The sequence below is a fragment of the Butyricicoccus sp. OF10-2 genome (genome assembly GCF_003481925.1).
GTDB lineage: Bacteria > Bacillota > Clostridia > Oscillospirales > Butyricicoccaceae > Agathobaculum > Agathobaculum butyriciproducens.
Window position 1 is genome coordinate 1 of sequence record NZ_QUMC01000010.1, and the last position, 92,426, is coordinate 92,426.

Annotated in this window: 79 protein-coding genes, 3 tRNA genes, 1 rRNA gene and 4 pseudogenes; 54 read left to right on the forward strand and 33 right to left on the reverse strand. The window is 55.5% G+C overall.

The genetic code is table 11. From position 1 onward, the window contains the following. Nucleotides 1-149 precede the first annotated feature (149 nt). From rrf to prfA, 5 genes are all read left to right on the forward strand, one after another. Nucleotides 150-266 (forward strand): 5S ribosomal RNA (rrf, locus tag DXB00_RS06895). 56 nt (nucleotides 267-322) lie between these two features. Beyond that, entirely contained in the window at nucleotides 323-967 is a 645-nt protein-coding gene (locus tag DXB00_RS06900; protein WP_118729993.1) for an HAD family hydrolase, read from the forward strand. A gap of 159 nt (nucleotides 968-1,126) precedes the next feature. Next, nucleotides 1,127-3,055, forward strand: coding sequence for an ABC-F family ATP-binding cassette domain-containing protein (locus tag DXB00_RS06905; RefSeq protein ID WP_118729992.1), 1,929 nt, complete (start codon nucleotides 1,127-1,129; stop codon nucleotides 3,053-3,055). Further along, complete coding sequence (locus DXB00_RS06910) at nucleotides 3,052-3,807, forward strand: YdcF family protein (RefSeq protein ID WP_158578356.1); 756 nt, start codon at nucleotides 3,052-3,054, stop codon at nucleotides 3,805-3,807. Before DXB00_RS06905 ends, DXB00_RS06910 begins: the two co-directional genes overlap by 4 nt. A 49-nt stretch (nucleotides 3,808-3,856) precedes the next feature. Continuing rightward, complete coding sequence (gene prfA, locus DXB00_RS06915) at nucleotides 3,857-4,921, forward strand: peptide chain release factor 1 (RefSeq protein ID WP_118729990.1); 1,065 nt, start codon at nucleotides 3,857-3,859, stop codon at nucleotides 4,919-4,921. A 2-nt stretch (nucleotides 4,922-4,923) separates the two neighbouring features. On the opposite strand, the gene DXB00_RS06920 is transcribed toward prfA, so the two are convergent. Beyond that, on the reverse strand, nucleotides 4,924-5,316 hold the full coding sequence (locus tag DXB00_RS06920; RefSeq protein ID WP_188886712.1) for an HIRAN domain-containing protein: 393 nt from the start codon (nucleotides 5,314-5,316) through the stop codon (nucleotides 4,924-4,926). Between the two features lie 111 nt (nucleotides 5,317-5,427). Between DXB00_RS06920 and DXB00_RS06925 the strand changes: the two genes are divergently transcribed. From DXB00_RS06925 to DXB00_RS06980, 13 genes and pseudogenes are all read left to right on the forward strand, one after another. Further along, nucleotides 5,428-5,865, forward strand: coding sequence for a hypothetical protein (locus DXB00_RS06925; RefSeq protein ID WP_117492616.1), 438 nt, complete (start codon nucleotides 5,428-5,430; stop codon nucleotides 5,863-5,865). A gap of 24 nt (nucleotides 5,866-5,889) precedes the next feature. Continuing rightward, entirely contained in the window at nucleotides 5,890-6,018 is a 129-nt protein-coding gene (locus DXB00_RS17930) for a hypothetical protein (protein ID WP_330427920.1), read from the forward strand. 20 nt (nucleotides 6,019-6,038) lie between these two features. Then, a pseudogene (locus DXB00_RS06930) lies at nucleotides 6,039-6,913 on the forward strand (L-threonylcarbamoyladenylate synthase). 1 nt (nucleotide 6,914) lies between these two features. Then, the gene (locus DXB00_RS06935; RefSeq protein ID WP_158581269.1) at nucleotides 6,915-7,250 is read left to right on the forward strand and encodes a winged helix-turn-helix domain-containing protein; all 336 of its coding nucleotides are present in this window, start codon (nucleotides 6,915-6,917) and stop codon (nucleotides 7,248-7,250) included. Between the two features lie 68 nt (nucleotides 7,251-7,318). Then, the gene (locus tag DXB00_RS06940) at nucleotides 7,319-7,498 is read left to right on the forward strand and encodes a hypothetical protein (protein ID WP_119214689.1); all 180 of its coding nucleotides are present in this window, start codon (nucleotides 7,319-7,321) and stop codon (nucleotides 7,496-7,498) included. Continuing rightward, nucleotides 7,495-7,845: a restriction endonuclease gene (locus DXB00_RS06945; protein ID WP_305143091.1), complete on the forward strand. Its 351-nt coding sequence runs from the start codon at nucleotides 7,495-7,497 to the stop codon at nucleotides 7,843-7,845. Before DXB00_RS06940 ends, DXB00_RS06945 begins: the two co-directional genes overlap by 4 nt. A 16-nt stretch (nucleotides 7,846-7,861) precedes the next feature. After that, the gene (gene coaE, locus DXB00_RS06950) at nucleotides 7,862-8,446 is read left to right on the forward strand and encodes a dephospho-CoA kinase (protein ID WP_118729987.1); all 585 of its coding nucleotides are present in this window, start codon (nucleotides 7,862-7,864) and stop codon (nucleotides 8,444-8,446) included. 26 nt (nucleotides 8,447-8,472) lie between these two features. Further along, nucleotides 8,473-9,867, forward strand: a complete 1,395-nt coding sequence (locus DXB00_RS06955; protein ID WP_118729986.1) for an aminopeptidase — start codon at nucleotides 8,473-8,475, stop codon at nucleotides 9,865-9,867. Nucleotides 9,868-9,891: 24 nt separating this feature from the next. Further along, the gene (locus tag DXB00_RS06960; protein ID WP_118729985.1) at nucleotides 9,892-11,157 is read left to right on the forward strand and encodes a dihydroorotase; all 1,266 of its coding nucleotides are present in this window, start codon (nucleotides 9,892-9,894) and stop codon (nucleotides 11,155-11,157) included. A gap of 412 nt (nucleotides 11,158-11,569) precedes the next feature. Continuing rightward, nucleotides 11,570-11,645 (forward strand) — tRNA-Asn (locus DXB00_RS06965). Between the two features lie 6 nt (nucleotides 11,646-11,651). Further along, nucleotides 11,652-11,727 (forward strand) — tRNA-Trp (locus DXB00_RS06970). Between the two features lie 2 nt (nucleotides 11,728-11,729). Continuing rightward, a tRNA-Thr gene (locus tag DXB00_RS06975) sits at nucleotides 11,730-11,805 on the forward strand. Between the two features lie 66 nt (nucleotides 11,806-11,871). After that, a complete protein-coding gene (locus DXB00_RS06980) occupies nucleotides 11,872-12,774 on the forward strand; it encodes a DMT family transporter (protein ID WP_119214691.1) in 903 nt (300 codons plus the stop codon). A 24-nt stretch (nucleotides 12,775-12,798) separates the two neighbouring features. On the opposite strand, the gene DXB00_RS06985 is transcribed toward DXB00_RS06980, so the two are convergent. Further along, nucleotides 12,799-13,497 carry a ClpP family protease gene (locus DXB00_RS06985; RefSeq protein ID WP_119214692.1) on the reverse strand — a complete coding sequence of 233 codons (699 nt, stop codon included), beginning with the start codon at nucleotides 13,495-13,497 and terminating at the stop codon, nucleotides 12,799-12,801. 650 nt (nucleotides 13,498-14,147) lie between these two features. On the opposite strand from DXB00_RS06985, the gene DXB00_RS06990 reads away from it, so the two are divergent. From DXB00_RS06990 to prmC, 8 genes and pseudogenes are all read left to right on the forward strand, one after another. Continuing rightward, entirely contained in the window at nucleotides 14,148-14,666 is a 519-nt protein-coding gene (locus tag DXB00_RS06990; protein ID WP_110435791.1) for a peptidylprolyl isomerase, read from the forward strand. A 19-nt stretch (nucleotides 14,667-14,685) separates the two neighbouring features. Continuing rightward, on the forward strand, nucleotides 14,686-15,420 hold the full coding sequence (locus tag DXB00_RS06995; RefSeq protein ID WP_119214693.1) for a hypothetical protein: 735 nt from the start codon (nucleotides 14,686-14,688) through the stop codon (nucleotides 15,418-15,420). A gap of 441 nt (nucleotides 15,421-15,861) precedes the next feature. Continuing rightward, nucleotides 15,862-17,196 carry a hypothetical protein gene (locus DXB00_RS07000; RefSeq protein ID WP_117491546.1) on the forward strand — a complete coding sequence of 445 codons (1,335 nt, stop codon included), beginning with the start codon at nucleotides 15,862-15,864 and terminating at the stop codon, nucleotides 17,194-17,196. A gap of 67 nt (nucleotides 17,197-17,263) precedes the next feature. Beyond that, nucleotides 17,264-17,944 (forward strand): annotated as a pseudogene (locus DXB00_RS07005) (response regulator transcription factor); the annotation flags it as partial. 522 nt (nucleotides 17,945-18,466) lie between these two features. Then, nucleotides 18,467-20,017 carry an ATP-binding protein gene (locus tag DXB00_RS07010; protein ID WP_118729981.1) on the forward strand — a complete coding sequence of 517 codons (1,551 nt, stop codon included), beginning with the start codon at nucleotides 18,467-18,469 and terminating at the stop codon, nucleotides 20,015-20,017. Beyond that, nucleotides 20,014-20,949, forward strand: a complete 936-nt coding sequence (locus tag DXB00_RS07015; protein WP_118729980.1) for a DUF1385 domain-containing protein — start codon at nucleotides 20,014-20,016, stop codon at nucleotides 20,947-20,949. Before DXB00_RS07010 ends, DXB00_RS07015 begins: the two co-directional genes overlap by 4 nt. Nucleotides 20,950-20,954: 5 nt before the next feature. Further along, on the forward strand, nucleotides 20,955-21,944 hold the full coding sequence (locus DXB00_RS07020) for a tRNA dihydrouridine synthase (RefSeq protein ID WP_118729979.1): 990 nt from the start codon (nucleotides 20,955-20,957) through the stop codon (nucleotides 21,942-21,944). After that, nucleotides 21,941-22,828: a peptide chain release factor N(5)-glutamine methyltransferase gene (prmC, locus tag DXB00_RS07025; RefSeq protein WP_118729978.1), complete on the forward strand. Its 888-nt coding sequence runs from the start codon at nucleotides 21,941-21,943 to the stop codon at nucleotides 22,826-22,828. Before DXB00_RS07020 ends, prmC begins: the two co-directional genes overlap by 4 nt. A 281-nt stretch (nucleotides 22,829-23,109) precedes the next feature. On the opposite strand, the gene DXB00_RS07030 is transcribed toward prmC, so the two are convergent. The 10 genes from DXB00_RS07030 to DXB00_RS07080 form a co-directional block, all read right to left on the reverse strand. Continuing rightward, on the reverse strand, nucleotides 23,110-24,879 hold the full coding sequence (locus DXB00_RS07030; protein ID WP_118729977.1) for an alpha/beta hydrolase-fold protein: 1,770 nt from the start codon (nucleotides 24,877-24,879) through the stop codon (nucleotides 23,110-23,112). 17 nt (nucleotides 24,880-24,896) lie between these two features. Beyond that, nucleotides 24,897-26,267, reverse strand: a complete 1,371-nt coding sequence (locus tag DXB00_RS07035; protein ID WP_118729976.1) for an MFS transporter — start codon at nucleotides 26,265-26,267, stop codon at nucleotides 24,897-24,899. A gap of 215 nt (nucleotides 26,268-26,482) precedes the next feature. After that, complete coding sequence (locus tag DXB00_RS07040) at nucleotides 26,483-28,318, reverse strand: GH39 family glycosyl hydrolase (protein WP_119214695.1); 1,836 nt, start codon at nucleotides 28,316-28,318, stop codon at nucleotides 26,483-26,485. Next, nucleotides 28,315-28,929: a hypothetical protein gene (locus tag DXB00_RS07045; RefSeq protein WP_119214696.1), complete on the reverse strand. Its 615-nt coding sequence runs from the start codon at nucleotides 28,927-28,929 to the stop codon at nucleotides 28,315-28,317. The genes DXB00_RS07040 and DXB00_RS07045 overlap by 4 nt, the downstream gene beginning before the upstream one ends. Nucleotides 28,930-29,527: 598 nt before the next feature. Then, nucleotides 29,528-33,070, reverse strand: coding sequence for an InlB B-repeat-containing protein (locus tag DXB00_RS07055; RefSeq protein WP_119214698.1), 3,543 nt, complete (start codon nucleotides 33,068-33,070; stop codon nucleotides 29,528-29,530). A 1-nt stretch (nucleotide 33,071) separates the two neighbouring features. Beyond that, the gene (locus DXB00_RS07060; protein WP_119214699.1) at nucleotides 33,072-33,374 is read right to left on the reverse strand and encodes a hypothetical protein; all 303 of its coding nucleotides are present in this window, start codon (nucleotides 33,372-33,374) and stop codon (nucleotides 33,072-33,074) included. Next, nucleotides 33,371-35,560 (reverse strand): Ig-like domain repeat protein, encoded by a 2,190-nt coding sequence (locus tag DXB00_RS07065; protein WP_119214700.1) that lies wholly within the window; start codon nucleotides 35,558-35,560, stop codon nucleotides 33,371-33,373. Before DXB00_RS07065 ends, DXB00_RS07060 begins: the two co-directional genes overlap by 4 nt. After that, nucleotides 35,557-38,868: a fibronectin type III domain-containing protein gene (locus tag DXB00_RS07070; protein WP_119214701.1), complete on the reverse strand. Its 3,312-nt coding sequence runs from the start codon at nucleotides 38,866-38,868 to the stop codon at nucleotides 35,557-35,559. The genes DXB00_RS07065 and DXB00_RS07070 overlap by 4 nt, the downstream gene beginning before the upstream one ends. Next, nucleotides 38,865-39,263, reverse strand: coding sequence for a hypothetical protein (locus DXB00_RS07075; RefSeq protein WP_118729972.1), 399 nt, complete (start codon nucleotides 39,261-39,263; stop codon nucleotides 38,865-38,867). Before DXB00_RS07075 ends, DXB00_RS07070 begins: the two co-directional genes overlap by 4 nt. Continuing rightward, nucleotides 39,260-39,613 (reverse strand): response regulator transcription factor, encoded by a 354-nt coding sequence (locus DXB00_RS07080; protein WP_118729971.1) that lies wholly within the window; start codon nucleotides 39,611-39,613, stop codon nucleotides 39,260-39,262. Before DXB00_RS07080 ends, DXB00_RS07075 begins: the two co-directional genes overlap by 4 nt. A gap of 237 nt (nucleotides 39,614-39,850) precedes the next feature. Between DXB00_RS07080 and DXB00_RS07085 the strand changes: the two genes are divergently transcribed. The 3 genes from DXB00_RS07085 to DXB00_RS07095 are packed head-to-tail and all read left to right on the forward strand — an operon-like array spanning nucleotide 39,851 to nucleotide 43,970. After that, nucleotides 39,851-40,573, forward strand: a complete 723-nt coding sequence (locus DXB00_RS07085) for a LytR/AlgR family response regulator transcription factor (RefSeq protein WP_118729970.1) — start codon at nucleotides 39,851-39,853, stop codon at nucleotides 40,571-40,573. Beyond that, nucleotides 40,570-42,057, forward strand: coding sequence for a hypothetical protein (locus DXB00_RS07090; RefSeq protein ID WP_118729969.1), 1,488 nt, complete (start codon nucleotides 40,570-40,572; stop codon nucleotides 42,055-42,057). Before DXB00_RS07085 ends, DXB00_RS07090 begins: the two co-directional genes overlap by 4 nt. Further along, entirely contained in the window at nucleotides 42,054-43,970 is a 1,917-nt protein-coding gene (locus tag DXB00_RS07095) for a sensor histidine kinase (RefSeq protein ID WP_119214702.1), read from the forward strand. The genes DXB00_RS07090 and DXB00_RS07095 overlap by 4 nt, the downstream gene beginning before the upstream one ends. A gap of 187 nt (nucleotides 43,971-44,157) precedes the next feature. Here the strand turns inward: DXB00_RS07095 and DXB00_RS07100 are convergent, their stop codons facing one another. Beyond that, nucleotides 44,158-44,823, reverse strand: a complete 666-nt coding sequence (locus DXB00_RS07100) for a tetratricopeptide repeat protein (RefSeq protein ID WP_118729967.1) — start codon at nucleotides 44,821-44,823, stop codon at nucleotides 44,158-44,160. A gap of 433 nt (nucleotides 44,824-45,256) precedes the next feature. Between DXB00_RS07100 and DXB00_RS07105 the strand changes: the two are divergent. From DXB00_RS07105 to DXB00_RS07130, 6 genes and pseudogenes are all read left to right on the forward strand, one after another. Further along, nucleotides 45,257-46,749: pseudogene (locus DXB00_RS07105) on the forward strand (sugar ABC transporter ATP-binding protein). A 15-nt stretch (nucleotides 46,750-46,764) separates the two neighbouring features. Next, complete coding sequence (locus DXB00_RS07110; RefSeq protein ID WP_118729965.1) at nucleotides 46,765-47,709, forward strand: ABC transporter permease; 945 nt, start codon at nucleotides 46,765-46,767, stop codon at nucleotides 47,707-47,709. A 92-nt stretch (nucleotides 47,710-47,801) separates the two neighbouring features. Then, nucleotides 47,802-48,767: a sugar ABC transporter substrate-binding protein gene (locus tag DXB00_RS07115; RefSeq protein ID WP_118729964.1), complete on the forward strand. Its 966-nt coding sequence runs from the start codon at nucleotides 47,802-47,804 to the stop codon at nucleotides 48,765-48,767. A 137-nt stretch (nucleotides 48,768-48,904) separates the two neighbouring features. Then, complete coding sequence (locus DXB00_RS07120; RefSeq protein WP_119214703.1) at nucleotides 48,905-50,488, forward strand: response regulator transcription factor; 1,584 nt, start codon at nucleotides 48,905-48,907, stop codon at nucleotides 50,486-50,488. Nucleotides 50,489-50,497: 9 nt separating this feature from the next. Continuing rightward, entirely contained in the window at nucleotides 50,498-51,316 is an 819-nt protein-coding gene (locus DXB00_RS07125; protein ID WP_118360885.1) for a sensor histidine kinase, read from the forward strand. A 1-nt stretch (nucleotide 51,317) separates the two neighbouring features. Next, nucleotides 51,318-52,751: a hypothetical protein gene (locus DXB00_RS07130; protein ID WP_118729962.1), complete on the forward strand. Its 1,434-nt coding sequence runs from the start codon at nucleotides 51,318-51,320 to the stop codon at nucleotides 52,749-52,751. Nucleotides 52,752-52,769: 18 nt separating this feature from the next. On the opposite strand, the gene DXB00_RS16325 is transcribed toward DXB00_RS07130, so the two are convergent. From DXB00_RS16325 to DXB00_RS07145, 4 genes are all read right to left on the reverse strand, one after another. Further along, the gene (locus DXB00_RS16325; protein ID WP_158578355.1) at nucleotides 52,770-52,907 is read right to left on the reverse strand and encodes a hypothetical protein; all 138 of its coding nucleotides are present in this window, start codon (nucleotides 52,905-52,907) and stop codon (nucleotides 52,770-52,772) included. Nucleotides 52,908-53,018: 111 nt separating this feature from the next. After that, nucleotides 53,019-54,512 carry an AAA family ATPase gene (locus DXB00_RS07135; RefSeq protein ID WP_118729961.1) on the reverse strand — a complete coding sequence of 498 codons (1,494 nt, stop codon included), beginning with the start codon at nucleotides 54,510-54,512 and terminating at the stop codon, nucleotides 53,019-53,021. Nucleotides 54,513-54,524: 12 nt separating this feature from the next. Continuing rightward, nucleotides 54,525-55,325, reverse strand: coding sequence for a tRNA lysidine(34) synthetase (locus DXB00_RS07140; RefSeq protein ID WP_118729960.1), 801 nt, complete (start codon nucleotides 55,323-55,325; stop codon nucleotides 54,525-54,527). Then, nucleotides 55,322-56,077 (reverse strand): SDR family NAD(P)-dependent oxidoreductase, encoded by a 756-nt coding sequence (locus DXB00_RS07145; RefSeq protein ID WP_117751914.1) that lies wholly within the window; start codon nucleotides 56,075-56,077, stop codon nucleotides 55,322-55,324. The genes DXB00_RS07140 and DXB00_RS07145 overlap by 4 nt, the downstream gene beginning before the upstream one ends. A gap of 213 nt (nucleotides 56,078-56,290) precedes the next feature. Here DXB00_RS07145 and rnr point away from each other — a divergent pair, with 213 nt between their 5' ends. Beyond that, nucleotides 56,291-58,561 carry a ribonuclease R gene (rnr, locus tag DXB00_RS07150; RefSeq protein WP_118729959.1) on the forward strand — a complete coding sequence of 757 codons (2,271 nt, stop codon included), beginning with the start codon at nucleotides 56,291-56,293 and terminating at the stop codon, nucleotides 58,559-58,561. Nucleotides 58,562-58,744: 183 nt separating this feature from the next. Continuing rightward, the gene (gene aguB, locus DXB00_RS07155; protein WP_118729958.1) at nucleotides 58,745-59,614 is read left to right on the forward strand and encodes an N-carbamoylputrescine amidase; all 870 of its coding nucleotides are present in this window, start codon (nucleotides 58,745-58,747) and stop codon (nucleotides 59,612-59,614) included. A 153-nt stretch (nucleotides 59,615-59,767) separates the two neighbouring features. Here the strand turns inward: aguB and DXB00_RS07160 are convergent, their stop codons facing one another. From DXB00_RS07160 to yedF, 9 genes are all read right to left on the reverse strand, one after another. Then, a complete protein-coding gene (locus tag DXB00_RS07160; protein ID WP_118729957.1) occupies nucleotides 59,768-61,621 on the reverse strand; it encodes a polysaccharide deacetylase family protein in 1,854 nt (617 codons plus the stop codon). 11 nt (nucleotides 61,622-61,632) lie between these two features. Continuing rightward, the gene (locus DXB00_RS07165; RefSeq protein WP_119214704.1) at nucleotides 61,633-63,174 is read right to left on the reverse strand and encodes an MBOAT family O-acyltransferase; all 1,542 of its coding nucleotides are present in this window, start codon (nucleotides 63,172-63,174) and stop codon (nucleotides 61,633-61,635) included. Beyond that, nucleotides 63,174-63,365 carry an acyl carrier protein gene (locus tag DXB00_RS18155; RefSeq protein ID WP_442861363.1) on the reverse strand — a complete coding sequence of 64 codons (192 nt, stop codon included), beginning with the start codon at nucleotides 63,363-63,365 and terminating at the stop codon, nucleotides 63,174-63,176. Before DXB00_RS18155 ends, DXB00_RS07165 begins: the two co-directional genes overlap by 1 nt. A 49-nt stretch (nucleotides 63,366-63,414) precedes the next feature. Beyond that, nucleotides 63,415-64,191 (reverse strand): GNAT family N-acetyltransferase, encoded by a 777-nt coding sequence (locus DXB00_RS07175; protein ID WP_119214705.1) that lies wholly within the window; start codon nucleotides 64,189-64,191, stop codon nucleotides 63,415-63,417. Between the two features lie 48 nt (nucleotides 64,192-64,239). Further along, nucleotides 64,240-65,697 (reverse strand): amino acid adenylation domain-containing protein, encoded by a 1,458-nt coding sequence (locus tag DXB00_RS07180; RefSeq protein ID WP_158581272.1) that lies wholly within the window; start codon nucleotides 65,695-65,697, stop codon nucleotides 64,240-64,242. Nucleotides 65,698-65,766: 69 nt separating this feature from the next. Next, entirely contained in the window at nucleotides 65,767-66,327 is a 561-nt protein-coding gene (locus DXB00_RS07185; RefSeq protein WP_118729953.1) for an alpha/beta hydrolase, read from the reverse strand. 30 nt (nucleotides 66,328-66,357) lie between these two features. Further along, nucleotides 66,358-67,491 (reverse strand): aminotransferase class V-fold PLP-dependent enzyme, encoded by a 1,134-nt coding sequence (locus tag DXB00_RS07190; RefSeq protein ID WP_118729952.1) that lies wholly within the window; start codon nucleotides 67,489-67,491, stop codon nucleotides 66,358-66,360. Nucleotides 67,492-67,502: 11 nt separating this feature from the next. Then, nucleotides 67,503-67,745: a DUF3343 domain-containing protein gene (locus DXB00_RS07195; RefSeq protein ID WP_118729951.1), complete on the reverse strand. Its 243-nt coding sequence runs from the start codon at nucleotides 67,743-67,745 to the stop codon at nucleotides 67,503-67,505. After that, complete coding sequence (gene yedF / locus DXB00_RS07200) at nucleotides 67,745-68,356, reverse strand: sulfurtransferase-like selenium metabolism protein YedF (protein ID WP_118729950.1); 612 nt, start codon at nucleotides 68,354-68,356, stop codon at nucleotides 67,745-67,747. Before yedF ends, DXB00_RS07195 begins: the two co-directional genes overlap by 1 nt. Before the next feature lie 379 nt (nucleotides 68,357-68,735). Here yedF and DXB00_RS07205 point away from each other — a divergent pair, with 379 nt between their 5' ends. The 3 genes from DXB00_RS07205 to DXB00_RS07215 all read left to right on the forward strand — a co-directional run bounded on the left by DXB00_RS07205 (nucleotide 68,736) and on the right by DXB00_RS07215 (nucleotide 71,979). Beyond that, nucleotides 68,736-70,241 (forward strand): Y-family DNA polymerase, encoded by a 1,506-nt coding sequence (locus DXB00_RS07205; RefSeq protein WP_118729949.1) that lies wholly within the window; start codon nucleotides 68,736-68,738, stop codon nucleotides 70,239-70,241. Between the two features lie 203 nt (nucleotides 70,242-70,444). Then, nucleotides 70,445-71,527, forward strand: a complete 1,083-nt coding sequence (locus tag DXB00_RS07210) for a GGDEF domain-containing protein (protein ID WP_118729948.1) — start codon at nucleotides 70,445-70,447, stop codon at nucleotides 71,525-71,527. A gap of 17 nt (nucleotides 71,528-71,544) precedes the next feature. Continuing rightward, complete coding sequence (locus DXB00_RS07215) at nucleotides 71,545-71,979, forward strand: hypothetical protein (protein ID WP_118729947.1); 435 nt, start codon at nucleotides 71,545-71,547, stop codon at nucleotides 71,977-71,979. Nucleotides 71,980-72,024: 45 nt separating this feature from the next. Here the strand turns inward: DXB00_RS07215 and DXB00_RS07220 are convergent, their stop codons facing one another. Together DXB00_RS07220 and DXB00_RS07225 are read right to left on the reverse strand one after the other, a co-directional pair. Then, nucleotides 72,025-72,669 (reverse strand): CatA-like O-acetyltransferase, encoded by a 645-nt coding sequence (locus tag DXB00_RS07220; protein WP_118729946.1) that lies wholly within the window; start codon nucleotides 72,667-72,669, stop codon nucleotides 72,025-72,027. 137 nt (nucleotides 72,670-72,806) lie between these two features. Next, on the reverse strand, nucleotides 72,807-74,105 hold the full coding sequence (locus DXB00_RS07225) for a sedoheptulokinase (protein ID WP_118729945.1): 1,299 nt from the start codon (nucleotides 74,103-74,105) through the stop codon (nucleotides 72,807-72,809). 175 nt (nucleotides 74,106-74,280) lie between these two features. Between DXB00_RS07225 and DXB00_RS07230 the strand changes: the two genes are divergently transcribed. Continuing rightward, a complete protein-coding gene (locus DXB00_RS07230) occupies nucleotides 74,281-74,649 on the forward strand; it encodes a hypothetical protein (protein ID WP_118729944.1) in 369 nt (122 codons plus the stop codon). A gap of 419 nt (nucleotides 74,650-75,068) precedes the next feature. Here DXB00_RS07230 and DXB00_RS07235 read toward each other — a convergent pair whose 3' ends face one another. Together DXB00_RS07235 and ruvX are read right to left on the reverse strand one after the other, a co-directional pair. Next, a complete protein-coding gene (locus DXB00_RS07235) occupies nucleotides 75,069-76,409 on the reverse strand; it encodes a Na+/H+ antiporter family protein (RefSeq protein WP_118481006.1) in 1,341 nt (446 codons plus the stop codon). Between the two features lie 199 nt (nucleotides 76,410-76,608). Beyond that, nucleotides 76,609-77,025, reverse strand: a complete 417-nt coding sequence (ruvX, locus tag DXB00_RS07240; protein ID WP_117491465.1) for a Holliday junction resolvase RuvX — start codon at nucleotides 77,023-77,025, stop codon at nucleotides 76,609-76,611. Between the two features lie 294 nt (nucleotides 77,026-77,319). Between ruvX and rpmG the strand changes: the two genes are divergently transcribed. From rpmG to uraA, 7 genes and pseudogenes are all read left to right on the forward strand, one after another. Further along, entirely contained in the window at nucleotides 77,320-77,469 is a 150-nt protein-coding gene (gene rpmG, locus DXB00_RS07245) for a 50S ribosomal protein L33 (RefSeq protein WP_110435831.1), read from the forward strand. An 18-nt stretch (nucleotides 77,470-77,487) separates the two neighbouring features. Continuing rightward, nucleotides 77,488-77,718 carry a preprotein translocase subunit SecE gene (gene secE, locus DXB00_RS07250; protein ID WP_110435832.1) on the forward strand — a complete coding sequence of 77 codons (231 nt, stop codon included), beginning with the start codon at nucleotides 77,488-77,490 and terminating at the stop codon, nucleotides 77,716-77,718. A gap of 17 nt (nucleotides 77,719-77,735) precedes the next feature. Beyond that, the gene (nusG, locus tag DXB00_RS07255) at nucleotides 77,736-78,272 is read left to right on the forward strand and encodes a transcription termination/antitermination protein NusG (RefSeq protein WP_110435833.1); all 537 of its coding nucleotides are present in this window, start codon (nucleotides 77,736-77,738) and stop codon (nucleotides 78,270-78,272) included. A gap of 104 nt (nucleotides 78,273-78,376) precedes the next feature. Further along, the gene (gene rplK / locus DXB00_RS07260) at nucleotides 78,377-78,802 is read left to right on the forward strand and encodes a 50S ribosomal protein L11 (protein WP_118481005.1); all 426 of its coding nucleotides are present in this window, start codon (nucleotides 78,377-78,379) and stop codon (nucleotides 78,800-78,802) included. 98 nt (nucleotides 78,803-78,900) lie between these two features. Beyond that, nucleotides 78,901-79,595, forward strand: a pseudogene (gene rplA, locus DXB00_RS07265) (50S ribosomal protein L1). A gap of 179 nt (nucleotides 79,596-79,774) precedes the next feature. Next, nucleotides 79,775-80,617, forward strand: coding sequence for a patatin-like phospholipase family protein (locus DXB00_RS07270; RefSeq protein WP_118729943.1), 843 nt, complete (start codon nucleotides 79,775-79,777; stop codon nucleotides 80,615-80,617). Nucleotides 80,618-80,662: 45 nt separating this feature from the next. Continuing rightward, complete coding sequence (uraA, locus tag DXB00_RS07275; protein ID WP_118729942.1) at nucleotides 80,663-81,925, forward strand: uracil permease; 1,263 nt, start codon at nucleotides 80,663-80,665, stop codon at nucleotides 81,923-81,925. 51 nt (nucleotides 81,926-81,976) lie between these two features. Here the strand turns inward: uraA and DXB00_RS07280 are convergent, their stop codons facing one another. Further along, complete coding sequence (locus DXB00_RS07280; protein WP_118729941.1) at nucleotides 81,977-82,843, reverse strand: hypothetical protein; 867 nt, start codon at nucleotides 82,841-82,843, stop codon at nucleotides 81,977-81,979. A 119-nt stretch (nucleotides 82,844-82,962) separates the two neighbouring features. On the opposite strand from DXB00_RS07280, the gene DXB00_RS07285 reads away from it, so the two are divergent. Further along, a complete protein-coding gene (locus DXB00_RS07285; protein ID WP_330423312.1) occupies nucleotides 82,963-83,265 on the forward strand; it encodes a helix-turn-helix domain-containing protein in 303 nt (100 codons plus the stop codon). Between the two features lie 114 nt (nucleotides 83,266-83,379). After that, the gene (locus DXB00_RS07290; RefSeq protein WP_158578353.1) at nucleotides 83,380-84,357 is read left to right on the forward strand and encodes a D-2-hydroxyacid dehydrogenase; all 978 of its coding nucleotides are present in this window, start codon (nucleotides 83,380-83,382) and stop codon (nucleotides 84,355-84,357) included. A gap of 74 nt (nucleotides 84,358-84,431) precedes the next feature. On the opposite strand, the gene DXB00_RS07295 is transcribed toward DXB00_RS07290, so the two are convergent. Then, the gene (locus DXB00_RS07295; protein WP_116705449.1) at nucleotides 84,432-84,809 is read right to left on the reverse strand and encodes a hypothetical protein; all 378 of its coding nucleotides are present in this window, start codon (nucleotides 84,807-84,809) and stop codon (nucleotides 84,432-84,434) included. Between the two features lie 415 nt (nucleotides 84,810-85,224). Here DXB00_RS07295 and DXB00_RS17155 point away from each other — a divergent pair, with 415 nt between their 5' ends. From DXB00_RS17155 to DXB00_RS07315, 4 genes are all read left to right on the forward strand, one after another. Next, entirely contained in the window at nucleotides 85,225-88,971 is a 3,747-nt protein-coding gene (locus DXB00_RS17155) for an S-layer homology domain-containing protein (protein WP_243022719.1), read from the forward strand. 119 nt (nucleotides 88,972-89,090) lie between these two features. Further along, on the forward strand, nucleotides 89,091-89,786 hold the full coding sequence (locus DXB00_RS07305) for a DUF554 domain-containing protein (RefSeq protein WP_118729939.1): 696 nt from the start codon (nucleotides 89,091-89,093) through the stop codon (nucleotides 89,784-89,786). 102 nt (nucleotides 89,787-89,888) lie between these two features. Beyond that, a complete protein-coding gene (locus tag DXB00_RS07310) occupies nucleotides 89,889-90,326 on the forward strand; it encodes a MarR family transcriptional regulator (protein ID WP_118761798.1) in 438 nt (145 codons plus the stop codon). Then, a complete protein-coding gene (locus tag DXB00_RS07315) occupies nucleotides 90,313-91,647 on the forward strand; it encodes an MATE family efflux transporter (protein WP_118729937.1) in 1,335 nt (444 codons plus the stop codon). The genes DXB00_RS07310 and DXB00_RS07315 overlap by 14 nt, the downstream gene beginning before the upstream one ends. Before the next feature lie 282 nt (nucleotides 91,648-91,929). Here the strand turns inward: DXB00_RS07315 and DXB00_RS07320 are convergent. Continuing rightward, nucleotides 91,930-92,426, reverse strand: a 497-nt coding sequence (locus DXB00_RS07320) for a Gfo/Idh/MocA family protein (protein ID WP_243107179.1), incomplete at its 5' end; no start/stop codon positions are given.

Here is a 92,426-nt window from a genome sequence, read left to right on the forward strand (position 1 = left end):
ACAAGGTTGATAGGTCAGGAGTGGAAGTGCAGTAATGTATGGAGCGGACTGATACTAATAGGCCGAGGGCTTGACCTTAAATGTTAGGTAACCTCGAAAGATAGCTTGCAAGTAGGATTGTTCAGTTTTGAGGGTGTAAATCTTCAAAAGTAGGTGTTAATGGTGACGAGGGTACACCTGTTCCCATTCCGAACACAGTAGTTAAGCTCGTTTACGGTGACAATACTTGGCTGGCGACGGCCTGGGAAGATAACTCAACGCCTACATCTAAGCAGCAACGAAAGTTGCTGCTTTTTCTATACTACTGAGAGGAAAAGCGCCGATGTATCAGTATATTTTATTTGATTTGGATGGCACACTTACCGATTCACGCGAGGGCATTACTAAATCGGTGCAGTATGCGCTGGATAAAATGGGCATCCACGAGCCGGAGCTCAAGCCTCTGGAGCGCTTTATCGGTCCGCCACTGTACGACGAATTCCGCCGCAGCTACGGCTTCGATGACGCCGAGGCAAAGCAGGCAATTGAGTTCTACCGTGAGCGATTCGGCGTGATCGGTTGGAAGGAGAACATGCTCTACAACGGGATTCCGGAGCTGCTGAAGGCATTGACGGACGCCGGAAAGACCCTGTCTACTGCATCGTCCAAACCGGCGTTTTTCATTGATAAAATCGTCAAATACTTTGATATTGCGCAGTATTTCACCGTGGTTTCCGGTGCAACGCTGGATGGCACAATCGGCACAAAGGCACAGGTCACACAGCAGGCGCTCGACCGTTTGCAGGTGCAGGATCTGTCACAGGCTGTACTGGTCGGTGACCGCCTGCACGATGTGGAAGGTGCAAAGCAATGCGGTATTGACTGCATCGGCGTGACGTTCGGCTTTGGCGGCCGAGAGGAGCTGGAGGACGCAGGCGCGAAGCATGTAGTCGACCGCGCGGAGGAACTGCTGCCGCTGCTGCTCTGAATTTCCATAAAAAGCTGTCTTTCGAGACAGCTTTTTTGCGTTTTCGAGCAGAGAAAACCGCGCAAAAATCTGCAAATTATGCAGGTTTTCTCTCCTATTATGGGGCACATTGTGCTATAATATAAACTGAATAAAAGTACATTGAAAGGAGTTCTCTCCGTGGCAGATATTACCGTACAAAACCTGACCAAATATTATGGTGACCGCCTGATCCTGAAGGACATTTCCTTCGACATTCAGCCGGGCGAAAAGGTTGCTATTTTAGGCGCAAACGGCGCCGGAAAGACCACTTTACTCAATATTTTGACCGGCAGACTGTCGTATGACGGCGGACACGTTGCGTTCGGACAGGGACGAACCGCAGGTGTCATTGATCAGATGCCGGATTTTCCGCCGGAATCGACCGTGGAGGATATTCTCCGTCTGGCGTTCAAGGAGTCCGACGAAGTTGCGGCAGCAATGGACGCGCTGACCGATGAAATGACGCGCAAGCCGGATGACGCATCGCTGCTCAAGCGTTACGCGCAGCTGGAAACGCGGCTGGAAATCCTCGGCGGCTACAACCGAGATTACGAGATCAATCGTGTGTGCAACGGTCTTGAAATCGCGCAGGAAATGCGCTCGCAGAAGTTTGACTTGCTCTCCGGCGGCGAAAAAACGCGCATCAACCTCGCCCGCATCATTCTCGAACAGACCGACGTGCTGCTGCTCGATGAGCCGACCAACCACCTCGACATGGACGCTGTGGACTGGCTGGGCAATTATTTGGAGAATTACCGCGGCACCGTGCTCATTATCTCGCATGACCGCTGGTTTATCGACCAGTGCTGCGACCGCGTGATTGAAATCCACGATTGCACCTGCGATTTCTACAACGGCAATTACTCGTACTATGCGGTCGAGCGTGAGCGTCGCCGTGAGGAGCAGCTCAAGCACCACGAGCACGAGCTGGCGGAGAAAAAGCGTCTGGAGGCGACTGCGCGTTCCATGCACGAGCACGGCACCGAGCATCTGGCAAAGCGTGCCGCGTCCATCGAGAAGCGCATTGCGCGTATGAAGGTCACTGACCGGCCCAAGACCGACAAAAAGATGACCGTCACGTTTGGTGACCCGAACTACGAGACTGAGGAAGTGCTCAAGGTTCGTGATATTACAAAGAGTTATGACGGACGAGAAATATTACACAATGTATCGTTCAACATCCGCAACCGCGAGCGTGTCGCGCTGCTTGGCGCAAACGGCGCCGGAAAGACCACCATGCTGAAAATCCTGCTCGGCGAGGAAGTGCCGGATGGCGGCGTCATCCGCAAGGGCGTTGGACTCAAGCCGGCGTACCTGCCGCAGCAGGTGTATTTTGCCAATCCGCACCGCAACCTCATCGACACGCTCATCTACGACAAGAACGTATCCATGCAGGTGGCGCGAAACCGGCTCGGTTCGTTCCAGTTTACCGGTGAAACCCAGCTGAAAACCGTGGATATGCTGTCCGGCGGTGAGAAAAGCCGTTTGCGCCTGTGTGAACTGATGTACGATCCGCTCAATCTGCTCATCCTCGACGAGCCGACCAACCACCTTGACCTTGCATCTCGCGAGTGGATTGAGGAGGCGGTTGAGGCATTCGACGGCACGCTGCTGTTTGTTTCGCATGACCGCTACTTCGTCGAGCGCTTTGCAACCCGCGTGCTCTACCTCGAAAACGGTTACCTGACCGACTTTATCGGCTCGTACAGTGTGTTCCTCGACTGGCGCGCCAAGGGCGGCGGCGCACTGCCGGAAGCGGCGCCCGCACCGGCGCCCAAAAAGAAAAAGGCCGCCGTCCCGACACTGGACGACGGACCCAAGCCGCCCGAAAAACCTAAGCGCACCGGCGGCACAAAGAATCTGCAAAAGCTGCTGAACACGCTTGAGCGCGAGATTTCACAGCTGGAAACGCAGTCGTCCGACCTCGAACAGCAGATGGTGGACGCGGCATCGGATTCCGGCAAGCTGCTCGAGCTGATGACCGAAAAAGAAGCCTGTGACGAAAAACTCGCCGCAAAAATGGACGAATGGGAAGCCGTTGCGGCCGAGCTGGAGGAACTGCAATGAAAGAAAAAAGGGTATGGATAGGGCTTGCGGTGCTGTTCGCTGTCATTGGCGTGCCGCAGCTGTTCTGGAAGCCGTCGCGGTTCGGCGGTATTTTCCTGCTGGCGCTTGCCATCGGCTGTACGGGGGAATGGCTGATGCTTTGCGGACGCGAAAAGCATAAGGCGTGTCGCCTTTTGTCGCGCGTGGGACGCGTACTGTTTGCATTGTTTGTGCTGTCGTTTGCGGCGGTGCAGATGTTTGTGATCGGCATAGCATTCGACGAGGATGACCCGTCAGCTGCGCCGCAGGCGGATTACTATCTGGTACTGGGTGCGCTCGTCAATCCGAACGGACAGCCGTCGGCGGCTCTGGCGGCACGATGCGATACGGCGATCGCGGTGCTGAACGTCAATCCGGGCAGTCAGGCCATCCTGTGCGGCGGTCAGGGCGGCGATGAGCCGTGCACCGAAGCTGCCGCCATGCAGGATTACATGGTCGCGCACGGCGCAGACGCAGAACGGCTGATCCTGGAGGACAAGTCGAGCACGACCATCCAGAATATCGCCAACGCAAAAAAGCTGTTGCCCGAGGGCGCAGCGGTTGCCGTAATTACAAATGATTATCATCTTGCCCGTGCACGCCGCCTGCTGGCGCATGCCGGTCTGGGCGACGCAGGCGTTCCCGCGAAAACGCCGTATCCGGGGCAGTGGATGGCGGTAAGGTGCCGCGAATACTGCTCCATCATGGGCTTGATATTCACCGGACGCTGGTAAACGCAATTTTGATGAATTTTCCGTGCTTCACACGATTTGGAGATAGAATATGTTTGAAAAACTGAAAGTCTTAGCGGCGCGGCTGGACGAGCTGGAAATGCGGCTTTCCGCGCCGGATTTATACGACGACCCCGACCGGGCGGCCAAGCTGCTGCGCGAGCGCAACGAACTCGAGCCGATCGTCACGGCGTTCCGCGAATACGAGCAGGCACAGCGCACGCTTGCGGACGCGACCGAAATGCTGTCCGACCCGGACATGAAGGAGCTGGCGCAGGAGGAGCTGCAGCAGGCGAAAAGCGACATTGCCCGTATGGAGGACGAACTGAAAATCCTGCTGCTGCCCAAGGACCCGAACGACGAGAAGAATATCTACGTTGAGATTCGCGGCGGTGCAGGCGGCGAGGAAAGCGCGCTGTTTGCCGCTGACCTCTACCGCATGTATACGATGTACGCCGACAAGCGCGGCTGGCAGACCGAGGTCATGAACAAATCCGAGACCGAACTCGGCGGCTATAAGGAAATCGTGTTCCGCGTGGCAGGCGACAAGGTGTACTCGCGGCTCAAGTTCGAGAGCGGCGTACACCGCGTGCAGCGTGTGCCCGAGACCGAAAGTCAGGGCCGCGTTCACACCTCGACAACCACCGTGGCTGTCCTTCCCGAAGCGGAAGAACTCGACTTCTACATCGACCCGAAGGATTTACGCATCGACACGTTCCGCGCATCCGGTGCGGGCGGTCAGCACATCAATAAGACCTCATCGGCTATCCGTGTCACCCATATTCCGACAAATACGGTCGTAGAGTGCCAGGATGAGCGCAGCCAGCACAAAAACAAGGACAAGGCGCTGTCCGTTCTGCGTTCGCGGCTGTACGAGGCCGAGGTGGAAAAGCAGCGTGCGGCCATCGCCGCCGACCGAAAAAGCCAGGTCGGCACCGGCGACCGTTCGGAGCGCATCCGCACCTACAATTTCCCGGAGAATCGCGTGTCCGATCACCGCATCAAGCTGACCATCTACAAGCTGGATCAGTTCCTGAACGGCGATATGGACGAGATTTTAGACGCACTCATCGCGGCTGACACAGCGGAAAAGCTGAAAGAGCAGAGCGAAATGTAGCCTTAGAACTGGATTTCGTCATCCTCATTGTCCCAATCGTCCCACTTGTCCTCGGTCTGGCTCTCCAACTCAGCATTCAGATCGGACATATCGCCGAACTCTACGCGGCATATAATTTTCGTGCAGGTGGTGAACAGCACGCGGACGTAAAACCGCTTGGGCACGCGCTCGTAAATGCGCGATGCGCTTTCCGTGCCGCCGGCCTTGGTCTGCGGGCTGTTGGCAATGTAGCCGACCTTGCCGATGTACGGCAGAAACGCGCGGATGGCATCACTGTCATACGGGTTGCTCGGCTCCTTGATGCATCGGATAAGATTGCCGATCTTGAACGGTTCGAGGCCGTAATAGTGATTAAAGCCTGTTATCGTGACGAAAATGTTCTTGTTCTTTGCCATGCGAAGCACTCCTTTCTTTTATAATTGGAGTATAGCATGGTGAATGTACGATAAACCTCTCTTTGGTGGGAAACAAGGGTCACAGACCCTTATAATAAAAGGAGGATTTTCATGTTAAGAAGTGGTGTAATTTTACTTGTTCTGGGCATCGCCGTATTTCTTGCGGCGAGTGTGCAGCTGTTTCGCGGCGGGACGAAGAAAGTCCACTGGTGTATTTCGTGCGTGCTGGCAATCCTGCTCGTGGGGAGCGGGATTTGGAACGCAAACCGTTATTTTGACCTCGGTATCGGCGTGCCAAAGACGTTTTCTGCGGAAAACTGGGCGAAAACCGCACCGAGCCAGCGGCATTTCATGGTCAGCGACCTGCAGGACAGCATCGAACTTGTCGGCATGAGCGCAGACGAGGTGCGTGAGCTGCTCGGCACGCCGGACTATACAGACACCGATACCTGCCTTTCGTACCTCATTGCACAGCCGTTTGATGAGGTAACGCTCGACCTGACGCTGGAAAACGGCATCGTCACCAAAGTGGAAGAAAAAGACCATTGATATCATAAATGGAAGTGTAAACTGATGAAAACAACTCTTTTGACACCGGAAACCGACGAAAACGCGGTAAAAACCGCCGCAGAACTGATTCGAGCGGGCGAGGTCGTCGGCATGCGACCGAAACCGTATACGGCCTTGCGGCGAATGCGCTGAACGGCGAGGCGGTAAAGAAAATTTTCCTTGCGAAAGGCCGTCCGCAGGATAACCCGCTGATCGTCCACATCGCGGATTTCGAGCAGATTTACGACCTGTGTCCGGCGGTTCCGCCGCAGGCAAAGCAGCTTGCCGAGGCGTTCTGGCCGGGTCCGCTGACCATGATCGTGCCCAAGGGCGACTGCATTCCGGACGAGGTTTCGTGCGGACTGGACACCGTGGGCATCCGCCTGCCGTCGCACCCGATGGCGCGTGCGCTGATTCGGGAGAGCGGCGTACCGCTGGCGGCTCCGTCCGCGAATACGTCCGGCAGACCGTCCACGACCACGGCGGCGCACGTCATGCATGATATGGACGGCAAGATTGCGGCTGTATTGGACGGCGGCGCGTGCGGCGTCGGCGTGGAGAGCACGGTAATCACACTCGCGCTCGAGCGTCCGCGTCTGCTGCGTCCGGGCGGCATCACGCTCGAACAGCTGCGCTCGGTGCTCGGCGAGGTGGATGTTGACCGCGCGCTGTACGAGAAGATCGGGGATGACGTGAAGGTGTCGGCGCCCGGCATGAAATACCGGCATTATGCGCCGAAAGCGCCCGTAACGGTCGTGCGCGGCGATCCGCAGGACACGGCAAAGTACATTGCAGCGCATATCGGGGACTCCACCGGCGTACTGTGCTTTGATGAGTACAAGAATATGTTCCCGAACTGCATCGTGGAGTGCTTCGGCTCGAGGGACGATCTCGGTGCACAGGCGCGCGAGGTATTCGACCGCCTGCGGGCGTCGATGATACCAGCGTAACGCAGATTTGGGCGCAGTGCCCCTCAGATGAAGGTCTCGGTCTTGCAGTGGCGAACCGTATCAAGAAAGCGGCGGGGTTTTCGGTGGTGGAGGTTTAACATGGCTATTCCGAAATATGATGAAATGTATGCGGATTTTTTGCGTGTATTAGCAGATAATCGAATACATAGCCTATCTGATATACAGGATGCGATTGCTAAAAAACGTCATCTGACAGAGGATGAATTGGCGGAGAGGGCACCTAACAAACCGGGAACTGTGTTCAGCAATAGAGTAGCTTGGACAAAGGCATATCTGATGAAAGCAGAGTTGATTTGTTCTGCGAAGCGTGGTTATTGCCGAATCACAACAGATGGGCAAAAACTCCTTTCCAAACGCTTGAAAAAGATAGATAATACGGTTTTAGCCGCTATAAAGGATTTACAGAATATCTGAATTCTGAAAAAGTTCAAGATGAAAATGTTGAATTACGTTGTGAAAGTCCCCAAAGCGACGTACAACCTTTGATAGATGAAGCACCGGATGAACTGATTACAAAAGCAGTTGATACACTAAACAAATCGCTGGCTGATGAATTGCTTCAAGAGATTATGGAACAAACGCCGGCATTTTTTGAATGGTTGGTGCCATACTTGTTGGGTAAAATGGGATATGCGTTTCAGAACGAGATCTCAGCAAAATAAGCCATCAATCGCGTGATGGTGGCATAGATGGCGTGATTCGGCAAGATAAATTGGGCTTTAGTAAAATCTATATTCAAGCGAAAAGATGGGACCCGCAAGTGGTAGTAGGCCGCCCGGAACTGCAAAAATTTTATGGTGCCTTACCGAGCGGGACTGCACACGGATTGTTTATCACAACAGCACGGTTTTCGGATGATGCGAAAAAATATGCTGAAAATAGAGGAAACATTGTTTTGGTGGATGGGATACGCTTGGTCAATCTGATGATTGAACATAATGTTGGCGTTTCGGTTGAGACACAATATGTGATAAAAAAGATAGATTCGGACTTCTTTAAGGGAGAATAATCAGGAAGTGAAACTAATGAAAATCATCGGCTTGACCGGCGGCAGCGGCACCGGCAAAGGCACGGTTGCCGCGCGTATGCGCGCTCTCGGGGCAGGCTGGGTGGACGCGGATGCCGTCTACCGCACGCTCTGCGCGGAGAACCGCGAAATGCTGTCCGCGCTCGATACCGCCTTCGGCGGCGTAACCGACGCGAACGGCGTACTTGACCGTCCGAAACTCGCGAAAATCGTGTTTTCCGACCTTGCAAAGCTGCAGCAGCTCAACGAAATCACCACACCGTATATTCGCACGGCTTCGCTCGAGGCCATCCGCGCGCAGAGCGCGTGTCCAATCGTGCTGTACGATGCGCCGACCCTGTTTGAAGCCGGTGCGGATGACTTCTGCGACAAAATCATCGCTGTGCTCGCGCCGCACGACACGCGCGTTGCCCGTATCATCGAGCGGGACGGTCTGTCCGATGAAGCCGCACGCGCCCGCATCGATGCGCAGCCGAACGACGCGTTTTACCGCGAAAAATGCGATTTTATCATCGAAAACAACGGCGATCTCGATGCACTCTATCGGGACACCGATGCTTTATACAGTCAACTCATTAAGTGATTCGGATTAAAAAAGGAGAATGCAACATGACTTCCGAACAGCTTTTTTACGACAAAAAGACCGGCTTTGACCGTCTGACCGACGAGGACAAGCAGGGCATTCAGACCTACGCCGAGGGTTACAAAAAATTCCTCGACGAGAGCAAAACCGAGCGTGACGCTGTGCTGGAAATCGCCCGCATGGCTGAGAGCAAGGGCTTCCGTGCCTGGACGCGTGACGACACGCTTCGTCCGGGCGACAAGATCTACCGCATCAACCGCCACAAGGGCATCATGCTGGCTGTTATTGGTGAAAAGAGCCTCGCCGAGGGTGTGCGCCTGACCGCCGCGCACCTCGATGCACCGCGCGTTGACATCCGCACCGTGCCGCTGTACGAGGACAACGGCATGGCGTTCTTCAAGACCCACTACTACGGCGGCATCAAGAAGTACCAGTGGACGGCCATTCCGCTCGAGCTGCGCGGCGTTGTCTGCGTGTGCGAGAACGGCGAGGTCAAGCGCGTGCAGGTGCGCGTAGGCGACAAGCCGACCGACCCGAAGTTCGTTATCACCGACCTGCTCCCGCACCTTGCAACCGAGCAGATGACCCGCAAGGCGACTGAGGTCATCAAGGGCGAGGGTCTGAACATCCTCATCGGCTCGGTTCCGAGCGAAACCGTGGACGAAAAGTGCAGCGAGAAGATCAAACTCGCCATCATGGAGCACCTCAACCGCGAGTACGGCATGACCGAAGCGGATTTCCTGTCTGCAGAGCTGTGCTGCGTTCCGGCGTTTGACGCCTGCGACATCGGCTTTGACCGCTCGTTTGTCGGCGCGTACGGCCACGACGACCGCGTTTGCTCCTACCCGGCGGCAACCTCTCTGTTCGACCTGACCGAGACTCCGGCACATACCGGCGTCTGCCTGCTGGTGGACAAGGAGGAGATCGGCTCGGACGGCGTAACCGGCATGCAGTCCCGCGCGTTCGACACCTTTATGGCCGACCTCTGCCGCGCCCAGGACGTGCTGCTCGACGAGTGCTTTGAGAACTCGGTCTGCCTGTCTGCCGACGTTTGCAACGCCTTTGACCCCAACTATCCGGAGGTCTCCGAGAAGCGCAACGATGCGCGCGCAAACTGCGGCTTCGCGCTCGTCAAGTACACGGGCGCACGCGGCAAGTCCGGCACCTCGGATGCAACCGCTGAGCTGATGGCGCGCATCCGCTGCATCTTTGACAAGGCGGGCGTTATCTGGCAGACCGGTCAGCTTGGCAAGGTTGATCAGGGCGGCGGCGGCACGGTTGCCATGTACCTCGCAAACCGCAACATTGACACCGTAGACGCAGGCGTTCCGGTGCTCTCCATGCACGCACCGTTCGAGTGCATTGCCAAGCTGGATCTGTATATGGCATACAAGGGCTTTGGTGCGTTCTACCGCGATTAAACGAGATAAAACGGAGGTTTTACCATGCTGTTGATTCAAAACGGACGGGTTCTCGACCCGTATACGCAGATGGATGCGCTGTGTGATGTGCTGATCGGTGACGACGGCGTTATCGCGCAGGTGGCAGAGCACATCGACGCGCCCGCGGGCTGCACGGTGTATGACGCGAGCGGGCTGACGGTATCTCCCGGCTTTGTGGACGGCCATGTGCACTTCCGCGATCCGGGTCAGACCCAGAAAGAGGACGTGCTGACCGGTGCAGCGGCGGCAGCCGCGGGCGGCTATGCCACGGTAATCTGCATGGCGAACACCGTGCCGACCTGTGACACACCCGAGATCATCCGCTACGTTACCGACAAGGCGAAGGACTGTCCGGTGCAGGTTTTGCAGGCAGGCTCGGTCACCAAGGGCCTGAAAGGGCAGGAGCTGACCGACTTTGACGCACTGCTCGAAGCGGGCGCGCCGTGCCTGACCGATGACGGCATCAATCTGACGAGTGCGGCGCTGTGCCGCACCGCCATGGCGGAAGCCGCCAAGCGCGGCACGCTGCTCTCCTTCCACGAGGAGGAGCCGTCGCTCGTGCCGTCCCCGGGTGTGAACTACGGCTCGGCGGCCGCCAAGCATTTCGGCGTACCGGGCGCAATGGCGAGCGCGGAATCTGCAATGATCGGCCGTGACATTGCGCTGGCGCTCGATACCGGCGCACGGGTGCTGTTCCAGCACGTTTCGTCCGCGCAGTCTGTCGCGCTCATTCGGGCGGGCAAGGCGATGGGCGCGAAGATTTACGCCGAGGTCACGCCGCATCATCTGTCGCTGACCGAGGATGATGTGCCGGCACACGGCACTTATGCGCGCATGAATCCGCCGCTCCGCAAGGAGGCTGACCGTCAGGCGCTGATTGCGGCTCTGGCGGACGGCACCATCGACATGGTGGCAACCGACCATGCGCCGCACACCGCGGAGGAGAAGGCCCGCGAGTTCGCAAAGGCGCCGTCCGGCATCACCGGCCTGGAAACCGCATTCTCGGTGTGCAATACTTACCTCGTTCAGACCGGCAAGCTCACGCCGATGCAGCTTGTTGACCGCATGAGCAAGGCTCCTGCCGAGATTTACGGTCTGACCGACCGTGCTGTGCAGGCAGGCAATTTCGCCCGTCTGGTGCTGCTGGACTGGGATACCGAGAAGGTATACGAAACGTATAAATCCAAGGGAATCAACACGCCGTATACCGGTAAAAAACTCACCGGTTCGCCGAAGGCGATCGTTACCGGCACGAAAGTTACCGAATAAAGCCTGAAAAGGGACCCGAGAGGGTCCCTCGAGGCTGTCAAAAAACTATCGTTTTTCGAACAGCCTTTCGCTCGAAACCACGCTTTCGAGCGAATACTGAAGAAAAACCGCGCCCTGCGGGCACATTTTTTCTTCCCTTGTATAAATTCCGAGATACATGCTCCCGGAATTTATGAATTTGCTTCGCAAATTCTATTTTATGCGTGCTACCGCACGAAACGTAAAAATTAAAATAATACTTTTTTGACAGACTGAAGGGACCCGAGAGGGTCCCTCTTTGACATTCTGCGCGGAAGCAAAAAACTTGCGAAAAAATTTTGCAAAACCTATTGACAAATAAGCTGTATCCGCGCTATAATATACAAGCTGATTGCGATAAACCATCCAAACAGCGTGTGCCAGCATTTTATATTCCTCAATAGCTCAGTTGGTAGAGCATGCGGCTGTTAACCGCAGGGTCGTTGGTTCGAGTCCAACTTGAGGAGCCACTTTATAGGGGTATAGCTCAGCTGGTAGAGCATCGGTCTCCAAAACCGAGTGCCGTGGGTTCGATCCCTACTGCCCCTGCCAATGCTGCTATAGCTCAGTCGGTAGAGTGCATCCTTGGTAAGGATGAGGTCACCAGTTCAAATCTGGTTAGCAGCTCCATGAAGAACCGCTTATAAGCGGTTCTTTTTTTATGAAAAAATCCGCAAATGAGGGAGAAAAACAGATATGAAGCTGCGAAACTCTTTGTTTCTGCTGCTGACGGCCACGATTTGGGGTGTGGCGTTCGTGGCGCAGAGCGTCGGCATGCAGTATGTCGGACCGTTCACCTTTGTGTTCGCGCGCAACGTCATCGGCGGACTGGTCCTGCTGCCGGTCATCGCGGTGTTGGGCAAAAGCGGCGGCCCGCATCCGAAGCAAGCGCCCGAGGAGCACCGCAAAGCCCGCAAAACGCTCGTTATCGGCGGTATGTGCTGCGGCACGGCGCTGTGCGCGGGCAGCATCACCCAGCAGTTCGCGCTGCTGTATACGCCAGTCGGCAAGGCCGGATTCCTCACCGCGTGCTACATCCTGATCGTGCCGCTGCTCGGCCTGCTGTTCGGCCGCAGATGCGGTGTGAAGCATTGGTGCGGCGTTGCGCTGGCAATGGCCGGGCTGTACTTCCTGTGCATGACGGGCGGCAGCTTCGGCTTCGCGATGGGCGACCTCATCGGTCTGTCGTGTGCGCTGCTGTTCTCCATCCATATCACAGTCATCGACCATTTTTCGCCGCTGGTGGACGGCGTGAAGATGGCGTGCATCCAGTTCTGGGTCTGCGCATTCGTTGCGGGTGTCGGCATGCTGATTTTCGAGCATCCCACCTGGGCGAACATCCTCGCGGCATGGAAGCCCATCCTGTATGCCGGTGCGATGTCGTCCGGCGTGGGCTATACCCTGCAGATTGTCGGTCAGAAGGGCATGAACCCGGCGGTAGCATCGCTTATCATGAGTCTGGAGTCGGTTATCTCGGTTATCGCAGGCTGGCTTATTCTCGGTCAGGCGCTGTCCGGTCGAGAAATTTTCGGCTGTGTGCTGATGTTTGGCGCTATCGTGCTGGCACAGCTGCCGGAACGGAAAAAACAGAGCGTATAATGCAAAAGACAGACGGAGAGACGGTTATTTACCGTCTCTTTTTTGCGTTTTGTGCTCGCCAATCATCGTATAGAGCGCTTCTAGCGCATCCGAAAGCGTGCCGACCTCATCAATCAATCCGAGTGCGGCGGCCTGATTGCCGGAGATCACAGTACCGACATCGGCGGTCAGCTGACCGGTTTCGCGCATAAGCTGCTGCAGACGCTCGGCGGTGATATGTGAGTGCGAGGTGATGAAATCCACGATGCGCTCCTGAATTTTCGCCAGATACTCGAACGCCTGTGGCACAGCAATGATCGTGCCGTTCATCCGCACCGGATGAATGGTCATGGCGGCGGAAACGGCAATAAAGCTCTTTTTGGCGGCAACGGCCAGCGGTACGCCGATCGAATGCCCGCCGCCGAGCACGAGCGACACGGTCGGCTTTTTCATGCCCGCAATCAGCTCAGCGATGGCAAGTCCGGCTTCTACATCGCCGCCTACCGTGTTGAGCAGCATGAGCAGACCGTCGATCTCTTCCGCCTGTTCCACTGCCGCAATCTGCGGGATGAGGTGCTCGTACTTGGTGGTTTTGTTCTGTGCGGGCAGTTCCATGTGGCCCTCGATCTGGCCGACAATGGTGATGCAGTGTATTGTTCCGCGCGATGTTTTTGCCGTAATCGAGCCGGTTTCCGCGATGGCATTCTGCTCCGGCGCGGCAATGGACGGGGTTTCTTCGGACATAGATGATCCCTCCTGAAGTGGTGAATTTGCCCTAATCACAAGTTTTCCACAAGGTGCGGTGGATTATGCAGCGGTGGTTTTTCCACAGCCGATATTACAATGCGTAGTCGAAAAACCGAGATATACGGCGGCTTGCGAGGGTGTATACAAAAAGTTATCCACTTTATGCACAAGGTTATCCCCAGATACCCTGTGGAAAGTCCTGTGGATAAAGTGGATTACCAGTTTTTGTGACAGGTTTTTACAGCGGTATCCTGCGGAGCGGTCGCCGCTCTCTGATTTGCGCCAGACTATCTAACAAGGAAAAGGTAGGCGTTCAAAAAGGAAGGGCACTTATTTAATCCGCGCACGGCGCGGAAACAAGGTTTAGCAGCCTACGGGCAAACTGCAGGTGTCCCTTCCTTTTTGTCCCCGCCGCGGACATGGCAATTCCCTGCTGAATTTCAGCGAAAAACACCATGCCTGGACAGGGTGAACCGCCTGCACGGTTCAAGTGCCCCGGTTGCTCAGCGTAAAATAATGGACAGCTGCCGCTGTTCGACAAACACCACTTGCCGTTCCACTCCAAATTTGCTACAATAGAAATACATATATGTACAGCTCGGCTGTGCATATGCTGCAAAATGACAAAAATTATGGAGTTGATATCAATGAGCAATCCTATCGTTACAATTGAAATGGAAAATGGCGGCGTAATCCGCGCAGAGCTGTACCCGGAAGTTGCACCGAACACGGTTCGCAACTTTGTTTCTCTGGTGCAGAAGGGCTTTTATGACGGCACGATCTTCCATCGTGTTATCCCGGGCTTTATGATCCAGGGCGGCGACCCGGAAGGCACCGGCATGGGCGGCCCGGGTTATGAGATCCGCGGCGAGTTTACCGCAAACGGCTTCCAGAACGACCTGAACCACACCCGCGGTGTTCTGTCTATGGCGCGTACCGCTGCACCGGACTCCGCAGGCAGCCAGTTCTTCATCATGACCGAGGACGCACCGCATCTGGACGGTCAGTACGCTTCCTTCGGCATGGTTATCGACGGCATGGACATTGTTGACGCCATCGTCAACACCAAGCGCGACTGGCACGACCGTCCGCGCGAGGAGCAGAAGATGAAGTCCGTTACCGTGGATACGCAGGGCGTAGAGTACGAGGCTCCGGAGACCCTGTAACAGAGGGAGAGGATCGGTATTGTACTATACCAATAAGGAGACTTTTGTCCTGTCTGCGGACGGCTGCATGGATACCGAACGCGGCGGACTGGAATCCATTCTGGCCGGCAACGACGAGGGCGCAAAAGGCTGCTGTTTTTCGGTTGCCATGTCATCGGACGGTATTGCTGTGCTTTCGTCGGACGGCTGTGCTGCCGCGCCCGACGGCACGAGGCTGCCCGTCCGCGATTACAGCTACGCGGAGCTGCATCAGGCGGCGCCGCAGCTGACGCCGGTTAGTCAGGCGATCGAGCTGGCACGCACCTGTCAGGGCAAGATTGCCATCACCGTGCACGATCAGACCATGCTGCGGCAGCTGCGTATGACGCTGCGGTATGCGGATTGTCTGGATGACACGATCATCATCGGTCTGGGGCTGGTGGAAGCGGCTCGTGTTGCGTCTGCCAATCCGGATTTACATATCATGGGTGAGCTGCCCAATCTGCCGAGCGAGGTTGACGCGCTGGTCAATGCCGCGCAGACAACCGGCCTGTTCGGTCTGCGGGCCGAGCCGAAGGATTTGTCCGAGCGGCTGGTTTCGGCGTGCCGACAGGCGGGGCTGTTCACCATGAGCCGGTGCACGGACGATCCCAATACGCTTGCGGAACTCATCCGCAAAGGCGTAAACTTTATCGAAACACGCCGGCCGGACATCACGGCGGCGCTGCTGCCTGCCGGCGAGGCTGAACCGCACGGTATTCCGCTGAGATACTGATGAAATCCCGTAAAAGGACGCACATAGTGCGTCCTTTTCAGCTTGTCGAAAAAGTCAGATTTCTATTTTGTGCTTCGTGCGACAGCGCACATCAAATAGAATTTGCTGTGCAAATTCTAAAAATCCGGGGACATGTGCCACGCAGCGCGACCGAGAAGCCGCGCAAGGATAGCGTTCGGATTTTTGACTTATAGAGCGAGAAAATTTCGGCCGACAAGAGGAACGGTCTACGGTCCGTTCCTCTTGTCGGCAAAGCTGTAGTTTCGCGACAGCCTGAGGGCGGACCTTTGGTCCGTCCTTTTTCTATCCCTTTCCGCTTGAAATCCTGCAAAATTTGCGTAAATTTCAGTACCACACACTGTCAGAATGTGCTATACTTAATATGTATAGGTGCCTGCACCTGTCAACCAATATTTGCATCATTTTAGGTAGGAGAGCTCCATGAGATCACTGCGAATTTTACCGGCGCTGCTGTTCCTTTTGCTGCTGGGCGGCTGTGTGTTTCCTTCGGGCGATGAGCTGCTGGCTGCGCCCAAACCATCCAGTAATTACCAAAGTCTGCAGACTGAGCTGGAAAAGCAGCTTGCACAGGGCGTATCTTACGCCTCGCCGAGCGAGGGCGAAAACCGTTCGTCTATTCAGCTTGCCGATCTGGACAACGACGGCGTAGAGGAGGCCATCACGTTTTTCCGCGGCGCCACCTCGGCGACGAGCAACAAATTTACGGTAGCTGTTTACCGCAAGCAGGATGACAGCTACGTCTGCACCGGCACGATCGACGGCCGCGGAACGGCATTGCGTTCGGTCGAATTTCCGGTACTTGAGCCGAGCGGCAAGCGCGGCATGGTCCTCACCTGGCGCCTGCCGGGAGACGGAACAGGTGCGCTTACCATGTGCGATTTTGACGAAAACTGCACGCCGGATATCATTCTTGAAACCGAATATACCGCTATGGAGCTGACCGATCTGACCGGCAATGGCGCAAAGGATCTGCTGCTGATTACGAGCGACACCTCCGGCAAGCGCGTGGCACGCCTGTATCAGTATGACAACGGCTCCATGCTGCCGGCCGGTGAGACGGCGACCAGTCAGGGGACAGCTGCGGTTGAGCGCATGCAGTCCGGCCGTGTGCAGGACAGCAAGACCGCCGTGTTCGCTGAGGAAAAGGTGGCGAATGGCGCCGGTCTGACGACGGATATTTTCGTCTACTCGAACGACACGCTGCGCAATCTGGCACTGGACGGCGAGGATACCGCCAGCCACAGCACCTACCGTCCGGTGGCGGTCTACGCGAGCGACGTCAACGGCGACGGCATCACCGAGCTGCCGCGTGCAGTGCTGATGGCGGGCTATAAGGACACATCCTCGTCCGATGCGGTGTATATGCTCGACTGGTATGCCTACGGCATCGGCAAGGTTCCGGCCAAGGTTGCAACCACTTATCAGAACATTTCGGATGCGTGGAGCCTGCTGATCGACCAGAAATGGCATGACCGCATCACCGCAATCAAGGCAAACGACGGCGGACTCAGCTATGTGGAATTTTTTGAGTACCGCAAGAACAAAATGTCCATCCCGCTGTTTAACATTTACTGCGCGACCGGCTCCAACCGTGAATACTACGCCGAGCGCACCGATTTGATCCAGCTGGGACAGACCACGCAGGCCATCTACTTCGCCAAGCTGACAAATGAAGGCGAGCAGAGCGAGCTGGCGCTGACCGGAGACGAGATCAAAGCCCGATTCTCGCTGGTCAACCAGGCGTGGAACAATTAAGAATCATCAAACGCCGCAGAAACGCGGCAGTTACCAATAAGCGCTAAAAGTACAGGAGGATATTACAATGAAGCGCAAAATTCTGGTTCTGGAAGATGAAGAAAATATCCGCTCCTTTCTGGTTCTCAACCTGAAACGCAGCGGTTACGAGGTAATAGAGGCCGAAACCGGCGAAATAGCACTGGAAAAGTACCATGAAAATCAGGATATCGCGGTTGCGGTGCTGGATGTTATGCTGCCCGGCATCGACGGCTACGAGGTCTGCCGTGCCATGCGCGGCGCGGGCTATCAGGCGGGCGTTATCATGCTGACCGCCCGCACGCAGGAAGCGGATAAGGTAACCGGTCTGATGAACGGTGCGGACGATTATGTCACCAAGCCGTTTTCGGTTATTGAACTGGCGGCTCGTGTGGATGCGCTGTACCGCCGCGTATCCGGTTCGCCGTTCTCCGAGGATGACGTGATCAAGTCCGGTCCGTTCAAGCTCAATCTGCGTGCCCGCGAGGTGCTCAAGAACGGTGTGAAGATCGAGCTGACGCAGATCGAATACGGTCTGCTCAAGGCGTTCATGCAGAACATCGGCAAGGCGCTTTCGCGCGATGAGCTGCTCGAAATGGTCTGGGGACACCACTATGTGGGCGAGCTGAAGATTGTGGATGTGAATATCCGCCGTCTGCGGATTAAAATTGAGGATTCGCCGGCGGACCCGACCCATATTGTAACGGTCCGCGGCTACGGTTATATGTGGGAGGCTGATATAGCCAATCGCCGCACCCGCGGCGGGGGGAACGGCGGCGGTTTCGCCGCGGAAACCAAAAGGGTAGACACCTGCGGTTTCTACCCTCTTGGAACTCCCGTTTCCCTTTGTTTCCTAATCTGGTGCAGACCAGAGACCGGCGACCGCTCCGAAATAGGGGAACGGCAGTCGGGTTACCGTTGCGTGTCTTTCGCAACCTTTTCGCAATTCACCTTGTGCCGCTCTCTGCGTGGAGTAAACCGCATGTGTAGCAGTCAGAAAACAGCTTGAGCGGCTGAGGTTGCGTAATGGGCGGCCAACGGCCGCACCTACGGAAGATGAATAGTACGCCCGTTCCCCTATAGTCTCAGTTATGAATTATCGCCGTGCCCTCTAAGGGAAAGAGGAAGATTCACAAGAAGGAGGAAACCGCAGGTTGCTTCCTTCTTGTGCCCCCGCCGGGTAGGCGAATTCCCGCGCGGCGTCAGCGCACATTCCGCCGCTTGGTAAGCGGCATTAGAAAGGTCATTTTCTATGACAAATCGCAAGCAAAAACGCAAACCGGAACCGTCTCCGAAGCCGGAGGCACCGAAGGTGCAGCACTCGCCAGGCGGCATCAAGGGCCGCTGGCTGGTGAACTCTTTGTCCTTCGTGCTCGTCATTCTGGCTGTTGTGGTCATTTTGATCTCTGTCGGTGTTTCGGGATATTACTATGCCACCGTGCGCGACAACCTCGCGTCACGCGCGGCCACAACGTCGGACACGTTCCGCAAATACTTCACCGACACCTACGATCAGTTTTACACGCAGGCGGAGGCAACCGTCACCACATTTCAGGATCAGGACAAGTTTGAACAGCAGTTTCTGGACGCAAACGGCCGCATTCTGCTGTCCACCTCCGGATTATCCGGTGGCGGCGTTGCTTCGACCGAGGATGCGTCGCAGGCGCTTTCCGGCCAGAAAACCGCGGTTTTCACTGGCAGAGACCCGCTTTCTGGCGAGCGCGTGATGAGCGTCACAGCGCCGCTGCTGAGTGCGCGCGGCGATCTGGTCGGCGGCGTGAGGTATATCACCTCGCTGCGTATCGTCGAACGGCAGATCTGGATGATCGTCGGCTTCTCTCTGCTGGCGTGCCTGCTGTTCCTCATGCTGGTTGTGGCGTCGAACAGCTATTTTATCCGGTCGATCGTCGATCCGGTGCTCAAGATCAACACCATCGCCAAGGAGATCGCGGCCGGACGTTACGGCGTGCGGCTGCAGAAGACCTATGATGACGAGATTGGTGAGCTGTGCGATACCATCAATTATATGTCGGACGAGATCAGCCGCGCCGAACGCATGAAAAACGATTTCATTTCTTCGGTTTCACACGAACTGCGTACACCGCTGACCGCCATCGGCGGCTGGAGTGAGACACTGCTGGCCGGCGGCGGCGAGGACCCGGAGGAGGTCATGCAGGGCCTGACGATCATCCAGAAGGAGGCGGGCCGTCTGACCCGCATGGTCGAGGAGCTGCTGGACTTTGCGCGCATCGAATCCGGCCGCATGAAGCTGGAGATCGAGACGTTTGATATGTCCATCGAGCTGTATGAAGCGGTCTATATGTATGAAAATCTGCTCAAAAAGAGCGGAATCCGCCTGCTGTACGACGAAGATGTGGATGCAAACTATTACATCAACGGCGATCGCCACCGCATGAAGCAGGTGTTTCTGAATATTCTGGACAACGCCGCGAAATACGGCGGCGACGGCAAGCAGATTGATATTGACCTTAAACGTGATGGCGGCAACATCGTTGCGTCTGTGCGCGACTACGGTCAGGGTATTCCCGAAGCGGAGCTGCCGTTCGTCAAGGAGAAATTCTACAAGGGGTCATCCAAGCAGCGCGGCAGCGGCATCGGCCTTGCCGTGACGGAGGAAATCGTTTCCATGCACGGCGGTACGCTGGATATCGCGTCCGAGGTCGGCAAGGGAACGACGGTTACCGTCACCATGCCGTCCGCCAAGTCCGAGGAGGCGCTTGGCATTACCGGTGCCATTTCGAAGGCATCTGAAACCCCGTTTACCGAAGGAGAGCATTCATGACAACGCAAAAGAAAACCACCATCGGTGGTCAGGCAATCATCGAGGGTATTGTAATGAAGGGACCTAAGAAGTCCTGCACGGTTGTGCGTAAGGCGAACGGCGAGCTTGTCAGCAAGACCGAACCGACGCCGAGCCGTGCCCCGATTTGGGAAAAGCCGATCTTCCGCGGCGCGTATACGCTGTTCACTGCTATGAAGGAGGGCATGCAGGCCATCAACTACTCCGCGTCCTTCTTTGAGGACGAGGAAGCCGATGTGCCGCCGTCCAAGTTTGAACTCTGGCTGGAAAAGAAATTCGGCTCGGAGGGTCTGAACAAGATCATCCTGAGCATTTCAACTGTCATCGGCATTGCCCTGCCGATTGGCCTGTTCATCCTGCTGCCGAGCTTTCTCGGCGGTTTTGTGCCGAAAACCTGGGGTGTGCTCGCGCGCAATGTGCTCGAGGGCTGCGTGCGCGTCATTCTGTTCCTGCTGTTCATGTGGTCAGTGTCGCATATGAAGGACATCCGCCGCACGTTCGAGTACCACGGCGCAGAGCACAAGACCATTTTCTGCTACGAAGCAGGCGAAGAACTGACCGTTGAAAATGTCCGAAAACAGGGAAAATATCACCCGAGATGCGGCACCAGCTTCATGTTTGTGCTGATTATCATTGCGACCATCGTTTCATCGATCGTCTTTTCCATCATCGACATTACCAATCCGTTCGTGCGTATGCTCGCGCATTTGATCCTGCTGCCGCTTGTTGTCGGCATAAGCTACGAGTTTAACCGCTACGCCGGCCGCTCGGAGAGCCTGCTCTCGCGTGCGCTGCGCTGGCCGGGACTGATGGTGCAGCACCTGACTGTATTCGAGCCGGACGATTCCATGATCGAGGTTGCGATCACCGCGATGAAGGCGGTCATTCCGGATGACGGCTCGGACGAGTGGTAAGCGCCATGCACTATTATTTTGCGCCGATGGAAGGCGTGACCGGTGCGGTCTATCGCCGGACGCACCACGAATTTTTCTCAGGTGTGGACAAGTATTTCATGCCGTTTATCACACCGACCACGAATGAAAAGCTGACGCCGCGGCAAAAGCGCGATGTCCTGCCGGAGTACAACGAGGGCGTGCCTGCGGTTCCGCAGCTGCTCACCAAGTCTGCCGCGGACTGCATCTGGGCGGTGAATGCACTGCATGACCTCGGGTATCCCGAGGTCAATCTCAACCTTGGCTGTCCGTCCGGCACGGTGACGGCCAAGGGAAAGGGAGCCGGATTTCTCGCACATCCGGACGAGCTGGACCGGTTTTTTGACGAAGTCTTCGCAAAATGCGAGGGGATTTCGGTAAAAACCCGTCTCGGCGTGCATGAGGCAAGCGAGTTTGACAAGCTGCTCGAGATTTACAACCGCTATCCCATCACCGAGCTGACCATCCATCCGCGTGTGCGGCAGGATTTCTACAAGGGCAAGGTGCGCGAGAGCGATTTCGCGGCGGCGCTTTCGCGCTGCAGCATGCCCGTGTGCTACAACGGCGATCTCATCACCGAGCGGGACGTAAGCGCCGTCAGCGAACGCTATCCCGATTTGCCGGCGGTGATGATCGGTCGTGCGCTGATCGCCGATCCGTCTCTCGTGGCGCGCATGACCGGCGGCAAGGCCGCGGACGCAAAAACGCTCGAGACCTTCCACGATACATTGTTCATGCGATACTGCGAAGCCTTCGGCGACAGCCGGATTGCCATGCTGCGCATGAAAGAAATCTGGTTTTACCATCTGAATCTGTTTGAAAACAGCGAAAAACCGGGAAAATCGATTAAAAAAGCCAAAAATGCCGCAGAATTTCAGTCGGCGGCCGCAGCCGTGTTCCGTAATTGCAGGGTGCGGGCGAACGCCGTGCCGCTGTGGTTCAAACCCGCGCAAATTTTAGGAGTTGACCCTGTGTGACCAAGACTATCAACGATGTTTACATGCAGCTTTTCCGCCGTTTGAAAGAGGGCGGCGACCCGATGCCGCAGCTGACCGCGCGGGAGATTACCGCCTACGCCTGCAAAGCGGACAAAAAGCAGACGGCCGGCTGGTCCCATTTCTACGTTGAGGATACGACCGTGGATTACGCCGGTTTGCTGTGCGACCGCTGTCTGGACGGCGAACCGCTGGCGTACATTATCGGCGAATGGGATTTTTACGGCCTGACCTTCAAGGTGGATCGTTCGGTGCTCATTCCGCGCTCGGATACCGAGCGCCTGTGCGAGCTGGTCATTGAGCAGGCCAAAGAGCGGGTTTCACCGCGTATTCTCGATTTGTGCTGCGGCTCGGGCTGCATCGGCATTGCGGCGGCGCACACGGTCGAGGATGCCCGTGTGACCGCGATCGACCTATCGGACGGTGCGCTGCACATTACCCGCGAGAACGCCCGTGATCTGGGCGTGAGCAGCCGTTTGCTGACCATGAAGGCCGATGTCATGCACGCACCTCCGCGCGGACTTGGGCAGTTTGATATCATCGTTTCCAATCCGCCGTACGTCACCGAGGACGAAATGCAGATGCTCGACCGCAGCGTAGCCGATTTTGAGCCGCATGAGGCGCTTTACGGCGGCGAGGACGGTCTGGATTTCTATCATGCCATCTGCGACAGCTGGGGTGAACTGCTGGTGCCGAACGGCAGGCTGCTGTTCGAGTGCGGCTGGCAGCAGGCCGATGACGTGGCCGGCATCATGCAGCGGCACGGCTACAAGGATGTCACTATCACCGAGGATTACAGCGGCGTGCCTCGCATTGTGTACGGCACGAATAACCGTCCGGATGTGGATTTGACGAGGGATGCGTAAATCGGGATTTGCGGGAGTGTCGCCGTTATGGTTAGAGAATTGCGGAAAGAAGATATAAATAAGGTTGCAGATATATGGTTGGACACCAATATAAAGGCACATTCCTTCATCCCTGCGCAATATTGGAAAAGTAATTTTGAATCGCGCGTTGTAAAATGAAGTTGCGCATTTAGTCAAATAAAAGGTCCACAGCGAGGGCCTCTGTGTTAGAATCAAATTCAACACAGAGCCTCGCTATGGACTATCCCAATCATATGTAAAGGAAAGTAGTAGATTAGCTATCAGCTGCGGGAGAACTTACGGAAGAATTCTTCCCAAATGCGGAACGACATTTCCGGCATAGTAGCATGCGGCATGTAGTCCACCTGCGTGAACTGCACGGGAGCCGTGCCCTCACGGTCGAAGTAATGATCTTTGAAGCGACCATTGACCGTGTTGGCGCACTGTGCCCAATCAGCAGGGATCATATCTGCCTTACCATTGCGTTTCAGCCACAGCTCGACGGTCAGACCGGTTTCGTTCTCGTGGGCGGGTTCACTCGGAATGAGCCATTCCTCATTCATGCCCCAGAACATCCAGATTGGAAGCTGTACGCCGTTTTCGGCGGCATACGGCAGGGAAGTCATTTTCTCATACGCACCGCCGAAGAATGCACCCGAGCAGGGGGCGACAGCGGCAAAGCGCTCGGTCAGTCCCAACGCCAGCATTTCGGTCATCAGCGAGCCCCACGAGTGACCGGTTGCGAACACGCGGTGCTCGTCCACCGGATACTCGGCAATCATCTTGTCCAGCAGGAACGAGAAGAATTTCAGTTCATCCGGGCGGTCGTCCTCAAGGAACACGTTCCATGCGTTGAGCGGCGCCCAGTCTGACATGAGACCCTGCTCAGGCATGTCAACCTTGGCATGCAGTGCGGACGGAAACACAACAATGAAACCATGTTTGTCCGCCACATCATACCAACCGCTGTTGCCGGCGTAGATTTCACCGGTACAGGTGTAGCCATGCATCGCGAGCACGAGCGGCACCTTCTTTTCGGGATTTTGCCGTACCGACTGCGGAATGTAAACATACCATTCGCGCATCCAGCCGTCAAATTCCTCGTAGTGGTACTCCATGCCGAGGTCGCGGACCGGATCCTTTGTCACGCGCAGTTCACCGCCGGGACTGCTCATCCAGCGGCGCTGACGATAGAGAAAGTCCTTCCAGATACGGCGCTGCAGGCGTTTGGCATACTGCTCGGATGCACCGGGAATACTGCTGTGGCAGACACGGTACGCTTCCTTCTCCTGATTAGGCGCGTAAGGTGTTTCCTTCACGCGGTAATACTCGTACTGATCGGGAGACAGCTGACGGCCTTCTTCGGCTTCACATGCATTGCGCCAGTAGGTGAGGATAGCGTCGCCGGTACCGGTAGATACGGTCGGATCGTCGATAATCCACGCGGGCATCGGGATATCCTGCTTGTGAATGTCCTTGCGATGTTCCGGATCCTCAAAGCCGTCCAGATTGAGGGCATACGCCTGTCCGCAGTCGGTCAGATACTGCTCGGAAACTGCCGAGCCGCCGACCGAAGCCACACCTGCGAAGAACGCCGGATCGTAAGCCGCCGCCATATTGGCGAGCACGCCGCCTTCCTTACAGCCAACCAGATAGAACTTGGATTCGTGGACACAGAACAGCTTGCGGTCTGCGGCGGCAAGGGCTGCTGCGTTGATATACGCAACATCGCCATCCGGTGTGCCGTAGGCTTCGTTCGTGTTCCATGTGCCGTTTTCCGGCTCAAGGAAGAACACGATCAGACGTTCCTTGCACTCCTCGGTGTCCGCGATCTCACACCAGCCGCTGTGCTCGAGCAGATCATCGGCGGTCTGGCCGTTTTCTCCCAGCACAAGAATACCGGCGGTGGATTCGCGGATATCATGCGGCACATAGGCCAGCATGCGGCGCTTTTTGCCCGCGTACTCTACCGGCAGCTCAAATGTGCCGGAGAACTTGGGGGCGTAGGGATTTTTCGGGTCGCATATGTCTAAAATTTTATGGGTATACATGTTGTTCACGCTTTCTGTTACGCCGTACGGCCGGTGAGATCCTTCATAATGCCGTCGTATTCCTTATCCAGATGGTAAACCAGCATAAGGATGATAACCAAGGCCCATGCGATCATGTTGCCGTAAATGTAAAGGTTCTTGACCATGCTTATTGCGGAGGGAATCTCCATTTCCAGACCGGTAAAGCCGGAAACCTCCATCAGCTGACCAACAAGCCAGCCTGCAACGCCGCCGCCGAACTTCTGGCCGACAGTGAATGCGGAGAAGATGAGGGCCTGTACACGGATACCGGTCTTCCAGTGACCGTACTCGATAACATCAGCCAGCATGGTGAAGATGCAGCCGTAGAACGGGGCTTCGCCGATACCGCGCATAACAGCAGCGGCCATAACCATGGTCATATTCTGCGGTGCAAACAGGACAACGACCTGACCGAGCACGCAGAGCACTGCGCCGAACAGAACCAGATTGCGCTTGCCGAACTTCTTGATGAACGGGGCAAGACAGATGATAGCAATAATCTTCGGAATGTTCTCGAAACTCTGCATAACGCCCATGACTTCGACGTTACCCAGCATATACTGTGCGTAGTAAGTAGCAACGATGCCGTTTACGTTCTGGTACAGAGCAACGGCTATCATCGTGAGTGTAAGTACGATGAAATACTTGTTCTTCAGGGTAGCCTTCAGGCGCTGTGCGAACGGCATAGCCTCGGCTTCCTTGGCTGCATCAGTGTGGAAACGCTCCTGACAGCCCTTGTAGCAGAACAGCAGCATGAAGAAAGCAACGATGGAGTAAATCGCGCAGACCGTGATCCATGCCTTCTGACCGCCGCCGAGCATGTTGATGAACGGCAGGGTGAGTGCGGTAACGATCAGGTTACCGATCGGGGACATGGCCATGCGGAACAGATTGAGTTTAGCAAGGTCATCGTCATTGCGAGTCATCATCGGTGCCAGATTGGAATACGGCAGGTTGAGTGCGGTATATACGCCGGTGGTGCACAGGTTATAGGTGATGAATACATAGATCGCCTGCACCATCGTGCTTGAATGTGGCGGCACGCAGAACATCAGCACGGAGGCAATACCGTAAGGTGCGGCCATCCAGAGTATCCACGCACGAGCCTTGCCCTTCGGGGAGTTTACCTTGTCTACAATCTGGGCGATCAGCAGGTCGCTGATGCCGTCAAATACACGAGATGCTAACAGAATCGTTCCGACAAGTGCCGCAGACATGCCGATTACGTTCGTGTAGAAGTATACGATCAGACTGGAGGTGATTGCAAATACGACGTTGCAGGCGGTGTCGCCCATGCCGTATGCGATTTTTTCCATCAGACTGGTTTTGAATGAGGTGTCATTCATTGAAAGCTGTTTTTTCGTCATTTTCCTTACCACCTTTTTGTTCAGAATCGGCTGCGCAGCGTTTCTGTTTGGGATTTGACTATAGTATAGTACGAAAAGAACGAAGAAAATACGGGATATTCATTTTAGACATAGCAATATATTTTGTATTTACTCGGAGGAGAAACCGTGCTTTTGTCGCATAATATGAAATGACAGATAGAAAAAGGTCAAAAAACAGATATTTTAGAAAAGGTTTATGTAAAATTCATCTTTCTGATGCGGAAGAGCCGTACCTCAAGCGGCTGCAGTGTTGTCTCGAGCCGCAGAGCGGTATCCACCTGTTCGGTGGTCAGTGTGCGGTGTGCGGAAGCGTGCTCGGCCAGATATTGCAGGAAGGCTCGGTCAGGGGACGGCGGTGCACCGGCGGCAAGCCACAGGTCGAACGAGGAACCCGAGGTGCGGGTGATTTCCTGCTGCTCAATCTGGTACAGACCGCGTCTGAGAGCGGGAAATGTGACCTGAAACCGCACGATCTTGCCGCTCTCGAATACCGAATAGGCGTCTTCCGGATGCTCTAGACGGCGGTAGCGATAGCGGTAAATGTTGTCGTAATGGGTGTAATTATATAGAATCAGCTGCCATTCCCGTTCGCTTTGGGTGAAATACCAGCCGTCACCGGAAGCAATGCAGCAGTTGCCGAGCTGTCCGAGCAGGCGCAGTGCCTCATAGCCGCTCTTCGGCACGCCGTTATAGGTGAACAGACCGTAGCCGCCGTGGTATATGGAATCGAAGTTCGCACGCTCGTCCATCAGATCGGAGATTGTCCAGTAGCCGAAGGCGGATACGGCATCCATATTTTCGCAGATGTTTTTGGTCAGCCAGACGGATTTGTAGCAGGTGTCGCTCGAAAGGTCGCGCTGCCATAGCGTGGAGTTCCATTCCTCGATGAAAATGTCCATGTCGGGCAATTCAAATTCGCGGCATATACCGTTCAGGTCATAGAGGAAGGTTTTAACGAAATTTGTATCCTTGGATAATACGGATGGGATAGACTGCTGACTGAGCGTATAGCTCATAAAATTTGCATCGGCGGACGAAGATTCATGCGGATAGCTTTGCACGGTCAGGAAATCCGGCAGACAGTCGTGGGCGGTGGCATACTGCAGAAAGACACGCATACCGCGCGGGTCCCATACCACACTGGACATGGCGCCCGGGCCGCCGAATTGCAGCCGTGTATCGACAGCTTTGACCGCATGGTACACGCAGTCATACAGTTCGAGATATTCATCCATGGTCATGCAGTCGAAGAACACATAGTTAATCTGAAAGGTAGAGAACTTCCACTGGGATACCTCGTCCCAGCCGTATCGGCAGATTGCATGCCGCAGAATAGCTTCAACCAGTGCGCCGAATGCTGTGCAGTCCGCACATGCAGCGGTGATCGAGCCGGTCTCGAAGATGCTGGTCTGTGCTTTCGCCAGTTCCCGGGGAATAAAGCTGAATTCCAGGAACGGGCGCAGCCCCTGCTCGAGCAGGAAGTCGATGACCATATCGAAGTAGGTGAAGCAGCACTTCACTTGGCCGTTTTCCATACCCTGATAGATGTGAAGCTCCTGATCGAGCATGCCGTGGAACCGCAGATAGCGGAAGCCGATCTCCTGCTGGATTTTGATAATCTGCTGTTGAATAGCGGCGGTCAGCAGATGCTTGGCGTATCCGGCGTTGAGCAGGGTTTTCCACGTATGACGAAGCCTGCGCGGCTGTACATTCTCATCAACCGTGATGTACCGCGTTTCGTGCGGCAGCTCGCGCTGCGGATCGGGCGGAACGGCAAACTGCAGCAGATAGGTAACGCCGTCCTGCAGTAAAGTTTCCTCGCCGGATGGGTCAGCGGCGGCTTTCTGGGTGGCATGCTGGCGGTATTGCCGCGGTGTCAGGCCGTGTTTCTGACGAAAATGTTCGATGAAAGCACTGGCGTTGTGAAATCCGCAGTCGTAGGCGATCTGAGTAATGGAGTGATCCGTGCTGCGCAGCTGCTTTTCGGCGTGTTCCAGACGCAGCCCCATGACATACTGGGAGTAGGTCATATCCAGATTCTGCTTGAGGAATCGGGACAGATAGCCTCGGACAGAAACTCGCGTGCAGCAAGCTCGCGCAGGGAAATATCCTCATTCCAGTTGGAATGAATATGATCCATGATGCGCTTCATGCGGCGCATGGTCTCCTCGCGCTTGGTATTGCTTTTTGGCACATCGGAAATGAGGAAATGCTCTGTCAGCAGATCAACGAGCTTGAGTACATTGGTGACAATACCGGAGGCGTTCTGCTCCGGATTCTGAAAGAAATCCTGAAAAATCGTTGCAAATAATACGCGGATGGTCTGGTACTCCTGCTTTTCATTCTGGCTGGAGGCGTAGCAGAAGCAGACATTCTGTCTGCTCCAGCTGGCAAGCTGCAGCAGATTTTCGGGGATCTGCATGGCGATCATCTCGGCATTTTCCGAGCAGTTCACCTGATATAATTCAAACGGGTTGACAACCAGCAGCGCGCCTGCGGGCATGGAGTACTCGGCGGACTGGTATCGGATTGAGCTGTTTCCGTGCAGCCCAAAAAACAGCGTCAAACCGCTGCTGAACTCTGATCGGCAGATCTGGTCATGAAATGCCTGAAAGATAATCTGTTCCCGTTTGGTGCGCATGGCTGTTCCTGCTTTCTGTCGAATGTAGTGGTTTTATTGTAGCATACGGCTTCGGAAAAGTACAAGTGCGGCCTCGCGCGGAGCATAGAGACGGCACAAGTCTATTATAAAAAAGCTGCCCATGAGGTAGCTGTCTATAAAGCGGGTTTTGAGAAACAAATACTATGGCAATTGCCGGACAAGGGTTGCTGACAAAAGGGATATGTACCGTAAGATATACTATCTAACAGATGGGGTGATTTTATATGCGAAAAGGAGCAGTATATAACTGCTCCTTTGAGGCTGTCGAAAAACTATCGTTTTTCGAGCAGCCTCTCGATCGAAACCACGCTTTCGATCGAATGCTGAAGAAAAACCGCGTCCTCCGGACACATTTTTTCTTCCCTTGTATAAAAACCGAGGTACACAAGGTGAATTGCAGCATAGCGGCAAGAGAGGGTGGTCTGGACCACGCCCCCGGTTTTTATGAATTTGCTGCGCAAATTCTATTTTATGCGTGCTGTCGCACGAAGCACAAAATAGAAATCTGACTTTTCGACAAGCTGAAAGGAGCAGTATATAACTGCTCCTTTTTTCATGCCATCCGGCGTATTTGGTTTTACTTTTGAACGATTTTCTCGCACCAGCGCTGCATGATTGCTGCGATCTCGGCACGAGTTGCGGTGCCGGTCGGGGCAAGAAGGTTGTCGCTCTTGCCATTCAGCACGCCCGCGCCGACAGCCCACTGCAATGCGGGAATTGCGTACTCGCTTGCCTGCAGGGCATCCGCGTAGCTGAGAATGTTGGTGTCCTCGCCTACGCTTACGTCAATGCCCTTGCTCTGTGCGTAGCGGTACAGGATTGCTGCCGCTTGTTCACGGGTGACGGCTGCATTCGGTCGGAACGTGTCGTCTGCGTAGCCGGTTACGACCTTGTTTGCCGCTGCCCAGCCGACCGCCTTGGCGTACCATGCGTCCACCTTAACGTCGGAGAAGCTGGCCGAAGCGCTCTGCGGCTTGCCCTCCAGATTGAACAGAATCTGCACAAGCATACCGCGTGTCAGATTGCTGTTCGGTGCAAAGGAAGTGCCGGAAACGCCGTTCATTATGCTGTGCGTCAGCACATAGTCGATGGATACATGATACCACTTACCGGTGTCAACGTCCTTAAACGGTGCCGACGGACAATCCTTGCCACCGTCACACGGCTTGGTTTCGCCGGACGCGGCAAATGCCACATTGACCTTGGAGGACGGCATCTTAAAGGTGTATTTGCCGCTGCCGAGGTCGGTCAGCGCAACGGACTTGCCGTTTGAGTCCGTGACGGTCAGCGTACCCTCGTCGGAAACGGTCAGCGTTACGGTGTCGCCTGCCGCCGCCTTAGTCTTATCCGCTTTGACGATGTTCGCCAGTGCAGACGGGATAACGATATCGTAAGTGGTCGGCGCAACGGCTCCGCCGCCGCCACCACCGCCGCCGCCGGAGGTACCGCCGGTGCTCTTAAAGCTTGCGCTGACGGAAACCGCTGCCGCATCGACCTTGTAAGTGCCGCCCGGCTGCTTGGTCGCGCCGGAAACGGTCAGCTTATCGAGCGTGTAGCCGGTTGCCGGATCTGCGGCAATGGTGAGTATATCGCCTGCCGCCAGCTTTGCGCCGTCTGTCAGAACGGTGTCGCCCAGCTTGACCGTCAGTGTGCCGTTTTGCGGTGCGGTAATGGTCAGAGAAACCATCGAATAGATGTCGGCCTTAAACGTGATAGTGCTGACAACATTTTCCATGCGGATACTCCAACTGCCGTCTGTCTGCAATGCGCAGCGCGTTACCGTACCGCCTTGGAAATCCAGATTGCGGATCAGGTATCCCTTTGCGGGGAGCATTGCAAATTCGATCGTGCCGCCTTTGCGAATCTGACGTTCCGTGCCGTAATCATTGGGTGTTCTGGAACTCGTGCGGAAGGTATACTTTGCGTTGTCGGCAGGCAGATCAAACAGCGTTACATTCTCAAAATCCACTTGCACCTTGCTGTTTTCGGTCGGAGTGAGCGTGAAAGTGTTGGAGAGCTCGTCTGCTGCCGTGCCGTTTACCGTCCACGCCCGAACCATCTTACCGGAATCCGGTGCGGCGGTCAGCGTCAGCGGAGCGCCCTTGGGTACCTGAATGCCGCCGGAGGCGTCAATGGTCGTGCCATCCGCGCGTTTAACGGTCAGCTTGCCGCCGTCACCGCAGACGGTCGTAAGCGTCACCATCTGGCTGACGCCGAATGCTGCGTCAATGATGTGGTTCTCCGTCACGTTGTTCAGGTTGAGTGTCAGCGCGTTGCCTCCTGCTGTGCCATCCAGCGTCCAGCCGGTCAGATATGCGCCGCTGCTCGGCTGTGCGGTGAGAACAACCGCCGCATGGTGCGGAACGGTCAGCTTGCCGCCAGTAATAGCAACGTCTGCACCGTTTACCTTGGCGGAAACCGCGCCATTGCCGCTGATATTGACGGTGACGGTGTGTGTCGGAATCGGCACAAAGCGGACGTAAACCGAGGTGTTGCCGGTCAGCGGGTCAATGACATAGGTTGTGCTCTCCTCCGTACCGATGGCAGTGGTGCCTGCCGCGTCTGCGTACCAGTTTTCGACCATGTAACCCGTATCGGGTACTGCCGTAAACGCAACGCGTGTACCGGATTTTGCCTTGCCGTTCTCGTCCGGACCGGAAACCGTCAGCGTGCCGTTATCCGCGCCGCTGGTCGGGATCACGCCGTAGGTTACGGTGTATTCCGCGTCCGCGATTTCGTAGCACGCAATGATTTCGGTGTCCTCGGTGACGGTCAGGGTGTAGGTCGTTGCATCGGGTTTGTGCATCGTGCCGTTTACCTTCCAGCCGATGAAGGTGTAGCCGCTTGCCGGTGCGGACGCGGTGAACTTGATTTCCGTATCACCCTTGACGGTGCTGCCGCTTGTCAGCGATTTATCATTCGTAATGCCGCCGCCGGTCTGCGCCGAGAAGGTCACTTCGTAGGATTTGCGCTCAAGCTTTACGCGGATATCCGCGCCTTGTGTTGCCGAAACGTCACAAGCGAGGCTGTTGCCGGTATACGGCTTGCCGTTTTGCTCGTAAGCGGCGCCGTTCAGCGTCCAGCCTGCGATTTTGTAGCCGTCACCCAGATTTTCGACCGTTACGGTCAGCTTGCCCTCGGCGGTGACGTTGTTGCCGCTGGCAATGGCATCGGGCTGACTCATGCCGGCACGCAGGAAGGCGGCGGACAGGCTTGCACCATGACCGGTGTCGCTGTCTTCGGCAATGCCGAAGGTAACAGCACTGCTGATCTCGGTGAACTGCACCTTGACCTCGTGTACGGTATCGCTATCCGTGATGTTGAGCGTCGGTGCGCCTGCCTGCTCGGTGCCGTCCAGATACCATCTCTGCACCTTGTAGCCCTGATTGGGCTGTGCGGTGAACATAACCTCCGAGCCGCTGAGAACTTCATTGCCGCTCCGGAGCGGGGTATTCGTGCCGTTGCGGGTCGCTACAGCGGAAAGTGTGCCGTTTTCGCCGGAATTGTCGTCCTCCGGTGTGGTATCCACAACCGAGAAAGTGATTTTCGCGGTCGGGATTTTCTCAAACACAACGGAAACAGTCACATCCTCGGTGATTCCGTCGGCGTTCGGTGTATAGGTGTACGTCTGGTCATCCGAGTTTACAACCGCCGAACCGGAAACATCATTGTCGTTTACCGTCCAGCCTGCAACGCGATAGCCGATCTTCGGCTGCGCGGTGAAGGTCAGCGCGTCCTTGCTGCCGCAGGGCAGATAGAAGCTGCTGCCGGTATGAGAGGCGCAGGTCAGCGTGCCGTTTTCACCTGCCAAAAGCGTGATTTTCGGCTGCTGACGGAAGGTTACGACCAGAGCAGCGTTGCCGTTCAGCGAGGGGATTTGATAGGTACCGCTTGCAGTCGGCGTAACGGCGTTGCCGTTCAGCTTCCAGTCGGCAATCTCATAGCCGATGTTCGCCTTGGCGGTGAACTGAATGGTCGAGCTTGAAGCTGGCTTTCGCCGCTCGTCAGCGCACCTGCGCCCAGCTTGACCGCCGATACCGTACCTGCCGCATCGGTGATTGCGGAGCCGTCCGCCATCTTGCCCTGAAAGGCTACGGTATAGCGGTTGAGTGCGGTGCATTTTACAACGAGGTGGTGTCATGGCGCAGATCATGCAGCGCCATGACGCGGTTATCGGTGCTGAGCGTGCCTGCTGTGTCAGGTGTTGCCGTCCACGAATCCACCAGCAGACCGTCCGGCGGCGTTACGGTGATGACCGGATTTTCACCGGTGTGTGCCGTGTAGGTGAACACACCGTTCATGCCGGTCAGCTCGGTACCGCCGACCGAGACTTTTGCGCCGGTCAGCGGATTGCCGTCATTGTCCACCGGCTTAATGGTCACAACCGGATGGCTGTTTTCGACAAAATATACGGTTACTGTCACATTCTCGGTGAATTTATCGAATGTATAAGTGCTGCCGGTGTAATTGTGCGTGCCATCTGCGGTTTTGAGCGTTTCGCCGTTGACCACCCAATGGTCGATGGCAAATCCGTCCTTGGCTGCGCCGACACGCGGATGGTCTGACTGTAATTGACGTTTCCGCCCGAGACAAACGCACTGCCGAGTGCACCGTCCGTCAGGTAGTTAGCAGAAACCGTACCCATGGTATCGTTATTCGATTGATAGGTAAACGCGCTGGCTCCGGCGGTAAATTCTACGGAAACATCGGTATCTGCGCCCAAATTGTCAATAGTATAGCTGATATTGTTGTAATATGTGCTGCCGCTGTCTGCAACGTAATCCGTGCCAACCTTCCAGCGGCTGACGGTGTAGCCTGCCTTGGGTGCGGCGGTGAAGGTCACCTTGCTGCCTTTGGGCAGGCTGCTGCCGCTGGAAACCGGAAGCACTGCGCTCGCGGCATCCGCCTGATAGGTGATGGAAACCGTGCCGTTGGTATCGCCCTTGGCGTTTACGGTGTAGCTTTCGCCGGAAAGCGTGTAAACCGCGTTTTTCAGCAGGATATTGTACTTCTCCTGCAAGGATTGAATCTTCTTCGAATCCTTTAGCGCGATATAGATGGGGTATTTACCCGGAAGGGCTGCGGTGGTGCCTTCGGAGGTCAGCGTGTAGTCCGTGTCTGCCGTTAGGGTGTCGTTGTCCCATGCCGCAAGACCGGAAACCTCTGCGGCGGCAGGCGTGCGGTTGGTGTCGTTCAGCGCCTTGCTCGTATCGGCAGCGGACAGCGTGAGCGTGCCCTTGCTTACGATAATAACCTTGGAATCGGTAAGATTCTGACAGGTTGCCGTAATGCGGTAGTTCGTCACCAGTTTGGGCGTAAATACGCCGTTTTCGAGGGTATAGTCTGTGGCGGATACTGCCGAAACGTACTTGCCGCTTACCAGCTTTTCCACCGTATAGGTAGCTGCGACATTCTGCGAAGTGCCATTTTGACTGGTCAGCGTTGCGGCGAGATTTGCGCTCTCACCGTAGGTGACATTCGCGGGTGCGGTCAGCGACAGCACCGAGTGGTCTGTCTTGTTCAGCACGAAATAGACATTCACAGACGCGGTGCTCGGCGCGTAGACGTCATCGCCGGAGTACATGGCGGTGATGGTTGCCGCGCCCTCACCGCGCGGCTGGAAATCGGGCTTGGAAGCGTTGGCTTGGTTGGTATCAAGGTCTACCGTAATGGTTTGTCCCTCAATGCCCGCACCGGAAATGATAAAGGTGACGGTGCCGGTCATGCCGGTCGGCTTGCTGCCGTTTTCCAATACCGAGGCGGTCAGCGGATATTGCTTACCGGTGATATTTTCGGTTTTCGTGTTCGTGCCGGTGGTTTCGGTCGCCTGATAGACCGGTGCCAGCGTGTTGACGTCCGTTCTGCCGACAAGAGTGCTCGCATAGCGCAGCGTAAACGGCAGGTAGGTCGTGCCGCTGTCCTTGGTGTACAGATATGCGATTTCGCCGTTTCCGTTCGCCTCGTAGAAGGTGTAGCCGGAATACGCGCTGTCGGTCGGCTGGAATTTGTGTACAGCGGTGTACGATACGCCATTATAGGGAATAGAGGTGCTGTCACTGACCGGATTGCCGAGCGCCAGCGTTTTCGTATCGGTTTTGCCGTCTGCGTCCGTTTCGGTGAGGATCGCCTGCGGTCCTTCGGATTGAATATCCAAAGCGCTGCCGATTTTGTCGGCGGAAAGCGCCGTGTCCTTATCCAGCAGACCATTGCTCAGCGTCGGCGCGGGACCTTTATAGGCGTAATACGCCGCACCGTCAAACCAGAAAAATTGGTTGCCGCCAGAGAGCAGGGAATAGGTCTTATCACCGCTCGTCAGCGTTACCGCCTTCTGACCGGTGACAGTGGTTCCCGCACTGGTCGTCAGCGTGCCGCCGGACAGCCAAACGGTGCCGTTCTTCGGTGTGATTTGAATGCTGGTCGGCACGCGAGAAACGTCCAGTGCTGCAGATTTGGTGTACAGCGAACGGTTTTTCACATACACGCGGCAGCGGTATGCATAGCCGTTCATCTCCTCTGCAGCGGTGATGGTGAGCGACGGGCCGTTCGCGCCGGAAACACCGGTGCTGTTTTTCAGTTCGCGCCACTGCGACTTGCTGTCGGTCGTTTTCACCTGCCACTGATAGCTGATCGGCTTGGCGCCGCTGTCATCGGTGTAGGTCGCGGCGGTGGTGAAGGTCGCAGTTTTACCTGCGGCGGTCGAGGCGTCCTCGGGTGGGTGGTGATCTCAAAATTCGCCGTACCGTTCAGCGTAGTAGCGTAGGCGATTGGGCTGTCGATACTGCTGCCCTTGGTTGGACTGACCGCGCGTACGCTGAACCGGTAATCGGTGTTGGCATCGAGGTCGGTCACCTGATATTGTGTTACCGTATAGGGGACTGTTGCGATCTTGTTGTATTCGCCATGCTGGTCAATCATGCTGATCTCGTAATATGCTGCGCCGCCGCTGGATTCCCATTCCAAATCCACCGTGCTGGTGCTGACCTCGGTAACGGTCAGATTCTGGGGCATTCTGGGTGGCTGATTGACGTTTTTGACCTCGTAGCCGACGATCCAGACCGGTGTTCCGTCAAGCTGTGCGTTGTTGACGATCAGCTTCCATTCGAAGCCGTACTGCGTTGCCTCAGCAGGCAGGGAATCGACCGTGCCGGAGAACGCCGTGCCGTCCGCGCTGGACTTGCTCCAGCCGCCGCCTGCGCCGGTGCTGCCGGTCACGCCGACATAGCCCTTATTGCCGAGCAGTGCGCCGCCGCCGCCAACCTTGTAGTTCAGCTCCAGATTAAAGGCGTGGCTGTGTTCTTTGCCGGTCGTCTTGGTGATCTCCTGCGTGGTATCGGCAGTGGTGCTGCTTGCGCCCGTGTGCGCATAGGCACCGCCAAAGGTAAACTCGCGCGTACCGGCGGGTTGATTGGCGTAGGTTTCCGGTTCGCCGGGCGTGGAGTAAAGCAGGTTGCCGGAAATCGGCTCCAGCCCCTTGGTTTCCGCGGCGATCTCGTCATAGCTTTCCACATCGAGCACCGCAACGGTTGGATCGAGTGCTGCGGGCAGGATGGTAGTGCTCCACTGCTTACTGTCCGGGTCGTACATCTCATAAATATAGTACTGATACGGTATGGTGTACACAACGGCCATATCGCCGCCGCCTGCCTGCGCGTTGTAGGTGACGGAGTGCTCGATTTCGGTCGATTCTGCGTAGTCATAGCTGTAGCTTGCGGACAGCTCAACCTCGTATTCGCCGCCGGCGAGCGCCTGTACCTCGAGCGAGTGATATACGCCGAGCGCCTGCGAAACGCTTGCGGTTTTGGTGTCGCCGGTGGATTTGCTTGTGCCGTAGGCGGTGCCGCCGTTGCCGATGTAGTCATACGTTTCGTTGAGGTCGGCAAAGTACGGCGTCGCCTGCAGGACTGCGTATACCTCGGGATTGGTGTATACCGTATAGTCGGCAACGTAGCGCATGGTGATCGAGTCGTTGCCGAAATCCGGCAGTGCCAGACTGACGAACGTGCCCGTATTGTCATTGCGGCGGCTGGATTCCGCGATAACGCCCTCCTGCGTGCTGTAGAATATGTGGTTTTTGGTGCTGTCTGATGCGCCGCTCTTTGCGCCGGTCAGATATGCCGCACCGAGGTCCATCCAGTAGTAATCATCGCTGCCGTTGACCGGCTCCTTGCGGTGTACGCCGGCAACATAAACGAAGGATTCGCGCCATTTGTTGTACTGATCTACCGCACTTTTGTCGGATGGGTTGCTATCCACTACGCCCGCCTGCACATCGCTGATCCAGACCTGTTCCTTGGCCTTGTTCTTGCCGTTGATGTTGACCTGCGAGGTGCACACGCTGACGGACGAAAGCTGGGTCGTGATACCGCCGGTGGTGTCAAAATCGTAGATTTCTCCGCCGAGCAGTACCTCATCGTTGCTGTTGTTTGCACCGATGCCCTCCATATCCGCGCAGCCGAGCGCGATAGGCGCATGGATCGGACGGTAATAGTCCTCATCCGGGTCATCAATGTAGCTTTGAGCGATTTTCTTGCCGCTGTCACCGAGTGCCTGTGTGCGGTACTCGGACAGCTTAAATTTTTTCGACTGCGGATCGTAGTAGGCAAAGCGGTACGCAGCGGTCGTATACGCGCCGGAGTCGTGCGCGGAAGAGGCGTTATTGCTCTGATAACCCGCTGTGATGAGCACCGTACCGGTGATGCCGGTATCCGGCAGGGAGAACGTGCCGAACGCGCAGTTTGCGGATACCATCGCATGCTCGCCATCGGCAAGCGATACGGTATCCAGACCGCTGACCGGCGTGAGCGTGCCGGATTCCTCGGTGAATACGGTCAGGTGCGCCGCCGAGGCCACATTGCTGTTGTCGGTCGGTGCGGATGCGGTAACGGCAATTTCCTCCTTGCCGTCGCGGTCGAGGTCGCCGCCGGCAAGCGTCACGACCGGGATTTTCTCGATCTGCCACTGCCACTGCGTTGCCTGCTGATACGAGGATGATTTACCGGCATTGATTTTTAACTCGTCAATGCGTTTCATGGAAGATTTCATGGAAGCGGTGTCGAATACGTCCACATAGGCGTAGCGCGTGCCGTTTTCGTCTTTCCAGCGTCCGGCGTAGACGAACAGCTCGTCCTTGCCGTCGCCGTTCACATCTGCTGCGGCAACGTCCATGATGGCGTCCATTTCCTGCACATAACGGCGGGTAAAGTACGCCATGCCGTCGCCGTAGGTCATTTCTGCGGTAGCGATCGGGGATAGCGTACCGGCAGGGGAACGCTTGCCGTTATCGTTTACCTTAAACAGCGCGAGTTCGAATTTACCGTCGTACTTTTTGCTGCCGATGGTGGTTTTTTCGCCGCGACCGTAAGCACGAAGCTCGGCAACGTAATTATCCTTGCCGCCGCCATTGTTGAACGCGGTGCTGGTGGCATAAATGCCGGAAAAGCCGTTTGTGTTGTAATCGGTCACATTTGCGGAATTAGAGCTGAGCTTGCTGACATAGGTGTTGCCCTTGTCAGAGGGCAGCCCGTAGCCGTTGACGGCATAGCGGATATATGCGCCGTCCAGATTGCCCTGCACATTGCTCTTGTTGTCGCCGTCCCATACAGCGGAATCGCGGTTGTTGGTCTCCATGCGGTCGAAGCCGTCCCGGATGAGGTAGCGGTTCGCCTGCGAACCGCTCGCCGCAACATAGACCTCGCTGGCGGTGAACGCCTGCGAAACGTGCTTCTTGCTGTACGGCGCTGTCAGAGACGCGCCCTTGTCCTCGGCATTGAGCGACAGACCGAGCGCCGCATAGGTGCTGCTGTCGATCTCGCGCTCCGGTATATTGGCTGCCGCTGCCTTTGGCAGTACGATCTGCGGCAGCATTGACAGCAGCAGCGCCGCTGTCAATGTCAAGCTGATCCCTCTTTTGTATTTCATTCTGTTATGCCTCCTTTATTGTATTCCGGCTGCTGCCGCAGCAGGCGGATGAGCTCCTGTGTGATTTGATCGGATGGGACGGTATCGGGCGGTCCCACGGGATAGAAGTGTACGCCGAGCCGCCGCGCTTCTGTGGAAAACTCGGGCCGGCGGCACAGCCACAGTATGCGCTCTCCGGGCAGACGGCTGCACAGAAAATCGCACGCGGTCAGTCCCGCCGCGCCTTGATAGCCGACTACCGCCAGCCGGATCGGCACGCCGTCCCGCAGGGCATAGGCAAGCCGAACGTCGCCGCGCCGGTCGGGTGCATCGGCAAAATACAGCACCGGACAGCCGCACGCCTGTTCTGCTGCGCGGAACTGCTCGCGGTTGATGCCGCAGCAGGCAATATTCATGCAGATTCCCTCCTTATGGTGTTGATCGCGCTGCGTAATGCCGCGGTGGAAGCATCGCGCAGCAGGAATGCCGTCACGCGATAGCGGAACGCGAACACCGCGTATTCCATCTCATCTGCGATCCAGAGGATCGGCAGCAGCGGCGCCCGCTGGCGCAACTCGCGTACCGCTGTCAGACCGTCCGGACCATCCAGTGCTACAACTGCCGCATCGTAGGCGGCGGCGCAGCCGGAGAGCGCGGAAAGCGCGTTGAATTCATCAACCGGCAAAGGCTCTTCGGGAATAGCAGCGCACAGCCGCGCCTCCCACAAGTCACCGTCCAGATATCGTGCCAGCAGTGCCAGATGCATATGTTCTCCTCCTCATCAGTACGCAAAATTTACTCACAAATCGCTCTTGTTCAATTATGCGGGATTGCCATAAAAAGACAGACTCCGTATCGAGTCTGGCTGATTATAGTAAACTACGCTGTCCAGCCCGCGGCAAGCGGTTTTACCGAATGGCTGCTTTTAGCGACCAAACGGTTGCTCGACCGCGTTGTTTTTGTGCTATAATGAAAATGGAATAGTTTATTCAGGAGGCGTTGTATGCTGCGTATCGCAATTATAGATGATCTGTCCGCCGACCGCGCGGTTCTGCGGGAGGCGCTCGAGCGGGAGCTTGCACCGCGCGGCGCTGCGTTCACCATCGAGGAGTTTGCCTCCGGCGAGGAATTTACCGCCGCGTTCGTGCCCAGACGGTATGACGCCGCATTTATTGATATTTACATGGGCGAGGTCAGCGGCATGGAGGTCGCGCGGCTGCTGTATCACCGCGACCCGGCTTGCCGGATCATTTTCCTTACCACCAGCCAGGAGTTTATGTTGGAAAGCTATGCGGTGCGCGCCACCTACTATTTGGTTAAGCCCTTTGCCGAGGAGCGCCTGCGGCAGGCGTTGGATTTCTGCTTTCCTGCGCCCGATCCGTCCGATCTTTTGACTGTACCCACCAAAAGCGGCGTGCAGATGCTTTCCCGGCGGGAGATTGTGTGCATCGAGTCGATCGCACGGCATGGCGTGGTGCGCCTGTGTGAGTACAGTATTGAGAGTGCAGCGACCTTTGCCGAACTGACCGCGCCGCTGGAGACGGACAACCGTTTTCTCGGCATCGGGCGCGGTATTTTAATCCAACTCGGGCATATAGCCGCGCAGGAGGGCAGTGATTTTATTATGGATAACGGACTTCGTCTGCCGATTGCGCGGCGCTGCCGCAGCGAGGTGCTGCGCAGCTTTCAGGCGTTTGCCCTGCGGGAAATGGAGAGGGGATTATGAGAGCATATGCGAAGCTGATTTTGCCGCTGCTGTGCGCGGCAGCGTGTACCGGCGCGGCATTGGCGTACGAACTGCCGGACCTGCCGGAGCACGGCGCGGAGCAGCCGCCTGCTGTTGCGGAAAATCAGCCTGCCGATACGGAAACCATCGAGGAAACGCTGGAAGTATCGGACGAAAATGAGGAAAACGGCGCGATTCAGCCGTCAGAACCCGATATGGACAGCGGCTTTTTGATCGAGCCGGAACCCGAACCGCCCGAATCCACGCCCGAACCGGAACCGAAAACCATCGTGCTGACGCGCTTCGACACACAGGTGAATGTTGACGTAGCCGCGATTGCCTGCGGAGATGCGAACGCGCTGCACGCCTTTTTCTGTGATGCGAGAGACGGCTTGTGCGGCTATGATGCGGATGGCACACCCTACGACTTTTTCACCGGAGCGTGGGAGCTGTCGGCGGTCGATTGGAATACGCCCGGCGTGTATGATGCTGTGGCGCCGCTGCTTTTGGTCGATGGGGAGGACAGAGCGTGCTTTTCGCTTGCCGAGGGCGTGGAAGCGCCGATGATTCGCTGTCGCGTGAGCGTACAGCAGACCGGAAAGCCGGAGATCGGTGAGTTTATCACGGCACGCGGTCAGATGATTTTTCCGTGGGTGCTGACCGAGGAGCAAAAGGCGCAGCGCGACCGGTTCACGGTATGGCTTAAGCGGGAAAACGGTGCATGGGAGGCGCTGACGCGCGGGATTTCGGTCGGGACGGACGCGCTGAAACTCTATCCGCAGACCTGCGGACTGATATCGGGAACGACCTGTGCATTGCAGGTGGAATATCCCGGAGGGCAGACCGGCATTCTGACCTTTACATACGACGTCGCTCCGCTCAAGCACGGCTACAGTGCGGGCAGCCGCGACGGCGGCGGTGAGGATACCTATCTGCCGGATATTATTCAGCCATCGCCCGGCGGCTCACATTCGGGCGGCTCGCATCATCGACCGAGTACCTCCGAACCGGCGGCGGACGAGCCGGAAACGCCGTCGACCGAAACGCCGGAGGAGCCGATAAAACCGACCGAGGAACCCGAAAATACAGAGGAACCGGCACAGACCGCGCCCGTCCTCGAGCAGGACACCGCAGACGGCGCGGTGCTCTCCGGCACGCGCCTGCGGGCGCTCATCGACATGGACGAGCCGCTGACACTGAACAAAAACGGCGTTGCCTTCTCGCTGCCGTCCGATGCGCTGCGGGCGCTGGAGCTGACCGATGCGGATACTCTTGCGGTTACGCTCACTCGATCGGCAGAGGGCAGAGCACAGGCGGAACTGCGACTGAACGGAGAGAAGATCGACCTGCCGGACGGTATGACGCTGACGACCGATGAGGCAGAAGCACCTGCCGAACCGGAACAGAAGCTGCCGTTTGCGGCTGCAGGCGCGGCCGTGCTGGCGGCAGTTTTCGGTCTGATGTGGTGGAGGAAACACCTGTGAGCCGGTTCTTTCGCCGTTTGCTGACGGCTTTGCTGGTATTTACGGCGGCATCTGCGTTCTGCCTGCTGTTGTACCACTATGACAACAAATATACGCAGTCTGCGCCGCAGGCAATCGCCGGAACGCTGTTCGTTTCTGAGGACGATTTGGCGGCGTATCCGGTGCGCAGCCTGTGGAACGGCTGGAATTTCTATCCCGATGTGCTGCTTTCCCCGAAAACCTGCGAAAACCGCGATAAAAGCACCGTTCGTTCCGTGCAGATTGGCGCATACAGCAATTTTGCTTTCGGCAGCACGGAACGGACGCCGCATGGCTGCGGCACCTATATGCTGACGCTGCTGCTGCCCGAAACGCCGCGGCGGTATTTGATCGAGCTGCCCGAGATCTTTTCCGCTTACCGGTTTTATATTGATGACGAGCTGGTGCTCTCCGCGGGCGAGACGAACGCCGAGCAGTACCGCTCGCGGCTGCAAAACCGTGCGGTCAGCTTTAAGGGCAGCGGCACGGTGCGCCTGCTGCTGGCGGTGCGAGATGAAAGCTGGATATACAGCGGTATGACCTATCCGCCGGCGTTCGGCACAGCGCTGGGCGTGAATACCCAGCGTGCGGTGCGCGTGTGCATCTCCGCCGCTATGCTGACACTTATGCTGCTGTTTGCGTCCTTTGCGCTGTGGCTGTGTCTCGGCTCCATGCGGTGCCCGCCCAATTCACGGCTGTTTCTGCTGCTGAGTCTGAGCGCGGCAGTGCTGCTGTCCGGTCCGGTCGTTCATGCGCTGAAGGCGCTGCCGGTGCAGCCTTGGTACACCATCGAGCTGGTCAGCGGCTACCTGACCACGCTGCTGATCGTTCTGCTGCATGGACGTATTTGTGCGCTGCCGAATGCCGTGCGCAAGGCGGCGGTTCTGGTCTGCGCCGGCATATGTGGTGCGGCGCTGCTGTGCGGTGCGTGTGCCGCGCACCTGTCCGAATGGGGTATCCGCGCATTTTCCGATCTGACGGTGCTGTTTCGGCTGGCGGTGACAGTCTATCTGCTCGGCTCGGCCCTCTATGCGGCGCGCCGACGGGAATGGCACGCCGGAGCGCTGTTCTGCGCGGATATTTTCTACGGCACGCTGTTTTTGTGGGACTGCCTGCTGCCTGCCTACGAGCCGATTCTCGGCAAATGGTTTTATGAATGGGGTTGTCTGCTGTTGGTGTGCGTGCTGGGCGCGGTGTTCTGGCAGGATATCGCACAGGGCTACCGACGCAGCCTGACCTTTACGGAGGAGCAGCGGCAGATGGCGCGGCAGCTTGCCATGCAGAAGGCGCATTTTGCGCAGATTTCGGAGAAGATTGAGGAAAGCCGCCGCCAGCGGCACGATTTCCGACAGCATCTGCGCACGATTGCGGGTATGGCGGGCGATCCGGAGGCGCAGCTCGCGTATATCAGCCGCATTACTGCGCTGTCCGAAGCGACCCGACCGGAAAGCTACTGCCACGATCCGGCGGTGGATGCGATGCTGTACTATTATGTCAGCTCTGCGCGGCGCACAGGAATTCGGGTGTCGGTTCGCGCCGAGCTGTCCGAGGATACTGCTGCGTTCAGCGTGCAGTTCTGCACCATACTGGGGAATCTGCTGGAAAATGCGCTGGTGGCGTGCTGGAGACTGCCCGAAAGCACGGAAAAGTCCATCTGCCTGCACATGAAGCAGCAGTTTCGGCGGCTGTATGTGGTGCTCGAAAACAGCTATGACGGCGAGGTGAACCGGCGCGGCAGTGCGTTCCTTTCGCGCAAGCATACGGGCAGCGGAATCGGAACCGCCTCGGTGCGCGAGCTGACTCGCCGTCTTGGCGGAACGGTGGAGTTCGAGCCGCAGGAAAGCATATTCCGCGTGGTGCTCATCCTGCCGGAACGTGCGGATGAAGAAGAATAGCGAGGAAAACACCTGCTTGGACGTAGCCCCATGTCCTATTTATGAAACAGAACAAGAACCCGATACCGTGCTTTACACCGTATCGGGTTCTTGTCATCTTCGTTATTCGCTGCGGCTCTCGGACTTACTCCTCGTTTTTCGGCTTTTTCTTCTTCGAGGCAGTCTGCGTGCGCAGATATTGATATGCCTACTGGATGAAATACGGCGTTGCATTGAACAGATAGGTCGAGTTCAAATACGCGTCTACCAGTTCTTCAATGGTGCCCGGCCGATAGCCGTGCATTCCCCGTTCCATACGCAGGCTGTACCCATCGTGCTTCGCCTCCAGACGCATGAATTTCTTTGTGTCTCGGTTTACTTTAGCAAGGCGGTTCAAATAGTCTTTCGCCTTGTCGAACTGGTTCTGCTTGTAGTACAGAATGGCCAGCGGAAGCAGCATCTGCGTTTCCTCATATCCGCCGTACTTTTTGTGCAGCGCCAGCGCATGCATTTCGTCCTCGGTATAGGCGTACAGGTGCATCAGCTGATCACGAACGCCGAGGCTATCACCCTCGGACAGCTTCAGCAGGCGTTCTCCCTCGTTGATTGCGCAGCGCATCATGCCGCACTCGATCAATGTTTGAAAATAGGTATAGCAGACCCGCATATACGGTCTGGTTCTATAGCTCGCCAGCTCCAGATAATCGGATGCGTCTTCCGGCTCGGTCTGTTTCGGCTGCAACCGGCTGTTGTGCTGCGACATAAAGGTTATCGCCAGACGATGCATGCTGTCCTCATCAGTGATTTCGTCCTCATGCTCGCGCAGGAACTGCTGAAGCTCTCTTATCGTCTTTTCTGTATCTCTGCTGCGCATAAGCTGCATCTCATCTTTTCATTTTGCCGTTGGGTTCACTGTTTCTGCATCGAAACGGTGAAAACAGGTTATCCGCATAGCGGCTTTCCACACTGCCGTGATGTATAAGCTCTACTCAGATGAGCGGTTTCTCACTCCGATGGAAATCTTCACTATAATTGAACAAGAGTGCTTTAATTGTGCGGTGTTTCCCAAGGTCTCTGCACAGGAAATGCACTGTGCAGGGACCTGCTGCTCTGCGTACATTTGAATCGGTGTACACAAAAGATATTGTCAATCTGCACAATTTGAAATACAGTGTTTTAAGCAAAGTGCCGTATTTGTAAAAAAACTAAAAATTATCACCCCTAATGTGAAGATTGTGTGTTTTCTAATTTCGGCGGCTTTGATAAAATTATCACAAAGAAATGACACATGAGGAGGGAAGAGCAGCATGGAGTATGTACTGGAAATGAAAGATATCAGCAAGTCTTTCCCGGGCGTAAAGGCGCTTGATCATGTGCAGCTTCAAGTGAAGCCGGGCGAGGTTCACGCGCTGATGGGCGAGAACGGTGCCGGTAAATCCACCCTGATGAAAATTCTGATGGGCATTTACACCAAGGACGAGGGCGGCGAGATCATCTTCAACGGTCAGCCGTATCACGTTTCTAACCCGAAGGAAGCCATGGACCATGGTGTTGCCATGATCCATCAGGAGCTGAACCCGATTCTGGATATGTCCGTGTATGAAAATATCTTCGTCGGACGCGAGCTCCGCAAAAACGGTCTGGTCGATGCAAAGACAGAGATCGCAGAAGCGGAAAAGCTCATCAAGGAGTGCGGTCTGCACGTTTCCCCGAAGGAAAAGCTGCGCAACCTCACCGTTGCACAGTGCCAATTGATCGAGATCATCAAGCAATTTCCATCAACGCCAAGGTCATTGTCATGGACGAGCCGACCGCCGCTATCACCGACCGTGAGGTCGAGCTGCTGTTCGAGCATATCCGCAGCCTGACGGCAAAGGGCGTTGCAATCATCTACATTTCGCACCGCATGGACGAGATCTTCTCCATCTGCGACCGCGTCAGCGTTTACCGCGATGGTCAGTACATCGGCTCGGGCGATACTAAGGATCTGGACGAGTCGCAGCTCATCAAGATGATGGTCGGCCGCGAAATCACCGATGTATTCCCCAAGCTGGATGCGGAGATCGGCGATGTGATCTTTGAGGCAAAGAACATCGTTCGCGCCGACAACAAGGTAAAGGGCGTCAGCCTTTCGGTTCGCCGCGGCGAGATTCTCGGCATCGGCGGTCTGGTAGGCGCAGGTCGAAGCGAACTGGTGGAAGGCATCTTCGGTATGCACGAGCTGTCGCAGGGTGAGATTTTTGTCAAGGGCAAAAAAATCAAGGTCCACTCTCCGAAGGATATCATCAAGGAGGGCGTGGCCCTCATCACCGAGGACCGTAAGGTCACCGGTTTGAACCTCAGCGGTTCGGTAAACGACAATATCGCCATGGTAGCGATCAAGAAGCTGCTCAGCCATGGCCTTTATAACAAGGGCAAGGCACGCGCCGCTTCCATGGAGTACATCAAAAAGCTGAATATCAAAACTCCTTCCGGCGACCAGATCGCGGGCAACCTGTCCGGCGGCAACCAGCAGAAGATCGTTATCGCCAAGTGGCTGCTGAACGATCCGGACGTCATCATTCTCGATGAGCCGACCCGCGGCATTGACGTCGGTGCTAAGCGCGATATTTATCTGCTGCTCGGCAAGCTGGTGCAGCAGGGCAAGGCGGTTATCATGATTTCGTCCGAGATCCCCGAACTGATGGGCGTCTGCGACCGCATCATGGTAATGTGCGAAGGCAATCTCTCCGGCGAGGTGAAGCGCAACGAGTTCTCGCAGGAACGCATCATGACGCTGGCATCCGCGCTTGAAGTATAAAGGAAGGGGAACAACATGAAACAGAAAAATCTTAAAGGACTGATCAGTGAATACTTCATCTTCCTGATCTTTATCGTACTGGTCGTTGCGCTGACCATTCTGAAGCCCAGCTTCATCAGCCCGAACAACCTCGTCAACATCCTCAAGCAGGCTTCCATCAACGGCATTCTGGCGTTCGGCATGATGTTCGTCATTATTGCGGGCGGATTTGATATGTCGGTCGGCTCTACCGTAGCATTCACCGGCATTCTGGCAGCGCTGCTCGGCAAGGGTGACCTGCCGCTGATCGTGCCGCTGGTCATTGCGATGCTGGCCGGTCTGGCAGTCGGCATGGTAAACGGTATCGGCGTTGCCATCGGCGATTTGCCCCCGTTTATTATGACACTCGGCTCGATGACGGCTGTGCGTGGTCTGGCGCTGCTGACCTCCAACGGCAAGCCGATCACCGGCATCAGCAAGGGCTACAAGGCTGTCGCTGCATCTTCTATCGCAGGCATTCCGATGCTGTCCATCTTTCTTGTAATCGTTATCATCATCTGTGCATTTGTTTTATCTAAAACGGTTTACGGACGACGTGTTTACGCTTGCGGCGGCAATCTGCAGGCAGCCCGCGTTTCCGGCATCAACACCACCGCGATCCGCATCTCCACGTTCGCCATTGCCGGCCTGCTGGCTGGTCTGTGCGGCTTCCTGATGACCTCCCGCGTTACCATCGGCCAGCCGACCGCAGCCGAGAGCTACGAGATGGATGCCATCACCGCGTGCGTAGTCGGCGGCGTATCCATGACCGGCGGCGTAGGCAAGCCGTGGGGCGTTGTCATCGGCTGTCTGCTGATCACCGTTATCGCAAACGGTCTGGATATCATGGGCGTATCGTCCCACTGGCAGAAGATCGTCAAGGGCGTTATCATCGTGGTAGCCGTTCTGATCGACGTAAAGGGCAAGACCAAGAAAAACTGATTTCCATTGTTGACTGTGAGGACCGCAGGAGCGTGCGAACGCTCCTCTCTCCTCCTATCATAACCACAACTTCTCTAAGGAGGAAAAAGAAAATGAAAAAGAGACTTCTCGCTATGCTGCTTACCGGTGCCATGACTCTGAGTCTGGCTGCCTGCGGTGGTACTTCCACCGGTTCTGATGCAGGCACCGATTCCGGTGCTGATTCCGGCAGCGATTCCTACAAGATCGCCCTCATCCAGCAGCACCAGACCAACGCATTCCAGATTGCCGTATCCGAGGCTGCTGAGGCCAAGGCTGACGAGCTGGGCGTTGACCTGACCATTCTGAGTGCCGATCAGGACGCCGCTACCCAGATCAGCCAGATTGAGCAGTGCGTATCCGAGGGCTATGATGCCATCCTGTTCGAGCCTGTTGATCCGGACGGCCTTGCTGATGCTGCAAAGTCCGCAGCTGATTCCGGCGTTGTTATGATCAACATCATCTCGGCCTGCACCGACTGGCAGAACAACGGCATCTCCGCTGTTTCCTACGGCAACAACGTAAAGGCCGGCGAAACCGAGATGGAGCAGGTTGCAAAGCTCCTCGGCGGCAAGGGCAACATCGCTATCCTGACCGGCCCGTCCGGCGACGCAGGCGGTCTGCAGCGTATGGAAGGCTACGAGAACATTCTGAAGAACTACCCCGAGATCAAGCAGGTCGTTGCTCCGGCTGACTGCCAGTGGGATACCGCAAGCGCACAGTCCACTGTTGAGAGCTGGCTGTCCGCTTACGATCTGGATGCTATCGTTTGTGAGAACGACGGCATGGCAGTAGGCGCCGGCAACGCAGCAGGTGCAAACTCCGGTATCGTTATCACAGGCGTTGACGGCACGCCGGACGGCTTTGAGGCTATTCAGGACGGCCGCATCACCGGTACCGTTTCTCAGAACGGCGGCGCTATGGCTGCAAACGGCATCGAGGCTGCTGTTAAGCTGCTCAAGGGTGAAACCCTCGACACTACCGAGATCGTAACCGACAACACCTGGATCGACTCCAGCAACGTAGGCGATTACGAGTAATCTCTCGGAAACACTTTGCAAATCCTTGTAAACAGTGTTATTATGAATAAGAAAAAGGGAAAACGGATACGTTTTCCCTTTTTCTTATCAACAAGCGAAATTCATTTTCCTAAAATTACCTTCAAAGGGGAATATGTATGTTAAGGGTCGTACTGGCAGATGATGAAAAAAAGGTCCTGCTGCTGATGCGCAAGCTGATTGACTGGGAAGGTCTTGGCTTTGAGATTGTCGGCATAGCGAGCGACGGTATAAGCGCACTCGATCAAGTGCGCGAAAAGAAGCCGCACTTGCTGGTGACCGATATCCGCATGCCCGGCTGCGACGGCATTGACCTCATTCGGCAGGCAAAGCAGATTCAGCCGGGACTGCATTTTATCATCGTCAGCGGCTACCGCCAGTTTGAATATGCGCAGAATGCGCTCAAATACGGCGTAGAAGGCTATCTGCTTAAGCCGCTCAAGCAGGAGGAAATGGTCGATTTGCTGATCAGCCTCAAGGAGAAGATGGGCGAGGAAGCAGCGATAGAGTACCGCTTGAAAAAGAGCAGCGAGCGCGAGCAGGAGCGCATCATCGACACCCTGATGACTGAGGTGCGCGGCGGTGTACGCACCTCGAGCACCGTGCGCTCGTTTGATCTGGAGCGTGGTCTGCCCGAAGGCGGCAGCTACTTTGCGGCTGTTATCAAGCCGAATATTCCGTCCGCGGCAGAAAATCAGGACGGCTTCCGTGCCATGCAGAAGCACGCGCTCGAGATCGTCCGGCAGGAGCTGGGACAGATGGACTGCGGCTTTGTGGCATCGGCACGCCGCGAGGGTATCGTGGCGGCCGTGTATACGCCGGAGTATCAGCCGGTCGAGGTCAAGCGGTGCTTCACCAAGATACGCAAGGAGATCGAAAAGCAGCGCGACCTGTTCTGGGGCATTCGCGCCGCCGTCTGCCTTGGCAGTCGGCAGAGCACCGCAGAAAAGCTGTCCGTTTCGCTGAAGGAGGCGCTTTGGCTGTGCATCGACGGTCTGTGCCACACACCGAACTGGCGGGACGCCGAAGCCGAAACACCGGATTTTTCCCTGCATTATACGCTGGACGGCGCGCAGAAGCGTCGCTTTCAGGAGGCTGCCGCATGTCTGAACACCGAGCAGTACGCCGAGGAGCTGGAGGACAGCTACCGCGCAGTTATGTCTATGCAGCCGCTCTGGGGACAAATGCTGGAGGACTGGTTTCGGCAGATACTAACTGCGGTGCGCTACGGCTTGCAGCAGGACGGCAGCGCCGATGAGCAGTTCTATCAGCGCATGGAGGACGGACTGTGGCAGTGTACCAACGCACAGGAGCTGCTTCGGCTGCTGCAGGACGGCGTCAGCGGTGAGCTGAACCGCCTGCGCCGGGAGCGCTCTCAGCGCGAAGCGCGTCCCATTACGGACGCAAAGCACTTTATCCAGCAGCATTATCAGGAATCTCTGCGGCTCGAGGATGTCAGCAATGCGGTCGGCTTCAACGCGACCTACTTTTCCGCCATGTTCAAAAAGGAGACCGGACAGAATTTCATGGATTATCTGACCGAGCTGCGCATGAATAAGGCGAAGGAATTGCTGTGCGGCGATGAATGCTCGGTGCAGGACGTTGCCGAACAGGTTGGATACCGTGACCTGAAATATTTTTCCCGCCTGTTCAAGAAAACCACCGGAATCAGTCCGTCGGACTATAAAAAGCTGTACAGGTAGGTGAAGGGCATGTGGCTGAAAACACAATGGAAGCTGCGCCGGGCGCTGCGCCGCTATCGGCGGGACGGCAATCTGGACGCGGTGCTGCACGAGGATTGGAGCCGCTGCCGCGATATTTTTGCCTTTTTCCACGAGATCGAGGATCGTCTGCACGGCGAGGAGATCACCCGCCTGCGGCAGAAGCAGGCGGAGTATCTGGCGCTGCAAAACCAGATCAATCCGCATTTTCTGTACAATGCGCTTGAGGCGATCCGTTCGGATGCGCTCTTGGCGGATTGCGAGGACATCGCGGAGACGACCGAGGCACTGGCGACTTTTTTTCGCTACACCATCTCCAATGTGCAGGAATATGTCACCTTTTCGGACGAGTTGGACAACGCCGAGAACTATTTCACCATCCAGCGCTGCCGCTTCGGTGACAAGCTGGATATGGAACTGGAAATGGAAAACGAGGATTTGCTTGAGGCGCGTATGCCCAAGCTGATCCTGCAGCCGCTGGTGGAAAACGCCGTCGTGCATGGTCTGGAGAGCAAGATAGGGCAGGGAACCGTACATATTTCGGTGGAAAACAGCGAAAACACGCTGTTCCTGCGCGTCAAGGACGACGGAATCGGTATTTCCGAGGAGCAGGTGGAGCAGCTGAACGAGGAGTTTGCCCATGGCAGCGCGAACGCCGTCAGCCGCAAACGCGGCGGCATTGCGCTGCGCAATGTTAACAGCCGTATACGGCTGATGTTCGGAGAAAATTACGGTCTGCGGATATTCAGCGCGAAGGGAATCGGTACCGAATGCTGCGTTACACTGCCGCTGCTGCTGCAGGAGGAGTGATATGAAGGAAGAACTGATACGCATTGAGCATGGTGTATTCCGCAGCGATACCGGCGAATACCGGTTTGATATCTCGGTTTCCTGCGGCGAGTGCATCGGCGTATATGTGGATGAGTATTTGACCTCCGGTACTGCATATCTGGATCTTTTCAAGGGACGCCTTGCACTGACGGACGGACGCGCCTTCTGCTGCGGCAGCAAGACAGGCGCCGCAGTGATCGAGCACTGGATCCGGCAGAACACCATGCTGGTGGACAAATCCCGCTTTGCGGGCAGGGAGCTGACCATGCGCGATTTTGTGCTGGCGCTTGGCAGAACGACCTCATACCGGCAGAAGAACCGCAGTGCGGCACGGCTGAAATCGCTTGCCGCGACCGATATGCTGCGGCAACTTGGGCTGGAGCATTCGTGGGAGACGCGCCTTGCCGACCTTTCGGTGCTGGATTATTACCGGCTTTCGGTGTTCCGCGCATGGTTCACCGGCTGCCGGCTGCTCGTCCTCGATCGGCTGACAGAGGCACTGCGCCGGCAGGATCAGGACCGGCTGATGCAGTGCGTACAGCTTCTGCTCGGGCATGGCATGGCGGTGCTCCTTTTCGATATGGATGAGATGTTCATGTTCCGCTATGCCGGCCGCATTGATGTGATTAAGGAGCGCCGCACCTTTTTCCGGCTGTATCCTGAGGAATACGGCCCGCGCCTGTTTGAGCTGCTCGGTTGGGAGCGTGCCAGCCGTCCGGCATGGATGGAGCGCACAGCGCCCGCAAAGGGCAAGACGGTGCTTTCCGTATTTGAACTGTTCCTGCCGCCACTGCCGCCGCTGTCCTTCGAGATATGCGCCGGCGAGATCGCCTTTCTGCACGATGAGAATTACAGCACCGGACGCCGTCTGCACGACTGCTTTCTGGGGAATCAGGGCTGGCAGAACGGCATTTTCCGGCTGGACGGCAGAATTTACGACCACAGCGAGCTGAACCGTATCATCGGCACTGAGATCGGCATCCAGATTGAGCAGCCCGACCGACCGGGCGGCGTGCTGTTTGACAACATGACCGCGCTCGACAATCTGTGCACCTGTCTGATTCCTAAGGCAGACAAGTGGCTGATCCGCAAAAAGCTCGTCTCCAGTATTCTGGAGGAGGCGACTCGCTGGTTCCCGCGCGAAATGCTGCTGCGTCCGCTCAGCGCATGGTCACTGCCCGATCGTCTGCGGTTTTCGTATTATCGGTGGTATCTGCTCAATCCCAAGCTGCTGATCTGCTTTTTCCCGTTCGCGGGACAGGAATCGGCGCATCACAAGATGATCATTGATATGCTGGTGCTGTGCGCGCGGCGCGGCATGGCGGTCTGGATCATCTCGTCCGGCATTGACGCCATCTGCGAAAAAACCGATAACGAAGAGTTTCTGCGCCGTCTGCGCTACATCAAGGAATGATGTGTGCAGACGGCGTTTTTATGCGTCGGACAGCGGGAGCAGCTCAAAAAGCTTGATGACCCGTCCGAGCAGCAGTGCGGAGAGCACTGTGCCGACACCGATGCCGTAAAACGGGCAGTAATGGAACAGGCACAATCCAGCGCTGATGGCAACCATAGAGAGGTCAAACCCGTTCTTGACGGTGGAAAACCGCAGATGAAATACCCTCTACATATGCCGGAAACCCGGCTGCAGCCTAATGCGCAACCGGGTTTCCGGATAAACTGTTCATGATTCTTCGTTTCTTGCGGATTCAATATCCTGCAGAAGCTGTTTCTGCGTATCATCGAACAGCAGGCGCTTGTTATGCGCGAAATACGCATCGCACCCGAAGTTCTGGATAAACCACGAGGTAAACCAGTTCGCGGTCAGTTCGGTAGCGAACAGCACCAGCTCCTGCGAGTCCGGAATGGCGGCATCGAGGAAGGCAAATGCGTTTGCCAGTTCGGCATCGGTCTTGTCTGCGGCGGCTGCGCGTGCGTCCACATCGGCGGAGAAAAGCGCCTTCAGACGGTCAAACTGCTGCTCCTCGGGTACTTTTTCGAGTGTGAGCGTCTGCCGGTAGGCATCCAGACGTTCCACCTCACGGGAGGCGACATAGAGCGCGTCCTTGTCGAACGAGCCGCCGTTTCGCTTGTCTGCAAGCGCGGCACGCTTTTCATCCGGCAGGGAAGTGATGGCTTTTTCGCCTTCTCGGATGGCGAGCAGGTCGGCATGAAGCGCATCGGTCAGCGCATCCAGACGGTACGCGTCACGGGCACCGTCTGCCAGCCGGCTTAGCAGCAGACCGAGTACGCCCAGCTTTTCGTCAAACGGCGCGTCCCGCAGTTCGGAAGCGCGAACCGGCTCCCAGGTGCCGGAAAGCAGCTCATCTACGCGGTAAACCTGCTTGTATTTGTCATAAAGCTGCAGATAATTTGCAAAATCGCTTGCCACCTGCGGCAGCTGCAAATACTGCTCCACAACCTGACGATCAACCGGAATACCCAGCGACTCGTACACCTGCATCAGCTCGGACAAATCCTCCCAGCCGCGTGCGGTGACAAACTGCAGTCCGTCGGCGGTAGTCTCTACGCGGTAAAAATGCTCGCGCCGGATCTCAAGATAGGACAGGATGGCACCATGGATGCCGCGTCGGTACGCGTACTCCTTCCACACGCCGAAATCCTCTTCGATGTCGATTTTTTTGACGCGGTCGAGTGTTACCACGTCAAATTCCCGCACGGATTTGTTGTATTCCGGCGGATTTCCGGCCGCTACGACCACCCATCCGGCAGGCAGCTGCTGGTTGCCGAAGGTCTTGCACTGCAGAAACTGCAGCATCATCGGCGTGAGTGTCTCGGAAATGCAGTTGATTTCATCGAGGAACAGAATGCCCTCTTTGACGCCCGTGCGTTCCATTTCGCGGTACACCGAAGCGATAATCTCGCTCATCGTGTAGGCGGTGACCGTGCGTTCCTCGCCGCCGAGCATCACCTTGTCGATGAACGGCAGACCGAGCGCGGACTGGCGCGTGTGGTGCGTCAGCGTGTAGGAGACAAGACCGACGCCGGTCTCCTCGGCAATCTGCTGCATGATCTGCGTTTTGCCGATGCCCGGAGGACCCATCAGCAGGATTGGCCGCTGCCGAATCGGCGGAATACGATACGCGCCGAATTCATCGGTCGTGAGATACGCCTTGAGCGCATTTTTGATTTCGTTTTTTGCTCGTTTGATGTTCATAACTGCGCCTCGTTAGTCAAATTGATCCAGAAAATTATGTTTACCGTTCGCATCGCGCCAGCCGAGCAGCTTGGCAGTATCGACGTTCTTGACCGCGTTGAAGATATTCGCTTCGATCTGCGGGTTGTTTGCCGCGAGAGACGCGATCAGCTGCTTGATTTCCGCGCGTTTGGTGTCGCTTTCCAGCTTTTTTGCCGGACAGTCGCACGGCAGAAAGGTCAGACCGCAATATTCCGCCCAGTCAATGACGCTCTGCTCGCGCGTGAAATACAGCGGACGGATCAGCTCCATGCCCTCGTAATTCTTGGCCTTGACGCGCGGCAGCATGGCCTGCACCTGACCGCCGTAGATCAGTCCCATCAGCACGGTGCCGATGGCATCATCGTAGTGATGACCGAGCGCGATTTTATTACAGCCGCGCTTGCGTGCTTCGGTATACAGGTAGCCGCGCCGCATCTTTGCGCACAGGAAGCACGGATGCTCGGCAGAATGCACCCCTGCCACGCGCAGTACATCGGTATCGAAAATTTCGAGCGGAATGTCCAGCCGTTTCGCGTTTTCCTCGAGGTGCTTGCGGCCCTCCGGCGCATAACCCGGGTCCATTGCAAGGAACACGAGGTCAAAATCCACCGTGTGCTGCAAATCCTGCAGCAGCAGCGCCAGCAGCATGGAATCCTTGCCGCCCGAGATGCAGACCGCAACCTTATCGCTCGGTTTTACCAGTCCATATGCTTTTACCGCATCCACGAACGGCTTGCGCAATGTACGCACAAATTCGCTTTGCAGCGTCCTTTTTATCTCTTTTGCAGTCATTTTGCGCCCTTCTTATGCTGAAAATGATAGGTGATACGGGCAAGAATGCTGTCCGGCGCGAAATGCCGCGCCAGTGTCATGGCCTTCATGGCTGCACCCGGAACGACAACTGCCTTGCCGGCAAACAGGCCGTCAACAGCTTCGCGCGCCACACGCTCTGCCGACAGACCGGAGAGCGAAAACCGCACGCCTGCGACCTTGTTGAACTCGGTGTCCACCGGTCCCGGACAGAGGGCGCACACACGCACCGGAGAACCGGCGCGGCGCAGCTCCTCGCGCAAGGCTTCTGTCAGACGTAGAACATAGTTTTTGGTGGCGTAATAGGTCGCCATCAGCGGTCCCGGCAAAAATCCCGCCGAGGACGATACGTTGAGAATGTAGCCGCGTCCGCGCTGCACAAAATCCCGCACAGCCAGCTTGGTGAGAATGTGCACGGCACGCACGTTGGTGTCGATCATGCGCAGCTCCTCATCCAGATCGGCGGTGACAAACTCGCCGAACAGACCGAACCCCGCGTTGTTGATCACGACCTCCAACTCCTCGCTCTGTACCGCCTCGTACAGCAGGCGGCATTCCTGCTCGTCCGACACGTCCGCCGCGATGACGCGGCACGGTACCGGCAGCTCTGCCGCCAGTTCGCGCAGGCGTTCCTCTCTGCGGGCGCACAGGATCAGCTCGTAGCCGCGTGCCGCCAGCAAGCGCGCCATTTCGCGTCCCAGTCCAGAGGACGCACCCGTGATGAGTGCTTTCATGCAAATTCCCTCCAAATCACTGTGATAACTTATTATATAGTACCATGCGGACTTGTCCGCGTCAATTCATGTTGTTCGTCACATTCTGTACAAATTTGCGGATGGTGATGGGTTTACTTGGTTTTGGCTTTTCAATAAGATTTGAGAATGGTATAATAACAATGAAATAGTGCATTGATTTTTCGCCAGAAGCCGAAGATTGGAGGGGCGAACATGAAAAATAAAGAAGCAGACACCGAATTGGAATCCAGACTGTTGGAAATTCTGGTGCACCCATGCCGCATTGAGGACATCCGGCGCGAGCTGCCGAATGCAGGCAAAAACAATCTCAAAAACGCGCTGGACGCGCTCATTGCGGACGGCAGGGTGATGAAAAATAAGAAAAACCGCTTTGCGGTCTCCGCGCACTACGGCTGTGCGGCCGGAACCTATCTGGCTACCGAGCGGGCATTCGCGTTTGTCGCGCCGGATTATCCGGAGGGCGAAGCCAAGCCGGATGATCTGTTCATCCCGCCGAATGCGTCCGGCGGTGCGTGGCACGGCGACCGCGTGCTCGTCAAGGTGAGTGAGCGCAAGAACAACCGCGGCCGCAAGGAAGCAACCGTTATTCGCGTGCTGGGACGCGCCGGCAAGGAGCTGACCGGCGAACTCGTGCAGCGCGGCAAGGCATTTTTCGTGCAGCCGACCTCGAAAAAGTATCCGGAGATTGCGGTGGACAAGCATGACCTCGGCGAAGCCGCCGTTGGTGACTGCGTGGCTGTTTCGATCTCGCACTACGGCGATGAGCAGTTTATGCCGCAGGGCGTTGTCCGCGCGGATTTGGGCGAAAGCGGTACGATGGAGGCCGCTATCGCGGCTGTTCTGCACGAAAATGGCGTGTACGATGTATTCCCGAACGAGGTGCTCGAGCAGGCCCTTGCCATTCCACAGGAGGTCGATATGGGCACCGCCGGCAAGCGGCTTGACCTGCGTGACAAGCTGATCTTTACCATCGACGGCGATGACGCGAAGGACTTTGACGACGCGGTTTCACTCGAAAAGCTGGAAAACGGACACTATCTGCTCGGCGTACACATCGCGGACGTGAGCCATTACGTCACGCCGGATTCGCCGCTTGACGCCGAGGCGTTCCGCCGCGGCACGTCGGTTTATTTCCCGGGACACGTTGTGCCGATGCTGCCGTTCGCGCTGTCCAACGGCATCTGCTCGCTCAACCCGAAGGTGGACCGTCTGGCGTTCTCCGCGCTGATGGAGGTCGATAAGGACGGCCGTCGGTATGGTGCGAAATTTGCCAAGTCGGTCATCTGCTCCAAGGCCCGCATGACCTACAACAAGGTCAACAAAATCCTCGCGGGGGACAAGGGGCTGCGCGAGGAATACGCCTTTCTGGTCGAGACTGCCGAGACGATGAACAATCTGGCGCACGCGCTGTATAAGCGCCGCATTGAGCGCGGCGCACTCGAGCTGGACATTCCGGAGGCGGAAATCCGCGTGGACGAGAACGGCAAGCCGGTTGAAATCCGGTTCCGTGAACGCGGCGAGAGTGAAAAGCTGATTGAGGAATTCATGCTGCAGGCCAACGAAGCGGTTGCCGAGTATATGTGCAAGCGCGAGCTGCCGACCGTCTACCGTGTGCACGAGAATCCCGATCCGGACAAGCTGCGCGTGTTTGCGTCGTTTGCGCGTCCGTTCGGCTACCGCATCGACCCGTCCAAGCCGGAGGATACGGCGCAGTTCCAGACCGTGCTGCGCGGCGCAAAGAACGACCCGAAGCAGCGCGTGCTGCCGACGCTTCTGCTGCGCTCGCTGGCGCGTGCCCGCTACGCGGATGAGTGCATCGGCCATTACGGCCTGAAGGCAAAGTTCTACATGCACTTTACCTCGCCAATCCGCCGTTATCCCGATCTGGTAGCGCACCGTATGCTGCAGAAGGCGCTGCTCGGTGAAGAATTTACCGCGGCAGACGAAACTATGTGCGAGGAAGCCGCGGACCAGTCCACCAATCGTGAGCAGGCTGCCGACAACTGCGAACGCGACATCGACAAGCTGTATATCGCGTCCTACATGCAGCAGTTTATCGGTGAGGAATTTGACGCGGAGGTTTCCGGCGTGCAGTCGTTCGGCGTGTTCGTTGCGTTGGAAAACGGCTGTGAGGGTCTGATTCGAGCCGAGCTGATGACCGGCGACTTCTACCAGTATGACGAGGAGCGCATGGCGATGGTCGGCCGCCACACCGGCAAGCGGTTTACAATCGGCACGCCGATGCGTGTTAAGCTGCTTGCCGCAAGCGACACCACCGGTCAGATCGACTTTGCACCGGCAGACGGCTCGCTTCCGGTTTCGGAAAAGCTGGATCGTCCGCGCCGTGAGGACACCGACCGTGCACCGAGAGGCAATCGCGCGGAGCGCCGCCGCCACAGCGGCAAGGGGCGCGGCGGCAAGCCCGGCAAGGGCAAAAAACCGCCCACGCGCAAGAGAAGATAAGGCAATACCGCATAATTGAACAAGAGTGATTTGCGAGCAAATTTTGCGTTCTGCTTAGGCGCGGTTTTGCGGTAATACTTTGTGTATTACCGTGAAATCGCAACGACAGCAGAGCACAAAATTTCCGCAAAGCACCGCAGCTTTAATTGTGTGGTGTTGCCGCTATAAAGGAGAGAATCTTTTATGTCCAATAAAGTAACCGTTGCTGCGATTCAGATGACCTATGGTCTGGATGAAGCCTGCGAGAAGGTTCGTGAAGCGGCATCTCAGGGTGCGCAGATCATTTTGCTGCCCGAACTGTTTGAAAACTGGTATTTCTGTCAGGAAAAAAGCTATGAAAATTACCATTTAGCGACAACGCTCGAGGAAAATCCGGCGGTCCGCGAGATGCAGACTATTGCTCGTGATTTCAAGGTCGTCATTCCGGTCAGCTACTACGAGCGGGTCGGCGAGACCACGTTCAACACGGTGGCTGTCATTGACGCGGACGGCACGATCATGGGTCAGTACCGTAAGACCCACATTCCGGATGACCATTTCTATCAGGAAAAGTTCTATTTTACGCCCGGAAATACCGGATTCAAGGTCTGGGATACGGCTTATGCGAAAATCGGCGTCGGTATCTGCTGGGACCAGTGGTTCCCGGAGTCCGCGCGCTGCATGGCGCTGCAGGGCGCCGAGCTGCTGTTCTACCCGACGGCTATCGGCTCCGAGCCGATTCTCGACTGCGATTCCATGCCGCACTGGCGGCGCTGCATGCAGGGTCACGCGGCGGCGAATATTATGCCGCTGATCGCTGCAAACCGCATCGGCACCGAGACCGTAAAGCCGACTGAGGATAACCAGAACCAGTCGTCCTCGCTGACGTTTTACGGCTCGTCCTTTATCGCGGATGAGACCGGCGCGCTTGTCGAGCAGGCTGACCGCGAAAACGCAGGCGTGCTGACGCATACGTTCGATTTGGATGAAATCTGTGAGATGCGCCGTTTGTGGGGTGTCTACCGCGACCGGAGACCGGAAATGTATGGTGCAATGCGCGGCTACGGTTTATAAAATGGAAAATTGAGACACCCACCGCAGTGGGCGTCCGGCGAGTAACCGCCCACAGGGCGGCTCTTAGCGAGTCGGAATGGATAATGGAAAATTCTATTCACAAAAAACGCAGACTGAGAATATTCTCAGTCTGCGTTTTCTATATCATAGATATTATTTTGCGAGTTCCGCCAGGGATTCATCCATGTTGGTGTCTTCCGTCATGGTAATGCGGTGCATGCTGTACAGCGTCTGCGGCAAACCCTGTACGACCGCATTCACGCCCGGCTGGGTGGTGAACGTCAGCTCGATGCCCTGACTGCGCAGCGCATCCATCGTCAGCGTGCCGTATGCGCCTTCCGGATAGGACAGCGCGTTGACCTTCTCACCGGTGAGCGGCTCGATGGCCTGCTGGCTCTGCTGGATGTCAGCCCTGACAGCGGCTTCATAGTCCGCATCGCTTTCGCCGGGCAGCTGCGCGAGTGTTTCCCGAACACGGTCGTTTCCGTCCTCGAACGGCGGCCACTGGTGCATATCATAGGTGTGGCTCTGGATGGAAATCAGGCCGGAATCCACCATTTCCTGCATTTCAGCCGCGCCGAAGTGCGGTGTCATGGCGTGGTCGGTATCCTTGTAGGTGTCCTTGCCGATGGAAACGCCGATGGCGAAAATGGTCGCCTTCATGTTGTATTCCTTGAGGACAGGGAATGCGTCCTCGTAGTTGCTCAGATAGCCGTCGTCAAACGTGAGAACAATCGGCTTTTCGGGCAGCGGCGTACCGTTGTAGACGTAATCACGCAATTCCTCGAGCGAAATCGTGTTGCAGCCGGCATCGGAAAGCGCCTGAATCTGTTTGCGGAACGTCTCCGGCGAAATGGTAGCTGAGCCGCTCACCTCCTCGGTCAGCTGGTGCCACGTTAGCACCGGAACCTGAACGGCGGTGTCGTCGTCCGTGCGCGGTGCAGGACGCTGCGTGAAATAGTCATGCGGCGTGTCAGAGGTCACATAAGTGCCGAAATCCGATGGAATTGCGGTGATAGCAGGCGTAAAGTCGGGATACTCCTTCTCGGCAATGCGGGTTGCCATCATCTCGCCAATGTTGTTACGGAAGTGCGTGCTGTCGTAGAAGAAGCGCGGCTCGCTGCTGACAGACGAGGACGAAAAATCCCAGTAATCGGTCACTTTGGCAAGAGATTCGTAGAAATTCGTGATATCCTCGTCGTAAAAGTTCTTGTAATAGTCGGTGTACACCGGAGCGGTCAGCACAATCAGATTGACGCCGTTTTCCTCACAAACCTTGCGGATTGCGGCCACCGACTGCATGCAGGCTTCGGTCTTGTACAGGTGCAACGGCTCGTGGTTGGGATAATTGGTGAATACCGGATAGGCGTTCAGATAATCCGCGGTAGAGCCGATCGGCTCCACATCACGCACGCGCTTGTCATACGCACCGGTCTGCTCGTCGAATACGTCGAACGACTGCGGCATGAGCGTGTCCTTGCTCTTATTCACCAGCTTCTGATAGCCGTATCGCGGGTCCGCGGGGAGAAACCGCGAGTAATACGACAGCGCGGACATATCCGGGTCGGTTTTGTAGTGCAGACTATGGGTCAGCTTGTTGGACTCATCATCGTAGGTCAGTCCGTTGTCCAGATACACATTCAGCACCAGATTTTTGACCGTGTAGTTGTCGATCAGGTAGTTTGCAATCTTTTCGCAGTCCTTCATATCCGCGCCGTACATGATCATGTTGTAGAATCTGGCGTTCAGCATCTCGTTAAACGACTCGGTCGGCAGCGAGCTGGTGGACGAGCAGCCGAGAAAATACGAGTCGTACTCGTCATGGTGCTGCTCGAGATAGGAGATCTTCGCCGCACGCGGATTGTTGGTCTCGTCATACGAAAACCACTGCATAAATCGGTCACCGAATGCGCCGAACGGGTCGGTGACGTAGTTGAATCCGGCCAGCAGAACGGCCAGAATCAGCGCGATAACGGGCAGAGAAAGCACCCATTTTTTTGCGTTCATGTTCTGCCTCCTTAAAATTGCTTGTAGATGAACTCGGACGAGATGTATCCGGCACGGAAAATGCCGAACAGCAGCAGGACCACGAGCGAAACGGTTAGCACGGTCAGCTGCACGAGCGCCGGGCGCTCGTTGAGCCACGCCTGCACATCGGTGCCGCGTTCCTCAAAGAACTCCACACCGTGGACGATGAGAATGCCGACAAAAATGATGATAAAGTCGGAAATACTCAATCCAAGCGTCGGCACAACCGACGAAAACTCACTGAAATGCGGATGCAGCACGGTTGTGCCGAGCAGCGCGAATACAGTTTTGAGACGCGGTGCGCGGGTGAAATAACGGCCGATAAACACCAGTCCGAACGTGCGGACGGTCATAAAGATGCGCCAGCCGGTCGATTTGTCGTTGATGTGCAGCTTTTCCTTCCACGAAAGGAAGCGGCGCTCCATCAGCAGGGAAGCGGTAATGAGGATACCGTTCCACAGGCCGAACGCAATGTAGCGGAAGTTGGCGCCGTGCCAGATGCCGATGATCAAATACACGATAAACGTAGCGGTCGAGGTGGCACAGATCTTGCCCATCATGCCCTTGAAATGCTTGCGCGCCCACTTGCCGAGCTTGCCGAACGGCTTGGAAAACGCCAGAGGATAGAACACATAGTCGCGCATCCACGCACCGAGTGTGATGTGCCAGCGGCGCCAGTAGTCGGTGAGCGAGGTGGAAAACAGCGGTCGGCGGAAGTTGAGTGTCATATCGATGCCGAACATGCGCGCGACGCCGCGTGTGATGTCGATGCCGCCGGAAAAATCGCAGTACAGCTGAATGCAGTAAAACAGAATACCGAGCGCAATGACAGCACCGCCGTAGGGACAGTTCTCCATGATGACGTTGTTTACCAGAACAGCCGCGCGGTCGGCGATGACGATTTTTTTGAAGTACCCCCAGAGCGCCAGCTGAATGCCGATCTGCAGGTCGTCCCAGCACAGCTTGCGCTCTGCGGTAAGCTGCGGCGCCAGCTGATCGAAACGGCTGATCGGTCCCTGCACCATCTGCGGGAAGAACGATACGAACAGACCGTAGCGCAGCGGATTGCGCTCGGGCGCATATTTGCCGCGGTACACGTCAATAACGTAGCTCATGGACTGGAAAATGAAAAACGACAGACCGAGCGGCACGACAAAATCCCATCGGGGAATGTGATTGCCGAGCGCGGACGGCAGCAGCTCGAGCGTGAAATTCCAGTATTTCATCGCGTAGAGCAAGCCAAAACAGCAGACCGCGCAAATTACCGCGATCTGCCTCTTTTTGTGCTGTATTTGGGTCTTTTGCGCCTTGTCGGCAGGCTTGATGGCGTTATAGCACCCGAGAATGAGTCCGGTTACCCAGGTCATTCCGGCCACCAGAACCACCCACGCAAACGCCTTGACCGAGCCGGCCATGTAAAACGCCGCACTCGCCAGCAGCAGGATGCACCACTGTGCCTTTTTCGGCACGATGTAGTAGAGCAGCACGCTCGCAATGGTAAGTACGATAAATGAAGCGGAAGTAAAAGCCATTAGTCCTGCGCGTTCTCGATCAGTTCAACGATGGCGTCAACCGAGTTGAAGTTCTCCGGCGTCAGGTCGTTGACACCCAGCTGAACGTCAAACTCCTCCATCAGCTCGGAAATAACGGCTACGATGTCGAGGGAATCGATGATGCCGTCGTCGATGATGGCAGTTTCGTTCTCAAAGTCGTTGCGGGGCAGATCTCATTCAGAATTTCGATAATTTTTTCTCTCATGGTCGATTTCTCCTTTAATTATATTGCAGCACGGCGGAAGTCCATCCGTCGGGCCGGTAGCCGTGTTGTTCGTAAAAATGCTCGGCCGGAGCATTGCCGGTCCGCGCCCATACCTGACTTTTTGCGCCGTCTGTCACATTCAGGTAGGCGGTGAGCAGTTCACATGCAAGTCCGCGTCCGCGGCAGTCCGCACGCACGGCAAGGTGCCGAATCTCGGTCGAGACGCGGGAAACCGCAAAATGCAGCACGCCGGAAACGCCCTGTTCGTCCCGGGTGATAACGGTGTGGCCGGTTGCGAGGTTTTCACGCAGATCGTCCGCAGTCGGCAGACAGCCGGTGAGAGCGGAGAAGTGCTCACTTAAAAAGTGGGAAACATCCTCGAAATCCTCCGGCTTTGCAGGAACTGCGGTTGTTTCCGCCGGAAATGCTTCCGGTTTGCGGGTGCGCCGCGTGCGGCGCAGCACCTGACGAAAACCGAGGGCACAGAACGGCTCGGCGGCATTAGCCATGACCTCCGCGTCTTTCGCGCGGCAGGACAGCTCGGTCACAACCGGTCTGTCCGTCTCCGGCAGGGAAAGCACCGCGTTCGGGTGCAGATAAAACGTCATCACAAGGTGGTCGCCGCGTTCGCGGAACAGCAGCAGTGCGCCGTCTGCCTCGTGGATGTACAGTCCGTTTGCGATTTCGCGCGTGTAGTCCTCACCGCGCAGAAAGTTGTTGGTGAGGACACCGCGCTTGAGCTGTGCGTTCAGCAGATCGGAAATCTGTGCGAAATTCTCAATCTTCCGCATGGATAAATTGCTCCTTCAGCTTGACACGGTCGATCTTGCCGTTGGCGTTCATCGGCAGTGCGTCCAGCTTTTCGTAGATGTTGGGCAGCATATACTTGGGCACCAGCCTGCGCATGGCACGCGCGAGTGCCGCGGCGTCCGGCTCGCCTCGTAGATGCAGAGGATGCGGTCGCGGCTGCGGTCAAACAGGCAGGCTGCGGCCGCGATGCCGTCCACGCTGTGCAGCGCGGTCTCGATTTCGCCAAGCTCGATGCGGTAGCCCATGTGCTTGATCTGTCCGTCCTGCCGCGACAGGAAATACAGCAGACCGTCGTCCTTCTTGACGGCAATATCGCCTGTGCGGTACAGAATATCGCGGAAATACGGGTTTGTCGGGTTTTGGATGAAGCATTCGTTCGTCTTTTCCCAGTTGCCGAAGTAGCCGCTGGCCAGTCCGCTGCCGCGCACGCAGATCTCGCCGGCCTCGCCGTCCGGAACGGGCTTGCCGTCCTTGTCGAGCAGTATAATCTGCATGTTGCGGCAGGCTTTGCCGATCGGAATGGCTTCATCGTCGCGGTAGTCGCGGGTGAGATGGAATGCGGCACAGTCCACGGTGGTCTCGGTCGGTCCGTACATATTGACAACCTCGAGACCCGGAATCGCGGCCTTCCACGCGTTCACATAGCGCGCCTGCAGCGCTTCACCGCCGAGAGCGGCTTTGCGCAGCGTGGGCGGCGCGCACTTGCTCAGTGCACCCGAGCTTGCCACAAAGTGGAACGCGCTGGTCGCCCAGTTGATGGCGGTCACGCCGACACGCTCCATCTCCTTGAGCAGCAGCATCGGGAAGGTAAACAGCTTTTTCGAGAAAATATGGCAGGTTGCACCGAGCGAAAGGGTCTGGTACAGATCCTTGCACGAAAGATCAAAGTAAAACGGCGCCTGATTGCCGAAAATATCATGCTCGGTGTAGCCGCAGAACTCGCTCATCCAGTCGGTGAAGTCGATGACCGCACGGTGCGGAATGACGATTCCCTTCGGCGCACCGGTCGAACCCGAGGTGAACAGCAGGTAAACCGGGTCGATATCCAGTACGCTCTCACGGATGGACTGCAGCAGGTTTGCGTCAGCCGGTGCTGCAAAGCCCTCGTCCATCGAGATGAGCGGGGCACAGTCGGCAAGCGGCTCAGCCTGCCTGCGGTTGCCCTCGGCGTAGACGATGGCAACAGGATGGACCTGCTCGAAAATACGGCGGATACGCGCTTCCGGCATGTGGTCGTCGATCGGAACGTAACAGCCGCCCGCATACAGCACACCCTGCATCGCGGCAACGCTTTCGGCCGTGCGGCCGATCAAAACCGCGACCGGCTTGTGCAGCGTATCGACGGTTTTGGCAAGGTGGGTGCCCAGACCCTGTGCGGCCTTCAGCAGCTCGCCGAAGGTGAACACGCGGTTCTCATCGCAGAACGCAGGCTTGTCCGCGTGCATTCGGGCAGAGGATTCCAAATATTCGAGTACATTTTTTCTCATAGACATACTTCCTCATTATGATAGTCTATTTTATCATAGAGGGCGGAAAAAGTAAACGGAAAACGGCGGTCACGCCGGAGAATCCATCCATTCTGCAGTCTGCTGCAGGATGGTATGCAGAACGGTAATATCCCGCAGAACGTCGCCGGTTTCCATTGAGTGGTTGGCGTTTTCGGTCAGATAGAGCGGAATGCCGATTTTCCGGCAGCCGTCCGTGATTATCTCGGTATCCGCCCACGGATCGGCGGTGCCGTGAAAGGCAATGCCGGTCGGGTCGAGATAGGGCAGGGCTTGCTCAATCGGTGTGTAGTACACCTGCCGCGGATGAATGCCCTGCCGGACGGCGTAGCGTGCGGCAATCGCAGTGCCGATGCTTTTCGAGAGGAAGAAAACGCGGTCGTAAGCGGTCCAGTCGATGGCGGTAAGCTGTTCCTCTGCGGCAGAAAGCGCGGTCTGCACAGCTTGTTCGATTTTTTCGGTGTGACCTCTTAAACCGGTCGGCAGAGCGGGATACTGCACCGCGAGCAGGTAACAGCCGCGTGCGCGTGCAAGTTTTGCGCTGTAATACAGCAGCGGTTTGTCGATATGGTAGCCGATGCCGGGGAACAGCACGGCAAGCTGGTTGCTCATAGGTAAGGCTCCTTTGGGGAAAATGCAGGATTACTCCGCCAGCTCCCGCACGGCGGCAATTGCGGTATCGACCTCATTTTCCGTGTTAAAATACGAAAAGCTGAAGCGAACCGCGCCCTGCTGCACGGTGCCGAGCGCCTCGTGCATGCGCGGCGCACAGTGTGCACCGGCGCGTGTGGCGATGTCATAATCGGCAAACAGCGCGTCCGCGACCTCGGCGGAGTCATAATCGCGGATGTTAAGTGCCACGACAGCTGCGCGTTCCGGCCGGGAGAAATTGCCGTAGACGGTCACGCCGTCAATGCCCTTCACACCGTCGTAAAACCGCCGCATGAGTGCGCGTTCGTGTGCTCCAATAGCCGAAACATCGGCTTTTTCGATAAATTTCAGCGCGGCATGCAGTCCGGCGATGCCGTGCGTATTGAGCGTGCCCGCCTCGAGCCGTGCAGGATACGCCTGCGGCTGTTCGCGGTCGTAGGAGTGAATGCCGGTGCCGCCGCGGAGCAGCGGCCGAAGCTCTACGCCCGGTCGGATGCACAGACCGCCGGTTCCCTGCGGACCCATCAGGCCCTTGTGGCCGGTGAAGCAGAGCACGTCAATGTTCATGCGCTGCATGTTGATTGGCACCGCGCCTGCCGTCTGCGATGCATCGACAACCAGAAGGGCACCGTGTTCGTGCGCCATTGTACCGATTTTGGCGATATCGAGCAGGTTTCCGGTCAGATTGGATGCATGCGTGCAGACAACGGCCTTGGTTTCCGGTCGAAAGAGCGTTTCCATATCCTCATAGCGGATATTGCCCTGACGGTCCGCCGGTACAAAATCTACCGATACGCCGCGCATCTGCAGATCATACAGCGGACGGAGCACGGAATTGTGTTCCAAATCAGTCGAAATGACGTGATCACCGGACGAAAACAGACCGTAGAGTGCAATATTCAGCGCCTCGGTGGAGTTCGCGGTGAACACAACATGGTCCGCACGCGGACAGCCGAACAGCTTCGCCAGCTTGCTCCGCGTTTCGAACACCATGCGTGACGCGGAAAGCGACACGCCGTGTGCGCCGCGCGATGCATTTCCTGCGGTAAGAATGGCGTTTTTGACCGCCTCTGCGACTTCAGGCGGCTTGTGCAGCGTGGTCGCTGCGTTATCCAGATAAATCATGATTTCCTCCGTCAGTCGAACAGTTCGACGAGAGCATGTGTCTCGAATCCGATGCCGGTTTCATGCAGAGTGTCGAGGAGCACCTGTTCCTCACTTGTTTCGGCCTTCCATGCCAGTCCGCAGCCTGCGCTCACCTGAGAGGGAATCGGGATCATACGTCCGGGCAGACCGCGCTGCGTGAACATGGCTTCTGCCGCGAGTGCCTGCTCGGTGGACGCGAACGCGATGACCGCAAACGGCCGTTTGCGCCGCATCACGGGCGCAGAATGAGGTCGGCCTGCATCTGCTTCTCTGTGATGACATACATGTTGGTCACGTCACCAACTGCCAGCTTGTCGGTCAGGCCATAGTGGTTGAGACAGGTACCGCAGGTCAGAATCTCCACACCGAGCGATGCCAGGTTTTTCAGATCCTCGAGCGATGCCGAGTCTTCGCAGGTCAGGCGTGCGCCGCCGTTGTAGAACAGAATCGTGCTCGGCAGGTGCTCCTGCTGGGTGAGCGCAAAAATAAAGCCCTTGATGAGAATGCGGCCCAGCTCCTCATCGCCATCGCCCATATGGTCGGCGGAAATGACAACGACCGTCTTTTTCTGCGCCGCCGGTACGGTGCAGGCAATCTGCTCATCGGCTTCTGCCTTGCCGATGGAATTTTCAGTCGTGATCGTCACGCAGAATTCCTTGTCCGAGCGTTTTTCGGTCGTGATCGAGCAGCCCTTGCTCTCCGCAAGGCGGGTCAGGTTCTGCACCGCAATTTCGTTATCTACCAGCGTCTGAACCGTGCCCGCACCTTTCAAATCCTGCAGCGCGTGCAGCGTTTTGATGACCGGAATCGGACATGCGTCACCGAGCGCATTCACTTGTACCATAATAAAGTTCCTCCTTTTGGGGATGTTCTGTGGATAGTATAGCACAATAAATCACTGAAAACCATAATTTATCCATAGGATTGTGGAATACTGGGATGAGAGGACGGTTTTTCTTGACGGTGCTCTCTTAAAAAGGGTAAAATTATAATGTATTTTACAAAAGTACGCAAAATTTATTCGCAAATCGCTTTTGTTCAATTATGCGGTATTGCCTTAAATGATAATTATCTATTCGTAACCTTATATAGAACACATTTACAGATATTACTTGCTTATTTGAACTGTGTTACCGGAACATTATCTATGGATAACCCGAATATCCGATATCTGATACAAAATCGTTATCTGATTGACTGACACGCAGAAAGGAGGCATAACCATGCGATCCCACACCTACCTTGCCATCGACCTGAAATCCTTTTATGCCTCCGTGGAGTGCCGGGAGCGTGACCTCGATCCGCTCGACACGCACCTTGTTGTCGCGGACGAGACCCGCACGGACAAGACCATCTGTCTGGCAGTCACGCCGTCGCTGAAAAGCTACGGCATTTCCGGCCGCGGACGGCTGTTTGAGGTACGTCAGCGCGTTAAGCAGGTCAATGCCGAGCGGCAGCGCCGTGCGCCCGGGCATACATTCACCGGCGCGTCTTACTCTGCTGCGGAACTGCGGGAAAACCCGTCTCTTGCGATGAATTTCATCATCGCACCGCCGCATATGGCGAATTATATGGCGTACAGCAGCCGGATTTATGCCATTTATATGAAATATGTCGCACCGGAGGACATGGTTGTGTACTCGATCGACGAGGTGTTCATGGACGTGACCGGCTATCTTCAGACCTACGGCCTGACCGCGCGTGAGCTGGCACGGAAAATCATTCTCGATGTGCTGAACACCACCGGCATCACGGCCACAGCAGGCATCGGCACCAACCTGTTTCTTTGCAAGGTGGCGATGGATATTGTTGCTAAGCACGTTCCCGCCGACCGCGACGGCGTGCGTATCGCCGAGCTGGACGAGCGCAGATTCCGGCATGAACTGTGGTCACATCAGCCGCTCACTGATTTCTGGCGCGTGGGACGCGGCACCGCGAAAAAGCTCGAGCAGTACGGCATGTGCACCATGGGCGATATCGCGCTGTGCTCGGAGAAAAGCGAGGATCTGCTGTATAAGTTGTTCGGCAAAAACGCGGAGCTGCTCATCGACCATGCGTGGGGATGGGAGCCGTGCACGGTCGCAGATATCAAAGCCTACAAGCCGAGCACCAACAGCATCAGCACCGGGCAGGTGCTCGCGTGTCCGTATACAGCGGACAAGGCACGTCTGGTTGTCCGCGAAATGGCGGATCAGCTGGTACTCGATCTGGTGAGCAAGGGCTTTGTCACCGACCGGCTTGTGCTGACCGTCGGATACGATATTGATAACCTGAACGATCCGGCACGGCGGATTAACTACCACGGCAAGACCGAGACCGATCGCTACGGGCGCACGCTTCCAAAATCTGCACACGGCACGCAGAGTCTCGGAGAACTGACCTCGTCTACGCGAAAGCTCATGGACGCAGCGACCACGCTGTTCGACCGTATTATCGACCCGAATCTGCTCATCCGGCGCATGTATCTGGTGGCAGATCACATCCTTCCGGAATCTGACGCGCCCCAGCCGGCTCGGTGTGAGCAGCTTGACCTGTTTACCGACTATGCTGCCGAGCAGGAGCGCCGGAGGGCAGAGCAGACCGCACTCGAGCGGGAGCGAAAGCTGCAGCAGGCGGCGCTTGCCATCAAGGGCAAATACGGCAAAAACGCGCTGCTTAAGGGCATGAACCTCGAGAAAGGCGCGACTGCCATCGAGCGAAACGGAAAAATCGGCGGGCATAACGCATAATCGGAAAAACATGCTAAGGCAATGTAAATATATTGCCTGATTCTGCCTCTTCACGGACGTTCTGTGTCGAAAATTCGACATTTCAGGCAGTCATCCTTGTATATGGCAATCAAAGGAAATATAATATATTCATAATAATATGGGAAATATATCTTTTCTGGAAGGATTGCGAAGCCGCAAGGCAGCTGCATACGGAGAAGCTAATGAAAATTATCTGCGAAAAAGGCTATCACGCCGGAAATGTCCTGCGTCTGGTAGCGGAATATTTGGAAAAACGATATCCGGATGATATGATTCTGGATGAAAATATGGAAATCACGCTTTCACTCAAGAACGGTGAGAACGGTCAGCCCATCGTGCTCGGTGAAGAGGAACTGCAGCTGTCGCACCATACAGCCGACCATTCCGAGGACTACTATAATCATGATGTGCTGACCCATTTGTACACGCGCTGCAAGTACGAGCACGACCTCAAGGTCTTTCAGCTGGCGAATTATGCGCGGCTGACCTGCATTTATATGGATGCCGTCGGCCTGCATGAGATCAACAACCACTTGGGACATGAGGCCGGAGACCACATGCTGTGCTCGATTGCGGACGGGATTCGAAAGTATTTCCCGGATGACTGCGCGTATCGTATTGGCGGTGACGAGTTTGTCCTGCTGTGTCCGGCGCGTCAGCCGGAGGAGCTTGCAGAAAGCCTTGCGGCGTTCTGCGGCACAATCCGTGAGATGGGGTATGAGGTCTCGGTCGGCGTATCTGAGAGCACGGACAGACAGACGCTGAACGAGACGGTCAATCAGGCTGAAACGGCCATGCGGCATGACAAAATGGAGTTTTACCGCAATAACGGCGGTATCCGTCAAATGCGTATCATCGACGATAAGCTGAAGCAGCTGCTCATCAAAAAGCGGGATGTCACCCGTTTTCTGCAGGCGATCGCACCGCTTTACAGGGGAGTGTACATGGTCAATATCAAGCAGGATACCTGTCGGTATATCTATGTTCCGTCATATTTTAAGACCATGCTGGAGAATAATCATCATGCGTTTATGTCTTCCGTGCGTGAGTACTGCCGCGAACTGGTCCACCCGGAGTATCATGACGAATTTGCAAAGCTGCTGGATTACAGCTATATAGAGGAGCAGATTGCGGCGCATGGTTCGCTGAAGATGACCTATCAGATACGGGACGGCAGCCGGGTACATCTCAAAATCACCATGGCCGACCGGAGTTCCGCAGACGTACATGAGCTGCTGTGGATTTTTCTGGACGAAACGCAATAGAAGAAAGCAGGTGAAGCATGTCCGTAATAGACAATCGAAAATACGCCGGGATTATGAATCTGCCGCATCATGTCTCCTCAACCCGTCCGCAGATGCCCATAAGCGACCGTGCGGCGCAGTTTTCACCGTTTGCGGCGCTGACCGGATATGCCGGTGTTATCCGTGAGACAGCGCGGCTGACCGACCGTAAAATCGAGCTGGACGAGACCATGCTGACCGCACTTAACGAGCGGTATCGGCTGCTGCTTTCCGTGCTCGATACAGAACCCGAGGTGGAGATCACCTATTTTGTGCCGGATGAACGCAAATCCGGCGGTGCATACCGCACAGTTTCCGGTGTGGTCAAAAAGGCGGATGAATTCGCGCGGCGGCTGACCCTGACAGACGGCACGGTGATTCCGATGGAGGATGTGCTGATGCTGGACGGGGCAATATTTGGACAGAATGAATAAGAAAATCCACGCTCTTCACAAAGAAGAGCGTGGATTTTTGTATAGTTAGCGCAAGGAATCGAGTTCTTCCTGCAGATACCGGAAGAACAGGCCTGCGTGGTATCCATCTGCTACCGCATGTGCGATGGTGATATTGACCGGCATATTGACCTTGCCGCCGCATTTTTCATACCTTCCCATGACAACGATGGGGAAGTATGCAGGCTGTCCGTCCGCGACGCGGCTGCCGCAGCCGGTAAACGCCGTCCACGGCGTACAGGATACGCAGTAGAAATTCGCAGGCTGGTTCGGCTTGGTCTTGATGCCCTTGACATCCTTGTAGGTCTGCATATCTGCGGTAATGGCGTTGTAAAACGTGGGGAAATCCTCGGAAAAGTCCGTCCAGCAGTCGGAAAATGTGCAGTCATCCGGATGAAAGAACGTGAAATTCGGCACGATTTTATCCCAGACACAGAGTTCGCCGTCCGCGTTTTTGAACATGCGGAAGTTCTCGATGCGGCCCAGCGCCTTGGTGACGCAGTAAATCGCCGCTGCGTAGAATTTACAGCCGTGTGCATGACAGAAACGGAGCAGGTTTTGCACATCCACCGGCGCCGTCATATTGAATTCAACCTTGAGAGCCTCGGTATAGTAGCGGTAGTGCTCACGGCGAGGCCAGCTTTCCATATCGACTTTTTTGAAGGCTTGCATAGCGTTCCATCCTTTCCGAACCCTGCAGATACACGCCCTGACTTTTTTGGCATTTGCAAAGCAAATGCTATTCATGCGCACTAACGCGCGAAATTCAAAATATTGATGATACGACTTGTTCAATAATCTTGCTGCTGTCAAATCTGCTGCTCCGCAGCGAACTGTGCCGCGCCTGCGGCAGCTTCCTCACGGCCATCGGACAGCGTGAGCGGACAGCCGAAGGCAGTCTCAAAGCGCTGCTGCAGATACCGGTTCTGCCGCAGACCGTTGCCCGAGCCGATCAGCCTTTTCGGCGTACCGCCGGCCTGCCGATATGCGGTGTACATGCGGTGCAGCTCGTCGGCCATGCCGTCCATCACGCCGTAAATCAGGTGTAAAGGCGTGAAATTATGCGTTGTAAGACCGGAAATACTGCCGGTCAGGCTGCTGTCCGCACGCGTGCCTTCAAACAGGGTGCAGATGGCAGGCACATCATCCGGACGCGGATTTTCATCCAGCAGACGCGCCATTGCGTCGTAGCAGCTGTGCACTTCCGTGCCGAGCATGGACGCGGTGGAGCGGAAAAACTGCTCGAGCAGCGCGTAAGCGCGTCCGCCGCACAGCGAAGCACCGGCCAGAAGATAGCCGCCGCCCGGCATGGGACGGGTCTCTAAGCCGTCTGCCTGCAGATAGTGCGGCGTAAACACGGAAAACTGACTGCCGGTGCCGACATTCACGAGCATTTCAGCGGTTTTGTCGCGCACCGAGCGCAGAAAGCTGGCTTGATTGTCACCGATGGCGGCACAGACAGCCGCATTCCGGAAGTACCCGATTACCGGTTCAGCAGCAAGCTGCGGGACAAAGCTCGGGGCGATACCGGCTTTTTGCAGAGCGTTTTGGTCGAAAGCACAGCGTTCCGCGTCGAAGAAGCCGATGCTTGCGGCGTTGCTGGCATCCATGCGCGGCGCAGCCAATCCGCACAGCCGCATGGCAAGGTAGTCACCGATGGTGCAGCAGGTGACGGCGGCGGGCGGCACAAGTCCGGCGGCAAGGTTGTACGCGTGCGTTACCAGACCATAGCCTGCCGCGGCAAGGTATCCGGTCACGCGCGTGAGATACTGCACCCAGCTTTCGGTTTTGCTGTGCGGCAGGCTGCCGCGTGCGTCCTGCCAGGTGTACAGCGGACTGACGGCATTACCGTCCGCATCCACATACAGAATGCCGTGCATTTGCCCAGTTACGCCGATGGAATGAATATCCGGATAGCGTTCAAACAGCATTTGCACGACAGATAGTGCGGTTTGCGTGATCTTTTCCACGTCTTGCTCGCGTGCGCACGCCAGCGCAGACGGAATAAAGGCACTGTTTGCCCGCGTTTCGCTGGCGAGGAACTGCTCGTCCTCGAGCACAGCCGCGCTGATTGTTGTGGTGCCGATGTCAATGCCTAATGTTTTCATGCTGGGTCCCTCGGTTCGCCTGATGGTTCTGTCAGCAGTATAGCACAGCGGAGCGTGTATGAAAAGAAATTGCGCACAAATTTGTCCACAAGTTTGTGGATAATTTACCGACTTGAAAAACGAGTTGCACATGCTATAATAAAGTCGCAAAACAGAGAAAAGGGGAGCGAACAACATGGACCGAAATTTTCTCAAGCAGAGCATTCGGCGTGGGCTGGACTATTACAAGGATGGCCTGTTCAACGAGGACGAGGATGAATACTGGGAGCGTGCATGGGCGGCGCCGGACGATGATGACAGCATGGCGGAAAACGGCTTTCTCAATGTAGCGATGGCGCACCTGCAGGGCGATGAATGCGACGAAATCGTGCTGCTCGGCACGGAATACGGCTATCATGAGCCGGATTACGACAGTTATATCGACATCGGACACGCCTTTGTCAACGATATGGGCACCGGATTTCTGCAGACCGAGGGCACCGAGGATGACTGGGAACAGCTGATTGACGATATTGCGGAAATTCTGGATGGAAAGATGGAGTAGCTTTCCACCGAGTTATCCACATTGCTGTGGATAAAAAATAAAACGCTCGAGTAATCTCGAGCGTTTGAGGCTGTCGAAAAACTCCGTTTTTCGAGCATCCTCTCGATTGAAACTACGCTTTCAATCGAATCTCGACGAAAAGCCGCGCCCTACGGGCACAATTTTTCGTCCCTTGTATAATTCCCGAGGTACACAAGGTGAATTGCCGCATAGCGGCAAGAGAGGGTGGTCTGGACCATGCCCCCGGGAATTATGAATTTGCTGTGTAAATTCTATTTTATGCGTGCTGCCGCACGAAAAGTAAAAACGATAGATTGACTTTATCGACAGACTGAAACGCTCGAGTAATCTCGAGCGTTTTTCATCGTCGCGCCTTAAACCTTAATTATTATTGCAGGGGTGTTTGCAGGGGTGCTGTTTTACAGCACCTGCGACATCAAAATCGCGCAGATCATAATCGGAATATTAAACGCGATAAACGTTGGGATGCAGGTATCGCGGATATGATCGTGCTGACCGTCGGCGTTGAGACCGGAGGTTGGGCCGAGCGTGGTATCGGATGCGGGCGAGCCTGCATCACCGAGGGCAGCGGCGGCCGAAATGAGCAGGATGGTAGCCGGAGTGGAGAACCCAAGCGAGCTGCACATCGGCACGAACAGCACAGCGAGCACGGGCACAGTGCCGAACGAGGTGCCGATGCCCATCGTCACCAACAGGCCGATGAGCGTAATGACAATCGCAGCGACAACCTTGCTGCCGCCTACGGCGGAAATACCGGCGTTTACGAGCGCGTCAATGCCGCCGGTGGCCTTGATGACCGAGGCGTAGCCGCCTGCCACCAGCATAATGATGGCAATCTGACCCATCAGACGGATACCGCCCTCGATCTGCTCGTCAATGTCACTCCATTTGATAGCGCGGAACGCGATGATGATGATCAGGCCGCACAGCGCGGAAAGCGCCAGATCCTGACTGATAACCTGCACGACTGCGACAACAATCGCGGCGGCAAGCATGACATAATGGCGATACTCGAGCTTTTCCGAAATTACCTCGGCAGCGGAGGTGTCTGCTTCAATGTCGTGGTAGTCACGCGGCTTGCGGTACAGGACAAACACGGCGATGAACAAACCGATCAGCATGGCAACGCCAATACTCCAGTTGGCGGCGGTAACGTCCTTGACCGTTACAGAAAGACCGTTTTCACTCAGATTATCCGCGATAACGCGTTGAAAAATCAATCCGAAACCAAACGGAATGGTGATATACGGCGCTTTATGGCCGAACGCCAGCGCACACGCAACGGCACGCCGGTCAAGCCGCATACGGTTCATCATGCGGAGCAGCGGCGGCACGAGAATCGGGATGTATGCGATATGCACCGGAATGAGGTTCTGCGACAGGCAGGCAACGAGCGTCAGCACACCAATGAGCGCCAGTTTGTGTCCGCCGAGCAGGCGCGACAGCTTTTTCGACAGAATGTCGGCCAGACCGGTCGTGGCGATGCAGGTGGCAAACGTGCCGAGCAGGATGTACGCCAGCGCAGTCGTGGCGTTGCTGGCAAAGCCGCCGGTCAGCAGCTGCATAACGGTCTGCGTGCCCTCGGGCGCGTTCAGCAGCGGGATACCGCCGGCCACGCCGCCGATGATGCACGCGATGAGCATGGACAGCAGCACATTCAAACCGGTCAGGCACAGAACACAGAGCACCAGTACGGATATCGTGACCGGGTTTGTGAGCAGGCTGAAAAGAATAGACATGTATCATTCTCCTTAGAAACAAAAACCGCATGCAGCGGGACTTGCACACGGTAAAGTATTGAAGTTTTTCTTATTGTAGCAGAAAAAAGCCAAACCGTCAAGAAATGTTTCTTATCGAAAGAAGTTATTGGAAAAGCAAACGGCACCTGCGGGGAACAGGTGCCGAAAAAGGATACTATATAAATAGATATACCGGAAATCACTGGCGGCGCTTAAAATCCAGATAGCCCTGCAGGATAAGCGTTGCCGCGACTGCATCGACGTTCTGACGGTGCTTTTTCTCTTTTTTGCCGCTGCGGTGCAGGATTTCGTGTGCGGCGACCGTCGTGCGGCGCTCGTCCCACAGCACAACGTGCAGTCCGGTGCGTTCCTCCAGCTCCTTCGCCAGAGTCTCGCACTTCTCGGCACGAGGGCCAACTGTGCCGTCCATGTTCTTCGGGTGGCCGAGGACGATCTCCTCAATCTTGTTTTCCTGAATGAATGCCGCCAGCTTGTCCACCAGCTTGGCGTAATTCCATTCGTGGATCACGCTCGGCGAGCCGGCCAGAAAGCCGGAAGGATCGGAGATCGAAAGGCCGGTGCGGGCGTCTCCGTAATCAATGCCCAAAATACGCATAGTCATACTCCTGTTTCTTGGGCAGTTTTTCAAATCGGTGTTTTCTGCCCGTGTGATTACCCTGAGTATACCATAAAAAACGAAAATAATCAGCACTTTTTCAGAAAAAATGCTTGACCGCAAATCCCTCACATGCTATACTAAAAACACCTATGCAGGTTCTTTTTTTGCGCCTATTTTTCGTGTGTCTGAAAAGTTGACGTCGGAACGCTGACAGAGGGAGGCAATTAGCTTCAAGCCGTGTCACAGGGATACGGAAACGAAGCGAGATATTAAAAGGAGGTGCCGTTATCTATGCGCGTAAAGATCACGCTGGCCTGCACCGAGTGCAAGCAGAGAAACTATGACACAATGAAGAACAAGAAGAATGATCCGGATCGTCTGGAAATGAACAAGTACTGCCGTTTCTGCCGGAAGCACACGCTTCACCGCGAAACGAAGTAAGGGAAAGGAAGTAGCTTAATGGCTGAAGAAACCAAAGCGAAAAAGCCCGGTCTCTTTGCTCGTATCGGCAAGTGGTTCCGCGAATTGAAGAGCGAATGCCGTAAGATCGTCTGGCCCACCCGTGAGCAGACGACGAACAACACGCTGGTCGTTATCGCCTGCGTAGTCATCATCGGTATTTTCATCTGGGTGCTTGACATCGTATTCGGTCTTGGTGTCCAGACGCTGCTTAAACATTTCGCCGCCTAACTTAAAAGGAGGCAACAATGTCAGACGCTGCAAAATGGTACGTTGTTCATACGTACTCCGGCTACGAAAACAAGGTAGCCTCTTCGATCGAAAAAGCGGTCGAAAACCGCAAGCTGCATGACCTGATCCAAGCCGTCAACATCCCGACCGAGAAGGTCGTTGAGGTAAAGGACGGCAAAAGCCGCGAGGTAGAGCGCAAGCTGTACCCGGGCTACGTGCTCGTTAAGATGATCATGACCGATGAAACCTGGTATCTGGTTCGCAATACGCGCGGCTGCACCGGTTTTCTGGGTCAGGACAAGTCCGGCGGCTCCAAGCCGATTCCGCTGACTGAGGAAGAGATCATCGCAATGGGCGTGGAAAAGCGCGAGATCGAGGTAAACTACGCCGCAGGCGACAGTGTTCGCGTTATCGACGGCGCGCTGGCAGGCTTTATCGGCGTTGTATCGTCGGTTGAGCCGGATAAGAACAAGGTAAACGTAACCGTTTCCATGTTCGGCCGCGAAACCCCTGTCGAGCTTGAGCTCGATCAGGTTGAAACTCTCGACGAGTGACAATGAGCGGAAGATAGATTTCCGCATTTACGGCAAGTGGGAGAGTTCCGTGCCAATTAGGAACTCGCCAGCCACCACATTTTTTGAAGGAGGAACCTTTCAACATGGCACAGAAAGTAGTAGGTTATATTAAGCTCCAGATTCCCGCAGGCAAGGCAACCCCGGCTCCCCCGGTAGGTCCGGCTCTCGGCCAGCACGGTGTAAACATCATGTCTTTCACCAAGGAATTCAACGAGCGCACCAAGAACGATGCCGGCATGATCATTCCGGTTATCATTACGGTTTATGCTGACCGTTCGTTCAGCTTCGTTACCAAGACGCCTCCGGCGCCGGTTCTGATCAAGAAGGCTTGCGGCATCGAGTCCGGTTCTGCTGTACCGAACAAGACCAAGGTTGCAAAGCTGTCCAAGGCTGACTGCCAGAAGATCGCAGAGACCAAGATGCCCGACCTGAACGCTGCTTCCCTGGAAGCTGCTATGAGCATGATCGCGGGCACCGCCCGTTCGATGGGTATCACCGTCGAGGAGTAATCTCCGGTTTTTATTTGTTGTACGAAGCTGCGGCTATCTGCCGCATACAGTGGGAGGGTTATTCAAGTTCCCGCTTAACCACTTAAGGAGGATTTATTGTGCATAAAGGTAAAAAGTATGTAGACAGCGCAAAGACGATCGACCGCACCAAGCAGTACGATCCGGCTGAAGCGCTTTCCACCGTTGTTTCCACCGCGAAGGCTAAGTTCGATGAGACCATCGAGCTGCACGTAAAGCTGGGCGTTGACTCCCGTCACGCTGACCAGCAGGTTCGCGGCGCTATCGTTCTGCCCCACGGCACCGGCAAGCAGGTTCGCGTTGCTGTATTCGCTAAGGGCGCAAAGGCTGACGAGGCTCTGGCTGCAGGCGCAGACATCGTTGGTGCAGAGGACCTGATGGAGCGCATCCAGAAGGAGAACTTCTTTGAGTTCGACGTAGTTATCGCTACCCCGGACATGATGGGCGTTGTAGGCCGTCTGGGCCGCGTGCTTGGTCCTAAGGGCCTGATGCCGAACCCGAAGGCTGGTACCGTATCTATGGACGTTACCAAGGCTGTTCAGGAGTCCAAGGCTGGTAAGATCGAGTACCGTCTCGACAAGACCAACATCATCCACTGCCCGATCGGCAAGGCTTCCTTCGGCGCTGAGAAGCTGCAGGACAACTTCGACGCTCTGATGGGTGCTATCATCAAGCTAAGCCGGCTGCTGCAAAGGGTCAGTACGTTCGTTCCTGCGTTGTTGCTTCTACCATGGGCCCCGGCATCAAGGTAAGCACCGCAAAGATGATCGGCTAATTCAATAGCATTTTACTCGGCGGTTTTCCGCTGAGCGTCAGAAAGACAGACCGATGATTTCGATTGTTGGTCTGTCTTTTTGTAAAATAGCGTGGATTTTTACTGCACCAGACAGCGTGTGCCGAAAAATACGAAAACTCTCTTGATTTCAGAAAAATAGTAAGAAAGGCAGGTTAATTATGCCCGGTTTAGTCTTAGAGGGCGGAACCTTCCGCCCGGTATTCTCCTGCGGCGTGATGGACGCGCTGCTCGACAACGGCATCATGTTCGATTACGTCATCGGCGTGTCCGCCGGCATCACCTATGCGGCGTCGTATCTCTCACGGCAGCGTGAGCGCAACATCAACATACTGCGGCAGTATCGTGGCGACAAGCGCTATTTCGGCGCGCGCAACCTGCTGCACGACCACTCCATTTTCGGCACGGATTTCGTATTCGACACCATCCCGAACCAGCTCATGCCGTTTGACTGGGACGAATTTCACAAATATCAGGGAAAATATCTGGTCGGTGTCACCAATGCAAAGACAGGCAAAGCCGAATATCTCGACGGCATGCGCATGGACCGTCCATGCACGATGCTGCGAGCGACCTGCGCCATCCCGATCTACTTTCCGCCGGTGCAGATGGACGGCGAGACCTATTACGACGGCGGTCTGGCCGACCCGATCCCGATTCTGCGCAGCCTGCACGACGGCAACGAGCGCAATCTGATTGTGCTCACGCAGCCGGAAAGCTACCGCAAGACGCTGACGCGTGGCGTGGAGCTGGCCGCAAAGTGGCTGAAGCGCAAATATCCGGCAATGCCCAAGGTGCTGCTTGAGCGTGCCAAGCACTACAACGAGACAGTCTGCTTCTGTCACCGACTTGCGGAGAACAAACCGCAGGACACCGTGCTCCTTCAGCCCGAAAAATCGCTGAACAGCTTTGAAAAAGACGTGAAAAAGCTGGAATGGGGGTACGAAATGGGGTATAATATGACATGTGCCCGGATGGAGCAGATCAAAAATCTGTTCCGCTGACGGGTTTTGGTAAAAGAGAAATATTTTAGGGGGAATGAAAAAACGATGCAAAGCAACAGAATCATTCAGGTAGAGGAAAAGGTGCCGCCGCGCCTGCTCGTGCCGCTGTCCATCCAGCATATGTTTGCGATGTTCGGCGCGTCCGTGCTCGTGCCGTTCATCTTCAAGATGAACCCGGCGATTGTGCTGTTCATGAACGGTATCGGCACGTTGCTGTTCATCCTCATCACCAAGGGCAAGGCGCCCGCGTATCTCGGCTCGTCGTTCGCATTTATCGCACCGGCGACCATCGTTATCAACAACTGGGGTTATCAGTATGCACTCGGCGGCTTTGTTGTCGTGGGTGCGTGCGGCTGTGTGCTCGCATTCATTATCTATAAATGCGGTACGGACTGGATCAACGTCGTTCTGCCGCCCGCAGCCATGGGCCCGGTCGTTGCGCTGATCGGCCTTGAGCTGGCAGGCTCTGCGGCTTCTACCGGCTGCATTGTCGGTGACAGCGTCACCACCGGAACGGTTGTCACCTTCCTTGTAACGCTGGCCGTTGCGGTATTCGGCAGCGTGCTGTTCCGCGGCTTCTTCTCGACTATCCCGATTTTGATCGCCATTATCTGCGGCTACATCGCGGGTGTGCTCACCGGTGTTATCGAGACTCAGACCATCATTGATGCGCTGCACACCAGCTTTATCTCCATCCCGAATTTCCAGACCCCGAAGTTTGACATCAACGCCATCCTGATCATTCTTCCGGTCATTCTGGTTATCGCAAACGAGCATATCGGTCATCAGCTGGTTACCGGCAAGGTCATCGGCCGCGATCTGCTGAAAGATCCCGGTCTGCACCGTTCGCTGTTCGCGGATAACTTCTCGACCATGATCTCCGGCTTTATCGGCTCGGTGCCGACCACCACCTACGGCGAGAACATCGGCGTTATGGCAATCACCAAGGTGTACTCCGTGCGCGTGATCGGCGGCGCGGCTGTGCTGAGTATCATCTGTTCGTTCGTTGGTCCGCTGGCGGCGCTTATCCAGACCATTCCGGGTCCGGTCATCGGCGGTATCTCGTTCCTGCTGTACGGCATGATCGGCACCTCCGGTCTGCGTATTCTGGTTGATAATCATGTGGATTACAGCAAGAACCGCAACATGATCCTGACCTCGGTTATCTTTGTTACCGGCCTGTCCGGCGTGACGCTGGCGCTGGGCGATGTATCGCTCTCCGGTATGACCCTCGCCGCTATCGTTGGCATGATCATGAGCCTTGTGTTCTATGCGTTCGATAAGTTCCATCTGTCGAATGATGCGTAAGTGAATATGGAAAAAGCGTCTGCGTGAGCAGACGCTTTTTTATTATGACAATCATGAAACAGGTGCGGAATCGGACGGATCAGCTTGTGCAATCGCTTCCAGATGGAGCAGGGTTTGATTTAACATATTTAACTGTGCCGGTCCGATCGACGTCAGAGCAAATGGAAGCGATGGAATAGCAGAGAAACGCTTTTGAATCTTGATATCGGTATCACAGCCTGCATATGAAATGCTGAATTTAGTCTCGGTTTCAAAGATATTTCCTAATATGCCGGAGGTCTGAAGGTTTTTCCACAGTTCAGATACCGCGGTATGATTAGAAAAGTCTAATTCTATATATGGATGATTGGGATTCTTGATTTGAATAACGATTGCTAATTTGTCATAGACCGTTTGCCCGGCGGCATGCTGTTCGGCGGTGCCTTGAGAAATGCCGCCTTTCGTTTTCATTTGCGTATAGGCGTGCTTTGAAGTAATAAGCTGTGCCTGGAGAATATCGGAGTAGGGGAGAGAAAAACACTCAAATGCTTCTAACGGGTGGGCATTTGTGCATTGAAGGGCATGTAATTCCGGCAAATCCTTTGTTTTATAATAGAGTAATTGCTGATTGGCACTGTCCAGAATAATACCTTGCGAACCGGAAAAATTGATACGGCATCGATCAATAACAGCATGGGAGGGGCATGTAATTTCTATGCTCCAGTCACATTTGCTGCCCTGTGTCTGCAAATGTTGGTATAAGGCGGTATAAGCTGCTTCTAACCATTTAGGTAAGTCTCGATTAAACAGATGTACAACATCCTGTCGTGCCTCGTCATGAAGCCACTTGTTGGATAGTATGGAACGAAGGGCAGCATAGATTCCCCGGAGTATGAGAGCTATGATCAGACATACTAAGAGCGTTAGTAAGATTACCATGTACAGTCCTCCTATTATCTTCTTTAGTATAGCTGGAAGAAATATGTATGTCAATTAAAAATATCATAATGATATCGTAATATCATCGTGATTAGCATACCCTATAATAAGGTGATAGCATGCTGATTATAGGGGAACGAATTAAAATGCTGCGGGAGAGCCACAACATCTCACAGGCCGCGCTGGCAAAGCGGCTGGGCATCACACGGTCGAGCGTAAATGCGTGGGAATTGGGCCTGAATGTACCGAGTACGCAGTATATTATCGAATTATCCGAGATTTTCAAGGTATCGACGGACTATCTGCTGTGTGTTGCAAAAACGCAGACGTTGGATTTAACAGGTCTGGACGAGGAGGATATCGCCGTTCTGTATGCGCTGGCGACCTATCTGCGTAGAAAGAACCGCGAAATGAAATTATAAAAATAATTTGAAAGGTGTCTGCTCATGCAGATGCTTTTTATTATCCCATTGTTGAAAACCGGAAATCCGTACTATATAATTGTAAATATTCTGACAGATAACGGAGAAAACACAATGCAGAACGAAAAAACATCCGTTTTGGTGCTCGCGCAGTGCGATTGGACCATGCGCGAGACGTTAAATATCCGATTCGGCACGCAGTGCGCGTTCACGTTCGCGGAGAACGGCGAACACCCGACCGCAGAGCAGCTTCGCGCGGCTGCGGTTATTTTCGGCGAGCCGAGTGGAGCCCAGCTGGCGCAGACCGAAAACCTGCGTCTGCTGCAGCTGACCTGGGCGGGCGCGGACAAGTACACGCGCATGGAAAATCTGCCGCGGAGCGTGGTGCTGGCAAATGCATCCGGTGCGTTCGGCACGATCATCGCGGAGTACGCGATTGGCAGTCTGGTGGCGCTGTACCGCTCGTTTGGACGGTACTGGAGCAATAAACAGGCGTATATCTGGCAAAAATACGACCATTCGGAGACGATTTCCGGCAAGACCGCGCTTGTACTCGGCATGGGCGACATCGGCGCGAATGTGGCCCGCCGATTGAAGGTCTTTGGCGCAGCTGTGCTCGGCGTGAAGCGCACAGCGGTTTCGGCTGTACCGGAAGACTTCGAGGAGGCGCATACGCTCGATGCGTTAGACGCTCTGCTCCCGCGGGCGGACATCGTCATCGGCTGTCTGCCGAACACGCGCGAGACTGCAGGTCTGCTGACTGCGGAGCGTCTGCACGCGATGAAAGCAGGCGCGGTGCTGGTCAATGTCGGACGCGGCAGTCTGGCAGGGACGGACGATCTGGTGTCGGCTCTGCAGGACGGCCACCTTGGCGGTGCCGCACTCGATGTGTTCGAGACCGAACCGCTTCCAGCGGACTGTCCGCTGTGGGACATGGAGAACGTGCTGCTCACGCCGCATATCGCAGGCCCGAGCTTCGGCGGCAGCGCGGACGTGCAGAACACGATCTGGCATATCTGCATGGACAATCTGGACCGGTATTTGACCGGAAACCCGCTGAAAAATGTCGTAAACCGGTCGGAGGGATACTGATACGCGTTTCCCGCAGGTATAGCAACAAAGAGAAAACGAGCCGAAAGCCATGCTGTCGGCTCGTTTTTTGGTGCTCAGCAGTTTTTGAAAAACCAGATGATAAAGTTGATAACCTCTATGCCGAGGAAAATCAGGGCAACCACGCAGATGACCGCCGCTGCCGTCATAAACTGGATGGACGGTTCACCCAGGCTTTCAATAATCACGCAGGTCAGCGCAATAAACCAGCTGATCATGCACGCCGTATGCAGCGGATGCTGCAGGATCCACTTGCTGATCTGACCGGATTCGTCGGATTTCGGTGCAGGCTCGGTTGTTTTCTTCTCTGCGGAGACAGGCCGGCGGCCGCCGGACGCATTCGGTGCATTGCGCGCCGCTTCCTGCATGCCCTGCCGGTAGTGCACATAGCCGTCAAGTCCCTTGCCGTAGAAGCCGTAATCGTCTTTTTTCATATGCCATGCCTCCTTTTCATGCTTTGAGTATCGCATATCGGGTGTCCGATAAAACGGACTCAGAAGCGGTTGAACACAAATGTTCCAAATTACTGCGTTTACCATAGCATAACCGGGCGCAAAATACAAGCGGCGGTGGTAAAAATGTATAAATGCGGGCAATTCTAATTGTGCAAAAGCAATGAAAAAGTTATAATTATGCCAAAACGACACAAAATCGACAAAGTTTTATGATAAACGGCATTGCAAAAAATGTAAAACGGTGGTATGATGTAGGCAATAAAGCGGCACAAGGGTACCCTTGTGTCTGAGGTGCTCGCCCTCAGACACAAAACCTTCCTAAGTACAAATTTTGCGAAGGAAAGGCGAAACGGCACCGCTTTTGCCGGAAAAAATAATTTTGAGGAGGATAAACATGAAAAGAAGATTGTTATCGGCTTTTCTCGCTGTGATGATGGTGCTGACCATGGCACCGGTGGCATTTGCGGCGGATACGGAAACCACAACTGAATATGTTGCTCAAGTTGATGGTACTAATTATGAAACGCTAGCGGATGCTATTGAAGCAGCAAATAATAAGACTTTGACACTGCTGAAAGATGTAAACGGTCAGATTGTCATTCCAGAGGGCAAAACAGTTACACTGGATTTGAACGGTAATACTGTTACAGCACCGAGTGGCAGATATGACGCTGTTATTAACCAGGGCACATTGACTGTGACTGACTCGCAAAAGACCGGTGAAATTATTTCCAATGGAAATGGCGGTATTGGCATTAGTGCTGGCTCTGATACCACCATTGAATACGCGAAGGTTACGGGACGAGAAGGTGCCATTGGTGGCGATAAGAGTACCGTTGGTGCAAAGCTTACGATTAACGATGGCGTATTTACAGGCGTTGATAATGCTGTTGTAATTTTCAATGGTTCCAAGCGAGATGGTGATGCTAACAAAATCACCATTAACGGTGGTATCTTTAATGGTAAGATTCAGAGTCCGGGCTATATTGCTTGCGGTATTTATGCACCGTGGAAAGACGATATTACCGTTAATAACGGCACCTTTAATATTGAAAATGGTGCAGGTATTGTTGCTCGTGGCGGTATGGTAACTGTTAAGGGTGGCGAGTTTAACACTACTGGAAATATTACTGGCATGGTTGGTGATTACAAGGGAACAGTTCCGTGCTCTGCGTTGGTATTTGACAGCACTGCTGGCTATCCAGGGATGAACGACGATTCTCAGATTGTAGTTGAAGACGGCAAATTTAAGTCTGATGTTGCTGCGGTTACTGTTATAAAGCAGACATCAGACGCAGGCAATCGAGTTAAAGTTACCGGCGGTACATTCTCCTCTGATGTTTCTGCATATGTTGCAGAGGGTTACGTTCAGAATAACGGCACTGTTGAGCAACTGGGTGAAACCAATGCGGTAGCTGAGGTTGGCGGTACCTATTATAAGACGCTGGCTGAGGCTGTTTCGGCGGCTGACAATAATACTGTAACTCTGCTGAAAAACACAGTTGAAGATGTTGTTATTCCGGCTGACAAGACCATTACTCTCGACCTGAATGGCAAGAAGATTGTAAACAGCACAACTGCACAGGATAGCAAGGTTGCGAATGATGCTCGTAAGCATACCATTACCAATAATGGTACACTGACAATTATGGATAGTGTTGGCGGTGGTGTCGTAGATAATGTAAGCCACCAGCGCGCAGCACTCTATAATAATGGTACTATTACCGAAATCAAAGGTGGTAAGTTTACGCGAAGCGTAGATAATAGCACAGACAGCGAAAGCGCTAATGGTAATAGCTGGTATGTAGTCTACAATGCTGAGGGTGCGACCATTTCTAAGATTTCTAATGGCGAATTCTTGGCTCTGGGTCATTTTTCGTCCCTGTTCAGCAACTGTGGTACGATTGATGAAATTTCGGGTGGTACGTTTACTCAGGACCATTTTATTGCTTTTAAGAACGAGGGTACTGTAAACAAGATTAGCGGTGGTGTATTCTCTTCCACAGATGAATCTTGCATCCAGAACTGGGGTACTATTGGCGAAATTTGCGGTGGCACTATCACAGCAGGTAGTCTGGGTATTTGGAATTTTAGTTCTGATGAATATAAGTCTAATGGCACAGTTGAAAAAATCTCTGATGGTGTAATTTCTGGTACAAAGGCAGCAATTCGCCTGTCTAACTATGATGTCGAATACCTTAACAAAAGTGCAGATAGCCTGAAAAACTGGGCTTCTACTACTATTGTGGGTGGTAAAATCAATGGTGCACTTAAAGTAGGTAATGGTACTAGCGTGTCGATTTCCGGCGGTTACTTCACCGTTGACCCGTCCGCTTACTGCGTAACCGGCAAGACCGGCGTTTCCAGCGGTGACAGCACTTACCCGTGGACTGTTGGCGAGAAGATTGCGGACACCAAGCCCGCAGAAGTTGCAGATGCAACGGTTGCCGCAACGGTTGACAAGAATGCTTCTGAGGCCGCTAAGGATGCCGCTAAGGACATCGGCGGCGCAACGATGGCTCAGAATGAAGCAATCAAGGCTGCTACCAAGAACGAAGCAAACAAGAACACGATTGAAGCTACTACCAAGGTAGATGGCGACAAGACTGTTGCTAAAAAGCTGAGTGATGCAATCGGTAGTACTGTTGCTGATGACAATGTCAAGATTGTTTATCAGACCTACATTGATGTTGAAGTAAAGGATGCGACGAAAGAAAACAGCAACTTTACGGAGCTGACTGTTGAACTGACCCCGATGTATCGCGTTATCGCAGCACCGAGCACCGAGACCAACTACAACGTTGATGTTGACAAGGACACGTCCAAGGCTGTCAATGCAGTTCAGATCGTAGGCGAAAAGCCGCTGACTCTGACTGGCAAGTATGAAGTTACTTTGCATTTGCCGAACGACTTTGTTGTACCGTCTGACAACAAGCTGAGCATTAAGCACCAGAAGTCCTCCGGTGTTGAGTATTATACCGGTACGGTAACTGCTACGAACAGCGCCACCAAGATGGTAACGTTTGAAACCAACGGTTTCAGCCCATTCACGATTTCTGCGGTTGCTGCTTACGTTGGCACCACCGCTTACCCGTCCTTGCAGGAGGCTGCAAATGCAGCTAACAGCGGTGATACTATCGTTGTAAAGAATGGTGCTTCTCACGACCTGACTTTCACCGCTACCAAGTCTGTTAAGGTCAAGAATGAAACCGGTGCTGATGTTACTGTTAAGTTCAACGGCACGGATAAGAAGTTTGGCGATGGCGAAACCGAAACGTTCACCTACACCAAGCCGTCCTCCGGCGGTTCCTCCGGCGGCAGCTCCTCCGGCAAGACGACCTACAAGGTAACCACCTCGGCGGTCAACAACGGCGGCGTAAACGCTTCTCCGTCCAACGCGGAAAAGGGCGCGACCATCACCATTACCCTGTCCCCGGACAAGGGCTACAAGCTGGACAAGCTGACCGTTACCGACGGCTCCGGCAAGACGGTCTCCACCGTTAAGAAGAGCGACACGGTTTACACCTTCACCATGCCTGCTTCCGCAGTGAAGGTTGGCGTAAGCTATGTTAAGGCCACCGAAACCCCGTCCAAGACCAAGTTTAACGACGTTTCCGCGAACGACTGGTTCGCTTCCGCGGTTGATTATGTAACCGGCAAGGGCATGATGAACGGCACCGCCGACAACACCTTCTCCCCGAAGGCGAACACCACCCGCGGCATGGTCGTTACCGTGCTGTACCGCCTGGAGAACCAGCCGAGCACCTCGGCGGCTTCCTTCACGGATGTGGCTTCCGGCGCGTACTACGCAAATGCGGTTGCCTGGGCGAATGCTAACGGCATCGTTTCCGGCTACGGCAGCGGCAAGTTCGGCCCGAATGACAAGGTTACCCGCGAGCAGCTTGCGGCTATCCTGTACCGCTACGCGCAGTACAAGAAGTACGACGTTTCCGGCGCGAAGAGCCTCGACGGCTACACGGACGCGCAGAGCGTAAGCAGCTATGCTGTTCCGGCGCTCCAGTGGGCGAATGCGGTTGGCGTTGTTACCGGCAAGTCCGGCAATAAGCTGGACCCGAAGGGCAATGCTACCCGCGCTGAGGTAGCGGCAATGCTCATGCGTTTCTGTGAGAACGTAAAGTAAGCAAAACCTTCCTAAACCGCACAGCTTCGGCTGTGCGGTTTCCTTTTGCTTGCCAAAGACGCTTTTCTACGGTAAAATGGAAAACAGAGGAGAAGGGGAAAGAGAAAGAAGGAAATCCTATGCCAATCGGAGTAATTGTCAACTGTATCTCGGTGCTGGCCGGCGGCGTGATCGGTTCCGCACTGGGACACGTCCTGCCGAAGAGCCTGAAAGAGCACCTGCCGACGCTGTTCGGCATGTGTTCGATCGCTATCGGTATCAATTCCATTATCAAAGCGGTCAGCATGACAGCGGTCGTGCTGGCGATTCTGGTGGGGTTTACCATCGGGCACCTGCTGCACCTTGAGGATTGGGCAAGCCGGTTTTTTCATCGGCTGGTCAAAACCATGCACCTCGGCGGGGATAATATTGATATGGAGTTTTACATCACGGCGGTCGCGCTGTTCTGCTGCTCTGGTTTTGGCTGGTACAGCACGCTGACCGAGGGCATCGCGGGCGATCCGAATCTGCTGTTTGCAAAGTCCGTGCTGGACTTGTTCACTGCGATGATCTTCGCGTCCACGCTCGGCAAGGCCATCTGCGCTATCCCGCTGCCGCAGTGCGTGATTCTCCTGTGCGTGTTTATCGCAGGGCGACTGCTGTCCGGTGTGCTCACACCGGAAATGTTCGCGGATTTGTCCGCGTGCGGCGGCGTGCTGACTATGTCGGCCGGTTTTCGTGTCTCCAAGATCAAATCCGTGCTGCTGGTCGATCTCATGCCCGCGCTGATACTCGTCATGCCGTTCAGCGCACTCTGGACCATGCTGATGGGATAAATTTGAAGCAGACTCTTTTACGGGTCTGCTTTTCTTTTACTTGACAATAGTCTAAATCATACTATAATGAAGTGGTACGATTTAGGACTATTGAGGTGCATTATGGATTTTCGCAGACAAATGAACGACTTGTGCGCATGTATTTTTCGACAGGATGAGCTGTACGACATCTGGGCGAAGCACAGCGGCATGAAACCCAGTACAGTAACGGTGCTGTATATGTTAGATCAGTTTTCAGAGATGACACAAGGAGGAATCGCGCAGATGTGTCTGCTGCCCAAGCAGACAATTCATACGGTGGTGCAGGAGCTGGAGCAGGCCGGTTATCTGGAAAAGGTGAGCGTATCCGGCCGCAAGGAAAAGCCGCTGCGCTTGACCGAATCCGGCAAACGCTACACAGCGGATAAGCTGGGCGGTCTGTATCGCGCAGAGGAACGCGCCGCCGCTGCCATGGGCGCTGAGCAGTTCGCCATGATGGTGGAAATGACCCGAAAATTTACCGATTCTTTTGAAAAGGAGATTCGCAATGGAGCAGAATAACGCGCTTGCGCGCAAATTCAACGCCGCATCGCTGCTCCGATTCGCACTGCCGAACATTGCAATGATGCTGCTGCTGTCGATGTACACCATCGTGGACGGCATGTTTATTTCGCGGTTTGCCGGCACAACCGCGCTTTCCGCAATCAATATGTCGTATCCGCTCAACTGCCTGCAGATGGCTACCGGCATTATGCTCGGCACGGGCGGCAGCGCTATTATCGCCCGACGGCAGGGAGAGGGACGCACAGACGAGGCGCGCCGCAACTTCACCATGCTGATTGCAGTTGCGCTGGGTATCGGTCTGATTTTCGCCGTGTTTGGCAATCTGTTTCTGAACCCCATCCTGCGTCTGCTTGGCACGAGTGAGCTGCAGTGGGCAGACTGCCGTATTTACACACGCATTCAGCTGGTGTTTGCACCCATGCTGTTTCTGCAGACTGCCTTCCAGACATTGTTCGTCACCGCAGGCAAGCCGGGCTTGGGTCTTCTGACCTCGGTGGGCGGCGGCATTACAAACGTGGTGCTTGACTGGCTGTTCATGGGCCCGATGAACATGGGCGTTGCCGGTGCGGCGATTGCCACCTGCCTCGGCTATTGCGTGCCGTCCATCGTTGGTTTGGTGTATTTCACCAAAAACCGCACCGGGAGCTTGTACTTTGTGCCCTTCAAATTCGACGGACAGACTCTGCTTGCCGCGTGCGGCAATGGCTCGTCCGAGATGGTCAGCAACATTGCGAACGCCATCACCACATTCGTGTTCAATACGCTGTTCATGCGCTACCGCGGCGAGGACGGCGTAGCCGCCATCACGATTGCAATGTACTTCCAGTTTGTGTTTACGGCGGTGTATTTCGGCTTTTCGATGGGCGTTGCACCGGTTATCAGCTATAAATTCGGCGAGAAAAATATCCCGCAGCTGAGGCATATCTTCCGCATCTGCATAACGTTCGTGCTGGCGTGCTCGCTCGGCACATATTTGCTCTCGTGGCTGACGCTCGAGCCGGCGCTGACCCTGTTTACGCCGCGCGGCAGCAGTGTGTATGAGATTGCCATGCACGGCTTTCCGATTTATGCGGTCAGCTTCCTGCTCATGGGCACGAGTATTTTCGCGTCCTCGCTGTTTACCGCGCTCTCGGATGGTCTCGTGTCTGCAATCATCTCGTTTTCGCGCACGCTTGTGTTCCTCGTGGCGATGCTGCTGCTCCTGCCGCTGATTTTGCAGGAAACCGGCATCTGGCTGGCTGTTCCGATAGCAGAGGCGCTCGGCGTGATGGTTTCGGTGTTTTTTCTCGTCAAGGGACAGAAAAAGTATCAGTATTAAGGGAAAGAGTGCTGTTGAGGGAACAGCACTCTTTTGTTATATATAGATGAGATATAACGAATTGTATATAGGATGAAGGTGGAGAGTAAAGGAAAAGCGAAAGGGCCTGCCGCCTGTAGTTCACAGGCAGCAAGCCCTTTCGGTCGCTTGAACAATTTTTGTCTGACTTTTAGAGGTCACTTTAAAAACTGTCTTGCTGTTGTATTTGAGGGAATGAAAAGCATTTGGAGCTGCTTTTCTAATTTGAAATATGGAAAGAGAAGAAAGAAATGCTAAGAAGAGTTACTCGCCGACCTTGACGAACACGCCGCCAGCCTGACAGGACTCGGTAGCAGCCTTAGCCATGAGAACCGGACGCAGGCCATCGATAGCGCCGACAGCAGTCTGGGTATCGTTGTTGATTGCATCAACGAAGGAGATAACCTGGTTGATGAATGCCTGGTTGTAACGCTCGAGGAAGAACCACAGCGGCTTCTCGGAGTGAGCGCCGTCCTTGGTCAGTACGGTGGTGGTGTTCAGCAGGTCGTTGGCATCGGAAGCCATGCCCTTAGAGCCGAATGCCTCAACGCGCTGGTCGTAGCCGTAAACTGCCTGACGGGAGTTGTTGATAACAGCGATGCAGCCGTTAGCCATCTTCATGGTAACAACAGCGGTGTCAACGTCCGGAATGCCGGACTCTTCCTGCAGGTTCGGGTTAACGAGGCAGGAACCAACAGCGGAGATCTCAACAGCCTCGGAACCGGTTACGTAGCGAACCATATCGAAGTCGTGGATCATCA

Bases quoted from the DNA above. Each gene is read 5' to 3' on its own strand.
- DXB00_RS06920 (WP_188886712.1), bottom strand. From the start codon at position 5,316: ATGGCAAAGAACAAGAACATTTTCGTCACGATAACAGGCTTTAATCAC.
- DXB00_RS07100 (WP_118729967.1), bottom strand. From the start codon at position 44,823: ATGCGCAGCAGAGATACAGAAAAGACGATAAGAGAGCTTCAGCAGTTC.
- DXB00_RS07020 (WP_118729979.1), top strand. From the start codon at position 20,955: ATGCACTATTATTTTGCGCCGATGGAAGGCGTGACCGGTGCGGTCTAT.
- DXB00_RS07040 (WP_119214695.1), bottom strand. From the start codon at position 28,318: ATGACCTACTCCCAGTATGTCATGGGGCTGCGTCTGGAACACGCCGAA.
- DXB00_RS07135 (WP_118729961.1), bottom strand. From the start codon at position 54,512: ATGAACATCAAACGAGCAAAAAACGAAATCAAAAATGCGCTCAAGGCG.
- DXB00_RS17930 (WP_330427920.1), top strand. From the start codon at position 5,890: ATGAAAACAACTCTTTTGACACCGGAAACCGACGAAAACGCGGTAAAA.
- DXB00_RS07010 (WP_118729981.1), top strand. From the start codon at position 18,467: ATGACAAATCGCAAGCAAAAACGCAAACCGGAACCGTCTCCGAAGCCG.
- secE (WP_110435832.1), top strand. From the start codon at position 77,488: ATGGCTGAAGAAACCAAAGCGAAAAAGCCCGGTCTCTTTGCTCGTATC.
- DXB00_RS07290 (WP_158578353.1), top strand. From the start codon at position 83,380: ATGCAGAACGAAAAAACATCCGTTTTGGTGCTCGCGCAGTGCGATTGG.
- DXB00_RS06980 (WP_119214691.1), top strand. From the start codon at position 11,872: ATGAAGCTGCGAAACTCTTTGTTTCTGCTGCTGACGGCCACGATTTGG.
- DXB00_RS07280 (WP_118729941.1), bottom strand. From the start codon at position 82,843: ATGGTAATCTTACTAACGCTCTTAGTATGTCTGATCATAGCTCTCATA.
- DXB00_RS16325 (WP_158578355.1), bottom strand. From the start codon at position 52,907: ATGGTTGCCATCAGCGCTGGATTGTGCCTGTTCCATTACTGCCCGTTT.
- DXB00_RS07115 (WP_118729964.1), top strand. From the start codon at position 47,802: ATGAAAAAGAGACTTCTCGCTATGCTGCTTACCGGTGCCATGACTCTG.
- DXB00_RS07285 (WP_330423312.1), top strand. From the start codon at position 82,963: ATGCTGATTATAGGGGAACGAATTAAAATGCTGCGGGAGAGCCACAAC.
- DXB00_RS07225 (WP_118729945.1), bottom strand. From the start codon at position 74,105: ATGAAAACATTAGGCATTGACATCGGCACCACAACAATCAGCGCGGCT.
- DXB00_RS06910 (WP_158578356.1), top strand. From the start codon at position 3,052: ATGAAAGAAAAAAGGGTATGGATAGGGCTTGCGGTGCTGTTCGCTGTC.
- coaE (WP_118729987.1), top strand. From the start codon at position 7,862: ATGAAAATCATCGGCTTGACCGGCGGCAGCGGCACCGGCAAAGGCACG.
- DXB00_RS07090 (WP_118729969.1), top strand. From the start codon at position 40,570: ATGAGAGCATATGCGAAGCTGATTTTGCCGCTGCTGTGCGCGGCAGCG.
- DXB00_RS07215 (WP_118729947.1), top strand. From the start codon at position 71,545: ATGTCCGTAATAGACAATCGAAAATACGCCGGGATTATGAATCTGCCG.
- ruvX (WP_117491465.1), bottom strand. From the start codon at position 77,025: ATGCGTATTTTGGGCATTGATTACGGAGACGCCCGCACCGGCCTTTCG.
- DXB00_RS07030 (WP_118729977.1), bottom strand. From the start codon at position 24,879: ATGTATACCCATAAAATTTTAGACATATGCGACCCGAAAAATCCCTAC.
- prfA (WP_118729990.1), top strand. From the start codon at position 3,857: ATGTTTGAAAAACTGAAAGTCTTAGCGGCGCGGCTGGACGAGCTGGAA.
- DXB00_RS07015 (WP_118729980.1), top strand. From the start codon at position 20,014: ATGACAACGCAAAAGAAAACCACCATCGGTGGTCAGGCAATCATCGAG.
- DXB00_RS07180 (WP_158581272.1), bottom strand. From the start codon at position 65,697: ATGAGAAAAAATGTACTCGAATATTTGGAATCCTCTGCCCGAATGCAC.
- DXB00_RS07305 (WP_118729939.1), top strand. From the start codon at position 89,091: ATGCCAATCGGAGTAATTGTCAACTGTATCTCGGTGCTGGCCGGCGGC.
- DXB00_RS07145 (WP_117751914.1), bottom strand. From the start codon at position 56,077: ATGAAAGCACTCATCACGGGTGCGTCCTCTGGACTGGGACGCGAAATG.
- DXB00_RS07220 (WP_118729946.1), bottom strand. From the start codon at position 72,669: ATGCAAGCCTTCAAAAAAGTCGATATGGAAAGCTGGCCTCGCCGTGAG.
- DXB00_RS07175 (WP_119214705.1), bottom strand. From the start codon at position 64,191: ATGCGGAAGATTGAGAATTTCGCACAGATTTCCGATCTGCTGAACGCA.
- DXB00_RS07070 (WP_119214701.1), bottom strand. From the start codon at position 38,868: ATGAAATACAAAAGAGGGATCAGCTTGACATTGACAGCGGCGCTGCTG.
- DXB00_RS06925 (WP_117492616.1), top strand. From the start codon at position 5,428: ATGTTAAGAAGTGGTGTAATTTTACTTGTTCTGGGCATCGCCGTATTT.
- DXB00_RS07205 (WP_118729949.1), top strand. From the start codon at position 68,736: ATGCGATCCCACACCTACCTTGCCATCGACCTGAAATCCTTTTATGCC.
- DXB00_RS07235 (WP_118481006.1), bottom strand. From the start codon at position 76,409: ATGTCTATTCTTTTCAGCCTGCTCACAAACCCGGTCACGATATCCGTA.
- DXB00_RS07125 (WP_118360885.1), top strand. From the start codon at position 50,498: ATGTGGCTGAAAACACAATGGAAGCTGCGCCGGGCGCTGCGCCGCTAT.
- DXB00_RS07270 (WP_118729943.1), top strand. From the start codon at position 79,775: ATGCCCGGTTTAGTCTTAGAGGGCGGAACCTTCCGCCCGGTATTCTCC.
- DXB00_RS07055 (WP_119214698.1), bottom strand. From the start codon at position 33,070: ATGCACCGCACTCAACCGCTATACCGTAGCCTTTCAGGGCAAGATGGC.
- DXB00_RS07185 (WP_118729953.1), bottom strand. From the start codon at position 66,327: ATGAGCAACCAGCTTGCCGTGCTGTTCCCCGGCATCGGCTACCATATC.
- DXB00_RS17155 (WP_243022719.1), top strand. From the start codon at position 85,225: ATGAAAAGAAGATTGTTATCGGCTTTTCTCGCTGTGATGATGGTGCTG.
- DXB00_RS07120 (WP_119214703.1), top strand. From the start codon at position 48,905: ATGTTAAGGGTCGTACTGGCAGATGATGAAAAAAAGGTCCTGCTGCTG.
- DXB00_RS07080 (WP_118729971.1), bottom strand. From the start codon at position 39,613: ATGCATCTGGCACTGCTGGCACGATATCTGGACGGTGACTTGTGGGAG.
- DXB00_RS07165 (WP_119214704.1), bottom strand. From the start codon at position 63,174: ATGGCTTTTACTTCCGCTTCATTTATCGTACTTACCATTGCGAGCGTG.
- nusG (WP_110435833.1), top strand. From the start codon at position 77,736: ATGTCAGACGCTGCAAAATGGTACGTTGTTCATACGTACTCCGGCTAC.
- DXB00_RS06935 (WP_158581269.1), top strand. From the start codon at position 6,915: ATGGCTATTCCGAAATATGATGAAATGTATGCGGATTTTTTGCGTGTA.
- DXB00_RS07000 (WP_117491546.1), top strand. From the start codon at position 15,862: ATGAGATCACTGCGAATTTTACCGGCGCTGCTGTTCCTTTTGCTGCTG.
- rplK (WP_118481005.1), top strand. From the start codon at position 78,377: ATGGCACAGAAAGTAGTAGGTTATATTAAGCTCCAGATTCCCGCAGGC.
- DXB00_RS06985 (WP_119214692.1), bottom strand. From the start codon at position 13,497: ATGTCCGAAGAAACCCCGTCCATTGCCGCGCCGGAGCAGAATGCCATC.
- DXB00_RS07315 (WP_118729937.1), top strand. From the start codon at position 90,313: ATGGAGCAGAATAACGCGCTTGCGCGCAAATTCAACGCCGCATCGCTG.
- DXB00_RS07075 (WP_118729972.1), bottom strand. From the start codon at position 39,263: ATGAATATTGCCTGCTGCGGCATCAACCGCGAGCAGTTCCGCGCAGCA.
- DXB00_RS07195 (WP_118729951.1), bottom strand. From the start codon at position 67,745: ATGCGGCGCAAACGGCCGTTTGCGGTCATCGCGTTCGCGTCCACCGAG.
- DXB00_RS07190 (WP_118729952.1), bottom strand. From the start codon at position 67,491: ATGATTTATCTGGATAACGCAGCGACCACGCTGCACAAGCCGCCTGAA.
- DXB00_RS07230 (WP_118729944.1), top strand. From the start codon at position 74,281: ATGGACCGAAATTTTCTCAAGCAGAGCATTCGGCGTGGGCTGGACTAT.
- DXB00_RS06900 (WP_118729993.1), top strand. From the start codon at position 323: ATGTATCAGTATATTTTATTTGATTTGGATGGCACACTTACCGATTCA.
- DXB00_RS07085 (WP_118729970.1), top strand. From the start codon at position 39,851: ATGCTGCGTATCGCAATTATAGATGATCTGTCCGCCGACCGCGCGGTT.
- DXB00_RS07310 (WP_118761798.1), top strand. From the start codon at position 89,889: ATGGATTTTCGCAGACAAATGAACGACTTGTGCGCATGTATTTTTCGA.
- DXB00_RS07110 (WP_118729965.1), top strand. From the start codon at position 46,765: ATGAAACAGAAAAATCTTAAAGGACTGATCAGTGAATACTTCATCTTC.
- DXB00_RS06990 (WP_110435791.1), top strand. From the start codon at position 14,148: ATGAGCAATCCTATCGTTACAATTGAAATGGAAAATGGCGGCGTAATC.
- DXB00_RS07140 (WP_118729960.1), bottom strand. From the start codon at position 55,325: ATGACTGCAAAAGAGATAAAAAGGACGCTGCAAAGCGAATTTGTGCGT.
- aguB (WP_118729958.1), top strand. From the start codon at position 58,745: ATGTCCAATAAAGTAACCGTTGCTGCGATTCAGATGACCTATGGTCTG.
- DXB00_RS07045 (WP_119214696.1), bottom strand. From the start codon at position 28,929: ATGCGCACCAAACGGGAACAGATTATCTTTCAGGCATTTCATGACCAG.
- DXB00_RS07160 (WP_118729957.1), bottom strand. From the start codon at position 61,621: ATGAACGCAAAAAAATGGGTGCTTTCTCTGCCCGTTATCGCGCTGATT.
- DXB00_RS06960 (WP_118729985.1), top strand. From the start codon at position 9,892: ATGCTGTTGATTCAAAACGGACGGGTTCTCGACCCGTATACGCAGATG.
- uraA (WP_118729942.1), top strand. From the start codon at position 80,663: ATGCAAAGCAACAGAATCATTCAGGTAGAGGAAAAGGTGCCGCCGCGC.
- DXB00_RS07130 (WP_118729962.1), top strand. From the start codon at position 51,318: ATGAAGGAAGAACTGATACGCATTGAGCATGGTGTATTCCGCAGCGAT.
- DXB00_RS06955 (WP_118729986.1), top strand. From the start codon at position 8,473: ATGACTTCCGAACAGCTTTTTTACGACAAAAAGACCGGCTTTGACCGT.
- DXB00_RS07035 (WP_118729976.1), bottom strand. From the start codon at position 26,267: ATGACGAAAAAACAGCTTTCAATGAATGACACCTCATTCAAAACCAGT.
- rpmG (WP_110435831.1), top strand. From the start codon at position 77,320: ATGCGCGTAAAGATCACGCTGGCCTGCACCGAGTGCAAGCAGAGAAAC.
- DXB00_RS07295 (WP_116705449.1), bottom strand. From the start codon at position 84,809: ATGAAAAAAGACGATTACGGCTTCTACGGCAAGGGACTTGACGGCTAT.
- DXB00_RS07210 (WP_118729948.1), top strand. From the start codon at position 70,445: ATGAAAATTATCTGCGAAAAAGGCTATCACGCCGGAAATGTCCTGCGT.
- rnr (WP_118729959.1), top strand. From the start codon at position 56,291: ATGAAAAATAAAGAAGCAGACACCGAATTGGAATCCAGACTGTTGGAA.
- yedF (WP_118729950.1), bottom strand. From the start codon at position 68,356: ATGGTACAAGTGAATGCGCTCGGTGACGCATGTCCGATTCCGGTCATC.